Origin of the sequence: Acidicapsa ligni, from assembly GCF_025685655.1 — a bacterium.
Classification (GTDB): Bacteria; Acidobacteriota; Terriglobia; order Terriglobales; family Acidobacteriaceae; genus Acidicapsa; species Acidicapsa ligni.
Genome location: NZ_JAGSYG010000010.1, coordinates 1 through 115,343 on the forward strand (window position 1 = coordinate 1; position 115,343 = coordinate 115,343).

The 115,343-nt window shown below is 53.8% G+C and carries 71 protein-coding genes (1 of these 71 running past the window's edge); 48 read left to right on the forward strand and 23 right to left on the reverse strand.

All coding sequences use genetic code 11. The annotated features are described in order from the left end of the window. Positions 1-241 precede the first annotated feature (241 nt). From OHL19_RS22515 to OHL19_RS22525, 3 genes are read left to right on the forward strand one after another with little or no spacing between them, the layout of a single operon-like run. Positions 242-4,180, forward strand: a complete 3,939-nt coding sequence (locus OHL19_RS22515) for an SDR family NAD(P)-dependent oxidoreductase (RefSeq protein ID WP_263360096.1) — start codon at positions 242-244, stop codon at positions 4,178-4,180. A 41-nt stretch (positions 4,181-4,221) separates the two neighbouring features. After that, entirely contained in the window at positions 4,222-10,053 is a 5,832-nt protein-coding gene (locus OHL19_RS22520) for a type I polyketide synthase (protein ID WP_263360097.1), read from the forward strand. Next, positions 10,050-13,385 (forward strand): non-ribosomal peptide synthetase, encoded by a 3,336-nt coding sequence (locus OHL19_RS22525; RefSeq protein ID WP_263360098.1) that lies wholly within the window; start codon positions 10,050-10,052, stop codon positions 13,383-13,385. The genes OHL19_RS22520 and OHL19_RS22525 overlap by 4 nt, the downstream gene beginning before the upstream one ends. Positions 13,386-13,387: 2 nt before the next feature. Here OHL19_RS22525 and OHL19_RS22530 read toward each other — a convergent pair whose 3' ends face one another. After that, positions 13,388-14,734 (reverse strand): MATE family efflux transporter, encoded by a 1,347-nt coding sequence (locus tag OHL19_RS22530; RefSeq protein ID WP_263360099.1) that lies wholly within the window; start codon positions 14,732-14,734, stop codon positions 13,388-13,390. A 194-nt stretch (positions 14,735-14,928) separates the two neighbouring features. On the opposite strand from OHL19_RS22530, the gene OHL19_RS22535 reads away from it, so the two are divergent. The 8 genes from OHL19_RS22535 (at position 14,929) to OHL19_RS22570 (ending at position 21,485) form a co-directional block, all read left to right on the forward strand. Next, entirely contained in the window at positions 14,929-15,585 is a 657-nt protein-coding gene (locus OHL19_RS22535) for an RNA polymerase sigma factor (protein ID WP_263360100.1), read from the forward strand. After that, on the forward strand, positions 15,582-15,824 hold the full coding sequence (locus OHL19_RS22540; protein WP_263360101.1) for an anti-sigma factor family protein: 243 nt from the start codon (positions 15,582-15,584) through the stop codon (positions 15,822-15,824). The genes OHL19_RS22535 and OHL19_RS22540 overlap by 4 nt, the downstream gene beginning before the upstream one ends. Before the next feature lie 382 nt (positions 15,825-16,206). Next, the gene (locus tag OHL19_RS22545) at positions 16,207-16,509 is read left to right on the forward strand and encodes a hypothetical protein (protein WP_263360102.1); all 303 of its coding nucleotides are present in this window, start codon (positions 16,207-16,209) and stop codon (positions 16,507-16,509) included. A 123-nt stretch (positions 16,510-16,632) separates the two neighbouring features. Continuing rightward, complete coding sequence (gene bufB / locus OHL19_RS22550) at positions 16,633-17,508, forward strand: MNIO family bufferin maturase (protein WP_263360103.1); 876 nt, start codon at positions 16,633-16,635, stop codon at positions 17,506-17,508. Next, positions 17,505-18,404: an HvfC/BufC N-terminal domain-containing protein gene (locus OHL19_RS22555; protein WP_263360104.1), complete on the forward strand. Its 900-nt coding sequence runs from the start codon at positions 17,505-17,507 to the stop codon at positions 18,402-18,404. Before bufB ends, OHL19_RS22555 begins: the two co-directional genes overlap by 4 nt. Before the next feature lie 2 nt (positions 18,405-18,406). After that, the gene (locus OHL19_RS22560; RefSeq protein WP_263360105.1) at positions 18,407-18,907 is read left to right on the forward strand and encodes a DoxX family protein; all 501 of its coding nucleotides are present in this window, start codon (positions 18,407-18,409) and stop codon (positions 18,905-18,907) included. Between the two features lie 92 nt (positions 18,908-18,999). After that, entirely contained in the window at positions 19,000-20,091 is a 1,092-nt protein-coding gene (locus OHL19_RS22565; RefSeq protein ID WP_263360106.1) for a glycosyltransferase, read from the forward strand. Continuing rightward, positions 20,088-21,485, forward strand: coding sequence for a glycosyltransferase family 39 protein (locus tag OHL19_RS22570; protein ID WP_263360107.1), 1,398 nt, complete (start codon positions 20,088-20,090; stop codon positions 21,483-21,485). Before OHL19_RS22565 ends, OHL19_RS22570 begins: the two co-directional genes overlap by 4 nt. On the opposite strand, the gene OHL19_RS22575 is transcribed toward OHL19_RS22570, so the two are convergent. The 6 genes from OHL19_RS22575 to mutS all read right to left on the reverse strand — a co-directional run bounded on the left by OHL19_RS22575 (position 21,482) and on the right by mutS (position 32,318). Beyond that, complete coding sequence (locus OHL19_RS22575; RefSeq protein WP_263360108.1) at positions 21,482-24,445, reverse strand: TonB-dependent receptor; 2,964 nt, start codon at positions 24,443-24,445, stop codon at positions 21,482-21,484. The genes OHL19_RS22570 and OHL19_RS22575 overlap by 4 nt on opposite strands. A gap of 41 nt (positions 24,446-24,486) precedes the next feature. Beyond that, the gene (locus tag OHL19_RS23220) at positions 24,487-25,725 is read right to left on the reverse strand and encodes a hypothetical protein (RefSeq protein ID WP_263360109.1); all 1,239 of its coding nucleotides are present in this window, start codon (positions 25,723-25,725) and stop codon (positions 24,487-24,489) included. A gap of 117 nt (positions 25,726-25,842) precedes the next feature. Next, the gene (locus OHL19_RS22585; protein WP_263360110.1) at positions 25,843-27,399 is read right to left on the reverse strand and encodes an ABC transporter substrate-binding protein; all 1,557 of its coding nucleotides are present in this window, start codon (positions 27,397-27,399) and stop codon (positions 25,843-25,845) included. Further along, positions 27,392-28,531, reverse strand: coding sequence for an anhydro-N-acetylmuramic acid kinase (locus OHL19_RS22590; protein ID WP_263360111.1), 1,140 nt, complete (start codon positions 28,529-28,531; stop codon positions 27,392-27,394). The genes OHL19_RS22585 and OHL19_RS22590 overlap by 8 nt, the downstream gene beginning before the upstream one ends. A gap of 41 nt (positions 28,532-28,572) precedes the next feature. Beyond that, positions 28,573-29,667, reverse strand: a complete 1,095-nt coding sequence (gene nagZ / locus OHL19_RS22595; RefSeq protein WP_263360112.1) for a beta-N-acetylhexosaminidase — start codon at positions 29,665-29,667, stop codon at positions 28,573-28,575. A 2-nt stretch (positions 29,668-29,669) separates the two neighbouring features. Further along, positions 29,670-32,318 carry a DNA mismatch repair protein MutS gene (gene mutS, locus OHL19_RS22600; protein ID WP_263360182.1) on the reverse strand — a complete coding sequence of 883 codons (2,649 nt, stop codon included), beginning with the start codon at positions 32,316-32,318 and terminating at the stop codon, positions 29,670-29,672. A gap of 243 nt (positions 32,319-32,561) precedes the next feature. Between mutS and OHL19_RS22605 the strand changes: the two genes are divergently transcribed. From OHL19_RS22605 to OHL19_RS22620, 4 genes are read left to right on the forward strand one after another with little or no spacing between them, the layout of a single operon-like run. After that, positions 32,562-33,398, forward strand: a complete 837-nt coding sequence (locus OHL19_RS22605; protein ID WP_263360113.1) for a cytochrome C assembly family protein — start codon at positions 32,562-32,564, stop codon at positions 33,396-33,398. Continuing rightward, positions 33,395-34,765, forward strand: a complete 1,371-nt coding sequence (gene hemA, locus OHL19_RS22610; protein ID WP_263360114.1) for a glutamyl-tRNA reductase — start codon at positions 33,395-33,397, stop codon at positions 34,763-34,765. Before OHL19_RS22605 ends, hemA begins: the two co-directional genes overlap by 4 nt. After that, positions 34,762-35,691 carry a hydroxymethylbilane synthase gene (gene hemC / locus OHL19_RS22615; protein WP_263360115.1) on the forward strand — a complete coding sequence of 310 codons (930 nt, stop codon included), beginning with the start codon at positions 34,762-34,764 and terminating at the stop codon, positions 35,689-35,691. The genes hemA and hemC overlap by 4 nt, the downstream gene beginning before the upstream one ends. Further along, on the forward strand, positions 35,688-36,491 hold the full coding sequence (locus OHL19_RS22620) for a uroporphyrinogen-III synthase (RefSeq protein ID WP_263360116.1): 804 nt from the start codon (positions 35,688-35,690) through the stop codon (positions 36,489-36,491). Before hemC ends, OHL19_RS22620 begins: the two co-directional genes overlap by 4 nt. Positions 36,492-36,670: 179 nt before the next feature. Here OHL19_RS22620 and nth read toward each other — a convergent pair whose 3' ends face one another. Together nth and hemQ are read right to left on the reverse strand one after the other, a co-directional pair. Next, entirely contained in the window at positions 36,671-37,510 is an 840-nt protein-coding gene (gene nth, locus OHL19_RS22625) for an endonuclease III (RefSeq protein ID WP_263360117.1), read from the reverse strand. Continuing rightward, entirely contained in the window at positions 37,511-38,344 is an 834-nt protein-coding gene (gene hemQ, locus OHL19_RS22630; RefSeq protein WP_263360118.1) for a hydrogen peroxide-dependent heme synthase, read from the reverse strand. It abuts the gene before it with no gap. Between the two features lie 119 nt (positions 38,345-38,463). Between hemQ and OHL19_RS22635 the strand changes: the two genes are divergently transcribed. Both OHL19_RS22635 and OHL19_RS22640 read left to right on the forward strand, forming a co-directional pair. Beyond that, on the forward strand, positions 38,464-39,123 hold the full coding sequence (locus OHL19_RS22635; protein ID WP_263360119.1) for a DedA family protein: 660 nt from the start codon (positions 38,464-38,466) through the stop codon (positions 39,121-39,123). A gap of 140 nt (positions 39,124-39,263) precedes the next feature. Continuing rightward, positions 39,264-40,601 (forward strand): inositol-3-phosphate synthase, encoded by a 1,338-nt coding sequence (locus OHL19_RS22640; RefSeq protein ID WP_263360120.1) that lies wholly within the window; start codon positions 39,264-39,266, stop codon positions 40,599-40,601. 144 nt (positions 40,602-40,745) lie between these two features. Here OHL19_RS22640 and OHL19_RS22645 read toward each other — a convergent pair whose 3' ends face one another. Further along, positions 40,746-42,989: a PP2C family protein-serine/threonine phosphatase gene (locus OHL19_RS22645; RefSeq protein ID WP_263360121.1), complete on the reverse strand. Its 2,244-nt coding sequence runs from the start codon at positions 42,987-42,989 to the stop codon at positions 40,746-40,748. Positions 42,990-43,298: 309 nt separating this feature from the next. Between OHL19_RS22645 and OHL19_RS22650 the strand changes: the two genes are divergently transcribed. Both OHL19_RS22650 and OHL19_RS22655 read left to right on the forward strand, forming a co-directional pair. Then, positions 43,299-44,594, forward strand: a complete 1,296-nt coding sequence (locus OHL19_RS22650) for a M48 family metalloprotease (protein ID WP_263360122.1) — start codon at positions 43,299-43,301, stop codon at positions 44,592-44,594. A 180-nt stretch (positions 44,595-44,774) separates the two neighbouring features. Continuing rightward, positions 44,775-45,089 carry a hypothetical protein gene (locus tag OHL19_RS22655; RefSeq protein ID WP_263360123.1) on the forward strand — a complete coding sequence of 105 codons (315 nt, stop codon included), beginning with the start codon at positions 44,775-44,777 and terminating at the stop codon, positions 45,087-45,089. 59 nt (positions 45,090-45,148) lie between these two features. On the opposite strand, the gene OHL19_RS22660 is transcribed toward OHL19_RS22655, so the two are convergent. Together OHL19_RS22660 and OHL19_RS22665 are read right to left on the reverse strand one after the other, a co-directional pair. After that, the gene (locus OHL19_RS22660; RefSeq protein ID WP_263360124.1) at positions 45,149-45,385 is read right to left on the reverse strand and encodes an anti-sigma factor family protein; all 237 of its coding nucleotides are present in this window, start codon (positions 45,383-45,385) and stop codon (positions 45,149-45,151) included. Beyond that, positions 45,382-46,005 carry a sigma-70 family RNA polymerase sigma factor gene (locus tag OHL19_RS22665; RefSeq protein ID WP_263360125.1) on the reverse strand — a complete coding sequence of 208 codons (624 nt, stop codon included), beginning with the start codon at positions 46,003-46,005 and terminating at the stop codon, positions 45,382-45,384. The genes OHL19_RS22660 and OHL19_RS22665 overlap by 4 nt, the downstream gene beginning before the upstream one ends. 197 nt (positions 46,006-46,202) lie before the next feature. On the opposite strand from OHL19_RS22665, the gene OHL19_RS22670 reads away from it, so the two are divergent. The 3 genes from OHL19_RS22670 (at position 46,203) to OHL19_RS23210 (ending at position 49,440) form a co-directional block, all read left to right on the forward strand. Next, a complete protein-coding gene (locus OHL19_RS22670; protein ID WP_263360126.1) occupies positions 46,203-48,617 on the forward strand; it encodes a lytic transglycosylase domain-containing protein in 2,415 nt (804 codons plus the stop codon). Between the two features lie 219 nt (positions 48,618-48,836). Next, a complete protein-coding gene (locus OHL19_RS22675; protein WP_263360127.1) occupies positions 48,837-49,100 on the forward strand; it encodes a hypothetical protein in 264 nt (87 codons plus the stop codon). An 85-nt stretch (positions 49,101-49,185) separates the two neighbouring features. Then, complete coding sequence (locus tag OHL19_RS23210) at positions 49,186-49,440, forward strand: galactokinase family protein (protein ID WP_396126824.1); 255 nt, start codon at positions 49,186-49,188, stop codon at positions 49,438-49,440. A 597-nt stretch (positions 49,441-50,037) separates the two neighbouring features. Here the strand turns inward: OHL19_RS23210 and OHL19_RS22680 are convergent. Then, positions 50,038-50,721: an RNA polymerase sigma factor gene (locus OHL19_RS22680; protein WP_263360128.1), complete on the reverse strand. Its 684-nt coding sequence runs from the start codon at positions 50,719-50,721 to the stop codon at positions 50,038-50,040. 545 nt (positions 50,722-51,266) lie between these two features. Between OHL19_RS22680 and OHL19_RS22685 the strand changes: the two genes are divergently transcribed. Next, entirely contained in the window at positions 51,267-51,722 is a 456-nt protein-coding gene (locus tag OHL19_RS22685; RefSeq protein ID WP_263360129.1) for a hypothetical protein, read from the forward strand. Positions 51,723-51,774: 52 nt separating this feature from the next. On the opposite strand, the gene OHL19_RS22690 is transcribed toward OHL19_RS22685, so the two are convergent. Continuing rightward, on the reverse strand, positions 51,775-52,509 hold the full coding sequence (locus OHL19_RS22690) for a response regulator transcription factor (protein ID WP_263360130.1): 735 nt from the start codon (positions 52,507-52,509) through the stop codon (positions 51,775-51,777). A 769-nt stretch (positions 52,510-53,278) separates the two neighbouring features. Between OHL19_RS22690 and OHL19_RS22695 the strand changes: the two genes are divergently transcribed. After that, positions 53,279-54,682 carry a PP2C family protein-serine/threonine phosphatase gene (locus OHL19_RS22695; RefSeq protein WP_263360131.1) on the forward strand — a complete coding sequence of 468 codons (1,404 nt, stop codon included), beginning with the start codon at positions 53,279-53,281 and terminating at the stop codon, positions 54,680-54,682. A 71-nt stretch (positions 54,683-54,753) separates the two neighbouring features. Here OHL19_RS22695 and OHL19_RS22700 read toward each other — a convergent pair whose 3' ends face one another. Both OHL19_RS22700 and OHL19_RS22705 read right to left on the reverse strand, forming a co-directional pair. Next, on the reverse strand, positions 54,754-55,410 hold the full coding sequence (locus OHL19_RS22700) for a hypothetical protein (protein WP_263360132.1): 657 nt from the start codon (positions 55,408-55,410) through the stop codon (positions 54,754-54,756). Between the two features lie 146 nt (positions 55,411-55,556). After that, a complete protein-coding gene (locus OHL19_RS22705) occupies positions 55,557-55,751 on the reverse strand; it encodes a hypothetical protein (RefSeq protein WP_263360133.1) in 195 nt (64 codons plus the stop codon). Between the two features lie 180 nt (positions 55,752-55,931). Here OHL19_RS22705 and OHL19_RS22710 point away from each other — a divergent pair, with 180 nt between their 5' ends. Beyond that, positions 55,932-57,299: an FAD-binding oxidoreductase gene (locus OHL19_RS22710; protein ID WP_263360135.1), complete on the forward strand. Its 1,368-nt coding sequence runs from the start codon at positions 55,932-55,934 to the stop codon at positions 57,297-57,299. Here OHL19_RS22710 and OHL19_RS22715 read toward each other — a convergent pair. Further along, complete coding sequence (locus OHL19_RS22715; protein WP_263360137.1) at positions 57,296-59,038, reverse strand: winged helix-turn-helix domain-containing protein; 1,743 nt, start codon at positions 59,036-59,038, stop codon at positions 57,296-57,298. The genes OHL19_RS22710 and OHL19_RS22715 overlap by 4 nt on opposite strands. A gap of 162 nt (positions 59,039-59,200) precedes the next feature. Here OHL19_RS22715 and OHL19_RS22720 point away from each other — a divergent pair, with 162 nt between their 5' ends. Next, positions 59,201-60,724 carry an MFS transporter gene (locus tag OHL19_RS22720; RefSeq protein ID WP_263360138.1) on the forward strand — a complete coding sequence of 508 codons (1,524 nt, stop codon included), beginning with the start codon at positions 59,201-59,203 and terminating at the stop codon, positions 60,722-60,724. A 174-nt stretch (positions 60,725-60,898) separates the two neighbouring features. On the opposite strand, the gene OHL19_RS22725 is transcribed toward OHL19_RS22720, so the two are convergent. The 3 genes from OHL19_RS22725 to OHL19_RS22735 all read right to left on the reverse strand — a co-directional run bounded on the left by OHL19_RS22725 (position 60,899) and on the right by OHL19_RS22735 (position 64,288). Beyond that, positions 60,899-61,729, reverse strand: coding sequence for a c-type cytochrome (locus OHL19_RS22725; RefSeq protein WP_263360139.1), 831 nt, complete (start codon positions 61,727-61,729; stop codon positions 60,899-60,901). A gap of 201 nt (positions 61,730-61,930) precedes the next feature. Further along, positions 61,931-63,151 carry a PQQ-dependent sugar dehydrogenase gene (locus OHL19_RS22730; RefSeq protein WP_263360140.1) on the reverse strand — a complete coding sequence of 407 codons (1,221 nt, stop codon included), beginning with the start codon at positions 63,149-63,151 and terminating at the stop codon, positions 61,931-61,933. 246 nt (positions 63,152-63,397) lie between these two features. Continuing rightward, positions 63,398-64,288 (reverse strand): SMP-30/gluconolactonase/LRE family protein, encoded by an 891-nt coding sequence (locus tag OHL19_RS22735; RefSeq protein ID WP_263360141.1) that lies wholly within the window; start codon positions 64,286-64,288, stop codon positions 63,398-63,400. Positions 64,289-64,586: 298 nt separating this feature from the next. Between OHL19_RS22735 and OHL19_RS22740 the strand changes: the two genes are divergently transcribed. The 11 genes from OHL19_RS22740 to OHL19_RS22790 all read left to right on the forward strand — a co-directional run bounded on the left by OHL19_RS22740 (position 64,587) and on the right by OHL19_RS22790 (position 90,519). Continuing rightward, positions 64,587-64,916, forward strand: coding sequence for a PadR family transcriptional regulator (locus tag OHL19_RS22740; protein ID WP_263360142.1), 330 nt, complete (start codon positions 64,587-64,589; stop codon positions 64,914-64,916). A gap of 1 nt (position 64,917) precedes the next feature. Next, positions 64,918-67,569, forward strand: coding sequence for an ABC transporter permease (locus OHL19_RS22745; protein ID WP_263360143.1), 2,652 nt, complete (start codon positions 64,918-64,920; stop codon positions 67,567-67,569). A gap of 526 nt (positions 67,570-68,095) precedes the next feature. After that, positions 68,096-71,926 carry a beta strand repeat-containing protein gene (locus tag OHL19_RS22750; protein WP_263360144.1) on the forward strand — a complete coding sequence of 1,277 codons (3,831 nt, stop codon included), beginning with the start codon at positions 68,096-68,098 and terminating at the stop codon, positions 71,924-71,926. Between the two features lie 108 nt (positions 71,927-72,034). Next, positions 72,035-72,823, forward strand: a complete 789-nt coding sequence (locus OHL19_RS22755; protein WP_263360145.1) for an RNA polymerase sigma factor — start codon at positions 72,035-72,037, stop codon at positions 72,821-72,823. A 5-nt stretch (positions 72,824-72,828) separates the two neighbouring features. Then, positions 72,829-74,604 (forward strand): hypothetical protein, encoded by a 1,776-nt coding sequence (locus OHL19_RS22760; RefSeq protein ID WP_263360146.1) that lies wholly within the window; start codon positions 72,829-72,831, stop codon positions 74,602-74,604. Positions 74,605-74,721: 117 nt separating this feature from the next. Then, complete coding sequence (locus OHL19_RS22765) at positions 74,722-78,654, forward strand: beta strand repeat-containing protein (RefSeq protein WP_263360148.1); 3,933 nt, start codon at positions 74,722-74,724, stop codon at positions 78,652-78,654. A gap of 59 nt (positions 78,655-78,713) precedes the next feature. Continuing rightward, the gene (locus tag OHL19_RS22770; RefSeq protein WP_263360149.1) at positions 78,714-79,556 is read left to right on the forward strand and encodes a hypothetical protein; all 843 of its coding nucleotides are present in this window, start codon (positions 78,714-78,716) and stop codon (positions 79,554-79,556) included. A 52-nt stretch (positions 79,557-79,608) separates the two neighbouring features. Further along, complete coding sequence (locus tag OHL19_RS22775) at positions 79,609-81,522, forward strand: hypothetical protein (RefSeq protein ID WP_263360150.1); 1,914 nt, start codon at positions 79,609-79,611, stop codon at positions 81,520-81,522. Positions 81,523-81,567: 45 nt separating this feature from the next. Further along, complete coding sequence (locus tag OHL19_RS22780; protein WP_263360151.1) at positions 81,568-85,800, forward strand: TonB-dependent receptor; 4,233 nt, start codon at positions 81,568-81,570, stop codon at positions 85,798-85,800. Between the two features lie 16 nt (positions 85,801-85,816). Further along, positions 85,817-87,244, forward strand: a complete 1,428-nt coding sequence (locus OHL19_RS22785; RefSeq protein ID WP_263360152.1) for a hypothetical protein — start codon at positions 85,817-85,819, stop codon at positions 87,242-87,244. Between the two features lie 566 nt (positions 87,245-87,810). Next, complete coding sequence (locus OHL19_RS22790; protein WP_263360153.1) at positions 87,811-90,519, forward strand: glycoside hydrolase family 2 protein; 2,709 nt, start codon at positions 87,811-87,813, stop codon at positions 90,517-90,519. A 164-nt stretch (positions 90,520-90,683) separates the two neighbouring features. On the opposite strand, the gene OHL19_RS22795 is transcribed toward OHL19_RS22790, so the two are convergent. Next, positions 90,684-90,839, reverse strand: a complete 156-nt coding sequence (locus tag OHL19_RS22795; protein WP_263360154.1) for a hypothetical protein — start codon at positions 90,837-90,839, stop codon at positions 90,684-90,686. Positions 90,840-91,123: 284 nt separating this feature from the next. On the opposite strand from OHL19_RS22795, the gene OHL19_RS22800 reads away from it, so the two are divergent. Continuing rightward, a complete protein-coding gene (locus OHL19_RS22800) occupies positions 91,124-92,581 on the forward strand; it encodes a DHA2 family efflux MFS transporter permease subunit (protein WP_263360155.1) in 1,458 nt (485 codons plus the stop codon). A 62-nt stretch (positions 92,582-92,643) separates the two neighbouring features. Here OHL19_RS22800 and OHL19_RS22805 read toward each other — a convergent pair whose 3' ends face one another. Both OHL19_RS22805 and OHL19_RS22810 read right to left on the reverse strand, forming a co-directional pair. After that, the gene (locus OHL19_RS22805) at positions 92,644-96,681 is read right to left on the reverse strand and encodes a translocation/assembly module TamB domain-containing protein (RefSeq protein WP_263360156.1); all 4,038 of its coding nucleotides are present in this window, start codon (positions 96,679-96,681) and stop codon (positions 92,644-92,646) included. 12 nt (positions 96,682-96,693) lie between these two features. Next, a complete protein-coding gene (locus OHL19_RS22810; protein WP_263360158.1) occupies positions 96,694-99,696 on the reverse strand; it encodes a POTRA domain-containing protein in 3,003 nt (1,000 codons plus the stop codon). 237 nt (positions 99,697-99,933) lie between these two features. On the opposite strand from OHL19_RS22810, the gene OHL19_RS22815 reads away from it, so the two are divergent. The 10 genes from OHL19_RS22815 to OHL19_RS22860 form a co-directional block, all read left to right on the forward strand. Beyond that, on the forward strand, positions 99,934-100,929 hold the full coding sequence (locus OHL19_RS22815; RefSeq protein WP_263360159.1) for a YihY/virulence factor BrkB family protein: 996 nt from the start codon (positions 99,934-99,936) through the stop codon (positions 100,927-100,929). Between the two features lie 672 nt (positions 100,930-101,601). Further along, positions 101,602-104,784: a carboxypeptidase-like regulatory domain-containing protein gene (locus OHL19_RS22820; protein WP_263360160.1), complete on the forward strand. Its 3,183-nt coding sequence runs from the start codon at positions 101,602-101,604 to the stop codon at positions 104,782-104,784. A 276-nt stretch (positions 104,785-105,060) separates the two neighbouring features. Beyond that, the gene (gene cysD / locus OHL19_RS22825; protein WP_263360161.1) at positions 105,061-106,017 is read left to right on the forward strand and encodes a sulfate adenylyltransferase subunit CysD; all 957 of its coding nucleotides are present in this window, start codon (positions 105,061-105,063) and stop codon (positions 106,015-106,017) included. Continuing rightward, a complete protein-coding gene (cysN, locus tag OHL19_RS22830) occupies positions 106,017-107,732 on the forward strand; it encodes a sulfate adenylyltransferase subunit CysN (RefSeq protein ID WP_263360162.1) in 1,716 nt (571 codons plus the stop codon). The genes cysD and cysN overlap by 1 nt, the downstream gene beginning before the upstream one ends. Beyond that, positions 107,729-108,436 carry a phosphoadenylyl-sulfate reductase gene (locus tag OHL19_RS22835; protein WP_263360163.1) on the forward strand — a complete coding sequence of 236 codons (708 nt, stop codon included), beginning with the start codon at positions 107,729-107,731 and terminating at the stop codon, positions 108,434-108,436. The genes cysN and OHL19_RS22835 overlap by 4 nt, the downstream gene beginning before the upstream one ends. Before the next feature lie 28 nt (positions 108,437-108,464). Next, complete coding sequence (locus OHL19_RS22840; RefSeq protein WP_263360164.1) at positions 108,465-109,232, forward strand: sulfite exporter TauE/SafE family protein; 768 nt, start codon at positions 108,465-108,467, stop codon at positions 109,230-109,232. 204 nt (positions 109,233-109,436) lie between these two features. After that, positions 109,437-112,340, forward strand: coding sequence for a TonB-dependent receptor (locus OHL19_RS22845; RefSeq protein ID WP_263360165.1), 2,904 nt, complete (start codon positions 109,437-109,439; stop codon positions 112,338-112,340). An 868-nt stretch (positions 112,341-113,208) separates the two neighbouring features. Next, a complete protein-coding gene (locus OHL19_RS22850) occupies positions 113,209-113,805 on the forward strand; it encodes an RNA polymerase sigma factor (protein ID WP_263360166.1) in 597 nt (198 codons plus the stop codon). Beyond that, positions 113,802-114,563, forward strand: coding sequence for a zf-HC2 domain-containing protein (locus OHL19_RS22855; protein ID WP_263360167.1), 762 nt, complete (start codon positions 113,802-113,804; stop codon positions 114,561-114,563). The genes OHL19_RS22850 and OHL19_RS22855 overlap by 4 nt, the downstream gene beginning before the upstream one ends. 44 nt (positions 114,564-114,607) lie before the next feature. Then, positions 114,608-115,343 carry the 5' portion of a hypothetical protein gene (locus OHL19_RS22860; RefSeq protein ID WP_263360169.1) on the forward strand. It continues 107 nt past the right edge of the window, so only the first 736 of its 843 coding nucleotides appear in the window; it begins with the start codon at positions 114,608-114,610; its stop codon lies off the right edge, out of view.

Consider the following 115,343-nt stretch of genomic DNA (forward strand, 5'->3'; position numbering starts at 1 on the left):
CTGCTGGAGCCATGTTCGCACACGCCGCATCGACTCCAGTACTCTCGCTGCCGATCTCACCATTACTCATCCAAATGGATCGGCTATCGCTCATGTTAAAAATATCCGGTTTAGAAAAAATGTAACTAAAAAGAATGGCGTATCTTCGCTAATTTATAAGCTTGCGTGGCCAGAACAACCGTTGCAGGAGATAGCTAAAAGCGTTGCAATTGAAGGCACCATCGCAGAGCTTAATTTGCAAGTGCAAAGCATTGCTTTCGATCCGCTTATACAGGACTACAACACTTTCTTTGTCGAGTTAGAAGATCTCTCGGCGGACTATGTTATCGAAGCTTTTCAGCGACTTGGCTGGCCGAAAAAACAAGAGCCGTTGAGCGCTCAGGAATTAGCTAGTCATTGGCGCATCGCAGATCAGCATGGTCAGCTATTTGCACGCCTGCTGGAGATTGCGACAGAAATCGGTGCATTGCATCGCGACGGCGATGGCTTTGTTTTCGCGGAACCATCCGTAACTAATACGCAAGTCCATCTGCAAATACTTAAGCAACGTTATCCCTTTGGTGAAGCTGAGTTAGAGATGGTAAGTCGTTGTGGTATCGCGCTTGCCGAGGTACTCACCGGTCATCGTGATGGCAGAGAGCTCGTCTTCCCCGGAGGATCGAGCGAAACGGCGGAGCGGCTTTATCGCGATGCCACACCAGCACGTGTTTACAATCAAATGCTGGCGAAGGCTGTCACCAGTATTGTTCAGGCTCGCGGAGCGCGGGCAATCCGAATTCTCGAAGTTGGGGGTGGCACCGGCTCAACTACGCATCATGTGATTGAAGCCCTGCGCGCCGCCGGCCTATCTCCGAACGAATATCTTTTTACCGACATATCGCCTCTACTGGTTCGTCGAGCAAATCAAGCCTTCGCCAATGAAGCTTTCCTTCGTACTTCAGTATTTGATCTCGAGAATGATGCAGAAACGCAAGGCATCGATGGTAAGTTTTCGATTGTTATCGCTGTAAATGTTCTTCACGCAACCTCCGATCTTGAAATGACCATCAAGCGTTTGAAGTCGCTCCTCGCCGACGATGGAGAGCTTCTACTGATTGAAGTAACGGGCAAGCAAAGATGGGCGGATATTACCGTCGGCTTACTGGATGGTTGGTGGTGCTTCAAAGATGTCCAGCTTCGCCCCGAATATCCTGCGCTCGCATCCGGCCAATGGCAAACATTCCTCAAGCAATCAGGATTCGATCGAGTTTCCACGATCCCTTCTGCGACCGATAGCATTGCTCTCTACAAGAACTCCGTATTCTCTCGCCAGGAATTGATCCTTGCAGGCGGGCTGCATCTCATGAAGCACATCCTCCTCATTGGGCCTCCGGATGCAGTTGAGCCAATCGAGGTGTTGCTGCGTCAGCGCGGCGCGATCGTGACCAGCACTACAGCGTCGAAGGCCAATGAATGCTGGCATAACTTTTCTAATTACAGCGGAGTCGTTTATTTTCCATCTGCTCCCGAAATCAATTGGACGGCTCCAGCTACTGAATCGATGAAAGACTCAGTGCTTGAATTCCTCGGAGTGGTGCAGATGCTCATTGACTCTGCCGCTCAGTCGACAGAGATCAAACCTCGTCTTTATATCGTTACGAACAATGCCTGTGCCACAGACGACGATAAGGCAGAGATAGTCTTAGCGGAGACGCCCCTACTCGGTATAGCGTGTGCAGTTGCTTTGGAAGCTCCTGCTTTGCGATGCACTTTCATCGACACTGACATCGTTCCCACCTCTACGCAATCGAGGAACAACTTGATTGCGGACGAGATCATGAGTGACTCGGAAGAGTTACGAATAGCCATCCGATCTGGCCGTCGTCATGTTGCGAGATTAGGCAGGCATCCAATAGACGAGCGACTATCGAGCAGCCAACCGATGCAGCTTTCGTTGGGCATGAATGTCGATTCCAATAAAGAAACTGCTGGTGGTATCGAATCTCTTGTATACGAACCTGCTCCGCATCACGATCTAAGTGCAGATCAAGTTGAGATAGCAGTCAGTGCAACCGCACTCAACTTCCGTGATGTCCTCAAGGCCACTGGGTTGTTGGATCATAGTGCTGTGCTCGGTACCGATTGCGTTGGAACAGTGACGCGCATCGGATCTTCAGTGGAAAATCTTAAAGTAGGGGATGCCGTTGTTGCTGTTGCGCCTGGTTGTTTTGCGACTCACGCTATTACATCGAGTGTCCTGGTAGCAGCGAAACCATCGCAGTTATCTTTTGCTGATGCAGCGGGGCAGACGATTGCTTATCTCACAGCGGACTACTGCTTGCAGGAGATGGCTAGCCTTCGCAAAGGTCAGCGAGTTCTCATTCACGCCGCGGCTGGCGGAGTGGGATTAGCAGCCGTTTTCATAGCGATGAGAGCAGGAGCTGAGGTTTTTGCCACTGCCGGTAACGAGCAAAAACGTGAATATCTGCGCAGCCTCGGCATTGCCAATGTCTACGACTCCCGCACTCTTATATTCAAAGAACAGATCATCGGAGGAGTAGACGTTGTTCTAAACTCGCTATCTGAGGATGCTGTCGATGCAGGCCTCAGTCTGTTGCGGCCCGATGGAATTTTCATCGAACTCGGCAAGACGGACATTCGTGGCATGGATTTGATCGCGCAACAATGGCCAAACATTCGCTATCATGCAGCAGATCTCACGCCTTTGTTTGCCGCTCGTGATCCTTGGGTGAAGGCGAAGCTGACTACCTTGATGAATGACCTGGCTACTGGAACTCTTCCCATGCTACCCGTCACTCGTTTTGAAAATGATGAGATCAAGCAAGCCTTTCGCTACATGGCAGCAGCTAAGCACATCGGCCGCGTCGTTGTTTGTTCCGCCGAAAAAGATTTCGCAAGCGGCGCACATGTCATCACCGGTGGACTCCGCGGCATTGGTCTAAAGCTGGCCGAGTGGCTTGTCCTTCAAGGCGCACGCGACTTGATCCTCATTGGCAGAAGACCTGCTGAACAGTCCGCCACTGAGGTGATAGAGCAACTCAAGGCAAAGGGTGCTTCGGTACGCATATTCAACGGCGATATTGCTGATTATGAAATGGCGACGCAAGTCGTTCTTGCTGCAGGTATTCATCTTCGTGGAGTCTGGCATTGTGCTGGCGTGCTCGATAACGCGCCGCTCGCTGAACAATCATGGAACCGCTTCGCAACGGTCATGCGTCCGAAGGTCGATGGTGCATGGAACCTTCATTCTCTTACCAAAAACAGCAAGCTGGAATTCTTTGTATTGTTCTCCTCCTGGGCATCGATTGCTGGCTCTCGTGCTCAAGCGAATCACTGCGCTGCAAATGCATTTCTCGATGCCCTGGCGCATCAACGCTTCATCGACGGGCTGCCTGCGCTCAGTATCAACTGGGGCGCATGGGGAGAAACAGGCGCGGCCGCAGGAGAGTCTTTCCAGCGTCAGCTCGCGCGCTCTGGCATGGAGTCCATGTCTTCGGCAGACGCATTCGATGCTCTCAAACGCGCGATCCATTCCTGGCGTCCGCAAGTAGCTATCGCCGATGTCCAGTGGCACAATTACCGGAACCATGCATCCAGTTCAACCTCTTCTCAAACGAACTCTAATCCGCTATATGCCGAGCTCTTTGAATCGCACGCGGATGAAATAAGTTTGGATCGGTCAGGTAAATCGCATCGGCCTCAGCCATCTCCAGCGTCTTCAATAAAGAGCGTATTCCCGTCAGCCATTGAGTTACGGGCGTTACATCCAGCAGCTAGAAAAGCTGCGATTCAGCGCATCGTCGATGAACTAGTTCATAAGACTCTTGATCTTCGTACGAACGAAGAGATCGATCCTGATGTGCCCATGAGTGATCTTGGAATGGATTCACTGCTCGCGATTGAGTTACGCAATAGCCTCGCTACGTTGTTTGCAGCACGCTTCTCATCAAGTCTGCTCTTTGACTACCCAACGTTGCGTGCCTTGACGCGCTTCATCGATCAGGAAATCTTTTCGACAGCGCCACCTAAGCTTCCTGACGCCGCTGCGCAGACTGCAAATGAACCTCATCTAGCTGGCGTCGGATCGTTCGATCACGATCCATTGAGTATCCTTGACGAGATAGAGTTGCTATCGGACGATGAAGTCGATGCACTTCTTGGAAAAGAAAATTCTCGCTGACCTGACCTTTTGGAACTGTAAACACTGAAGGAGTTTTGTAAGTGGCGATAGACGAGTCATCCAACCCATTTCTGGAGCGTATCCAGAAGCTCTCCCCTCAGCGACTCGCTCTTCTAGCCGCAGAGCTGGAGCGTCGCCTCGCCATTCGAGAAAATCCGGTTCCAGAGCCAATCGCAGTTACGGGGCTTGCCTGCCGTATGCCAGGTGGTGCTAATACTGCAGACGAATTCTGGAATATTCTCATTCATGCGAAGGATGCTATTGAAGTAGTTCCATCCTCTCGATGGGATGCCGATGCATTCTACGATGTCAATGCAGACGCGCCTGGAAAGTCTGTTTCCAAATGGGGAGGCTTTGTTCGCCAGGTAGAGGAGTTCGATCCAGCATTTTTTGGAATTGCTCCACGCGAAGCCATCGGCATGGATCCGCAACAAAGGATGCTGCTTGAGGTCGCATGGGAAGCTCTCGAAACTGCTGGCGAGTCTGCTGACACACTTGATGAGAGTTCCACAGGCGTCTTCGTTGGTATGAGCACAAACGACTATGCATCTCTTGTTACTCTAAGTGACGACGAAGCCTTCGATGCCTATTCTGGCTCGGGCGTGGCGCGCTCTACCGCAGCCGGACGTATCTCGTATTTTCTCGGCCTCAAAGGTCCGAATCTAGCGGTTGATACGGCCTGTTCTTCCTCCGCTATGGCCATTCATCTTGCATGTCAGAGTCTTCGCAATCAGGAGTGTCGGCGCGCTCTTGCCGGGGGAGTGAATGCTATCCTCGCGCCGCAGCTAACCATCATGCTTTCTCAGGCGCATATGCTGGCTCCTGATGGACGATGCAAGACTTTTTCTCGCTCTGCCGATGGCTTCGTGCGTGCGGAGGGTTGCGGCATGCTGATGCTGAAGCGACTCTCCGATGCTCGCGCAGACGGAGATCGTATCCTCGGGATCATTCGTGGTTCTGCTACGAATCATGACGGTCGCAGCAGCGGTCTAACAGCGCCGAGCGGTCCCTCTCAAGAGGCTGTCGTCAAGGCCGCGCTCGCTCACGCGCACATCGCTCCCAATGACGTGGATTATGTAGAGGCGCATGGAACAGGCACGGTCCTCGGTGACGCGATTGAACTCGGCGCGTTGGCAAAGGTCTTTGGTAAAGATCGCGCAAAAGCAGATAGCGCTGTGAAGCAGCTGCAGCTTGGATCAGTCAAGACCAACGTTGGACATCTTGAAGCCGCGGCAGGTGTAACCAGCGTGATCAAGGTGCTACTTGCACTCCAGCACAATCAAATTCCAGCTCATCTGCATGTCACTCCAGACAGTCAAAATGAGGCCTTGCTCGATCAACCTTTTGAGATACCTGTCAACGCAGTTGCATGGCAGAGGACCGCACGCCCGCGCATAGCCGGAGTGAGTTCGTTCGGCTTCAGCGGAACCAACGTTCATATGGTGATAGAAGAGGCGCCGCTTGCCTCGGTGGCTGGCCATCCAGCACCTGCTATCGCACTGCTTACTGCCTCGGCAAAGACTCCAGCAGCACTTTCTGCGCTCTTAGCCAACTACGCGCACTTTCTACGCGAGAATCCAAAAATAACGTTGAGTGATTTTGCATATACGCTCAACGCGTGTCGTTCGCATTTTCAATATCGCGTTGCTTTTCTTGCGTCCTCGATTGAAGATGCAGTAAAGCAATTTGAAAAACTCAGTACCGAAGATCTCAATAAGTCTGCAGCTTATCGCTTTGTTGCCGGTTATCAAGATCCACAAATTGCATTTTTGTTTACCGGACAAGGATCTCAATACGTCGGCATGGGGCGTGCCTATTATGAGCAGAACAATGTGTTCCGCGGAGCCATTGACGAGTGCGACAGGGTGCTGTCTGGAAGGCTCGCTCATAAGCTCTCGGCAGTTCTACTTGGCTCTCCCGATGTTCCTCGCGAACTCATCGATGACACGGCATGGACTCAGCCAATTCTCTTCGCATTCGAGTATGCTCTCGCAAAGATGTGGCAGTCCTGGGGAATTCATCCCAGCATCGTGCTAGGTCATAGTCTTGGCGAATATGTAGCCGCATGTCTCGCTGGAGTTTTCTCGCTTGATGCCGCGATTTCACTTGCTTATGAGCGTGGCCGTCTTATGGGACAGTTGCCGCGTAATGGAAGCATGATCGCTGTGCGCGCAAGTGAATCGGTGATCATGCAGGCTATCGGTAAGCTTCCAGTCACTGTCTCCATTGCGGCGCGTAACGGTCCTGAAAGCATAGTCCTGTCTGGCCTCAGTGAGGAGATTACCGCAATAGCAGCTAGGCTTGCCGAGCGGGGAATCAAGTCTCTTGTACTCACTGTTTCCCATGCCTTCCATTCTCCAATGATGGATCCTATGCTTGATGAGTTCGAGCATCAAGCGGCTAAGCTGCAATACGGAAGATCCGAGATACCGTTTGTCTCTAATGTCTCAGGCCAGCTTTTCACCCCGACCGAAAAAATCGATGCGTCTTATTGGCGTCGCCACATACGCGGTACAGTGAACTTCGCGGCGGGCCTTGCTACGCTGCTGGATCAAGAGCCGACAGCTCTCCTTGAGATTGGTCCAACTCCCGTTCTTCTAGGCATGGCAAAGGCTGCTTATCCAAATCTTGCCATCCCCAATACACCAGCCTTGCGTCGTGGCCGTGACGAATGGCAATGCGCGTTTGAAGCGCTTCAGCAGATCTATTTGATCGGTGCACCGATCGCGTGGGATAACGTTTATCGCGATCAAGCTAAACAGAAACTTGCTCTGCCAACATATCCATTTCAGCGTCAACGCTATTGGGTAAGTACGAAGCAGGCTTTACTAAAAAAAACACCAGAAAAAGCTGCACTCACATCGTCAGCATCGACGGATATTGAGGAGCAAAAAAGCACTGGCGATGCGCCACGTCTTTATGAAGTTCAATGGTCTGCAGGAGACGACGAAAGGCCAGTTTTCATTTCGCCAGAACGGGTGCTTCAGGCCGCGGAAGATCAAATCACAGCGCTTCTAGATGACTCAGCTTTTTCTACGAGTCTTGCAGCCTTTCCTGAATTCAAGCCAGCGATGGATCATCTCTGTGCGCTTTATATCCTCGATGCGCTAAAAAAGATGGGAGTAAATCTCCAGGCAGGCCAACGGATTACCGGCCCAAATCTATCTGTAGCGCTTGGTGCCACGCCTCAGCATGAACGTTTGCTTCATCGTCTTCTCGCTATTCTTGAAGAGGACGGCATAGTGATTCGTACAAGCGATACATGGGAGTTTCTCTCAATCCCCGATGAAGATCTTGGCGCAGAACACAACCGTCTGCTGGCGACATACTCGCAGTTCTCGGCCGAGCTTAATTTCCTTGCCCAATCCAAATACCTTGCAGAAGTACTACGGGGAACCATGCAACCTCTCGAAGTACTCTTTCCGCAAGGGTTGATGGAGTTATCTGAGCGGGTCTATCAGGAGTCACCGGCAGCGGGTCTTTTCAATCGAGCGATGGCCTCCGTATTGCGGCGCATCGTGGATGCGCACATCTCTAGCGATGCCACGCGACGTATTAAAATTCTCGAAGTTGGAGCAGGTACGGGAAGTACGACATCCCAGGTTCTTTCACAGCTGTCGTCTGATCGAGTTGACTACATCTTCACCGATATCTCACCCGCATTCCTTAGTGCGGCGCGTAGAAAATTTGCGTCCTATCCCTTTGTCCAATATTGTGTGTTGGATCTGGAGAAGGAATCTGGCTACTCAGAAATCGCTCTGCATAGTGTCGATGTGATCCTTGCAGCAAACGTGGTTCACGCTACTGTCGATCTCCGTCAAAGCCTGAATCATCTAACTCGCTTGCTGCGACCTGGTGGCACGCTCGTATTGCTCGAAGGCACTACTCCCTCTCGCTTCGGGGACCTTACTGTTGGCATGACCGATGGCTGGTGGCGCTTTCATGACACGCAGCTCCGCGAGAGCTATCCACTCATCGCGCGCCAGCAATGGATCGATCTACTCAGTGAACTTGGCTACTCAGTATCAGCACTCAGCGAGGATGGGCCAGCTTCCAGCCTTATATCCAATCAAACCATCGTTGTCGCTCAACTGCCTCATGAACTGCTCATTGAACAGACCGACATCGAAGCGCATTCTGCCGTACTCATTGGCGCGCTGACGTCTCGGATGCAACATGCATTAACCGACGCTGGAGTTTCAGTCGCAGGCAGCATAGCAATTCCATTCATACCGCAAACATCAGCAGGACTGCAGCAGCTTCGTGAACAGCTTCGAAGTCTGCTAAGCACAACATCACATCCTGAATCAATTGTGCTGTTTCTTCCAAATGCATCAGCCCCAAAAGATGTCCCTGAAGCTACCCTGGAGAACGCAACGATAGTCCTGGCTTTTTTGCAGGAGGCTCTCGAAATCAGTGCAACTGGCACAAGCAAGGCTGTTCCAAACATTTGGCTTCTCACGCAGGGCAACTATGCAAACCGCGGCACAGAACCGATCGACCTCTCTGTCAGCACCGCAGCAGCCATAGCCCGAGTGGCGCACCTCGAGCATCCAAATCTTGCTCTTTGTCACGTCGATCTACCAAGTCTCGCTACCGATGAAGATCTAAGTCAACTTGCACGATTGATTCGCATGGGCACGACTGAGCACAGCATCGCTTTGCACAGCGGCCAGACATTGATTCCCAGGCTCGCTCTCTCAGCAAGCAATGTTGCGCAGCATGCAGTCGATATAAGCTCACGCGGCGCATATCTGGTTACCGGTGCATTTGCCGGTCTTGGCCTGCGCACGGCTCAATGGCTTGTCGAACGCGGAGCAACCGAGCTTTACCTCATTGGTCGTAGCGATCCGTCAACGGAGGCTCGTGATCAAATTCACAAACTTGAAGAAGCGGGAGCGCGCATTCACACCCGTGTCGTTGATGTTTCACAACGCGCTGAAGTCCAGGATCTATTCAATGAGTTCGTCGAATCATCCATCGACCTGCGAGGCATCATCCATTCCGCAGGCACGTTGGATGATGGCGTCCTCTCGCAGCAGTCTCCCGAACGCTTTGCAAAAGTCTTCGGCCCCAAAGTGCAGGGCGGTTATTTTCTACACGAATTTTCTCAGCGTTATAAGTTGGACTTCTTTGTTCTCTTCGGTTCTGCAGCTTCCGTTCTAGGCTCTGGGGGCCAGGCTAACCATGCCGCGGCCAATGCATTTCTGGATGCTCTCGCAGAGTTGCGCCATCAGCAGGGACTTCCGGCAACTACCATCGCCTGGGGTCCGTGGTCTGAGATTGGCGCGGCAACGCGTATCGCGCGTATCAAAGGACCAGAACACTCCGCATCCCTGGGGCTTGGCTCAATCTCTCCGGAGCAAGGCTTAGCGCTAATGCAACAAGCGATAGTTAGCGGACTGCCCACTGTGTCCGCGCTGCCAATCGATTGGTCTTTGTATCTCGCTCCGCAGAGGGCGCATTACCGATGGCCGCTTCTCAAAAATCTTTTTGTATCGCAGCCTACGATCACACATGTTCCTGAATTTCCAACACTCACTGTGCTTCTTGAGCAGGCACCCTCTGACCGTCGGTTGAGTCTCATTCAGGATTACGTCAAAGCCCGCATCCTCACCATACTTATGCTGGATGCAGCATATCCACTGCATGAACATCAGCCATTCGCTGAACTCGGTTTGGATTCGCTCATGGCTCTCGAACTTAAGAATGAACTACAGAAAGCCGTCGGCTCCGATCTGCCTTCTACCTTTCTTTTTGAATATCCGACACTGCGCCTGGCTTCTACTTATCTCGACGCGCTCATGGTTGGCACGCGTACAGGTGAGTTCGCCGGGCACGATTCCTCGAATGAAGAGGAGATCGTTCTTTGAAGTCTCTGATCGAGTTTCTATCCGACACGCGAAGCCTCGGCATCACCCTCGGCATCACTGAAGACCGCCTGGTGTGCAACGCGCCCAAGGGCGTAGTGACTGCTGAGATTCGGCAGGAGCTCGCAGATCGTAAGGCTGATATTCTTGCCTTCCTTCGCCAGACTCAAAGGACCACCGCCTCCGAACTTCCATCCAATCCATCGGCGGAACTTCCGCTGTCGCATTCGCAACAGCGACTCTGGTTTTTTACGCAACTCGACCCGGATAATCCTGTATACAACGTAGTCATCTCCATCTGGCTCAATGGACAACTGAATCGTGAAGCACTTGAACGATCTCTACGCTCCATTGTTGAGCGGCATGATTCATTACGCACCGGATTCTATGGGCGCAACGGTCAGCCTTTTGCGCAAATCAAAGATATCTCAAGTTGGAAATTATCCAACATAGACCTCACTCACTTGAATGAGGAAGAAGCAAAATCAGAGGCAGGTCGTCTTGCCCGTATTGCTGCTCGTGAGCCGTTTCGATTGGATCATCCACCGCTCTTCCGCGCCTCACTTTTTCAAGTCTCATCGCAGCGCGCACTGCTCGTGGTAGCCATGCATCACATCGTTTCTGATGGATGGTCGCTCGGCATTCTTTCGCAGGAACTAACTCAGCTCTATGCCGCATTTGTGAGTGGACAGCCATCACCGCTTGCAACACCTTCGTTTCAATTTCAAGATTACGTGCGATGGGAACAGGAGGCAGGCCGCAAGGCCGCAGACCGACAGTTGCCCTTCTGGCTTGAACGCCTAAGTGGCGAATTGCCTGTACTCGAATTGCCCTGTGACCGGCCGCGTCCCGCCATCCAGACCTTCAATGGCAATCGCATCGCCATCAATATAGAAGAGCCTCTGGCGCAACAGCTTCGCGAACTCAGCCGCGTCACAGGCACAACTGTCTTCATGATATTTCTCGCGGCTTTTCAGACGCTGCTATATCGTTACACTGGTGTTGAAGACATCCTGGTAGGCAGCAGCACTTCCAACCGTCCCCGCCAGGAATTTACTACGCAGGTTGGATTTTTCGTCAACAACCTTGTTCTTCGCGGTGATCTAAGCGGCAATCCCACCTTTACGGAACTCCTCAAGCGTATTCAGGAAACAGCCACGTCTGCTTTTGCTCATCAAAACGTGCCATTCGAACGATTGGTTGAAGCGCTGCATCCGGAGCGAGCCTTAAGTCATAACCCGCTCGTTCAAGCGATGTTCAACTTTCAAAATCTTCCGATGCCCGAGTTGCATTTCGCAGCCCTGACGGCAGAGATTGCTGACATCGATCCGGGCATCGCACGCGCCGATCTCAATCTTGAAATATGGCCGCGACCGCAAGGCTATCGTTGTGACTTTGAATACAGCACCGACCTCTTTGACGAGATAACAATACGGCAGATGCAGCGTCATTTCGTGCGCATTATCGAAGCAGCCGTGGCTAATCCTATGTGCCACATCGGCATGTTGCCTCTGCTCAGTGATTTTGAAGATCAGCAACTCATCGAGGATTGGAACAATACCGCTACACCTGCTCCCCAATATGCCACTGTTCCTGCATGGTTTCGGGCCCAGGCTGCCTCTAAGCCCACGGCGACGGCAGTCGTGGCCAATGACGAAAGCATGACCTATGCCGAGTTGAACGAGCGGTCTGACCATCTCGCCGCGATCCTTAAACTCCACGGCATCGGCAGGGAAGTCATCGCCGGAATCTATCTCTCTCGCAGCCTCAACATGGTGGTCGCTCTACTGGCAGTGCTCAAAGCAGGAGGAGCATATCTTCCGCTCGATCCAGCATTCCCAGGGCATCGCATCGAATTTCTGTTGAACGATGCAAATGTCCCACTGCTCTTGACTGAATCTTCCCTGGCTGCGGCTCTTCCAAAGACCCAGGCTCGGATACTCGTGATCGACGAGCCAATCGAAATCGGAGAGCGAGTCGGAGCATCCATCACTGCAACTCTCGAAAACTCGAACAGTGAACCAAGACCAGAAGATCTGGCCTACATGATTTATACCTCGGGTTCTACGGGTACACCTAAGGGAACGGAAATCACACACGGTGCGCTCGTGAACTTGTTGGCCTCGATGCTGCAAGAGCCGGGCCTGCGCAGCGGAGACACGCTACTCTCTGTCACTACGCTATCTTTCGACATTGCAGCCCTGGAGGTCTTCGGGCCTTTGGTCTCCGGCGCAAAACTTGTTCTGGCTACGAGAGAGCAAGCGATCAATCCACAGGCGCTTACCGAGTTATTAAGCGAGTTCGATATCACTATTCTGCAAGCGACGCCATCCACATGGCGCATGCTTGTGGAATCAGGCTGGACAGGTAAGTCCAATCTGCGAATGTGGTGCGGCGGCGAGGCGTTATCGCCTGATCTTGCAGAGAGCCTTCTCAGTCGAGGCAGCGCACTCTGGAACCTCTACGGGCCTACGGAAACCACGATCTGGTCGGCGGCCCATCAAGTCGTTTACGACGAAGTTCCTATCCTTATCGGTCATCCCATCGCGAACACTCAGTTTTACATACTGGATGCTTTCCAGCGTCCTACGCCGCGTGGAGTTGCGGGCGAGTTATATATCGCGGGCGACGGAGTAGCACGCGGCTACTGGAGGCAGCCAGAACTAACCGAAGCAAGATTTCTCCCGAATCCATTCGCGCAAATTTCGAACAGCCGTATGTATCGAACCGGTGATCTTGCGCGTTACCGCCATGATGGACAAGTCCAGTTACTCGGCCGCACGGATCAGCAGATCAAGCTGCGTGGCTATCGTATTGAACTGGGTGAGATTGAAGCTGTTATCGAACGTCATCCGCGGGTACTACGTGCCGCTGTCGTGCTGAATGGTCAGGGCGCATCCCAGCGGCTTGTTGCATACGTCAAGCACAGCGAAGACTTGTCCGCAAGTGAACTACGCACATGGCTTCAGCAACGTCTGCCGGAGTACATGCTCCCTTCGGTATTCATTACGCTGTCTGAATTTCCGCTTACTCCAAATGGAAAAATTGACCGCAAAAAACTGCCTGCACCTGAACAGCCCAAGCAGCAATCAGCTTCGGCTGCTATTGCCAAAAATCAGATGGAGCGCACGTTGCTGAATGTCTGGTCTGAACTGCTGCATTCGAACTCCATCCGTGTCACGGACAACTTCTTCGACCTCGGCGGTCATTCTCTTCTTCTCATGCAGGTTCATGCTCAGCTACGTCAGCAAGTCGATCCGAATCTCGCTGTTGTAGATCTCTTTCGTTATCCGACTATCGAATCGCTCGCCGCGCATCTGGAAAAACGTCAGTAAAATCAGGGCGTCAACCCAGGTATTTGCGCTGGCATTCGCGCAAGCATTTGATAGATACGAGGCAGCCGCATTCCAAGTGTCAGTCCACGCAAAGACATGAACACTGCGAACGCGCCCCACAGCCCATTGTTGCCAAACCTTGGTGCAAGCACGAAGACAAGTCCGAGAAATCCAGCCAGCGAAAGCAACATGCTGTCACGAAGATCGCGAGCGTGGGTTGCGCCAATGAATACGCCGTCAAGCTGAAATCCCCAAACCGAAATTACAGGCAGCAGCACAGCCCACGGCAAAAATTGAAGAGCAAGCTGCCGTACCTCAGGCTGGTTCGTAAACAAAGGAATCAGTCTGCTGCCGAAGCCAAGCCATGTAAGAGAAATTACAGAGGCAACGATAAAAGCTGCTGTTGTCGACGCACGCAGCACGGCACGAAAGTGATCTATCCTGCGTGCTCCAATGGCCTCGCCCACCAAAGCTTCCGTCGCGTTGGCAAAGCCGTCCAGACCATAGGATGCGATCCAATGGAAGTTCATCAGCACTGCATTTGCCGCGAGCACTGTGTCCCCGGCGCGGGCACCGACGCGAGTAAAGGCACCATAAGCAGCGACCAGGCCGAGCGTGCGCAGCAAGATATCGCGATTAAGCGTGAACAGATGTCGCAAGCTGGGCCCATGTAAAAGCTTCTCAACCAGTTCCTGCCCGCGAAACTGCGCTTGTGCCGGTCGCAATTGGTAGCAGATAGCGAGCCCAAGCACGCATCCGGATATATCGGCAACCATTGTCGCCGTTGCAATGCCCGCCAGGCCCCATTGAAGATGCAGCACAAGAAACAATGCGACGCCTACATTCACAGCATTGATCATTGCCTGCAACAGTAGCGCAGTGCGTGCCCGCTGGCGCCCTAGTAGATAGCCCAGGATGGCGTAATTCGCCAGGGCTGCTGGCGCGGCCCATATGCGAATGCGGCAGTAGATCTGCGCATTCTGCAGGACGCCGTTGCCGGCACCAAGAACATGAAGCGAAAGCGAAATCAACGGCGCTCGCAGCGCAACGATGATTGCTCCGATAAGGAACGCAGAAACCAGCGCGCGTAGAAAATGAAGTTGCAGATGGTCATGCTGCCCAGCACCTCGCGCTTGGGCGACTAGCCCCGTAGTGCTCATACGAAGAAAAGCAAAAGTCCAGAAAACGGCATTGAAGAAGATGCCGCCCATCGCCACTCCACCCAGCGCCGCAGCACCAGGCAGATGCCCGGAAAGGATCGTGTCCACTGTCGAAAGCAGTGGTTGCGTGAGATTTGACAGGATAAGAGGAATTGCCAGTTGAAAGACGCGGCGATACCAGTAGGACATTGGGCTGATTATAACGAGAAAGGCTCTACTTAATTCCGAATCCCCTTTCGAATCCTTGTTACCTTTATGCCGTATCCGGCATCAAACCTCAAACGGCTCGCTGGACGGTATTGCAAACGGCACTGCGCCTTTATGCAGTCCTCTGCGCTCCGAGCTTGAATGTCAGACTGGCAGTATAGGAACGTTAGCGCTTGATGACGCAAATCAACATGCAGATCAACACGGACAGCAAGAATCCAGACTCTGTTCTGGAGATGATAGCCCGCATACTGGCAGGCGAAAAACAGCTCTTCCATACTTTGATTCGTCCGGTAGAGCGCGCCGTCTTCGTCATGCTGTTTATGTTGTTGCACAATGAAACCGATGCTGAAGATGCGGCTCAGGAAACCTTCATCAAGATTTACCGCAATCTGCATGCGTTTCGCGGGGACGCTAAATTCAGCACCTGGGCACTCTCCATTGCTCGCAATGAAGGTCTAGCCCTGCTTCGGAAGCGCGCTCGTCGTCCTGAGGAACCACTTGAATCTCAGCTCGACGAATCCAGTGGAGACTTCACGCCCGCGTTGCTTACAGATTGGCGCGAAGTTCCGCTTGAAGCACTGGAGCGCAAGGAACTGGGGCAATGTATCGGTCGCGCTATCTTGAATCTGCCGCCAATTTATCGTGATGTAGTTCAGCTTCGAGATATCGATGAATTGGATGTTCAGGAAACAGCGACAGTACTTGGAATCACGGCAGGTTCGGTAAAAGTAAGACTGCATCGAGCACGCGCCATGTTGCAAAAAGAACTTGCCCCGGTCTTACAAATGTTTGCACCAAAGAAGCGTGGACTTTTCGGGAGGCGCGTATGAAGATCGATTGCAGACACGTCTGGGATTATATCTCCGCATATATAGATGGAGATGTAGATTCCTTGCTGCGCGCCGAGATCGATCGTCACTTGGAGCACTGCGAAATTTGTTCGGCTGTAATGGATTCCACACGTAATGTTGTCGTGTTGGTGGCCGATGAACGTATCTTTGAGATTCCATCCGGTTACGAAGAACGGCTGCATCAGCGCCTCGACGCAGTTCTGGCGGCAGAGCCATAGGAATAAGAATGGCCTTGCCGCCTGAATTGGTTCAAATATAAACATTCATAATGCAATCTGCCTGAGGCCGAGAATCGTACTTGTTTTGAGGGAGATAAGGCTGTTTCAATAGAATCCGTCTTAATGCTTGCCTCTTTGAAGCAGAGAGACGTAACTGTCACCCTATTCGTCGGGCATGTAAGGCAGTTGCCAGCAATATCAAAATTGCCCCAATGTTTTTTCTTTGTACCTTGTAACTTTTGTATTGCGCTTTCACTCCTAAGGGGCGAACACTGTTCCTGCGGAAGCACACGAGTCATCGAGTGCTTCTGCTATGCAGCAACCAGCGGAGCATTCTCCGCTCATCAACCAATAGCGAGGACAAACACAGATGAAAACTTCAATGAATGCACTTCTGCTCACCGCAGCTCTCTCCGGTCTGGTGAGCGGCACTTCGCTCGCAGCTCAGCCTACCTCCAATGGCGCATCTGCGGCCACGACCACTGCCTCTTCAAACTCCGCAGTAGCAGGCGTACGTTATGTGGGTATGGCCGACAAGCCAGCCAAGCACTCGTGTAAAGGCAAAAACGACTGCAAGGGACAGGGCGGCTGCAAAGCCGGCGACAATGGCTGCAAAGGCAAGAATAGCTGCAAGGGCAAGGGCGGTTGCGCTACCGATGGCACCAAGCCACCCAAGGTTGCCTAAGGCGTCTATCCGCAATCTCGTTTCATGCGAGATGCAATGTCACCGGGGACAGATCCTATCTGTCTCCGGTGCTGCTTAGGATGTTTTGCCGAGACGATATCACCTGAAATATAGAGGCTATGTATGGCGGGAAATCGATTCAACGGATTTCAAAATCACGGTGTAGGCATCGGGCTTCGCATCCCTCATTACGACCATATCTTTTCGCATAAGCCCGCCGTCGATTGGTTTGAAATCATCTCGGAAAATTACATGATCGATGGTGGTCGCCCGCTGCATATGCTCGATCGCATCATGGAGCAATACAAAGTCGTTCAGCACGGCGTCTCCATGTATTTCGGCTCGTCACAAGCTCCGGATCGTGAGCATCTCAGCCGACTCAAGACACTTACAAAGCGCACCCATACGCCCTGGCTCTCCGATCATCTCTGCTGGGGAAGCATCGACGGCACTTACTCGCATGATCTGTTGCCTCTACCCTACACGTGGGAAGCAGTAGAGAAGACGGCGGCCCGCATCCGCGAAGTGCAGGACTTTCTTGAGATCCCAATCGCTGTAGAAAATGTGAGCAGTTACGCCGAGTTCACCTTCTCTGAAATGACCGAATGGGAGTTCCTCAATGAAGTAGTCGAGCGCGCTGACTGCGGCATACTTCTCGATGTAAATAATATTTATGTCTCCTCGGTCAATCACAACTTTGCGCCCATGGATTATGTGAACGCAGTGCCTGCTGAGCGTGTTGCGCAAATCCACATCGCCGGTCACAGCCGCTACGAAAAGTACATCCTCGATACTCATGATCATCCCGTGATAGAGCCTGTATGGGACTTATACGCACGAGCCATAGAGCGCTGCGGACCTACGCCAACATTGCTCGAATGGGATGATCGCATCCCGGCATTTGATGAAGTTCACGCCGAGGCCCGCAAGGCTGAAAAGTATCTGCAGCCAGCCCAGTCAAAGGAACTTGTACCCGAATTGATTGGAGCTGCGAAATGAATCTCGAGCAACTGCAAAGAGCCATGGCCGCAGCCGTGATGCAACCACTTACTCGAGATGAAGAGATGCAATCGCATGACGCGGCCGGTAGAGGAATGGATGAGGTTGCTTCCGAGTTCATCAAACCCAATGATCGCCTGACTGCATTTGAGCGCTTGGAAATTTATAACCGCCAATACTGGTTTCGTCTCCAGGGAACCTTCGCTGAAGACTTTCCCGCGCTGCGCGCAGTGATCGGTCCAGAGCGTTTTGAGGTATTGACGAATGCTTATCTTGAGGCACATCCAAGCCGGTCCTTTTCTCTCAGAAATCTCGGCTCCAATCTGCTCGAATGGCTCACAAGCAATCCTCAATGGGCTGGCCCGCAAATAGCGTTAGCACTCGATGTCGTGCGTGTTGAGTGGGCATGTATTGAGGCCTTTGACAACGCAGAATATCAACCATTGAACCTCGCAGAGATCTCACAACTCGGCGCCGATTCAAAGCTGACATTGCAACCGCATCTTCAATTACTCGCGCTGAGTTATCCCGCTGACAGCCTTGTACTTGAGCTACACCAGAAGCAGAGGCGGGAATCGAGCGAAGCTGGAACTCGCAGCGACATCGAAGATTCCATTCCATATACACGGATACGTCTGCGCAAACGTGCGACGTGGCTGGCCATTCATCGTGCTGACCTATCGGTGTATTACAAGAGCCTTACGCGTCCGGAGTTTCTTACTCTCTCTGCACTGCGAAACGGTTCCACGCTCCCCGATGCTCTTGAGGCGGGGTTCGAAGGTTCACGCATGGCAACAGCCACCCGCATCAACGCCGTGCGCGAATGGTTTACTCATTGGGCTGAGCTTGGCTGGATCTGCCGACCGGAAGCCGATACTAATTCGAAATTAGGATAGCCATGCCAAACAAATCATCTCTCGCACATCTCGGAAACCTCTACGCTTCAGCCGTGTCCTTCCTGAACCTCGGCCAACCCTTGCTGCTTCTGGCGGTCCGTCTTTATTGGGGATGGCAACTCATGCAATCGGGCTGGGGGAAATTGCATCACATCGCGCAGGTCACCGATTTCTTTACCTCGCTCGGCCTGCCGCAGCCTCACCTGACGGCCATTCTCGTCTCGCTCCTTGAACTCGTCGGAGGCGCTCTTTTCACCCTCGGTCTTGGCAGTAGAATCATAAGCCTGATGCTCTTTATCAACATGTGCGTCGCTTATTGGACGGCAGATAGGGAAGCGCTTGGCGCAATCTTCAGCGACCCAGGAAAGTTCTATAACGCCGACCCATATACCTTCTGGTTTTCGTCTCTCATGGTTCTTGTTTTTGGACCAGGAGTGTGGGCTATCGATACCCTGATTCGACGATTTTCCCGTCGCGAAACTCTTGATTCGACCATCTACTGAACGCTTGTACGCAATCAACCCATCTCTTCGGGATATCATTTGTAAATCCGCAATCCATTCAATTGAATATCCCGAAGCGGATGAGGGCATCTTTGCGAATCGCGTACGTATTGACCACGCTCGGAATCGGCGGCGCGGAAAAACAAGTAATCTCTCTCGCTGAACGAATGGCCGCAAAAGGCCACATCGTCACGCTGATCCTTCTCAAACATTCCTCTGCTGAAGAGTGGCCGGTAAAGCTCCCGGTTATGCGTCTGAACATGCAGAAGACTCCACGCAGTATTTTGAATGGTCTGCGCTTCGCCGCGCAATTCCTCGCTATATTCCGTCCTGACGTCCTTCATAGCCATACATTTCCTGCGAACATATTTTCCCGGTTACTGCGATGGCGAGGTGTAACAGCGGCTACTGTGAATACCATCCACAATATTTACGAGGGTGGCTGGCATCGAATGCTGCTGTATCGAATGACCGACCGCTTTGCCGATGTCGTGACCGCTGTGAGTCTCGCGGCAAAGGCAAGGTTCATTCGCACACATGCAGTCGCGGCAAAAAAGATGTTCCTCGTCACCAATGGCATCGATACAGCAGCGTTCGTTCCTGAGCGTTCCAGTCGCGACAACATGCGTAAGCAAAGGCATGTTGTCGATGCATTTGTATGGCTGGCCATCGGCCGTCTTGTGCCCGCAAAGGATTATCCGAACCTGCTCCGCGCCTTCACAATCGTTCGTCTACAGCATTCAAACGCGGTCCTATGGATAGCTGGCGAAGGAGATCAAGCAGGCATTGAGTCGGGCCCAGAGACAATGCATGAAGTCCATTTCCTCGGGCTGCGACGCGACATTCCAACTCTGCTGGATGCTGCCGATGGCTTCGTCCTATCGTCTGCATGGGAAGGGATGCCGTTAGTCATGGGCGAAGCTATGGCCATGCAAAAACCAATTGTTGCAACTGACGTGGGCGGTGTCCGCGAGTTGCTGGGCGAGACCGGAGAGGTAGTTGCAGCAAAGAACAGTCAGGCACTGGCAGGCGCAATGTTAAACACAATGGCCCAATCAAATCGAGAGCGTCGCGAGATGGGAACCCGCGCCAGAGAGCGCGTTTCGTCGCTTTTCTCAATGGATGCGAAAGCAGAGGAATGGCAATCTCTATACGAACGCGTCATAGCTCAGGAGAAGGAATGAGCAAGTTGCAAAAGCATCTCCAGAACTTGATCGTAGATAAGAAGAACATCCGTCACTCCTTAGCGGTCGCCGCCATTCTACGTGTGATCCTGATGCTCATTACGTATCTGCGCACCGGAACAGCCGTCATGACCCAGGGCGATACGGCCAGCTATCTTGAGCCGGGCCGCAATCTTATCCTGCATGGTATGTATACCAGCGGAGGTCTGCCTGAAATCGATCGCACGCCAGGCTATCCGCTGTTTGTAAATCTCACGGGGATGTTGTTCAACAACGCTCTCACCGTAGTTGTCTGTCAGATTGCGTTGTCTTTAATCTCACTCATTCTTATAAGTCGAATCACGACTCGAACTTTTCGCAATCAACGCGCAGGCATGATTGCAGCATGGCTTTATGCCATTGAACCAGTGTCTCTCATGTATACAACACGGCTCATGCCGGAGACGCTTTTTACCGCGCTATTATTACTCGTAATCGACCGGCTGCTCGCCTATCGCTCATCTGGAAAGATACGCGCAATCGCAATGGCCGGGCTCGCACTTGCAGCGGCAACTTATGTACGCCCGGTCAGTTACTATCTCGTATTTGCATTGGCAATCGGACTGGCAATCATAACTGCGGCAGGGAAGCCCAACTGGTGGAAGTCTCCTGCTGTTCTGCTTCTGACCTGTCTCCCATTGCTTGTCTTGTGGCAGGTTCGTAACGGGATTGAAACGGGCTATCACGGCTTCTCCAGCATCGTCGAAAAGAACCTCTACTTCTATCAGTCAGCAGAGATCACTGCCGAGCTAAACCACATCTCGCTGCTTGAACAGCAGAGCAGGCTGGCCTATTCCGATGAGTCAAGATTCCTTGCGATTCATCCTGAACTACGTAACAGCAGCCAAGCCCAGCGGCTATCGATGATGCATCACGACGCGGCGACGATCCTTACCGCGAACCGCTTACTCTATCTCAAGTCGCACATGGCAGGCGTGGGCGTTGTAGCCTTTACTCCCTGCGCGGCAGAGTTGTTGGAACTGCTCGGTGCATACCCCAGCGACCATGCAATGCCTCGCCGCGTCCTGAACGAAGGCATCCTGCATTCCCTCATTGTTGTAATTGCCTTACATCCAGCTGTGGCAGCTACGATGTGCGTTCTTGAAGGAATACTGTTGCTGCTCTACGTCTTGTCTGTGATTGGAATAGGGAAGGGTTCTGCGGATCGATATTGTCTTGCAGTTCTCATTGGAGTCGCAATGTATTTTCTCCTGATCTCAGGAGGTGCTCAGGCGGTCGGACGTTATCGTTTGCCCATCATGCCTGTGATCTGTGTACTGGCGGCGGGAGGAATTACGACATTGCAAAGCAAAAAACGTGGGGTCTCAACCACTGACCCCACGCCTGTTTTTTAGAAGCTGAAAACTGCCTGTAGAAAGACTCGGCGCGCCGCGGAACCTTGCGAGAATATACCCTGCGCAAGACTTTGTGACTTGCCAAAAATATCGGTTGTATTGTCTTTGGCCAATACTCCCGGTGCGATGGCCGTGCCGTTCGGTGTGCCGTAGTCGATGTTGTTAAACAAGTTCAATGCCTGAACACTGAAGTTCAAGTTGTACCTGCGATTCGACGCCGTGCTCCCAAACATTCCGCCCGGACCACCACGCCCACCACCACCGAATCCGCCGGGGCCAAAGCCACCGCCTGGTCCGCCGCGTCCGCCACCGCCGCCTCCATTACCGCGGCCTCCTTGGGGTCCACCGCCCTGCCCACCCTGATTCGCATTCGGATCGGCTTTTACGAGCTTTGGCCCTATGCCAAACGAGCGGCTGACACGCAGGTTTACTGCCACTGCTGCCGGACCGTTTCCAGCATTCATTGCAATCAGCTTTTCGCCTGCCACTGGAGTTGTGTCGAGGCATCCATACGATGTTTGTTTGTATTGCATGGAGTCAGGTGTGCAATTGGAAGATGCAACCAGTCCCGGCCGGTCATTACGGAAGGTATCGCCATTCAGGTCGTTGGCAACAACGATGTTGAATGGCTTACCCGACTGCGCAACCAGAAAAGGATTGAAGCGAATGCCCCACGGGCCAGAATAACTCCCGACTAGAAACAGGCTGTTCCGCGAAACGAAACCGGCCCGACCGTAGTCCTGGCTGAGGTTAAGTGAGTTGGATGCAGTCGATCCCGCTGCTCCATTCGAATTTGCGAAACTAAGTGTATAGAAACCAAACACATTGAAGTTAGGAGAGAAACGGGCATTCGTATTCAGGATGAGCTGATCCTGCTTGAATACGCCTTCCGGGAAAAACTGGTACACGTTTCCAAGCGCGGCGTTGTAGTCGGGAAAGTACGGCGCGTTCGCATTGATCTCCACGAGTTGATGCACGCCGGTCGAGTGAAGATACGTCAGAGTCGCAGTCTGCGCCTTTGAAACCTGACGCTCAAGGCTTGCTCCAAATTGCTGCGTATATGGCGAGCGATAATTCGGTGCAACTTCATACTTGCTTCGAGCTGCTACGGTTCCGGTACCGCATGTCGTGGGGTTGAACGTAGTCTGGCTTGCCTGGAAGCAGTTCGCAAGATAGGTAGGATCGCTGCCGTCTGTAGGCGGAGCCAAGGTGAATTGCTCCTGGATACTGGCTCGATTGATCGTCAGGAAATCAGGCACCAGCATCCGGTCGTAGAAGATACCGTATCCAGCGCGCAAAACTGTTTTTGCCTGCTTCCCATGTCTGCCGTCCAACGCCCACGCCATTGAGACGCGAGGCGCCCAGTCGCTGTGATCGGAGACATGATTCTGCGACTCCCACCGCAGACCGCCGGAGAGTGTAAGGTTCCGGTTGAACTTCCAGTCATCCTGTACGAAGAGCGCCGCGTCAAACAAATTTGCAACCGCTCCCTGCACACCAGTCGCATAGGTCAACTGCGAAGGATTTGCCGTTGTAGGATGTGCGATCGCGTTTTGATAATCGGCTAGAGTGTCAAACGTAAAGTTCCCATTGAAGCCGGAGTTTGCTGAATTTGCATCACGAGAGTCGCGAAGACGTGTTCCAAACTTGATGGCATGTTTCCCAAGCGACATCGTCGTCAAGTTCTGAAACTCCAGGTTGTCCGTGTGATCGTGGCTTGACTGCCCTGAAGCGCCACCTGTCGAAAACGAATTGTTTACATTGATCGTCGGAGTACTGCTGACTGGAGTGGTGGAAGAGATCGAATGCTCATACTGGAACCGCGTCTCATTCACAATATGATCATTGATAATTTGCGTATCGCTGATCTGAATGTTGTTATCGGTGGATGTTTCCGAAGTTGCGCCATCCGGAGTCTGCGTCGCGCCAAGCTCACCGGACTCGCTGTTTCTAAAGAGCTGATATCGCATCGTCAGAGTATTTTTCTGACCCAACTGGAGATCGATGCGCGGAGAAACATTGGTGCGCGAGCGTGGGTTTGAAATACTTCCAGATCCGATAGGCGTGTCATACACGGTTAGATTGTTGATCGCCCTATGCTCGGCGGACACGAAAAAAGAGGCTTTCTTCGAAAGCGATCCGTTCAGCGTTCCGTTGTACTGGTAGCTGTCATACGGCTCTGTGGTCTTGGTGAACGGATTCCCGGTATTGAAAGAACTATCATTTCCCTGGATCAGGAATTGACCATGCAATTTATCTGTACCGGGTTTGGTCAGAATTTCGATTCGGCCAAAGCCCAGACGATCATACTCCGCAGAGTAAGGATTCTGGTTTACTCGAATCTCGCGAATGGAAGACTTCGGTGGCAACTGTCCATTGCTGAAGCCGTCAATATAGATCTGTCCGCCATTCGGACCAGCCGATGGACCAGCCAATGCTGAAAGCTCATTCGAGAGCTCATCCGGATCATCCGATAACGCTTCCAGATCCTTGCCCTTGATCACCAGGCTGTTTGCATTGCTGTCTGCATCGACACTTACCGTCGGAGTCTCGTCCGTAACAACCACATTCTGTTGCTCAGTCTGGATAGCCATCGAGATATCGATGCGCTTGACCTGGCCCGCCGTCAAAGTAATCGCCTGCGAAGAGAAGGGCGCGAAACCATCGGTGACAGCCATGATGGAATAAGCACCCGGAGCCAGCGTGTGGATCTCATATTTTCCCGCTGCGTCGGCCGTCGCTTTGGCGACAATCTTGCCCCCTGCGTCATTCACCGTCACGGTGGTTCCGGGAATCAGAGCACCGGACGGATCTGTGACCGTTCCATGTACAGAGGCCTGCGAAGTCGCGTTTCCAGCAATCGTAGCCGGCGCTTGAGGTGTTGTTTGAGCTATCCCATAGTGCGCCAGCAAAAGTAGGCCGCCTAGAATAGCTATCGAGTATGTTCGTTTTGAGTACACGTATCCCCCATCACAAAGTAAAGCATTCAAATCAATGTCAGTTATTGAGCTGATTCAGCTCCACCGGAACTCATGCTCCAGTTGGAGAGCAGCATGTTTTGTGTTGAAGCAGGAGCTTCTAGCAATGGCTCAACACCAGCCAGCAGCGTAATCGCTGTTACGTCGCCTGTTCCTTCCGTCGAAACCAGCATCACTGCATCTCCCTTTTGCAAGTCTGCGAGATGAATTGCAGGTGCCCGATTCAACATTTGTTGCATATCTCCGCCACCTGCGCGAGCTGAACGGCCATTTTCTCCAGATGCCTGTGTCGCGCCTGGTTGAGCACCCTGGGGAGATTGCTGAGTTCCTTGTCCACCACCTGCCGGGCTGCCAGCAGCGCCAGCTTTTCCCGCTGTCGAAGCGCCCTCGCCAGGCTTCGTAATATTTGCCAGCCGTTTCGCCATCATCTCCGGCAGTTTGCGCATCTGTGCATCTGGACCGACATGCACGGTAACAGTCTGCTTGGTGGCCAGATCTTTCAGCGAAAGCGTCATCGCCCCTTGATTCACAGCAATGATGGTGCCTGAGATGTTGCGGAAGCTGCCGGAAACAATCTCTTCTGCGGCTACATCTGTCCCATCGGCATTCTTGGTGCCGCGAGCGCGAAGCTGATCCCCAACATGAATGACCTCAATCGGAGCTGTTTTGGCCTTATCGAAACTCACGGAATCCGGAGCGTACCGGCGCAGAATCGTTGCAGGAGAGATATGCAGCGTAGTTGTTTTCTGCGTTGCCCCTGCCCCGGAGGTGATCACCACAATCCCCGTACCGGGATCGACGCTCTTCACCAGGCCACCGACTCCGCGACGCTGCCAATCTGCCTGCTCCTGCTGCTGCTTCTGAGCTAGATCTGCCTGGGGTATAGCGATGATAGAAATCGCAGTAACCGGATCGGTAGTCGGCTCCGGAGCAATCTTGACCAGTACGCGGTCGCCCGTTGCCAGATCACTGAACTGGATAACCGCGGCCTTGCTTAAGTCCTTTTCGCCCGGCGCGATCCGTTGAATTTTAATTCCGTCGGGGACAGTTACTTTGCGCTCGGTGCCCGCATCCGTTTTTATGGAAAGAACTCCCGCCGAGGCAGCAGTAACAGTGCCCACGAAGCGGGTCGGATTCGTGACTGGTGCTCCCGTAGCAGGAGTTGATGGCGCCTGCCCTATCAGGTAAGGTGTACCGCAGGATACCGCGAGCATAATGCCCAATAGTGATCGATGGATTGGATAAGTTCTCAAACTCGGCATCTTTGCTCTCCTGGCTACGGGCATACTTACGTGGCGGGTAGCGATTGACTCATCGCAAATTACCGGATTTTCATCCCATCATGTAGACGAGATGCTTAGAAAGAAAGTTTACCCGGATTAGGATTGTGGTAAGCATTTTGCAGTCCGCAGGAAAACAAAGCTGCCCGATGGACTAATCGAAATGTTCGTCAATCTCTGGTTATGGACGACTATCGAGTCCTGATACCACAAATTGAATGCAGGCAGCTCACGAGCCAGTAATTGTTGGGCCTGAACATAATCGGTTCGCCGCTGGGATTGGTCAGTAGACCGGCTGGCATCGTCCAAGAATGCATCCAGCTCTCGATTGCGATATCTCCCCCGGTTCGCGCCCCTGGGTGGAATGCGCGCCGAACTAAATGCATATCCAAAAATATCCGGCTGCTCATTGCCGCCAACCCACCGCAGCGAATACATCTGAAATGACCCGCGAGTCAGATCCTGCACAAAGGTAGCCGGTTCATAACTTCGTATATCCAGCGCAATCCCAACCTTGGCCAGTTCCTGCTGAAAGGTCGCAGCCAATAGCCTCGTACCATCATCCGTACTGGTTTTCATTGTTAGATGTAATCGCACTCCATTCGCCCCGGCCCGATGTCCAGCCTCATCGAGAAGTTGCTCCGATCGAGCTGGATTGTATGTATAAGTCGCTACATCTCCAGCCCAGGCCCAATGGTGTGCAGGCAGCAAGCTCGAAGTAAGTCGAGCCCGCCCACCCAGTAACGTCTTGAGGATACGTTCACGGTCAATTGCGCAGGCAATTGCCTGACGTACCCGTGCATCACGAAGGATAGGATCGACCGTATTGAAGGCAAGATACTGCACCATCGTCCCGCCGACACTTTCTACCTTTAGAGATTTTTGTGCAGCCAGCACTGGCAACACATCTGCGGGCAGGGCATTGCTTGTCACATCCGCCGATCCTTTTTCAAGCTCCAGCGCGCGCGTAATGGCATCGGGTACAACTGCAAATCGAACTCGCTGAACACTGTCTGATCCTGCGGTGCCCAGGTCAGCCAGGTTCTCCCAGCTTTGAGAATCGCGCTCCAGCACAACTTCCTTGTCCGTCTCCTGGCTTACAAAGCGAAAGACCCCGGTGCCCACCGGGTGCTTCCAGAAATCACGACCGCTCCCCTCCGGAACAATACCCATAGCTCCAGTAGAAAGATTTCCCAGCAGAAAATTATCCGGCACCTTCAAATGCAATACGACAGTCGACGCATCCGGAGCGGCAATGCTCGCAACGGATACATAACTCGCAGCTTTGGGAGTTATGAGTGTGCCGTCATGCATGGAGTTCAGCGTCCACAGCACATCCCGCGAAGTAAGCAGCCGCCCATCCTGAAAGTGAATACCAGGCCGCAAGTGAAACACGAGCGTCAACGGATCTGGCTGCTCCCAACTCTGGGCCAATCCTGGAGCAAATCGATAGCTCGCATCACGAACCACCAGCCCATCAAACATCAACTCATCGATATGTTCTGACTGCGCATCCACACCGATCCGCGGGTCAAGATTAGTAGGGCTGCTCTCAATCAAAAAGACAACCGTAGCATCCGTTCTCTTCGCATTCCTATGGCAGCCGATGCATGTCATGCCGCCCAGCAGCGCAAGCAGAATCAAGGCTCTATACATAGGTGACCTGCCCTAAAACAGCAGGTCGATTCGCCCCCGTGGCCGACGGAATATTTCCTGGACGATGCATCCATGTTTGCCATGCCAGCAATGCAAATGCTGCCGCTTCCTTGGCTTCGGCAGGCATGCCAAAATCATCAATCGAAGATACGTGACAGCGATAAGGATTCAGTGCGTCAGCCAACTGCCGCATCAAAGTCATATTGCGCGCTCCGCCGCCGGCGACAATATAATCCACCGCGGCGGAGCCCATCCGCTCCGCAACAAAATCTCGATACGCACGTGCAATAGAAGCGACCGTAAACGCAGAAGCCGTAGCAATCGCGTCCTGCTTTCTCTTGCTGATCTTTCGGCAGTCCGACAAAAACGCGGCTGCAAACTCGCGTCCAAACTGCTCCCGACCGGCAGCCTTGGGAGGCAGTTTGCGCAGGAAGGGATTGCGTAATGCCCGCTCCAGCACTGGCGTAAGTACGCGTCCGGTAGCAGCAACTGCTCCCCCCAGATCCATACGCTTTCCATAGAGCTCAAACATTAGCGTATCGATCACCATATTGCCCGGTCCCGTATCGAAAGCCTGTACCTGTTCAACCGTTGCTCCAGCAGGAATCGAAGTCAGGTTTCCAATGCCGCCGATATTCTGCAGCACCCGTCCTCGCTTCGCATGACGAAACAATACGAAGTCCAACAGCGGCACCAGCGGAGCGCCAAGCCCACCAGCTACCATATCCGCTGGACGAAAATTCGATACCACTGGCACGCCTAACTCACCCGCAAGAATCGCAGGTTCACCCGCCTGCCATGTACATGCGAATGTGCTTCCCGCATAACGAATCGGCATCGCCTGATGATAGAGCGTTTGCCCGTGGCAGCCCACCAGGTCAAGTTTCATTGGATTGCTTTCCAGCGTCGTCCTGACCGCCTCCGCATACGCCAGCCCCAATCGCCAGTTAAGCCTTGCTAACTCGGCTGTCGAAGTTACCTGCGCATTCATCGCTCCCAGCACCGCCTTGCGCAGCGCGGCTGAAAATGGAAAGCCTTCATGCGCGAGGAACCGCAACGATGGAGCCCCATCCGCGCCCTCTCGAATGCGAACCAGAGCTACATCGATTCCATCCGCGGAAGTCCCGCTCATGATTCCAGCAACAGTCAACGTCTGTTTCGTCCGTTTAGTTATCATGCAGGCTGCGCCGCCTTCACTGTTTCTCCAAAACGCAAAACCTTCTCTCGAAGCGCATTCAACTGCGTCGCGTTCAGCGCTCGTGTAGTCGGCCTGCTGAAACGAGCAGACCGCAATCGTGCCGCAGCTCGCGCTCTCTCAAAGAGCAGTTTGCGAAAAGCAATCGACCGCTCAGCCTCATGAATCAGCGATTCATAGCATCGCAAAATCAGCTCGGGGCTATGGCAAATCTCCATCATGTGAAGCCCGGCTCGCACCGCGGCAATCGCTGCTTCTTCCATGGGCAGATACTTCAAAATCCCGCCCATCTCCATATCATCGGAGAAGGTCAAGCCTCGATAACCAATCCTCTTTTGCAGTACGGTCGTGATCCAGAAAGGCGAAGCAGTAGCAGGCCGATCTCCACCGCGCGTATCAGGATAAGCTGCATGATTTACCATCACCATCGATAACTCCGGCGCCAGTTCACGATAGGGAACTAGGTCCTCGTTCCATAACTCGCTCCAGCTTCGACTTATCGACGGAGTTTCCAGGTGCGAGTCGAGTGTGCCGCCACCAAGCCCCGGAAAATGCTTCGCGCAACCCACTACCCCATGAGCGGACAACCCCTGTAAAAAGGCTCGCACGTATCGGATAACTCCATCCGGAGTAGCATCCGCTGAGCGCGTCCCCATCACGTTCGCTGACACGGGCAAAGCAAGATCCAGCACCGGAGCCAGCGTCGTATTAAACCCAAATGCTGACGCCTCTTTCGCAATCAATTCGCCATGCTGCTTCATCCATGCAAGCCGTCCAGTCCGCGCCACAGCCTGCGCCGAGGGCATAGGCGCCACAGCATCCCGCAGCCGATCAACCGTTCCACCTTCAATATCCACGCAGCGTAAAGACGCGCTTCCACAAAAGCTCGCAGCCTCAGCCAGCAAGCTTCGTGTCTGCCCCGCATCCACGATGTTGCGGCGAAACAGAATGATCCCCGAAGGCCGCACCAGCTTCAGCCATGCCTGCTCCAGGGCAGTAACTTCGGTTCCCGAAAGACCTACTACAAGTAGGCTTCCGGCAGCGTGTCGAATATGTTTGTCACTTATACCCATAGCTAACTTCGGAACCCCGCAGTCTCGCCTAACTCCTGCTTCAACTCTTCAAGCAGATTCAACGCCTGCAGTGGCGTCAGCGAGTTAACATCCGTCTCCGCAATCCGGTCCACAATACGCTGCGACAGTGGAGTAAACATCGTCATCTGCATCGGCTCTTCTGTCTCGACCTGTACGCTGCGCCGCTCCTGCTTTTCATGCTGCTTCAGAATATGCCGCGCTCGTTCAAGTACCACCTTTGGCAGCCCAGCCAGCTTGGCCACTTCAATGCCATAACTCTTTGAGGCTGCACCCTGCTCAATCGAATGCAGAAACACAATCCCAGAGGATGTTTCCTTCACTGCTACCCGCAGATTCAGCGCACGCGGCAGCTTTTCCGTCAGCATGGTCAGCTCGTGATAGTGCGTCGCAAACAGCGTCCGCGCGCCTATCTCCGCATGTAAAAACTCCACCGTAGCCCAGGCCAGCGACAGCCCATCAAACGTAGCCGTGCCTCGACCCATCTCATCGAGCAACACCAGCGATCGCGCAGTCGCTGTATTCAGGATCGTTGCCGTTTCCGTCATCTCCACCATGAATGTCGATCGTCCGCGTGCTACGTTATCGCTCGCACCAATACGCGTGTAGATGCGATCTACCAGCCCATAGCGCAAACTCTCTGCCGGAACATAACATCCCATCTGCGCCATCAGTACTAACATTGCCGCCTGTCGAAGATAAGTGCTCTTACCGCCCATGTTAGGCCCGGTTATCAACAGAAGACTCGGCCCGGCACCATCCAGATACAAGCTGTTCGGAATAAACCGCCCACTGCCGCTCTCGCCCATCCAATGCTCAATCACCGGATGCCGTCCAGCCACAGCCTCCAGCACAGGCTCTTCTACCAGTACCGGACGCACGTATCCTCGCACTGAAGCCAGGTGTGCAAACCCGGCCAGCAGATCGATCTCCGCAACCACGGCTGAGGCCCGCCGAATGCGGCTGGCAGCCTCCAGCACACTCTTGCGCAGCGCGGCAAACAACTGCTTCTCTATCTCAATTGCGCGGTCGTGCGCCGTAAGCACACGCACCTCGTAGTCCTTCAACTCAGGAGTAGTAAATCGCTCCGCATTGACCAGCGTCTGCTTGCGCTCATAGTCCGCCGGAGCCATCGCCAGATTCGACTTACTGATCTCGATGTAATAACCAAACACCGAGTTATACCGAACTTTCAGCGAACCTATCCCAGTGCGAGCTCGTTCGCGCTCTTCAATCGTCGCAATCGATTGCCGTCCCGATCGGCTGATCTCTCGTAACTCATCCAATTCTTTCGATACACCCTCACCAATCGCACCGCCATCCACCAGCGTAAGCGGAGGCTCAGCCGTAAGCGTCGATTGCACCAGCGAAGCAATATCCGTTAGCGTATCCAGGCGTCCAACCAACTCGCGCCAAAGCGGAGCGGTCATCGCACTCGCCGCGTGCAACACTCCCGGCAACCGTACAAGACTTGTAGCCAGTGCAGCTACGTCGCGAGGTCCGGCGCTGTCCAGGGAAAGCCGCGCCAGCAACCGCTCAAGATCCAGAATCCCGCTCAACGCCTTACGCAAATCCTCGCGCCGCAGCAAGTCGCCATGCGCCTCAGCCACCGCTGTATATCGAGCATTGATAACATCCGCGTCATACAAAGGCCGCAATATCGCAGCCCGCAAAAATCGCTTGCCCATCGGAGTCTGACTGCAATCCAGCGTATGAAACAGGGTCGTGCGGTTATCCTGTCCGGACACCAGCGGTTCTACCAGTTCCAGATTTCGCACCGTCACCTGATCCAGTTGCAGCCCGTCTGCAAACTCCACAAACCGCAGCGAATCCAGATGCAGTGCATCCAGCTTTTGCGTCTGCTGCACATAATGCAGCACCACCCCAGCCGCAATCGCAGCCGCCGGATGGCCGGCCAGCCCAAACCCCTCCAGCGATTGAACTCCCAACTGCCGCTCTACCAGCGGCACCGCATAATCTCTCGTCCAGACCCAATCCTCGACATGCGTCCGAGTAACAACCCGATTCAACTCAGCCGCAAACCCTTCTGAAGCAGATGAAGCCAGCAGAAGTTCGCTGGGCTGCGCCTTCAGCAGCTCATCCAGCGCCAACTGGTGGGCATTGGCGCCACTAAACTCCGCAGACCGAAACTCGCCTGTTGAAAGATCCAACAAAGCCAGCGCCGCTGTCTGTCCGTCCTGATGAAAAGCCGCGAGAAAGTTATTCTGTTCCTGCCCCAGCGACGAATCCAGCGCCGTTCCAGGCGTCAGGACCCGCGTGACCTCACGCCTGACGATTTTTTTCGTCAGCTTGGGGTCTTCCATCTGTTCGCAGATGGCGATTCGATAGCCTTTCCGCAGCAATCGCTGCAGATACCCCTCCGCAGCATGGTAGGGAACCCCGCACATCGGCTGAGTCCGCTCCCGGTCGCGTGCCGTCAGCGTAATCTGCAACTCCCGGCTGGCCGTGATCGCATCGTCATAGAACAACTCGTAAAAGTCGCCCATGCGAAAGAAAATAAGGGTGTCTGGATATTGGCGCTTGGCCGCCATAAACTGCTGCATCACAGGCGTTAGCTGCTGGTCCGGACCTGGATTTGAACTCGTTCTGGCGCCAGGCTTCGCAGCAGGCATCAGGGCGTCTGCGTCGGTCTTGTTTATTTCTGGAGGATCGAACTGGGGATCGTTTGTCACGTTGATTCTCCAGCTTAACGTGAACGGCATTCTCTCCGATAGCTCACCCGGCCCCAGTCATTGCTTTCAGTCATCCGATGCATCAACCCCCTTCAGAAACGCCGAAATCCCGAATTACGCACCCAAAGCTCTGTGTGCCGCATCACCGTATACTGAAGAGTCAATCTATATCGTCGGAGTAGCATGTACCTCGTCTGGCTCAGAGTAGCGGCAATTCTGTACGCAGTGGCAAGCCTTACGGCGTTACCCGCCGTGCTCTACGCCTTTCCGCGCTGGCGCAAAATCTGCCTGCCCGCCGCATCCCTGGCCTTCCTGTTCCATCTCGTTTCAGCCACGGAAATGCTCGGCCTTGCTCATCGCTGGGTCCCGGTTGGCTACGGTGAAGTTGAATCCCTTCTAGCGCTGCTCATAGCGGCCTTGTTTCTAGCCATCAGCCGCATTTACGGCACTGTCTCCTTCGGAGTTTTCGCGCTCCCGGCGTCCTTCCTGCTCGTTTTTGTACCCTCTCTGGGAACAAACCGCTATGCTTTCCCATCCGCTGGAGTTCGCATCGGCTGGCTGGTCGTCCACATCGCCTTTCTGCTCGCGGCTTATGCTTCGCTGGCCTTCAGCATGGTCGCCAGCTTTCTCTATCTGGCCCAGGAGCGCCGTCTCAAGAGCCGCTACGTCCTCGCAGCCTCGGGAGCGCAAAACTCTTGGTTTGACCGGCTGCCGCCCCTCGATACCCTGGAGCGCATTGCCCATTCGACCCTGCTTTTCGGCTTTCCCTGCATGACGCTTGGCCTGCTTGTCGGCTCATTGCTTGCCCAGGAAAGCGTCGGCGCAGCCTATTTCTTCGATCCCAAGGTGCTGCTTTCCTTCGCCATGTGGATCCTCTATATCGTCCTTCTCCATATCCGCCGCAGCGCCGGTCTGCGTGGCCGCCGCGCTGCCTACCTTTCCAGCGGAGTCTTCGTCGTCATGCTGGTCGTCTGGGCCGCCAATCAGTTCAGCCAGGTTCACAGGTTCCCCGCGCCATGAACTTAATTCTGCTGGGCATCAACCATAAAACGGCCCCCATCGAGCTGCGTGAGCAGGTCGCCATTCCCCGTGAGGCTCTGGCCGCGGCCGCGCAATCCCTGGCAGGCAGCGCAGGCATCTCTGAGGCTATGATTCTCTCCACCTGCAATCGCGTCGAGCTGCTTACCGCCGCCGATTCCCCAGATGCAGACATCAGCCTCTTCCTGCAACGGCATTTTTCCATCGACCTCGCTCTTTTGCGGCCTCATATTTACGAATACCGGGATCTTGAAGCGATCCGGCATCTCTTCCGAGTCGCCTCCAGTCTGGATTCCATGGTTGTCGGCGAACCCCAGATTCTCGGCCAGGTCAAAGAGGCTTACACCGTGGCCCGCGAAGCAGGCACGGTTTCTTCGCAGCTTGAACCACTGCTGCAATCCGCCTTCGCCGCCGCTAAAAAAGTCCGCTCCGAAACGGAAATAGGCACCAGCACCGTCTCCATCGCATCCGTAGCCGTCGATCTAGCGCAAAAGATCTTCGGCTCCCTCGCCGGCAAAAAAGTCTTTCTTGTAGGCGCAGGCAAAATGAGCGAACTCGCTGCCCGCCACCTCGTTCGCCAGGGAGCAAGCACCATCCTGCTCACCAACCGCACCCTCGAACGCGCCGTCCGCATCGCCGATACTTTCAACGGAGCAGTCGTGCCCCAGGTCGTTCCCTGGGAGAACCTGTACGAAGCCACCAGCCAAGCCGACATCATCATCACCTCCACCGGCGCGCAACACCCCATCTTTCGCCGCGAACACGGCCAGGCATTTCTCCACAAACGCAAGAACCGGCCCATGGTCTTCATCGACATCGCTGTTCCTCGCGACGTAGACCCGGCCCTGAATCGCCTCGAAGGACTCTTCCTCTACGACATCGACGACCTGCAATCCATGGCTGCGGCCCATCTTGAGGCTCGTACCCGCGAAGCCGCCGATGCCGAGACTATGATCGCTGCCGAGGTCGAGCGCTATCACCTTAAGCTCCGCACTGTAAACGTAGCTCCGGTCATTGTTGCCTTACAGCAGCGCGCTGAAGAATTCCGCCAGGCCGAACTGCGCCGTATCCAGGCCCGCCTCGGCACTTTAAGCGCAGAGCAGTCCGCAGCCGTCGAGTCGCTCAGCCGGTCGCTCGTCAATAAATTTCTCCATCCGCCCATGCAGGCGCTCAAACAGGCCGCACGCGATGGTGATATGGCCCGCGTCGAAGCTATCCGCGAAACCTACTCGCTCGCTGCGCCAACCGCATCGGACGTATCGCCTGCATCCGACGCGCAAATCCCACTGGCTGTAGCCCCTGAAATGGCTGAAAAACTCGCAGCCGAATTGGAGAAAATCCGCTCGTGATTCGCATCGGTTCCCGTGGTTCGCAACTCGCTCTCTGGCAAGCCAATCACATCGCCGATCTTCTGCGCCAGCAGGGGCATGTTGTCGGAATCGAAGTTATCAAAACCACCGGCGATCGCATGCAGGAGGTCACATTTGCTCAGGTCGGATCGAAGGGCATGTTTACTCTCGAAATCGAAGAAGCTCTCGCCGAAGGACGCGTCGATCTCGCTGTGCACAGCCTCAAAGACCTGCCCACGGAACTCCCCGCGCAATTTACCCTGGCCGCGACCCCGCCCAGAGTAGACCCCCGCGATGTTTTGGTCTCAAAAGACTTCGCCACCTTCGCCGATCTGCCCGCCGGTTCGAAAGTCGGCACCAGCAGCCTGCGCCGCCGCTCGCAACTTCGCCATCTTCGTCCCGACCTCGAATTCATCGAGTTTCGCGGTAATGTCGACACACGCCTGCGCAAACTTGGTGAGGGTCAGGCTGCCGCTATCATTCTCGCCGCCGCCGGTTTGGATCGCCTCGAAAAGACCGAATGGATTCGCGAACGTCTCGAACCCGAAGTCGTCTGCCCCGCAGCAGGGCAGGGCGCTCTGGGTATCGAGACTCGTAAAGACGATGCCGTAACCATGCAAGCTATCGCCTTCCTCGACGACTCCGCCACCCGTTTCGCCGTCACCGCCGAACGCACCGCTTTGGCTGCTCTGGGCGGCGGCTGCCAGGTTCCTATCGGAGTTCACTGCCGACGCATTTCTGGTGAACTGGCAGAAAATCGCCCTGGTTTCTTTGAGATACTTGGCCTGGTTTCCGACCCCGAGGGCAACCGTATTTTGCGCGGCTATGCCACGGGAGATTCCGCCGAAGAACTAGGCCATGAGGTCGCTGGCGTACTCTTAAATCAAGGCGCAAGCCAACTGTTTCAAGGAATTGGGATACATTGACCGCATTGACCGATTCGCCGAACGCAAACGACCAACCTCTCGTCGGCCGCAGAATTCTCGTCACCCGCACTGTTCAGCAAGCGGGCAAACTGAGCGATGGCCTCCGAGCCCTTGGCGCGGAACCAGTGGAAGTCCCCGTTCTTGAAATTCGCCCGCCCGATTCCTTCGACCCTCTCGATCAGGCGCTCCGCAAAATCAGCTCCTTCAACTGGCTCATTCTCACCAGCGTAAATACGGTTCAGACATTCGCTGCTCGCTGCGCTCATCTTGGCATCGATTTTTCGGCCATAGAATTACTCAGCGTCGCCGCTGTCGGCAGCGCCACAGCCGAGGCCGCTCGCAAAGCTGGCTTCCGCGTCACGCTGGTGCCGGATACCTATGTATCTGAGAGCCTGGTTACCGCTTTGGGCAATTCGGTCGCGGGCAAACGCGTTCTCTTCGCCCGCGCCAAGATAGCTCGCAATGTCATCCCCGAAGCGCTCTCCAAGATTGGCGCGGACGTCGTTGTGGTCGATGCCTATCAGACGGTACTGCCGGAAGAGTCGCACGCGCTTCTCAGCCAGGCAATGGAAACCGGGCTCGATGCAGCCACCTTCACCAGCTCCTCCAGCGTGCGCAATCTCGCCGAAGTGGCCACAGCCGTGGGCATTGGATTTCCTCTTAAAGGCGTCCCAGCCATCTCCATCGGCCAGGTCACATCCGCTACCCTGCGAGAGCTGGGCTGGGAACCAGCCATAGAAGCCGAAGCCTCCGACATCCCCAGACTGATCGAAGCAGTAGTAAAAGCCCTGTCCCGCTAAATTCAGGAACCGAGCGCCCGTTTTTATCTCAAGAGAAATAGACTTCGGGTACTGATCTGCACTTGGTTTTCTGTCTGTCATTCCCGAAGGGAATCCGCTTTTCCAGCTGCCCTGTGCTCGCCACATCAGCTAGCCACATCTTTGTTCTTGTGGCTAGCACGGGATAACAAATCCCCCGTCTAAGAACTCCAGGTTTTATCCGGAGCATTGCACAAAGTCTCCAGCGGACAGGCCGCACACTTTGGCTTGCGGGCATCGCAAATCTGCCGCCCGTGATGAATCAGCTCGTGCGAAAACTGAATCCATCGGTCCTTGGGAATGATCTTCATCAGATCCTGTTCAATCGCCTGCGGAGTCTCGCTTCGCGTTAAGCCCAGCCGCCTCGACACGCGGAAGACATGCGTATCGACGACAATTCCCTCGGCCTTGCCATAAGCCACGCCCAGCACAACGTTCGCCGTCTTCCGCGCCGCGCCTGGAACCGTCAACAACTCTGCCATCGTCTGGGGAACCTTGCCTCCAAAGTTCTCGCCGATCACGCGCCCTGCACCCTGAATCGACTTGGCTTTGTTGTGATAAAACCCTGTCGTGCGAATCAGCTCTTCAATCGACTCGATCGGAGCAGCAGCCATAGCCTGTGGCGTGGGATACGTGGCAAACAGTTTGGGCGTCACCATATTCACGCGAACATCCGTACATTGCGCCGAAAGAATAGTCGCCACGAGCAACTGCCACGGCGAGCTATGCACCAGCGCACATTCCACATCCGGATAAGTCTCACGCAAAATATCGAGAATCGACTGAATGCGTTCAGGATCGAGATCGCGACGAGCAGCCGGCCGCTTGGGCAGGGAACTGCTCGCCCGTCTGGCAACAGGCTCCCGGTTCGCGGGCAAAGCCTTGGCCGCAGCTTTCTTTGCCGCTTTTTTGACAGCCTTCTTAACTGCCTTTTTGACAGCTTTCTTCAAAGCAGGCGCGGGCTTGTTCTTCGCTTTTGCTACCGTAGCTTTCGTCGCCATTTAGATGCTCCCCGAGAGCCAGCTTTCCAGTTTCTCTATCGACAGCCGAATCCCTACATTGAACGTGCCAAACAAGGCATACTTCGCGCTTACTTCATCAAAGCGCATCTCATAGATCAGCTTCTTGAAGACCACAGGGTCGTTCGCAAACAAATCTACACCCCACTCCCAGTCATCCAGACCAATCGATCCTGAAATAATCTGCCGAACTTCGTCTGCGTATCTGCGTCCGATCATGCCATGCTCATGCATCATCCGCTGTCGCTCGGCCATCGGCACCATGTACCAGTTCACATCTTCGCCGCGCTTGCGATCCATCGGATAAAAACAGACATATTTCGCTTCAGGAATCGCAGGGTACAGCCGACTCGCCATCGCTGTTGCCTGACGATCCAACGTGTCTTTGATGGAAGCTTTCCACTCAGGAGAGTGCGCCGCGACATCCATTGCAGCCAGACCGTTATATGTTTTTGCCGAGGACTCATACAGCCCCAGCTCCACAATCGACAGGTAGGAGTAGCTCAACTCCAGGTAGTCGTAAAACTCCATTTGAGCCAATTGCAGCTCCACAACGTTCAGCGCTTCCACTGAACTTCGCGTGTGAATCAGCATCAGGTCGCCCTTCTGCCCAAGCTGGGAAAACAAGGCAGATTGATACGTATGACCACCATCGGATATCTGTGCAAGATCGTTCAGCGCTTTTGTAGCAGCGGAGGTGATGCGGGTATGCTCAGCAGCGGAAAGAGCCCGCCAGGCCTTCCAGTTAAACCGGAAGATCTGGTGCAACATATAGGAACCTTCAATCGTAAGAGGAACTGCGGGAGAATCAGCCAAGGTAAGTCCCTTTCTCCAACTAGCTTAACGCTTCGCACCAGCACTGTGCTGACCCGTCTGCCGCTCACAATGGCCTCCACCGCAAATTGTGTCACGGTCAGCAGTTATACTTGGTAGCTGTGACCGAACACCTTCTTGCCAGCATTGTGCAGTTTGTTATTTGGACGATCTCATCCACCGGGTACGCAGGTGTCGGCCTGCTGATGGGAATTGAATCCGCCTGTATCCCACTGCCCTCCGAAATCATCATGCCCTTCGCGGGCTATCTCGTTTCCACAGGCCGTTTCGGTGCCGGGGACGCCTGGATGGGGCTCATCTGGGTAGCCACAGCCGGGGCAATCGGCTGCAATCTGGGCTCCTTCATCGCTTACTGGATAGGCGCCCTGGGCGGTCGTCCGCTCGTCGAGCGTTATGGCAAATTCGTTCTCATGAGCCATCACGATCTCGACCGCATGACGCACTTTTTCGTCAAGTACGGCTCCATCACTGTTCTGCTCGGCCGTCTACTGCCTGTCGTTCGCACCTTTATTGCGTTTCCTGCTGGCATTGCCCGGATGCCGCAACTGCGCTTTCACATCTACACTTTCATCGGCTCCTGGCCCTGGTGTTTCGCACTCGCTTATGTAGGCAAACAGCTCGGCGATCGTTGGAACACCGATCCGCGCTTTCACGAGTGGTTCCACCGCTTCCACCTGGTCGTAGAATTGGCGCTGGTCGCCGCGATCATTTGGTTTGTCTGGAGTCATCTTAAACGAGGACGACGTCTCAACGAGGCTTGAACCGAGCGGCTTGAACCGAATCCCTATGGGTCGTGCAAGCTATCGGCTCAATACATGCCAACCCGTGCAATCTAACCTGCAAGACAAATGCAATCCGAGATTCAAAAAGGAATCAAATAGAAGGGAAGGTCAGAAAGTACATGTCAACACAACAGGAAGGCGGCTACAAGACCGCTGAAATAGCGCCCGCAACAGGCAAGCTGGGAGTCATGGTCGTCGGCATGGGTGCCGTCGCCACCACGCTGATCGCCGGAGTCGAAGCTGTTCGCAAAGGCCTGGCCAAGCCGATTGGATCGCTGACCCAGATGGGCACCATCCGCCTCGGCAAGCGTACCGAGAACAATCACCCTCTCATCAAGGATTTTGCCCCGCTTGCCAGCCTCGACGACATCGTCTTCACTGGCTGGGACATATTCGACGAAAACGTCTATGAGGCTGCGTCACACGCCAAGGTTCTGGACAACGATCACCTCGCGCAGATCAAGCCGTTCCTTGAAGCTATCAAGCCCATGCCCGCCGTATTTGACCAGCACTACGTCAAGCGCCTCAACGGTACGCATGTGAAAAAGGGCAAGCACAAGTGTGACCTCGCCATGCAGATCATTGCAGACATCCAGGCCTTTAAAAAGACCGTGGATCGCGTAGTCATCCTCTGGGCTGGCTCGACTGAGATCTTCCTTGAACCAACGGCCGTTCACCAGTCCATTGCCGCCTTTGAAAAAGGCCTCGTGGACAACGACCCATCGATTGCTCCTTCACAGATCTACGCCTACGCCGCTCTGAAAGAAGGCGTGCCATTCGCTAACGGCGCACCGAATCTCACCGTGGATCTTCCTGTCATGGTCGAGCTCTCCCGTCTCAACTCCGCGCCGATCACCGGCAAGGACTTCAAGACCGGCCAGACCTTTATCAAGACCGTTCTCGCCCCGGCCTTCAAAGCCCGTATGCTCGGCGTTGCCGGATGGTACTCCACCAACATTCTCGGCAACCGCGACGGCGAAGTTTTGGACGATCCAGAGTCCTTCAAGACCAAGGAAGAGTCCAAACTCGGCGTACTGGACTTTATCCTCCAGCCCGAACTCTACCCTGATCTCTACAAGGATCTCTATCACAAAGTCCGCATTAACTATTATCCGCCGCGTGGTGATAATAAAGAGGGTTGGGATAATATCGACATCTTCGGATGGCTCGGCTACCCGATGCAGATCAAGGTGGATTTTCTCTGCCGCGACTCCATCCTCGCCGCCCCGATTGCGCTCGATCTGGTCCTTTTCCTCGACCTCGCCAAGCGCACCCCGCAGCTTGCCAACCTCGGAATCCAGGAGTGGCTAAGCTTCTATTGGAAGTCCCCACAAACCGCGCCAGGCCTCTATCCTGAGCACGATTTGTTCATCCAATTGATGAAGCTCAAGAACACTCTGCGGCATATCATGGGTCAGGATCTGATCACTCACCTCGGCCTCGAATACTACGACTAACGCACCTGCCGTGCGGCGGACTCCTCCCGCTGGTCGGTCAAAAAACAAGGGCCTCGTTACAAAGCAAAGGCCTCATCGCAAAAAGTAAATGCCTCATCCTGGCGGATGAGGCATTTGCTTTCAAAGCGTCAATTTCCAGGACTATTAAGCTGCCACGGCTGTGGCCAGCCTTTTCACTGTCAGCACCGTAATATCATCCTCCTGCCCAAAAGCCTTAGCCGCATCTGCGATAAAGAACGCCGACTGATTACTGAAATTCCGCACTCGGTCAAATCCAAACAACTCACCGTTTGCCCTGCGAGCTTCCGCCACTCCGTCCGACATCATCAACAAGCGGTCGCCAGGATGCAGGTAAAGCCGAGTCTCCTCATACTCCACGTTGGGGATGACGCCGAGCGGCAGCCCGCCTGGCAGCACAATCTCCTGGCTGTTCAGGTATGGTGGCGGATGCCCGGCACTGGCCACTACTAACTCGCCATTCGCAGAGAAAAGAGCGACCTCGCACGTAGTCAGGCTTGAACTGCCGACCAGCACCTCGTTCAGTGCGGACAGCAGTTGCCCCGGCTGCGTCTGCGGCGATCTGCGCAGCGCACCCATCAGCATGGACACGTTCATCGCCGCCTGCAACCCGTGTCCGGCAACATCGCCAATCACGACCAGCAGTCCGCCATCCGGTATCGGCTGGATATGGAAAAAATCTCCACCTACCTCAGTCGCCGGCGTATATACCGTATCCACAAAAAAGCCCGGCGTACGCGGAGATTCGCGCGGAATCATCAGTTCCTGCACGCTTCGCGCCGCAGCCAGTTCACTCGATGCCCGTTCGCGCTCCCGATGGATACGCTGAAACCGAACGAAGATGATCAGCATGATGACAAACACGCCGACAAAGTCCGCCACCGAAGAGAAGTGAATCGGCACCGGCCCCGCCTGAAATGTCAGCGGAGACTGCATCGCAGTTCCCAGCCAACTCGTGGAGGCAACAGTAGACATCAACTCCACTAGTCCCACGATGCTCAGTAGCAGAGGCAACAGCAGCAGAGCCGCTTCGTAGTTTCGCCGGATGGCGGCCACCGTAAGCGTGATACCCGTAAACAGAACCCATGCAATAAGCCACACAACGGAAAAGAGAATCGTAAAGACCAGGGCGACGATGATCGCCCTCTCATGGTTGATAAATCCGATCAGCGGACCGAGCAGGAGCGGCGAACTGTAACGCATTGCCCGGATGTACCAGCGAGTGCGCAGCGACAGGAAGGCCACTAGAAATTCGAAGTAAAAGTACGCCGAGATCAGGAGCAGCTCTACATACAGCGCAGCCGTCGAGATCATGTCCAGCCGCGCTGTATTTCCCATCAAATCCACAAAAGCCAGCGGAGCTACGACGATCAGTTGCAGCCCAAGCCATAGATACTCCGGGTGGTCTCGCTGCGTCCAGAAGAGTGCCAGCAGGAAAATTCCGAGCAGAACCTTGAGTCCGTTATCAATCAGTGTGGGTAGGCGCTCGAAGAGAACAGCGTGATCCCAAAGCTGGAGATGAGAGTGCAAGTCATCGCTTTCACCCAGCAGAAATGTGCGATGCGCAAAAAAGCCGGTGTAAGCATCCATGCCAACAGACATGAAGGGGATGCGCACCGCCAGGACCAGGTCGTCATCGGTAGAGGGAATGTCGAGCTGATAAATCCGTGAGATTGGCTGGTAGGCTTCGGGCGAAGTTGCATTCGGGCCTTCGGGCGTGATCAGCTTGCCATCGGCAAAGAGATCCATGCCGACCGTACCGCTTCCAATGGCAATTTGAGACGTTCGAGTTACCGGCAGTTTGACGAGCAGGGCCAGCGGTCCATGATGCGCAGGTAATTGCACGTGGATACGGAACCATGCAAAGGGATGCCCGTGGGGTGGATGCTGCCTGGCTTCATCTCCATGCGCCCTGTTTCCATGCGGCTGGTCGCCGTGCGGTGGCCCGTTATCTCCGCTTTCATCCGCTGCCGAGTCATCGACCTCGGCCAGAGCCTCTTTCGCATCTCGCCGCGGCCATTGGGAATCATCAAAATCCGGTTTGGCGGGGTCTTCGCTTGCGGAGATTCCCAGCCGCCAGTTTTTATCCAGCACAATTGGCGAACCCATCTGGCCTGCATCAAAACTGATGGATTCACCCGGCTTCGGCACCTCTCCTTTGGGTGCGCGGATATTCGGACGAAATATGCGTAAACCAGGCGGTGGCCCCGGATGATCATGTGGCGGCGGACTCTGCGGCAGACTTGTCGGCTCCTGAGCCTGCAGACATAATCCGGCAAGCAGGAGTCCAGGCACGGCAATCAGGCCGAATCCCCTCAGGAAATCGCGCACCCCGCCCTTAATCTTCCGCAACCCGTCGTTCACCAACATGATGCCCTCAACTTTATCGCACTGAGCCTCTGTTTCAAACGGATAACGGCAGAGAAGGGAAGACTTCGTTTGCCTAGGATTTTGTGTTTCCAGGGCTGGTCCATCTGCGGGTCCATCAATCTGGTTCATCAATATCGAATGTAGACGTGTGAAACAAACTTTCATGTACGTTGAAATCAGTTCGACGACTCGGAAGAAAAGGCGCATACTTTCGTTTTAGAGGCGTGATGGCGATCGGGGTTCCCAGTGCAGGCTCCCGGTTGAGGGAATACGACGAAAAGAGCGGTTGCCGGAATTGGAGCGATCACCATGAGAACACCGATGCAGATTACCAATCGTGAGTGTACGCGAATCCTGCTGGCTGGTTTCGCCCTGACCCTTCCACTGGTTCTCGCGGCGCGCGCCTCGGGCCAATCCGCCCCGCCCAATCAGCAGACCGCTCAATCCCAGACCCCGCAATCCCAGACCAGCCAGCCATCGACCGCAGGGCAGCCATCCGCAAAGCCTGCCGATACCAGCGCCGATGCAAGCAAGGATTCAGGAAAAGACACCCCTCCCGCGGCTGATTCTTCCAAACCCGATGCCACACTCAAGAACAAGGCAAAAGACGATACCAAGGCCGCAGCGGAAAGAAAGACACCCGTACTCGCCGAGCCCGGCAGCCACATGGAAACCATCAAGCCCGGCAGCATCGACGATGTAAGCGCCGTTGGAAACCGCGACATTGGCGCTCGCGGCGTGGGCAACTGGTACTCCACGGATTCCGAGATTCGCATGGGTCGTCAGTATGCGGCAGAGATTGAGAAGAGCACCAAGTTCATCACCGATCCAGTTGTCGAAGAATATGTAAATCGCATTGGCCAGAACATCGTCAAGAATTCCGACTGCAAAGTCCCGTTTACCATCAAGGTCATTGACTCTGACGTAATCAACGCCATGGCTCTCCCAGGCGGCTTTTTCTATGTCAACTCAGGCCTCATTCTCAACGCCGACGAAGAAGCGGAGCTGGCCGGTGTTATGGCTCACGAGACAGCCCACGTCTGCGCTCACCACGCAGCTCGGCAGATGACCCGCGCCAACTATGCTCAGCTTGGCACTATCCCACTCATATTCATCGGCGGCTGGACCGGCTACGGCATCTACGAGGCTGCCAATATCGGCATCCCGATGACCTTTCTGCAGTTCTCGCGTGAATTTGAAGCGCAGGCCGATTACCTGGGTGTTCAGTACATGTATCGCGCTGGATATGACCCTCAGGCCTTCGTCAGCTTCTTTGAAAAGATTCAGGCGCTGGAAAAGCGCAAACCCGGCATCGTCTCGAAGGCCTTTTCCGATCATCCACAGACACCGGATCGAATCGAGCACTCCCAGGAAGAGATCGCCCATATTCTGCCTGCTCGGGATGAGTACACCGTCACGACCTCTGAATTCGACGACGTGAAGGCGCGTCTGGCGCGTATCGAAAATAAGCGCCGACTGACGGATACCAAGGATGGCAAAAAGCCTTCCCTGCGGAAAGCCAGCGGCACATCGACGACGACAACCGATCCCAGCACGACCGCTGACGACAAGCCGACGCTCCACCGTCGCGAAGATGGCAACTAGCTATAAAGCAATTCAATATCGCGCAATCAACTTGGCGAGTCTCGCCCATGCGCTCGCGGGCCGCAGGCTTGCGTCGTACTATACTGAGACAATTCTGGACTGGGACAGTTCTGGCCGATTCGGGAGTCTTCCGAAAGCGACAGCCTTCAGAAAATTCAAGCTTCGGTTCACGCTTCTGCCATGAAAAAGATCCTGATGATTGCCGCGGCTTTTCTCTTCATCATCCTGCTCACCAATCTGGCAAACAGAATCCCGGCAGATGCTGCACCCGGAACAGCCTTTAGTCTCAAAGCCCAAAAGGTCATTGCCTGTTCCGACAATGAAATCATCCTTGTGGACGGACATCAAAAATCTACCCGGCTCGACAAGGACGGGAGCTGGCCCGAATGCTCTGCCTTTGTGGGAAGTGAAGCCGAAGACTTCTATTTATCCCGAGGCGCCAAAACGCACTTCCTGGGTTTTGAGAAAACCGCCTGGTGGCGTAAGGCCATGTAACTGGATGGGCCGAAATCGAAGACGTGAGAGCGCCTCCGTTTCGGCCCGATGTTACTGACTTAACAGCCGTTTTTGCAGCGGGCCATAATGGCCGCGTGCAATCTTTCTCTGACGGAAGTCGGCAGTTCATAGACTTCGTGTGAGCGATAGATGTCGATGGTTTTGCGCGTGGTGCTCAATGTAACTTCGCAATGCTCGCACCCCTTCAAATGCTCTTGAAGCTGGGTCCGGGTTTGCGGCGTCACCGCATCATCAATCAATTCGTCGAGCAGTGCCAGAAATTCTGTGCAAGTCACTTCTCACCAGCCTTCTTTTTGCGGAAGTACCGGCTAAGTCGCTCACGTAGTTGAAGCCGTGCTCGCAATAGCCTTGATTTCACCGCCGGGACACTCAAGCCCAGCGTTTCCGCTGTTTCTTCCGTAGAAAGTCCATCCACATCTCGCAGCACAAATACAATTCGAAATCCATGCGGCAATCCCTGGATAGTCTTTCGCAAAATCTCGGCTAGTTCTGCCTGGCCGTAGTTCTGTTCAGGATTCGGACTCCAATCGGCCAGATCCCGTGGGACACTGCCTTCATCTGTCTCAATATCCTCGTCAATGGAGACCATTTTCCCGGTGCGTCGCTTGCGCAGCCGCATCAGGGATTCATTCACCGCGATCCGTACCAGCCAGGTGTAAAACTTGCTATTTCCCTGGAACTGATCCAGCTTCTCGTATGCCTTGAGAAACGCGTCCTGAACTACGTCCTGCGCATCTTCGCGGTTTTGCGTTATGTGCTGCGCAATCCGGAAAATCTGCCGGTCATACTTATTGACGAGCGTTTCAAAGGCGTGAACGTCTCCTCCGCGCGCACTGTCTACCAGCGCCACATCAGGATGTTGCTCGTTCTCTCCTGTTACTTGGATGGTTGCCATTCAGGTTGGTTGCGAAAAATCGCTGCCTTTCCATTCGGCGGATTACAATCCACCATCAAAACCCTAGTGTAACGGACAGCATCGGTGCAAACAAAGAGTCTATGTGCATATTGATGACCAGATAACTCCGTTACGCCAGTGGTTCGCCTGCAACACAGTATGCACCAAAGCCCGCGAATCGGCTTAGAGTGGAAGATATGAGGCCGTTTCTCTGGAAATCCCCATTTCGGACGCTTTGCGGCATGAATTCACGGCTGATGCCGGTGCTGGTTCTGGCGTTGCTGATTGCCGCCTCGGGCAGCACATTCGCGCAAACTCCCAGCCATTCAGCTAAGCACCATAAGGCCAAGTCGGCTGTAACTACCTCAAAAAGCACAAGATCAAAGTCCCGGCTAGCAGCTAAAACCAGAGGCAAAGCCAGGCATGTGTCCTCTGCGGAGCGTGCTGCTCGATCGGCCAAGTACAAGCAGGCATTCGTTGTCTCGACCGAACTGCGTCCTATGGCTCAACAACTTGCAGCCACCCGCACTGTGGCGGCGTATGCTGGCGTAGCAAGTTACGCTCGGCAGCACCAGGGAGAAGCAGCCTCAACAGCTTATCTCGCCCTTGGACATGCCTATCTGCTCGACAATCGCTTTGTGGAAGCCGCGTCGAATTTTCGCCAGGCACGTGCAACCGGGGATGCGCTGGCCGATTATGCGGACTACCTGGGAGCCAAGGCTGAGCACGACGGCGGTAACGATCCGGCGGCAGAGAGCATCCTGAAGGGATTTGCGACCCGCAATCCGGACAGCATTTTTACCGCCCAGGTGCCGGAACTTGAGGCCCAGGTGCTTCTCGGATTGAAGGATACTGCCGGTGCTCGTCGCGTGCTTGCGGCAGGAGACTTCGCGGCGAGCCGTCCCGGTTATCAGCTCGCGCTTGCCGAGGTTACTCAGGCTGAAGGTCAAACGGAGGAAGCAGGACGTCTTTACAAGCACATCCTGTTAACGTGGCCCATCAGCTTCGAAGCGCAGACATCTCGTACTCGTCTGACTTCGCTTGGGCTTGAGTCGACGCTTACGGCAGCCGAGTTGCGCAGCCTGGGGGACGCATATTACAAGGCTGGCCATTATGCAGAGGCCTCGGAACAGTATCATGCGCTCGCACGACAGATTAGTCCTGATACGGTGCAGCATGACAGCTTTGCAGTGGCAGCAGCGGCCTGCGATCTCAAGCTGAAGCGTCTTACAGTGGCCGAAGCTCAAGCTCTTGCAGCCACCAACGATGAGAATGGAGCGCGCCGGCTTTACCTGCTGATGGAACTCGCTCGCAATCGCGATGATCTCACGGCTCAGACCACCTATGTGGATCAACTGCGTAGCAATTTTCCGCGCAGCCAGTGGTTTGCAGAAGCGCTGTTTTCGAGTGGCAACATGTACCTGTTGCGCAAGGATTATCCGCGCGCGGTTTCTTATTATTACGATCTTGCGACGCAGTTTCCGCAGAACACCAATGCAGCGGCTGCTCATTGGCGAGCTGGATGGTGGTCCTACAGGCAGGGGCAATACGAACAAGCCGCAAAGATATTTGAGGATCAGATTCGTCAGTATCCCGGCGCCAAGGAAACGGTGAGCGCTCTCTACTGGCGTGCGCGTCTCTACGAGCAGCAGGATCACCAGCCTGCAATGGCGGCTGCACACTATCGCACGTTGATCGCAGCGTACTCACATTACTTCTATGCGCAGATGGCGAAGGAGCGGCTGGTGGCTCTTGGGGATGTCGCTCCTGCATCGGTGCCTAGACTTGAAAGCTACGTCCCTGCGGCAATACCCAAGTTGGATACGACGGTGCCTGAAGGCGATCCACACCTTATCAAGGCTCATTTGCTGGTGAATGCGGGCCTAACGGAATATGTTCCGCAGGAGATAGCGGCAGCCCCCGGAAGCTCTTCATGGAGTGGCATTGCAGAGGCGCAAATCTACGCGTCGTATGGAGAAACCTTCCGTGCCATGAGGGTTCTAAAGCACGCGCTTCCGTATGCGGCGTCCGCGCCTATCAAATCCATTCCGCTGGCATACTGGCGCATTCTATTTCCTGAGGTGTACTGGGATACCATTCGCACCGAGTCTGCAAAGAATGGCCTCGATCCATACCTGGTGGCGTCGCTTATTCGACAGGAGTCGGAGTTCAACCCTGGCGCGATCTCTCATGCCAATGCGTATGGCCTCATGCAACTGCTTCCTTCTGTCGGCCGTCAACTGGCACGCGAAGAGGGTCTGGGCAGTATCGAACCGCGACAATTGCTCGATCCGATTATGAATATTCGTCTCGGTACGCGCTATCTGCGTCAGACGCTGGACAAGTTCGGAGGAGTTACCGAGTATGCGTTGGCTGCTTATAACGCCGGTGATAATCGAGTAGCGGACTGGCAAACAGCGGGGCCTTATCACGGCATCGATGAGTTCGTTGAGTCCATACCGTTCTCGGAAACACGCGATTATGTACAGGCAATCATGCGGAACCAGGATGTCTATCGTGCTATCGATCAGTATGCGCAGACCAAGTCCTCATCCGCTCAATCGACGCAGGCAAGGACGGCGCAGCCAGAGAATCAAGTGGCACAGCAGTAGGAATAGCAGGATTGCTCTACCGCAGGAACCTGCATCGATACTCCTGAGCTTGTATCGATTCTGGTTGACGAAAGCGTCTACACAGGAAAGACTGAGTGCAAGTAAAGACTCAGGCATCACCGTAACAACGTTCCACTTCACGGCTCGCTGCGAACCACCCACTGTTGCGGCTTACCTTTTGGCCGCAATCCTGTCGAATTCACCCATACGGAGGGAAGAATGACAGCAGAGTTGCAGTTCCTCGAAGCATGGATCCCGGACAAGATGGAACCAGGGACAGTCTTTCTTCTCGAAGGGCCAAACTCGCTTGGCCATAGCAATAATCCATTCGTTGCTGTGCTTGCGTGTCCAGGCTGCGGGACGGTCGGCCTGATCACTCGCAGGCAACTGCATGGCTTTGAAACCATGATCTGCGGAGGCGAAGAGTGCTCCGCTGAATTTGGCTTCGATGGAGATAGCATTCGCTACCGTGCGGCGCAATAGAAGCTACGAACACGCACTGGCAAACTGACTATTACGTCTGATTACATCCGATGAAGGGTTTGTTGCCGGAAGGCCGAACCCTGAATTGGAACATTGTCATTACCATTATGTCGCGGATGAAAATGACCGCGACCACACGCTGGTCAACCTGATTGGAGAGCATACCGATTACACTGGAGGAATTGTCCTGCAATGTGGATTCGGATCTCCATTTGCGGAACTCGTGGGCTCTGGATGCTGGCGCTCTGACGGTATAGTAAATAGAAGAGCCCGGATGATGAGATCGGGAGACACAGCGGACTTAAAACTGTGTATGGCAGCTAGCTTGTTCTATGATTGAACAGGTAGCCACCTTCTGCGGGCGTGGCGAAATGGCAGACGCAGCGGACTTAAGCAAGCTTGAGTGCCCGCCAGGAAACTGGCGGTGCAGAACTGCTCAAAGTCGGGGAAACCTTATAAGGCAATCCCGAGCCAAGCCCGGAAACACTTCCGGGAAGGTGTAGAGACTAGACGGGCAGCACCTAAACCTCGTGTGAGGAATGGTGAAGGGATAGTCCAGACCACGAACTCGCCGCTGGCGGGGCGGCGAAAGCCGAAGTGGTATGAAAATCCGCAGGCCGCAAGGCCGTGAGGGTTCAATTCCCTCCGCCCGCACCATACCTCTTATGTGTCGCACTAAGCGCGTTTAGCGGTGTGAATCCAGTTAGCGTATCGAGTTCTTTGGTCGCAGATACGACACGCACAGCGATCAGGCGGTTATTCTAGCGTCTTCCTTTTATCGATAAAAGCGCTTTAGCTGTATTTTTTAGTGTTACTTAGTCGCATATCTGTTGCTATAAGTGGAAAAATTTCAATGTCAGATAACAGGTGTGTCTTGTGCGCGATTGGGTTAGTACCGTATGCATTACGCACAAGCTGTCACACACTGCACATCGGTTTAGATAGCCTCCATCCGTGATTGCGCGGTAGTTGTAGGAGATACGAAGGTTACCGGTTTTGCTTTCGACAGGGTAAATCTGACCATCGATTGCCGGGCCTGCCTCTTCGCTCTGAACAGCCTCGACTTCGCGGCGGAGACGGAAATCCCCTGTCGATTCGCGAGGTCCTTTACCGACAGTTCTTCGGCGAGTTGAAGCTCAAGCGACTCACGTAACGCCCAGGGCAGCAGCCTGACTGCACGGTTCAACTGCACAGACCTCTCTGTGGTAAGCGCTCGATGTTCGGGGTCGGGCGTCTCGTCGATTAGCTGAAGATTTGTAAGGATGCCCGATTCATACTCGGGCCCGATCGTAAACTCTATTCGACCGCGTGTTTTCCGCAGCATCATGAGGGCAGTATTGATTGCAATCCGAGTAAGCCACGTTGAGAACTTTGATCTTCCATCGAATCCTTTCAGATGTATGAAGGCCTTTAATGAGGCCTCCTGTAGCACATCCTCTGCGTCCTCGTGATTCCTCGTGATTCTCAGGACAGCGTGAAACACACGATGCGCGTGAAGCTGATACAGTTCTGCGAAAGCAGCCTTATCACCGTCTTTGGCCAGAGAAATCAATCTCTGCTCAGTACACAAAGTCAGGGAGGCCGTCTGCTCCTCTTCTCTCTCGCGGTATGTATTTCTCATTAAGTCTCCTTGTTTTGGGTTCACCAGGGCTCGGTCACACATTCAGATCGCTCGATTCAGCGCTGAAGGTTGAAACACGACCCGGTTACCGTATCTTGCGGGTAAGATCGACAGCGACCAGTCTGCGCGCACCGGTTATACAACGTTGTAATGCGTACATCTGAAGCAGGATGGCAATGATGTTTAGAAGATGTATCACGATGCCTCCAGACCACTTGATTTCAAGTGCCTTACCCTCACCCTTAATTTCAGGATGGCAATTTTCACTGCAATGACACTGTGATCCTAACTCTGCGCCGGATTGCTGACTATTATGTCTTTCTATTGCTTTCGTGAGATCTGATCTCCTCTGCGGAACCTTATGGAAACATGTAATAGACATCATTTCGATAGACCCCTAAGATCATCGCTATTAGTGCAGTTGCAGGAGGAAGATTAGATGGAAGCACGCGATCACGTCATAGCCGTTTTTGATAATCACGAAATAGCAGCCTAGGGATATCGTTTATCCAGGAATCGTGGGCTTCAACATTGTGGGACACTCTATGGCCACAACCTATAATCACGGTGAGCAGGATGGTAAGAGTAGACGTACGGTCAATGGCTTTCATTACTCGTTTTGCGCGCGTTCAAACATTCTTGTAATTGGAACTGACAGAAAGAGACTCTCTTCCTATCAGCGGGTTGCGGATAAGCTTGGCTGCTGCGTTCACGCGAGTTCCTCGGCACATGATCTGCATCAGAAGTTGAGTGATCATCGAATAGGTCTTGTTATTGTGGATAGCCCGGCGATTTCTGCACTCCGCGAATGGACGATCCTGATGCAGGAATTTGAACAAGATGCTCGGCTTCGAATACTTGTCGTGTGTCAAAAAACAATATCAACAAGATTTGTGCTGGCACTTGGCGCAATGGATTGTCTTGAACTTACTAAATCCAAAAGCGCCAGAGCATTATTGCCGTGGATAGATACTTATCTTCCTAGCTTGCAGAATTCGTAAACTGCGGTGATCTATACGGAATAATCTATCTTGCAATGCTTGGGCCTTGGGTCTATCGGCCTTGACTGCTGGGCACTTTTACTTCTCGACCAATTTTCAGAACGCGCGTGGTACTTGTGATCGTATGCGGTGTGTACGATCCGCCCTTCTCGCACTCCTGGTTAAATGAATTTGCGTGCCTGACGCCCAGCTTTACTCCCATCCTCACCAGATCTGCCAGTGAATTTGCCTCCATTTTCCTCATGATCTGCGCACGATGAAGCTGCATCGTGATATTTGCTATGCCCAGGACAGAAGCGCCTTGCTTGACGAGCCACCCGCCCAAGACCAGCGGAAGCACCTCACGTTCGCGTCTCGTGAGCCGTTCATATCTGCGTTTGAGTTCCATGCGTTCAAACCGCCGTCCACGAATCTGCTTATTGCGCTCAAGCGCCTCATATACCGCGGATAGAAGCGGAATAAAACTGATAGGTTCTTCCAAAACCTCTATCGCTCCTTCTTTCATGGCTCGTACGGCACCGGAGATATCACGCGAATTGGTCACGAGAATCACTGTAGGGTGGGCTGGGCGCTCAGCCAGCCTGCGCAATGTGACGGAGATGCTATCGTGTTCCGGATGAAGGTTTGTGATCAGGCAGGAGGCCTCCGCTTCATCTGGCGTTGAAAAAAAATCTTCGATGTCGGCATGATGCATCACGGACAGATGTTGCGCAGTAAGAAACTTCTCTAAGCGTTTTGTGCATTCGCTCGTTAAACCGGATATATGGACTGTGTGACTGGTATACATATTGAACATCCTCCTATTTAAAGAGGCCAGGTCAGTTGAACACGAAGTGCTCATACTGACTAAGTGCTGGCGTTAATGCTGGATACTGAGCGTGGCCGCCTCTGTCTGTTCGGCTTGGAACCGGGGAGTACAAATTTCGCGGTCAACTGATGTGTATCAATTCTTGTACCTGCACTGCACCATTCGATTGATTAGTTTAGAGCCTGTGTTTTTCTGCAGGCCTCCACTTTGGGGGTCGGTCGCTTTGGCCACAAGAAGATTACGACGCGGAAAAAGGCCCTTTTCTGCGCTCCTCAGCTCGCATCGTCATCGGCCAGAATGCTCAAGAGATGCTCACACCACGTCGGCCTGTCCAGAGAAATGAATGCTGCGTGAAATTGGAAGAGTAGATGTCGCCGCCTATAGAAACATACGATAGACCACGGCCTCCAATTTGGAATTTAATAGCGTTCAGGAGAGAACGAGAGATCGAATGAGCGAGCAGCTATAGCAACCACAAACCGTCGCCTGGCTCATGCGCCGCAAGCTGAACGGTCCAGCTATGCCTGCGGCAAAGATGTGACAGCAGCTTTGGACTCGTAGCGACCGCAGAGGTGGTCTCTTCCATCATCGCTCCGGGCGACGAGCGCCGGTCATCAGAGTAGTTGCGAGAACAGTTGGCTGCTTCAGCGGCAGGTCGTTTGTGTCCTTGCTCCAAGCAGACGAGCTCCAAGCGGACGAAGTGAGATATTCGCCCGCGAATCCAAACAACATGTCGAGGGGATTCACAATGTCTCTACAGGGCGAATTCCTGCTGGTGATGGCTGGAAGCGCTATCTTCACGGTGGGGCTGATATCTCTATGCGCTCATTTTTCCAGTTCATTGAAGAGGGAACGGATTCTGTTGTGGTTCGGCCTCTTCGCCGCGCCCTATGGCCTTGCTCTGGTGCTGCGCAGCGTCTTGATTCCAGTGCCCGACAGCCTTGATGAAATGTTGCTGGTTGTGGTGGTAAGGCTCATTGGCCTGGCTGCAATTATCCCAGCGCTTCTTCTTTTCCATGAGTTTTACGGGAAGGGCTGGCGACTCTCTTCGAAATGGGTCACTTCGATCTACGCGCTGGCGGTAGTGTACGTCGTCGTCCTATTGACATTGCACGAGCGAACTTATGCAATACCGTCACCAGGAATCGCATTGGTGATTCTAGTGCCGCTCGTTCTGATTGTGGATCGCATTGCCGGCTACCAGCCCCCGCAGATTCGGGATCGGCCGGTTATCTTCGTAGGACAGGCGGTGTTCTTTCTGACCTTTGCTTACGATCACATATCGCACTTATGGGCAGGCAATATGAGGGCCATCTCGGAGCCTTTGGGCTTCATGATCCTGACCATATGTCTTGGTTATGTTGTGTCGCGACGTGTTGCTGCGAACGAAGCTGAATGGGTTTCCATGACGGACGAGATGCGGGCGGCGCGGAGAATTCAAACTGCGCTTTTGCCGCCGTCGATGCCATCTCTGACCGGTGTGTCAGTTGCTGCTCGCTATGCACCCATGACTGCCGTCGCTGGTGACTTCTATGGTTTTCCGCGTGTCAGTGAAAGCTCTGTCAATGAAGGCTCAATGGATATCATCGTGGCAGATGTCATGGGACACGGTGTTCCCGCTGCCCTGGTGGCGTCCATGGTCAAGGTCTGCGTATTTGCCGGAGCTCAGAATGGCAAGAGGCCGGACAGTATTATTGGAGATCTAAACAGGACTCTCAGTCAGGAAGCGCCGGGCGAGTTTGCAACGGCAGTCTATGTATCTCTGAACGTGCAGAAGGGCGTTGGCTGGTATAGCTCGGCGGGCCACCCTGCACCGCTCATGTGGCATCGCAAATCGCAAACACTTGAGGCTCTGAATGTTTCCGGGCTATTGCTCGGTGTCCGACAGGAAGAGTCCTTCACTACCAACCAGATTCAGTTTGAGCAAGGCGATCGACTTCTGCTCTATTCCGATGGACTGACAGAAGCGGAGAGTGCAGTGGGCCTGGACTTTGGAGATGCAAGGCTACCCAAAGTATTCGCGTTGTGGCAGGCATATACTGCGGAACAATTCGCCGATGCTTTGCTCAAAGAAGTGCTCACCTGGTCCGAGGATAACTCCGGACCGCACCAGTCGGACGACATCACGTTTATTGTCATCGATTTTGCGTGAATGAAATTGCTATTAACAGGCCTTCACCCCTGGGTACTCCAGGGGTGAAGGCGCCGAGTGTTTGCTATGTCTTAGAAGATGCTTGATGGTGGAGTACTTACAGTAATCCTGGTTCCGCTGATCGAGCCCTCCAGGTGGCTCTGCATATGACCGGATTCGTCATAGTTATCGATCGTGAAGGAGCCGGTGAACTTTTCTCCATTCGGGGCCAGTGTTACTTCTTCACGAATACTAGTGGGGCCGGTTAATTCACCGGTCGGTCCTGCCGCTCCTACGGGGCCTTTGGTCGGATCCCATGCTGCGGCAAAGTGGTTCAGAGAGTATCTGCGCGTACCTGTCTTTTCCCATACACCCAGGCAAAAGGAACTTGTATTCGGCGCGCGACCTGCCGAGTTCATTATCTCGGTGCCGTCGCTATGCCACTGAGAGTACCCCGCGTCCACTTCTGTTCCTTTGGGAATGCCATTCGGTATGCCTGTGGTGATGCCATCGGAAACGAATTTCACATGCCAGAAGCCCACGATGGATACCCTGTCCTCATCGCGATCCCTATCCTCGTTAAGTGATGCGCGTAGAAGCCGGGCCTGTCCGAATTGCGGATGCCAGTTGGCGGGAGCTACCGACGCCTGTCGAAGGCCGCCGCATTGAGCGTGAGAACTAGGTACGATCAGGAACGCGAGTAAAAGCGCACCGAATGTGCCAGCTAATGTGCAATGAATCTTCTTCATGGGATACTCCAATCATTTCGGTTTTGGCGCTTCCGCAGTCGGCTGCGCAGGTGGTTACAGCGGTGAAGAGTTAGAAGATGCAGCGCTATCGAAAGCCCGAGTGCATTCAGACGCGAATGTATTCAGGCGCGAATGTTGCGTTGCTCCTAAACCCCAAAAAGGGAGCAAAATGCTTCCCAGTACGTCGTTTCGTGCGGTGGTGGTGTCGATGTGGACTCACCGCTCCCAACGCCGTCGATGGTCAGATAGGTGTCGACCGCTGCCAAAGCGTGATGAGGGGTTGCCGCCAGCATGAGGGTGAAGATTGAGACTGCAAGTACGAGAGCCCTGTTCCTTTTCATGTGAATTCCTCCATTTCGATTTGGCGCCCCGGCTGGTCGCGCCGTTGGATGAAATGAGTCTGCAGCAGCTCCGCTCGCCACTCAATGAGTGGGCAATGAGTTGATCCTGAGTTCGCCAACTCGCCTAACTCACAGAAAACTCATCTCGCCGGACAATTCGAGGGTGGTAGGCTTCTCTGCATGAATGAGCATGTAGAGAAATTCTCTGAGCATCAATTAGCCGTCCTGCGTAGAGCACTGAACTGCTCGATCCTCACTGACCAGGATCCGGAGTACGATCAGGTGCGCCGGATATGGAACGGCATGATCGACCGCAAGCCGTCCGTGATCGTTCGACCCACCACGATCTCGGACGTCATGCAAACGGTTCGTATCGCCCGTGACTTTGAACTCCCCGTCTGCGTGCGTGGAGGCGGCCATAGCGTCGCTGGCAAATCCGTGGCCAACGGCGCCACGATGATCGATCTTTCGCTCATGAATGGAATCCAGGTAACCCCCGGCGCACATTCCGCCGTTGCGCAAGGCGGCGCAAAATGGGGTGAGTTCGACCGGGAGTGTGAGCGCTATCAGTTGGCAACCACGGGAGGCGTGATTTCTTCTACCGGCGTCTGCGGTCTGACTCTCGGCGGCGGCATGGGCTGGCTGATGGGCAAACACGGGTTAAGCTGCGACAACGTGATATCCGCCGATCTGGTCAGCGCCGACGGCTCACATCTGTCCGTGAGCGCATCGCAGAATGAAGACTTGTTCTGGGCTATTCGCGGCGGAGGCGGCAACTTTGGCATCGTCACTGCATTGGAATTCCGTCTTCATTCGCTCAAGTCTGTGCAGGGTGGATTGCTGCTCTATCCCCGCAGCAGTGCCTTTGATCTCCTGCGCCGATATCGCGATGTGACCCGCAATGCTCCTGATGAACTTACTGCCTACGCCGCTTTGATGATCGGCCACGGGCAACCGATGGTAGCCATCGCCATGTGTGATAGTGGGTCTCATGTGGAGGGCGTCAATGTCAGCAAGCAGTTCTATCTCGCCGAGTCGCCTGTCGCAGATATGACGGGAGAGAAAAAGTACACCGAAGTGCAGTCGATGCTCGATTTCACGGCTCCCGCCGGTCTGCATTACTACTTCAAGTGCCCGTTTCTGTCCGAACTGAGCGATGATGCTATCCGCACCATTTTGGAGTATACGGAGTCGCTGCCTTCCGAACAGACACAGGTCGTTCTTGAACATATGCATGGAGCAGCCAGCCGAGTTCCTGTCAGCGAAACAGCCTTTGGCCTGAGGCGCGTTCACTATAGCATCAACATCATTACCGCATGGAGCGATCCTGCCCTCGCGGAGAAATGCATTGACTGGGCGCATGGTTTAGCATCGGCCCTCGAAGCCTTCGGCGCTTCCGATGCCTACGTCAATTATCTCGGCGACGAAGGACTCTCAGCGGTGCGCGCTTCCTATGGCGTTAACTATGAACGACTGGCACAACTCAAGAAGAAGTACGATCCCGACAACTTCTTCCACTTCAACCAGAACATCGTCCCAGCTACTTAACGTATTGCCAGATGAGCCAGCCCAATCGACTCCAGAAAAAGTCTGAATCGTGGATCGGAACGATAAGGGCGAAAATCTTCAGTGATAAGGGGTAAATAGATGGGTGCCGACTTTTGGTCCACTGCTTTGCTCAGCCAATCGAACATCTGTTGCGCGTCGCCGAGGCTTGCATAAATAATTGCCACAAGCACGGCCGGGGACGTTCTACTCTCTGTGGCGACCACTCGCTCCATTGTTTTCAGTGCGCCGCTGCGGTCGCCACTAGCTGCCATCGACGCTCCGAGCATAGCTATCGCTTCAAGACCATCCGGATTCAGCGCGATAGATTTCTCATATGCCGCGATCGCGTCGTTCTGTCTGTTGATCGAACTCAACGCTCGTCCCAGGAACATGAAGGTGCGATAGTTGTGCGGATCCAATTCGAGGGTCTGATGCAACTGACGCAGGGCAAGATCGTACTGACCGGCATGCGTCTGGGCGACACCGAGATACATGTTTACGACCGGTGACAGAGGCTCCGAGTCTCTTGCCCGCTGCACGGAGGCGATTGCTTCCTGGTTCCGCCCCATCACGCTCAGCAGCAGAGATTGCCAAAGTAGAGCGGTAACATGCCCTGGATCGAGACTAAGCGCTACTTGAAATGCCTGCTCAGCTCCAGCCCAATCAAACTCGTACCAGATCTTGATCAAGCCCGATGTGCAATGCGCTTCAGCCATCGTGTAGTCGAGTTCCATCGCGCGATGCAGGTAGGTTCGCGCTTTTTCAAGCGCCGCATAGGGTTGCAACATGCCCAGCCTTATCGATCCCATTTGCGCATAGCAATCGGCAAGCCCTGCATAGGCTGGCGCGAACTCCGGGTCGATAGTCAGCGCCTCGTTGAAATACGCCATACTACTGCGCACCGTGTCGGTCGTCATCTTATGCCAGAAGAAGCGGCCTTTAAGATAAGCGTCATACGCAGCCGAGGAATGCACATACTTTCTCGATCCCAGGGCTCCCCCGGGAAGCAGCTCCAATACAAGCGATTGGCTCACTCTTCTGGCCACATCTTCCTGCACGCCAAGGAGGTCCGACGACTTGAGATCATAGACTTCCGACCACAGGACGCTTTTGTCCCTGAGATCAAGCAATTGAGCACTAATGCGAACCGCTTCCGCGGAACGGCGAACTGACCCACGCAACAGGTAATCGAGATCAAACTCGCGCTGAAGACGATCGAGCTCTTCTCTGGGCAGAATTCCGCTTGGCGCGCGAGGACCAACGGTGACACGCAGCCTCGCAGGATCGATGCGCGAAAGTGCTGAAATCATATCTTCGGTCAAGCCAATAGCAAAATAGTCGTTGGCTGAACCTCCCACATCTTCGATGGGGAGAATTCCAATCCGGATGCGATTGCGGACTGTCTTCGTGGCGCCGTCGCCGATCTTCTCGGCAGATGCAAGGAAACGATAGCCAAGCCGTGGAAGTGTCTCGATAAAGACGGGCTTTTCTGCCTGGTCATTGAGCGAGATGCGGATCTGGCGAATGCAAAAGTTCAGATTCTGTTCAAAATCTACGAAGGTGTCCTGGCCCCAAATCGCTTGTTGAATCTGCTGGCGCGTGACAAGTTTGCCCTGATGGTTTAATAGGAATGCCAGAACACGGGCCGGTTGTTGCTGCACCCGGACAGGCGCGCCGCTCCTGCGCAGCTCAAGGGTCTGTTCGTTGAACTCGAATTCTCCAAATCTAATTAGAGGCATCTGGGAACGGTCACGCTAAAGCTATGCAAGATGCTACCATGTGCTGAATTCTGCATCTCCATTGGGCCAGGAACGTATCAAATCCGTAACAGAGGAATTCTGCTGGAAGGAAAAATACAAAGGGATATTCCAGCTTGAGGGCGGCTCGTAGAGATTCAATGTATGCGAAATAACATCTCAAATTCGCAGGCAAGCGAACGTATCGTGCTCGCCGCCACCATTCTTGGATCAAGCATGGCGTTTATTGACGGAACTGTCGTCAATGTTGCGCTTCCCACGCTGCAGAACGCTTTACATGCCTCAATCGCGGACGTGCAATGGGTGGTGGAGTCGTATGCCCTGATGCTGGCGGCATTGCTCCTTGTTGGCGGCTCTCTTGGAGATATCTTCGGCCGTCGTAAGGTGTACGTTCTTGGCGTTGCCTTGTTTGCAGCCGCCTCTGCGTGGTGTGGACTGGCTCGAAATATTGAGATGTTGATCTGGGCTCGTTCCATTCAAGGGATAGGTGCGGCTTTGCTGATCCCAGGAAGCCTCGCACTGATTACAGCTTCCTTTCCTGAAGAAACGAGAGGGCAGGCGATTGGCACGTGGTCCGGATTTTCCGCAATCACCGCAGCTATCGGCCCTGTCATCGGCGGTTGGCTGATCGAATACTCTTCATGGCGCTGGGTCTTCTTCCTGAATCTCCCGCTTGCCCTGGCTGTCATCCTGCTCTCTGCCAGGGTGCCGGAGAGCCGTAATGAGAAAGCCTCACATCATCTCGACTGGCCTGGTGCTCTTCTGGCAATACTGGGACTGGGTGGCGTCACGTACGCACTGATTGAGTGGCCGTCTCGCGGCCGGCATGGCGGCCATATCGTTGATGCTGCAGCCGTTTTGGGCGCAATTGCTTTAGCAGGATTCGTCGCGGTAGAGCATTGGTCGCGCGCGCCGATGGTGTCTTTTAAGCTGTTTCGCTCGCGAAACTTTGTAGGCGCGAATCTGCTGACACTGTTCCTGTATGCATCGCTGGGCGGGTTGATGTTCTTCTTCCCGATGGATCTGATTCAAATTCAGCACTACACAGCCACGCAGGCAGGGGCGGCATTTCTTCCTTTTGTGGCCATCATGTTTGGGCTGTCACGCTGGGCTGGTGGGCTGGTCGCGCGCCACGGGTCACGACTTCCGCTCACAGTCGGACCAATTGTTGCAGCCTGCGGTATCGCACTTTTCGCGGTTGCCCCGCAGAATGGAAACTACTGGAGCTCGTTCTTTCCGGCCGTAGCCGTGATGGGCCTGGGAATGACGATCAGCGTCGCTCCCCTGACTACGACGGTGATGAATGCCGTTCCTGACTCCGAGTCGGGTCTTGCCTCAGGAGTTAATAACGCGGTCTCACGTCTGGCTTCTCTGCTTGCAGTGGCTGTTTTCGGTGTGGTTCTTGTTACAGTTTTTAACCACTCGCTGGATCGACACCTGGATCAACTGGCGTTGGCCTCTGACGTTCGCGCTCAAATCGATGCCGCCCGGCCACTGCTTGCGGCCACTCATAATCCTGATTCCGTAGTTCAGCAGGCTATCACCGAGTCTTTCCTAAGCGGCTACCGCGCTGTGATCTGGATAGCGACCGGCCTCGCAGTTTTGGGCGGGATCACGGGATGGTTGCTCATTGAGTCCGGCGTATCTTCGCCTGCAGAACAGGTCTAGTTTTTTCTTTAGCTTTTGCTGTTGCACTTGTGTCTATCATTCCCAAAGAGAATCCGCTTCGTATTTAGCCTTTGCCGTTGCTTCTCTGGCTGTCATTCCCGAAGGGAATCTGCTTCTATCGTTCTATGCAGAAGCACAATTACCCCAACGGATCTTACCGCCGCGTCCTATTCATTACTTGGAGACGCTCTCACCCACAGGTGGAAGGGAACTGAGGTAGCGTATCAGGGCATCCAGGTCGTCTCCCGTGATTCTTCTTTCATACGAAGGCATCGGGTTGGTATTGATGATCGTGAACTGGCTAAGTCCCTGCTTTGAATAGGTAGCGGCTTCTCCTGAAGCATCCATGATTCGCACTTGTTGATCGTCCTGGCTCAGAATGCGGCCCGTAACTGTTTTTCCATCCGCCGTGGTCAGTCGAACAAGATTGTTACTCGCGTCGACCGTTGGAGGTGGAGTGACGATAGACTTTCGTATCTCGCTCGCTGTACGTCGCGTTCCCAGGCCATTCAATGACGGCCCGGTATATGCCCCATGTTTTTCGATGCGATGGCATGTGAGACAACCGTTATCGGCAATTACCTGCTTCACGTGTTCCAGTTCTGGAGAATCGGGCACCGCTGGCCCGCCAGGCGTCGAAGCAGCAGTCGAATCAGGCGTTGTAGCTTGCGTCGCCGAGTCTGACGCAGGCTTGTCTGTTGCATAGTATTTGTCCAGGTAGAGGACGACGTTATCCAGATCTTCTTTTGTACCATCCGTGCCGCGAGACGCCATTTCGAAGACATTCTTCTTCCAGGCATCCGGAGTCTTCTTAACGCGAGTCACCATATCCGCTCGGTGACAGGCAGTGCAGTTATGCACAAACTCCGCCTTGCCCTGGCCGTCCGGCAGAGTTTCGGCAAGGGCTTCACTTGATAGGCAAAGGCCGCACAGGAATGCGCACATCATTACAAACGCCACAGGCGCCGGGAACGCTACTTTAAACTTCCGGTTCATTGTCTTCATCGCTTATCCGGGTTATTGGAGGGGCGAAGTCGAATCGATCTTTCAATCTTTCGATTTTTCGCTGCTTCGACTACGACCCTCACTGTGTGGAGGCATCCCAGTCCACCGTCTGAATTCAGCATCTGCATCAAACGGTGGACCGAAACACTGATCTCGCCTACAGGCCTGAAATATCTTCAGGCCATAGGCGAAGATCTGGGCCTATTTCGCTGTCAGGCGGAAGACGCCACCTGGCTTCGCATCCTCGACCATCCAGAGCGCGCCATCAGGAGCAACCTGCACATCGCGGACTCTGTGACCTACATCCCATCGCTCGGCCGTCTTTGCTCCACCCTTGCCGTCGAACACAATGCGGATGAGCGATTGCGATATGAGCCCGCTGGCAAGAGCAGAACCGTTCCACTGTGAGAACATGGCGCCTTTGTAGAACATGAGGTTGCCGGGTGCAATGACCGGAACCCAGTAAATGACAGGCTTGGCCAGGTCAGGGCGAGTGTCCGGGCTGGGAATGGGCACGCCGTTATAGTTGTGTCCATAGGAGACCAGAGGCCAGCCATAGTTTTTGCCGGGCTCGATCAGGTTCAACTCATCGCCGCCGCGTGGGCCGTGTTCAAGCTCCCACAACCGTCCATCCGGCGCGAAGGCCAGCCCATAGGGAGTACGAAGTCCGGAGCACCAGGTTTCCGCTGGCGTCAGGTTCGGGCCGGGAAAGGTATACGTTCTTACGACTGGAGCTGTCTTTGCTTCTTCGGTATCCTCGGGTGGATCAATGACAGGGACGGTAGGCGAGCCTGTCTTGCCAGCCATTGGATTTCCTGGGGCGGGTTTGCCATCCAGCGTCAGCCGCAGAATCTTGCCGAGTGGCTGGTTCGGGTCCTGAGCTGGCGTCATGCGTTGCCGTTCGCCAGAGGAGAGGTAGAGATACTTGCCATCCGGAGAAAAGGCAACCTCTGCGCCAAACTGTCCGCCTTCACCGCGCTCGCCATCGCGCCAGATCACCTGAAGGCCCTCAAGGCTCGCTGTATCCTGACCAATCTTCAACGTGGCCCGCGCCAGTGCCAGGCTCGAACCACCGTCACCCGGCTCTGCATACGTGAGGTAGACAAAGTGATCCTTCTCATAATGAGGCGAGAGATAGACGCCCAGCATTCCACCCTGACCTCTCCAGACAACGGCTGGAATATTGGTAACTGGCGTCTTTGCTCCTTGCTGGGTCATCAGGACCAGACCGCCGACCTTTTCAGTAATGAGCATCCGCCCATCGGGCAGGAAAGCAATCTTCCAGGGCAGGTTCAAAGTCGTCACCTGGACCATGTTGAATGGCAGGCTGGGTTCAGGCTTTTGTTCACCTGCATTGATCTGTGCAGATGCGCCGCTCGCGGTCAGGGCCAGGAAAAGTCCTGCGATCGCTAAGTCCTTCATTTATGTCTCCCTTTATCGATAAAGTGGTCCGACGTTAAGGGATCCTCTTTGGCGAGGCTTGCTGTCCCAATACTTCGGTCTGTTTTAGAGTATCGCGCTTAGCTCATTGCAGGATCGACGAGCGTCCCTGAATGGCTTTCGAGAGACCCCTGCTAGCGATAGGGTAGCAAACTCCCTATCAGGATGGTGGCAGTTTCGTCCGGGGACACGAGCCTGTCTCTTACTAAAACTTGCTCCCTCGGCAAGCTATTTAGGCAGAGGAACCGAAACTGCCCGGCCGGCACCACGCTCGGCGATCCAAAGAGTATCGCCCGCAGGTTCAACTCCGGTTGGCGTCTTGAGTCCATCCTTGAGCACGGTGACGCTTGCCTTGTCTCCGTTGATGGTGAGGGCAGAGATTTTGCCGCTGCCGTTTTCGGCGACGATGAGCTTGCCATTGGCTGCGCGCATGCCATCTGGACCATTTACCGGCTGATCCATCCAGATATCGACAGCTTGCTCCGGCTTGCCAGCGGCGTCCACAGGGATGCGATAGAGCTTGTTGAAGATTACGTTGTTCACATAGAGCGTGCCATTCAGGAAGGTGATGCCATCGACGCCCATAAGCACCCGCTGCTCCACGAAGAGTTCCGCGGTGGAAGCCCCAGCCGGCAGCCGGTAGATTCTTCCATTGGCCGTGTCTGTTATATAGAGTGCTTTGTCCGGTCCTATCGCAAAATCGTTGCAGGTTGTATTGTCCCCTGGCAGGTTCCAGCGAATCTTCGGCGCGCCGGTGGAGAGATCAAAGCTTCTCAGCGCAGTATGCCGCTGCACGGGACTGCTGTTCGGAATCGGGGTGAGCTGGCATGTCCACAACGTATTGCTTGAGGCATCCGCCAGCATGCCGAAGAAAAACGTCCCCGGACCCTCAGCAGTGGCGTCGATAAACTTCTCGGCGGTAGAGGAGCCATTCGCTACCTTGTAGACGAATGGTGAACTGGCGCTGCCCACGATCAGGACGCCGCCTGGCGCCACGGTCAAACTTTCGGGCTGCGATTTCGCATCGGCGATCAAAATATTAGCGGCGGACGCGGCTTGCGCAAGACTCATCATCAGAGCAACGCAGACAGTAAGGCGTCGCGCGTTCAAAATGGACATGGGTAAATCTCCTAAAAGTAGATTGTTCAGGCCACCGATAAATGCTTGATTCAGGTGTGGATCAGGTTGGCTGCGAAAGAAGTACAGCAGACCACACTTGGCATACAACGCTTGGCAGACCACACTTGATTGATCAGCCCTAGTATACGGAATGATTTTGAATGCACATCCCTCAGCACAGAAGTTCTTTCGAGCACGGTGCAATCCGCTGCCAACCCACACTCTCAAACTCCCGCAACACCGAACGAATAAAGAGTATTGACATTACATATAGCCATCTATATATAGTCGTCTAAGTATGAAAAAGCCTGATGCTCTCCAAGGAACTCTTGATCTGCTGGTGTTAAAGATTCTTTCGCGCCGCCCGCGTACGCATGGATACGGAATCATGGCTGCAGTCAAAGACTGTTCCGACGAACTGCTGCGCGTTGAGGAAGGTTCTCTGTATCCCGCTCTCTATCGCATGGAAGAAGCTGGCTGGATTCGCGCGGAGTGGATCAAGAAGGACACCGGGCGGCGGGCGCGTGTTTATGAGTTGACAGCGGCTGGAAAAAAGCAGTTAGGAATCGAAGAATCTCGTTGGCAGTCCGCTTCCTCTGCCATCAATCAGGTTCTCAGGACGGTGTGATATGTCGCTATGGTCACGTATCGTTAATGCTGTTCGCAGTGAACAACTGAGCCGTGAGATTGCTGAAGAGATGGAGTCTCACATTGCCGAAGCGGTCGAGCATGGGCGCGATCCTGACGAAGCCCGGCGGGCGCTTGGGCGCAGCTACGAGCAGCGTCAGCAGAGAGAGAGCAGCTACGAAATCCGCACTTTGGGCTGGCTTGAGCTGCTGCGTGCAGACGTCCTGTTCGGTTGGAAGCAGCTTAAACGAAATAAGGTCACCTCTATCGTCGCGATCCTTTCGCTTGCTCTCGCGATGGGCGCATGCATCGGAGCATTTCGACTCATGGATGCGTTACTCTGGCGTCCTCTGCCGGTAGCCAATGCTGAGCGCCTCTACGCTATCTCGCGTGAGGCATTCACGCCTGAGGGTAAGCTCGTTCGATCGGACATATGGCCCTATCCTTCTTTCAGCCTCATGCGGGATGCCGTAAAGGATCAGGCCGAGTTGCTCGCAGTCTCCACCGCTGATCGAAGGGATCTGACATATGGGTCCGATGCGGAGATGGAGAAGGCGAATGTGCAGTACGTTTCCGGCGCGATGTTCCAGGCATTCGGCCTCAAGCCTGCTTTAGGAAGATTGCTGGTAGAAGACGACGACCGAACCCCGGGTTCTCATCCCTACGCCGTTCTCTCCTACGACTACTGGACGCAACGCTTCGGGCATGATCCGCAGATCGTCGGCAAGACATTGCGCATCGGCAAAGATATCTACGAGATCACGGGAGTCGTCAACGAACCATTTACCGGCACCGAGCCGGGTACGATGACAGACCTTTTTCTTCCGGCCATGATGCATCCTGCGGTAACCCGATCCGATGTTGGCTGGGTTCGGCCACTGGTGCTGGTTAAGCAGGGAACCACCCTTGAGCCGCTGCGCCAGAAATTGAGTGCAACCAGCCGCGCTTTCGATGAGGAACGGATCAAAGGTTTTTCCAGCGCGGATAAGAAATCTTTGCGATGGATACTGGACGTGACACTGCTGATTCAGCCTGCGGGTGCTGGAGTTTCGAACCTTCAGGATGAATATCGCAAAGCTCTTAGCATTCTCGGTGTCCTGGTCGCGATGGTTCTGCTTATTGCCTGCGCCAATGTCGCCAACCTGAAGATGGCACAGTCGGCAATGCGGTCTCGCGAAATGGCACTGCGTGTTGCTATTGGCGCAGGACGAGGCCGCCTGGTGCAAATGCTCCTTGTAGAGAACGCTATGCTGGCCGTGCTCGCAGCAGGCCTAGGAGCGCTGTTCGCGTGGCAATCAGCGCCGCTTGTCGTGAGTATGATCCAGTCCTCCGATACTCCGGTGCGATTGCTTCTTTACACAGACTGGAGAGTTCTCGGCTTTGGTGTTGCGCTAGTCTTCTGCGTGTTGCTGCTCTTCGGAGTACTTCCCGCGCTTCGGGCCAGTGCAGTCAAGCCAGTCAGCGCACTCAAGGGTGGCGACGATGATCCTAACTCACGACGCCGTTTGATGCATGGCCTGATCGCAGCCCAGGTAGCGTTTTGTTTCCTCGTGATATTCATGTCAGGACTCTTCGTAAGGACCTTCGAGAGTTTGTCGCATAAGCCTTTGGGCTTCTCTCCTGAAAATCTTCTGCTGCTGGACGTGGTTACACCACAGGGCCAACTGCCTGTGGTGTGGGATCAAATCGCAGACAAATTACGGAGCGTCCCCGGCGTAGAAAGAGTTGCAATTGCGAGTTCACCGCTATTGTCGGGTGCCGCATGGAATAACTTTGTTTCGGTTGGAGGAGCAGCTCCGAGTTCCATTGCCGCCTACCTGCTTGCAATATCGCCGGGATGGTCAGAGACCATGAAGATCCCTTTGCTCGACGGAAGAGATTTTCGTTCCGGCGACGCCACCCCCGGTCAGGCGATCGTCAACCAGTCTTTCGTCAAGACTTTTTTGGATGGAAAGAATCCGATCGGAAAGACATTTCAAGAGGAAGAAAATCATTTCCAGGTCGTAGGGCTAATTGCAGATGCTCCCTATGGCAACCTCAGAGATCCTATTGTGCCGGTAGCCTACATTCCTTTTCATGAAGTGAACGCTCAAGGCGTGGCGCAGCTGGAAACGCAGGAGACTTTTCTCGTTCGCACTTCAGGCTCCGATCCACTCGCGCTTGCTTCTGTACTGCGCAAGACAATTCCGCAGGCACGCGCTGGCTTTCGTGTCACGGATCTTCGCACCCAGAGCGACCTGGTGCGAGCGCAGACTGTGCGCGAACGGCTGCTGGCGATGCTTGCAGCTTTCTTCTCTTTCGTAGCACTCTTGCTCGCAGCGATTGGTTTATACGGAGTGCTGAGTTATTCGGTGCAGCAGCGGGAGCGCGAATTTGGAATTCGTATCGCAGTTGGTGCTCGGGTCGCCGACATCGCATGGCAGGCTACATCGCGGATCCTCCTGATGGTGATGATGGGAGCTGTGATCGGTGCAGCACTCGGGATCGCATCGGTGCGTTATGTTGAGACGCTGCTGTATGGCGTGAAGGGAAGCGACCCACTCATGCTTACAGGTCCAGCACTAGCATTGTTGGCGATAGCTTTGCTGTCTGCGTTGCCAGTCATCGTACGTGCCTCGCGCATCGATCCGAAAATCATGTTGCGAGCGGAATGACGCAATACGCTAAAGTGTGGAGTCGCTCCCTCAACACAATACTTATCGACTAGCGATATACCACTGAATCGCAGGAACAGTCTTCATTCTTTTGGAAAGGGAAATGAAGACGGACCAGTCCGTCCTTCCACCCAACACACTTCGATAGTGACGTGGAAGCGTTACAGCCACTATTGATTAAGGACTTCGCATTACGAATAATTCATCGTTATGTAATCTGCCGTCGCGACTGGTCGTGTAAAAACATAACTGTCCCCCCTACAGTGTGCGGGTGCGGAACGCAACATCAGCGTTCGTGTGTATGTGTGTTCTTCCATCATGCGTGGCACTCTGAATCCCACTCAAAAATTTACAAAAATAAATCTTCTTTTGCCGTTGAGAAATCGCAAACTCGTACGGCATTCCAGTTAGGGAGAGTTTATTGATAACTCCCCTTGCGCTCCTACGCACTCCTGTCGATGCCCCATGCAAACGCATGGGCTGCTTCTGAGGCGATGGCCGCAAACTGAAGGTTTCTGGAGGATCTGTGCGAGTTCTGCTGAAGAGGTTTGGAGGCCGTTCGACCGTAGCGGCGATGGCGCTGGCAAGTGTACTGACGATGGTGGGATGTGGCGGCAGCAACTCCTCCCTCCCGGGCAGCAACGGAACCGCAACGCCGACCTTTAGTCCGGGTGCGGGGTCCTATAACGTATCCAAGGACGTGACCATTGCGGACGCGACGAAGGGTGCGGTGATGTATTGCACCACCGATGGCACGACGCCGACCGCTTCGTCTCCCGTATGCGCCCAGCCCACCACAGTCTTCAAGACCGAGTTCCTGCAGGCTATTGCTATTGCGCCTGGCAAGACTGCCAGCCCTGTTGCCTCGGCAGGCTATACGATCACGCCGAATATGGTTCCGACTCCGACCTTCAATCCGGCTGGCGGCAATTTTACCGGCACGCAGATGGTCACGATCAGCGACAGCGCTTCGAATGTAAACATCTACTACACGCTCGATGGTTCTGTGCCAAGCGCGAACTCCACGCTTTACATCAGCGGCAGTCCGGTTGCCATCTCCCAGACTTCCACACTGAGCGCCATTGCCGTAGCCGCGGGCTTCACGAACAGCAGCGTGAACAGCGCTACCTATATCATTCAGGCGATTCTCCCGCCTCCCATTGTTAGCGGTATCATGCCAACCTCTGCTAGCGCAGGCGGTGGGGTTCTTGCGCTGACGGTGAACGGGACAAACTTTATCTCTGGCTCTACGGTGCAGTGGAATGGCGTAACGCAGCCGACTATCTTTGTCAGCGCGACACAATTGACAGCCACGATTCCGGCCAGCCTGATTGCCAATGCGGGCACGGCGAATGTGACTGTAGCCCAGTCTTCAGGCATCTCCGGGGCCGCAGCTTTCACCATCAACTCGGTTACTCCCGCAATTACGGCCGTGAGTCCTTCCTCTGGAACTGTAGGCACCTCTGTGTCCATCACAGGGACTAACTTCACTGGTGCGACAGCAGTCAGTTTCGGCAGCACGCCAGCCACCAGCTTCAAGGTGAACTCCGCAACCAGCATCACCGCAGTTGCTCCGGCAGGCACAGGCACCGTGGATGTAACGGCTGTCACGCCTACTGGCACCAGTAGCACTTCCGCTGCCGATCAGTTCACCTATACGGTTCCGACACTGATCAGCATCAGCCCTGCAACCGGCCCGTCGACAGGCGGCTCCTCTGTGGCCATTACGGGAACCAACTTTACCGGTGCGACAGCGGTCAACTTCGGCACTGTGCCAGCCACCAGCTTCAAGGTAAACAGCGCAACCAGCATCACCGCAGTTGCTCCGGCAGGCACGGGCACTGTGGATGTGACGGTTGTTACGTCGAACGGCACCAGCGCAACTACCGCTGCCGACCAATTCGTTTATACGATTAATGCTCCTGCGGTGACCAGCATCAGTCCTGCTATCGGTCTGTTGGCCGGCGGCACCACTGTAACTATCACGGGAGTCAACTTTACCGATGCGACTGCGGTCAATTTCGGCAGTACAGCAGCCACCAGCATCACGGTGAACTCGACGGCAACCAGCATCACGGCAGTCTCTCCCGCGGGAACAGGTACCGTGGATGTGACGGTTGTTACACCTGCCGGCGTCAGCCCAACTGCCGCTACTGACCAATTTGCTTACGGAGTGGCGTTCAACGGCACTGTCTCCAGCGGTGCGTTACCGATCGTAGGTGCGACAGTGCAGTTGTATGCCGCAGGTACTCAAGCTTACGGTTCGGGTGCTACCCCGCTTACAACGGGGCCTAGCCCGATCGTTACGGATGCGAGCGGAAAGTTTTCACTTCTCTACGCTTGCCCCACATCGGGCGCTCCAGGAGACCAGGTTTACCTGGTGGCCTCCGGAGGCAACACCACAAGCGGACCCAACCCCAACGCCAACATCCTGTTGATGGAGGCTCTTGGCTCGTGCAGCCAGCTTGCACTTGCTTCGCCAGTCACGGTGAATGAAGTCACGACAATTGCGTCGGCGTATGCACTGTCCGCATTCGCGACGATCAACAGCAGCGGAGGCATCGATGTAGGTGCACCTGCAACTGGAACGACCTGCAATGCCGCAGGCAATTGGAAGAGCACGACGGCGGAAAGCTGCAACTACACCGGGCTGGCCAATGCTTTCAGTGCGGTGAACAACCTGGTGAACATAAGCACGGGCGTGGCGCGCACCTTTACTCCCGCATATAAGACTGATCTGGCAGGCGATCCGCAAGTCGTGAACAACAGCACAGTACCCACGGCGCGCATCAACGCGCTGGCGGATATGCTGGCCTCCTGTGTGGAGGGTGACGGTTCCGGCTGTGGCAGCGGCCTGTTCAGTGCGGCGTCAACGAATGGAGCAACAACGGGAACCACACCGATTACGCCCGTAGATACGCTGCAGGCGGCGCTTAACATCGCACAGAATCCCGGCAACAACGTCACACAATTGCTGGGCCTGGTTTCATCGACTTCGCCTTACAGCATCACGAGCCCGGACCCCGGCAGCGTCGCCCTTGCGGTGAGCGGCCCGGGTGCGCCGACGGACCTGACCCTGGCTCTTACCTTCACCGGCGCGGGCCTGGGAGTTGGGCCTGGCATTACTCTTTCGGACAACAACATCGGATTCAGCAATGCGGCACTCAGCATCGACGCCGGGGGTAACATCTGGGTCGCGGCATACGCCTTTAACCTGAACGATTTTTCTGCCAATGGCGAGGTGATTGCAGAGTTCAACGCCCTGGGCGCGCCTGTGAGTAAGTCCACCAGCATAGACGCAGCCAATAACCCAACCTATGGCGGCTACAACCCTCAGCCGGGCAGCACAACCGACGGGGTCCAGACAAATATGCTCGCCGTCGACCAGTCTGGGAACCTGTGGACATATCAGGACGGGCAAACCGGAAACACCGTGAACGCGCTTGAAATAAGCACCATTCCTGGCTTTTCCCTGCTAAACACGATTTCCATCCTCAATGTAAGTGCAATCGCCGATGCGACCTCCGTCGCCATCGATGTCAATGGCAACGCCTGGTATGCCTCGAGCAACAGTACACAGGTGGTAGAGATTCATGGCGACGGAACTCTCGGCGTCGTCGGAGTCGATATCAACTCCTTAGGCGTCTGGGGTCCTCTGTCTAGTCTAACTTTCGACTCCGGCGGGGGAATGTGGATGGCCGTCGAAAGCAACCCTTCTGGCGGCGCGGATGTGTTGCAGGTCAGTCCGGCGGACGGAAGCCTTACCTACGAGGCATTTCCTTCGAGCAATATGGGCCGTTCGTACGTCACAACCCTGGCCGCAGACAACGGGGGCAATGTCTACGGATGTGACCCGTCCGGCTTGAATCTGAATGTGTTCAACGCGAGCAGCTCGGCCGCTCCTACCACCTACCCCATTAAGACCCAAAGAGCCTGCGGCACGCAACTGGTGCTGGATGGGCAAGGACACCTCTTTGCGCCGCTTATAAGCTCCTTTGGCCCCGCAGTGAATTACGGCTACGCCTTCCAATTCTTCGCGAATCTCGATGAGTTCACAACCAAAGGGGCGCTGATTTCGCCGATCGCGAACGGCTACACCGGGAGCAGCAGCACGGAGTCGCCCACACTGAACGTCGATCAGAATGGAAGTACCGCTGGGGGTGTTGTTGGGACCGGGGCGGCCATCGACGAATCCGGCAATCTCTGGGTTCTAAATCCCTCCGCATACGGCACTAACTTCAGCACAGGCGCTAACGTACCGGCTAACGTGCTGGTGGAGTATATCGGTATCGGAGCGCCAGTGCTTACACCCGTAGCGACTGCACTGACGAACGACATGTTGGGAGTTCGCCCATAACGATTGTGCGAGGGTGTGGCGCAAGCCTCACCCTCGCGCTATTCCTTTCCGTCTGGCCCACTTGATTGAATTTTTCTGAAATTAGCTGGAATAACCGGGAGAAATAACGTGAGCGTCGCAGTCGCTTCCCATACTCAGAGTACAAGCACAAATCTCCGTTTTCCCGATACCTCTACGCCAGAGGTAAAGGTAGGAACGAAGCTTGCGCTTGTTCGTGGGGAAGGAGTAGTCGATATGGACATTACCGATGAAGCTCAATCTGCTCTGAATGACAATCTTGATCGCGCAAGCGTACGAAGGAATACATTTGTGTCTGAAGAACATATTGGGCGCATCTTTCATCTTTTTCCAAGAGCGAGTGCTGCAGGCCGGGAAAGTGATCGAGAGTTTCACGGTGGATCTTACGACGAGATTCTCGCTCTCTACCGGGAATACCGGCCCAAACTCTTCGCCTACGTTCGCAGCCTGTATCTCACAAAAGATGAGGCGGAAGATGTCATTCAAGAGACGTTCCTGCGCCTGACCAACAAGCTGCTGCAAAAGGTCGATATCGAAAATGTGCAGGGGTGGGTAGTTCATGTAGCCCATGACCTGGCGGTTGATGTACTTCGGCGAAGAGACCGGGACGCGGCTCGATTTCGCGCACCCGTAGCCTTTGAGTTTGAAAGCCTGCAGGACCGGACATCCAGCCCGGAAGAGATGCTGTTCGAGAAGGAGCAGAGGCAAGCCATCGAGACTGCTCTACTGCGATTTACTCCACAGCAGCAACGGTGTTTTCATCTGCGGGCTGAAGGGTTTTTGTATAAGGACATCGGATTGGCACTTGGCATCAGCGAGCAGCGTGCCGCTCTCATCGTGAAGCAAGTCATCATTCGACTGACGGCGGTTTTCGGATAGAAACTATGAACAAACTTCTGCGCTATTTCATTCCGAGTGTGAACGAACATCTATCCGATGATCGTCTGGCAAATCTGCTTTGCGGAGATCTCTCATTCCTGCAGAGGTGGATCGCACAGCGGCACCTCGCAGCGTGTTCGCAATGCAAACTCCAGCAGGAAGAGTTGGAAGGCCCACGCGCTGAGCATTTCTTCGATCACTATCTTCAGATCCGACGCCGGGAAAAATTATCCGACGAGCCGGAGATGCAGTTCGCTAAAAAACTGCGGACTCACATTCAGAATGTGCCGCAGGAACACAAGGCTTTTCTCTTCCCCAAAATCTCATTCCCCGAGCTTTCTCTGATGAATCCAGCCCTGGTCGCCTGCGTGGTGTTTGGCTTCGCAACAGTTCTCTCCTTCTTCTTCTGGTGGCAGCAGCGCACTCCACAGATCAGCTCAAACGCGCTGCTGGTTCGCGCCGAAAAGTGGGATACGTCGAGTCTCGCTTCTGCCTCCGGCGTTGTGTATCAGACTGTACGCATCACCATGACCAAAGAGTCAAAGCAGGAAACGCTATCGCGTGCGATCTACCGAGACCCGAAAGGCAAGCGCAAGCCAAAACCCATACGACTGGATGAGAGCCAGGAGCAGGTGAAGAACACGCTCACGACGGCTGGTCTTGACTGGGATGAGCCTCTCTCTGCTTCGGGTTATCAGAACTGGCACGATCATCAACATATACGTGAAGACCACATCGCCCGCGCCGGTTCGCATCTCCTGCGGCTTACAACGACGGTGCCTGAGGGGTTCGTCTCGGAACAGTCTCTCACCGTGCGCGATACGGATTTTCATCCTGTGCAGCGGACAGTAGCTCTCCGCAACAGCAGCACCGTGGAGATTGCCGAGGTGGATTTCAAGATTCTCCCGTGGAACCAGGTCAATTCCAATGTCTTCGAGCCTTCAGAGATAGCAAGCTCAGGAGCTGTATCGAATACCGCCCGCATCCTGCCATTTCCGCATCTGCCGGAGACGCTCACGGAAGAGCAGATCGATGTGGCCGAGCTTGGCGCACGTCTCATGTTGAACCGGCTACACGCCGACAGCGGAGTGCCCATTGAGCTTCATCGCAATGCGCAGGGAGTGACTGTAGACGGCCTGGTCGACACGGAAAACAGGCGTCGGGAACTACAGGCAGGGCTGCAGAGCGTGCCGCATGTCACCGTCGCTATTCAAAGCGATGAGGCACTGAAGGCCAATCCATCCGCCATGAATAGCGTGCAGTCCATATCGGTAGCTTCGATGCCGGACCAGCCATCGCCCCTGGAAATATACCTGGAAAGCCACGGGCAGAAGATCGCCGACATCAATAGCCTTGCGCAGCAGTTCTTTGATGACGCGCTGACGATCAATCAGGAGAGCAGGGAGATTGCAGATCTCCAGACGCGGTTCACGCCGGAGGGGCAAACGCTCCTCACGTCGGCAACCCTGTCGGAGTTGATCTACCGACACCACGAGCGCTTAGAGGAAGCCTTGAGGCGCGAGCGTGAATTATTGGGTGACGCGCAGAGCGCACCCACGCCGGATCCCGGCTCGCCCACGCCATCAACATCCTCACTGGTGGAAGCAGCGGAGCGCAATCTCGCTCTTGCAAAAGAGTTGACGCAAACCAATCACCCAGCCGTACGGACTGCCGACAGGATTCTCGCGGAAATGTCGCTTGCGATGAATGATCTGATCGCAGGAGCCCGGGAAGCATACGGCAAGTCTCAGAGCCACGTGTCTCTGAGCGGAAAGAAGTAGGAAACCTCGGTCATGCTGTCGATTCTTCGTCAAGTTGTATCCCTTCAGTCTGTCCATTGCGGTTGGCCATCTCGATCCATCCAGGGAACGCGCAGAACTGGCCGTTTATGCGGTCGTTTGCGTAGTCACGTGTTATTGGGCGGTGTCCTCGCTGTACTGCTTGTCGTCATGGCGGGTTGCGGAGGCAGCGGCTCTACGCCAGGTGGTGGCGGCGGCGCAACAGCGACCCCGATCACGATGACCAACGCGAACGGACTGACGGCTACTGCGAGCGCTCTATCGATCGGTTCGAAGATCTCGTTCAGCATGAAGCCGTTGAACGACACGAATAATCTGGGCGTGGACTGGACCGTGGCCTGCGGCGGAAATCCAGTTACTGGAAGTGTCACCAACGGCAATTGCGGCACATTTGCGCCGGCTCACACGCAAGACGGAGGCTCGACCCTCTATAGCGCTCCATCCCAGGTCCCGATTAACGCCTCAATTACGATCACTGCGACAGTAACAGGGAATCGATCGCAGAGCAGCAGCGTGAGCCTCACAATCGTCGCGGCGCCGATTGGCGTTGAGATCCACTCTGCTGTGCCTTCCTCTATGGTGATCAACGCAACAACAAATATCTTCGCTACCGTGACTAACGATGCGGCGGGTACGGGCGTCATCTGGACGGTGAGTTGCGGATCCAGTGTCTGCGGTTCGTTCAACCCGCCAACGGCGCTACCAGGATACGGCACTGTGTATACGGCTCCCTCTGCCGTGCCGACAGGGAACTCAGTAACGATCACGGCAACTTCGCTGACCGATACCACTAAGTCCTCGAGCGTCACCGTGCAGATCACCGCGCCGCCTCCACCTGTTCCAGTTACGTTGACCTTACGGCCATTGAGCGTGTATCTCGAAACTACTGGTTTAGCTCACTCGACTCCGTTGACAGCGGTCGTTTCTAACGATCCAGCCGATGCGGGTGTCGATTGGTCTCTTAGTTGCGGCTCATCGAGCTGCGGAACGATCAATGCATCGGTAAAAGCACACACCCCGAGTGGTGGTTCCGTTAGCTATGCAAGTCCTGCAACGGTGCCGTCGGGTGGAACAGTCACCATCACGGCGAAATCCACGACGAATCCGGCAATATCGGAATCCACTACCGCGACAATCATCACAACCTTGCCGATTATTGTCACGATGCCTTCCGCACCCCCAGCAGCAATTGCAACAGGGGCTCAGGCAACGCTGTCGGCAACGGTCGCAAATGATACGGCCAACCTGGGAGTAAATTGGACCGCGAGTTGCGGCAGCGCAGGCGCATGCGGCAGCTTCAATCTGTCTCCAGCTCAAACGGCAAGTGGCGGGCAAATCGTTTACACCGCTCCAACCTCGATCCCCACAGGCGGGCTGATAACAATCACCGCGTCTTCGCCTGCCTCCACGCCGTCGAATCCAGCTGTTGCCTTTACTACAATCGTTGCCCGGCCGCCATCTCTTACGTTCTCGCAGATGCTGCCGTCCTCAATGGTATCTGCGACACAGGCTCCGGTAAGCGCCACAGTTGCGAACGATGTTTCTCCGGGAGGCGTTACCTGGTCGGTGCAGTGCAGCAGCACACTTCCCGGTGGCTGCGGATGGGTCGTTCCCGCCCACACGGCGAGCGGCGCGACTGCCATCTATACTGCGCCTCCGGTCACATCGACCGAGACGTCGGTGACGGTCACAGCAACATCGACTGCAGATTCGAGCATAAGCATTGTTTCAAATCCCCTCACGGTCAATCCGTCAACAGTTTCGGTCGGGTTCGTCCCCTCTTTGCCGGCGAATATCCAGCCGAACGCAACCGTGAATCTGATCGCGTCAGTGGCCAACGATACGACGAACGCAGGCGTGGACTGGCAGGTATGCTCAAGCGGCTGCGGCTTCTTTACGATCAAGCCTGCAACCGCGGCAATTCCTGCCACGCTGACTACGCCGTATATTCCAGCAGTCGCTGCTGTGACGTCGCCGTGCACTGGTTGTTTGTCTTCAACAGGCGTCCCCATCCCCGCGTGGCCCAATGGCCTGCCGATCCCATATACCGCTCCATCGGATATACCCTCTACCGGCATTGTGGCGATTGGAGCAGCGGCCCATGCCGATGCGACGAAAGCGAACTCGGGCACTATCACTGTCACTACGAGCTTGACCGGTCCTGCGCTGAATGGCGTTGTTCAGTCAGGATCAATACCGGTCGCGGGAACTTCCGTTCTTTTATTCGCCGCCGGGACCAGCGGATATGCATCTGCCTCTTCGCAGATCGCAGAAACTACGGCAGGCAAGAATGGCAACTTCACAATACCGTCTGGCTATGCGTGCCCATCCTCCAGCAGTCAGATGTACCTGGTGGCCACTGGGGGCTCTGTTGGCACCAACGCCGCGAATCCAAATCTTTCGTTGATGACAGCGCTCGGAAGCTGTAGCGGGTTGGCCTCCAGCCCGCTTGTAGTCAATGAGCTCACGACCATTGCTTCAACATTGGCAACATCACCTTTTGCCTCCAACGATGCGCTCACGGGTAACAGCAGCTATCTTTACCTGGGCACGAGCAGCGGGAATCTCTCCGGGCTTGCGAACGCGTTCGCCATGGTGAACAGCATGGTAGACATCACCACTGGGCAGCCAAAATTCTGGACTCCGGCAGAAAATGCAGTGGTTCCCTTTCAACAGCTCAACACGCTGGCCAATTACCTGAACGGCTGTGTGGCAACCTCGGGTGGCGTTGAAGGCGACGGAAGTCCCTGCAGTATTTTGTTCACTGCGACGGATACGCTCGGACAAGCACCAGGAGTCTTCTCCGGGGCCATCGCACCATCCGACACACTACAGGCTGCATTCAATATGGCGCAGCATCCCTCTTCGACGTACAACGGTACTGGCAATCCGCTCGTCGGAGCATATACTTTCGATCGCGACAACAACCTCTTCACGCTGGCAACCTCAACCTCTGCTTTTCAGCCTACCTATACGGCGAGTCTAGTCCCTGCGACGATCTCGTTTAACTACACCGGCGGTGGCGGCCTTACTGCCGCTAGCGTGGTCGATTCCTTCGCTGTCGACGCAAATGACAATCTTTGGATTACAGATACTGCTAACGGCAGCGTCATCGAATGGAACGCTACCGGCGCAGCACTCTCACCCTCTACCGGCTTCCCGGCCGGAGGCGGTCCTCTTGCAATCGATGCAAACGGAAATATATGGGTCTCCGGCAACGGCGTTCTAAACGAACTGACGAGCCTCGGAGCCCCAGTCCCCGGAAGTCCCTTTAAGGGCCTGGTTGGAGGCGGCAACGACATGGCCTTCGACGCCCAGGACAATCTGTGGATTGCAAACGGCGCTGGAGTGAATGAGTTCAGCAACTTTGGAGTGGAGCTGTCGCCCGCATCCGGATTCACCAATAGCGGGATCTCCAATATCACCGCTGTAGGCATTGATAGTTCCAACAACGTGTGGATCGGGAGTTCGATCATTGAGACTGACGCCACGCTCTCATTGCTTTCCGAACTTACGAATCCGAGTGGAGAGTTGATCGTCAGTACCTCATCGGCTGGCGAGGTTCTCCCCGGAATCGCTGCGAATGGCTCGGGCGTTATTGCGGCTGCCCTGAGCGGCGAGGCCGGCTTGCACAGTCAGGGCGGCGGGATCTGCAAAGTTCCACCCTACGGCGGGTTAAACACCATTCTGATACCCACGTGCTACGCGGGCGGCCTACCACTTGGGGGCAACGGTTACACCCCTGTTCCCGCCAGCCCGCAAGGTGTCGTATACGACGGCGCGGGAGGTTTATGGATGTCAGGTGAGGATGGGACATTGGTCCTCTACGATGCGATGGGAAACTTCGGTGGCGCCAGCATTTCTCTTGCTAACCCCATTCCCGGATCATTGCGCACTGCCGTGGACGGATCCGGCAACGTATGGGTACTGCTCGCCGATAACACAGTGATAGAACACATTGGCGCCGCCACGCCGGTGGTGACGCCCATCGCGTTAGGCGTGAAAAACAAAACGCTGGCGGCGAAACCATGAGAGACGCAGTTGGATTGTTGCCTGCCCGTCCACACCGAATATCTGACCAAGAGGAATCGATGAAGACTGCATTTTGCTTATACGAAACAACGAAGAAGGATTTGCCTTTACTGCATCTCTCGAATGTAGCCACGAGAGGCTGTCTGGCTTTGCTGTGTGCTGCTGTTTTGTGTGTAGTGTCCGGCTGCTCTTCGAGCAACGCCTACAAGCCTACCGTCGAAGGAATCATGTTTACCGATGTGAATGGCACCCCACTAAAAACTCAGCCAAAATCGCTGACCGTGGGGCAGGGAAGTTATGTCAATGTCACGCTGAGCGGTGATACCCAGCTTCTGGGAGCGAACTGGAGTGTCGTTTGCGGCAGCGCGCTTCCTCCAGGCGAGCCGCTTCCGCCGGGGCAGACTCAGGATCAGTCCTGTGGCACTTTCACGCCTGCTCACACCATGAGCGGTCCGATCCCAACCTTCGTGGGGAACGCAGTTACCTCAGGATATGTCGCACTGTATGTTGCGCCCGCAGCCCCACCAAAGCAGGGAGCGGTCACACTCTACGCCCTGGCAACCGCAGATCCCAACAAGACCGCCTCGGTCACACTATCCATTGATGGAGAGCCCATCTCGGTCAGCTTCGCACCGGCTCCGCCTTCCACTATGCAGGTCGGTGCAAGCGCGCAGTCCAGGGTAATACTGAACAACGATATAACCAGCGCCGGGGTACGGTGGTCGACCATTTGCGGATCGGCAGATTGCGGTTTCTTTGGGCCGGCAGAGAGCTTGGGCGGGGTGACAACCACTTACGTTGCGCCAGCCTCGGTACCTCGCGGCGGTACGGTTCAGGTTACGGCGACCTCGATTGCCGATCCCACCAAAACGATTACGACAGCAGTTTCTATTACCCCATAGCGCGGCCACTTATTCATCCACGCCGAGAAGACAGAACCGAAGGAGAAGACGAATGCAGATGTTCAGAAAATTTATCGCTGGGGTGCTCTTGGCCGCGTGTGTGGCAGCTCAGGCGCAGACTGCCACAGATCCATCATCGACAAAACCTGCTGCTACAAAGCCCGCAAAACATCAGACGCAGGAAGAGATGCTGCTGGAGCAGATCAACGGCAACTTCCGCAAGCTCGACCAGATGAATGAGCGCTTGGAGAACCTGCAACAGAAATATGATGCGCTGGAAAAGCGCATGTCCGTCAGGGACGGCGAACTGGAGCAGGCAAAGAAGCAGGCCGCAGATGCACTGGCCGCAGCCGCAGACGCCAAGCAGAAGCTCGACGCGACACAACAGGCCATTGGTCCGCAGGGTTCTTCAGTAACGGAGCTTCAAACGCAGGTTGCGGCTTTGAAGGCAGCTTCTACTTCGCTCACCTCGAAGGTCGAGACCGCAGAAGAAGCAACGAAGAAGCTGGAGCATCCCGACGCTATCCACTTTCTTGGCGTGGACCTGATCCCTGGAGGCTTTCTTGCCGCGGAAACAGTGAACCGGCAGCGAGCCATTGGCGGCGACGTCAATACGCAATTCAATGGCATCCCCTTTGCCGGGCAGACAGCGGGTGTTCTTTCAGAGTTCAACGCGAGCGGTCGGCAGTCGCGTCTTTCTTTGATGGCCGAGGGCAAACGAGCTTCGGCTACATTGCGCGGTTACTTTGAGACTGATTTCCTCTCCGCTGGAACGACCTCAAACGACAACCAGAGCAACAGCTACACGCTGCGTCTTCGCCAGGCCTGGGCCCAGGATGCTCTCAACAATGGATGGACATTCACCGGCGGTCAGATGTGGTCGCTTGGAACAGAGTACCGGCATGGTTTGGATAATCTCTCTGAGGCAATTCCACTCACCATCGACGCGCAGTATAACGTCGGCTTCACCTGGGAACGGCAATATGGTTTTCGCGTAGTAAAGCGTGTTGGAGAGCGTTTCTGGATTGGAAGTTCTGTCGAAGAAGCACAGACGCTCAACATCGGCGGCCACAATCTTCCCACGATCGCTTATCAGCAGGCAGGCAATGCTGGCGGTCTGTATAACCCAACCGCAAACTACAGCTTCAACTATGCGCCCGATGTGTTGGCGAAGGCTGCATACGAAACCAACTGGGGACACTTCGAACTCTTCGGCATCGGCCGCTTCTTCCGCGATCGCGTCTATCCGAACGGACCGACGCCTCCGGGAGCACAGCAGCCAGCGACGACCTCCGCAGTTGGAGCCTTCACATCGAAGACGGCAGGCGGCGGTGTTGGCGCAAATGCTCGCGTCTCATTGCTCGCGAAGAAATTCGATTTCGGCGCGCATATTCTTGCCGGAAATGGAATCGGCCGCTACAGCACCAGTACGCTGCCGGACGCAACCGCGCATCCCGACGGTTCTCTCGAACTCCTGACAGGTGGTTCAGCGTTGGGCTCTCTTGAATGGCATGCGACCCCACGTTTTGACCTGTATGGATACTACGGTGGTGAATACGCCAAGCGTGCCTGGTATGCAACGGGCTTCACGAACACCACAGCCGGACCCACCCTTGGCCTGCCGATTCTTGCTGGCTACGGTGCTCCCACCAATATCGTTTCCGGTTGTTCCACAGAGGTATTGCCTACTTCTTCTCCCAATGGAGGAGGCAATGTACCCGGCGCTGCGGCCAATTGCAACGCCGATACTCGCAACATTCAGGAAGGGACCTTTGGTTATTGGTTCCGCTTCTACAGGGGTGTTCACGGATCGCTGCAACAAGGCATCCAGTACTCCTACGCCGTACGCCACACGTGGCAGGGCATCGGGGATCTCAACAGCGACATACCTAATTCGCCCAAGGCGATCGACAACATGTGGTTTACGTCGCTTCGTTACTATCTCCCGCAGCCCAGCAGCAAATAGCAAGTAGGAAGACCCTTGAGTCGAAACCAGGAAGTAAGGTTGAATATGTTGCGATCGTTTTCCCGGCTACTGTATGTGGTCACATTGATGACTCTGTTGACCGGCGTGTCTCTTCTTGCGCAGAGCGTTACTGCCCGTTTTTCTGGTCAGGTCACTGATACCGACGGAGGCTCCATTCCAGGAGCCTCCATTCAGATCATCAACCAGGAGAGTCTGGCAAAGCGCGAAACAAAGACAGATGCGTCAGGTGGATATAGTGTGGCCAACCTGGCTCCAGGGCGCTATCAGATTGTTGTAGAGGCCGACGGTTTTGCCCGCAGATCGAGCGATGTCATCACGATTATTCCAGGGCAGAATTTTATCTTCAACGTGAAGATGACTGTCGGCGGCGTGCAAACAGAGGTTCAGGTCGAGGGTGTAGGAGGGATAACTACAGTTGATACAGAGACTGCCTCTATATCAACGACCCTGGGCGCGCAAGAGATTACAGGCTACGGACTGAACGGCCGCAATTTCTCACAGCTGATCACGATGGCCCCCGGCGTGAGCAATCAAACCGGCCAGGATGAAGCCAAAGTGGGCGTAGCAGGCAGCGCGAAATTCAGCGTGAACGGAGGCCGCGTAGAGTACAACACCTTCGAGGTAGATGGTAGCGATGTCTTGAATACCAGCATCAACGCCAGCCGTGGACAGGGCGAGCCGCTGATGGTTTATCCAAGTATCGACGCCATTCAGGATATGAAGGTTCTCACTGCCGATTACAGCGCACTGTATGGCAAGAGTGCTTCCGGTAGCGTCCTGATCAGTACGAAATCAGGTACGGATAAGCTTCACGGTAACGGATATGGCTTTCTCCGCAACGAGATGTTCAATGCGCGAAACTATTTTGACCAGCCCAATACGGAGCCAGCGGGATATCAGGGAAAGCCTGTATACCGAACGCCCCTTTATCGCAGACTGGATTTCGGCGGTACCATCGGCGGTCCGCTGTTTATTCCCCATATTTACGATAGAGATAAATCGAAGACCTTTTTCTTCTTCTCCGAGGAGATACGTCGCGAAAAAACGCCGGTCGACTACAACCAGGCTGTGCCCACGGCGTCTGAGCGTTCCGGTGACTTTTCCGACGTGTGTCCGGTCCCGGTTCCAGGAGCGCCCATAACGTTCAGCCCATCCGCCTATCCGGATTGCCCGCAGGTTCCGCAAGGTGGCGGAGCCATTGGCATCGGCCGCAATGTAAGGGTGGATTACACCAGCCAGGCAATTCTCAATTCAGGCCTCATTCCTCAGGCGAACTCTACCAGCGGTTGCGACTCCACCAATCCCTCGCCTCTGGCCCACTGTTATGTCGCCTCTGTTTCCCCGCCGACTCATTGGCGGGAAGAGTTGTTCCGTATCGATCACGATCTGACGCCCAAAGAACGACTATCATTTCGCTACGTTCATGACTCCTGGGATACGGTGACGCTGGCCCCCCAATGGGGCGTCGTCCATAACAGCTTTCCGACTGTTCAGAACCAGCTCGACGGCCCGGGCCTGAACATGGCAGTCATTCTTTCGCAGAGTTTGCCCCACAACATTACCAATCTGGTCTCTGCCAGCTACACGGTAGAACATATCTCACTCTTCCCACAGCCGGGCCCTGGGGTAGAGTCGCTCAATAGGCCACTGCTTCTTGACGATCCCGCTGCGACTGGTGGAACTGCTGTTTCGGGTTCCACGCAGTGCGCTCTATTTTCGCCGCCCTCAGGAAACGACAATCCAAATGGCATCACCGAGTGCCCGATGGGCTACATCTTTAACAATGGCTATGGCGGCAACAAGCTGTCCGGCCCCGGTCTTCTGCCCGGACTGGCCTTCCAGGGAAACAATGGAGCCTATGGCGGGCACGGATTTGCCGCAGATACCGGTTACGCTCCGTGGAACCAGGCCAATCCCACTTTCACTGTGCGTGACGACGTCAGCAAAACCATCGGGAAACATACTTTGCAGTGGGGATTTTGGGGAAGCTTCGTACAGCAGAATGAACTAAGCGGCGTCACCGGCGCCAACTCCGGCGACTTGCAGGGTTTGCTGACTTTCAGCAATGAACAATCCATTAATACAACAGGCAATGCATTCGCCGACTTTCTCAACGGAGAGGGTTTTACAAGCGCCAGCGGTAGTGGGGATGAGGTAGCTGCAGGAGGCGGCATTAAGAGCTACACGCAGGATAGTGGCCAGGCGAAGTATTACACCCGCAACAAAACCGCCGAGTTCTATCTGCAGGAAGACTGGCATGTACTTCCCCATCTCACCATCAACGTTGGCCTCCGCGCCAGCCTCCTCGGTGCCTGGTACAACCCGAATGGAACGGCCTATAACTGGCGTCCCGAAGTATTCAATCCATCCATCGGCTCATCCATCTATGTCGACCCGACTCTGGGCAATCTCAGGGAGAAGATCGGCGGCAACGCTGTTCCTCTAAGCCGTAGTGGACCATACAGTCTCAGTTCTCTCGATCCAGTGATTACCAATGGACTGACGAAGTGCGGCGGTAGCGGCAGCATGTTGCCTGACTCCTGCATGAAGAACTCTCTCTTCCATCCCTCGCCGCGCGTAGGCTTCTCCTGGGATCCGTGGGGTGATGGCAAGACCGCCATCCACGCTGGTTACGGGCTGTTTTGGGAACACGGCACCGGCTATGAAGCCAATGTCGGTTCGCTGATCGGCAGTGCGCCTTTGGTCCTGAGCGAGACTCAGTCGAATATCGCAGGTGATTTTAGTCCTGATAATAACGGCATCGAACATGGGGGCAACGCCTACAGCCTCATTGGACTCTCCTGCCAGCAAGGCATGACACAATGCGGAGCCAACACTCCGACCGGCACCGGTGGCGCCACATTCCCGTTGAACGTAACTTCGGTACCCGTGAAGGCCGTGTATTCCTATGTTCAGCAGTGGAGCTTGAGCGTGCAACGCGAGGTGCGCAGGGGCATGGTCGGACAGCTTGCTTATGTGGGCACCAAGGGAACCCATCTGACAGCGGTGAGCGATCTCAACCAATTGCAGCCGCTCAGCAATAGCTTAAATCCCTTTGCGCCCGGTGAACCTATCACCGCCAACGTCTGTAACAGTGGAGCCAATTTTGGAGCCTTTTCCGTATTAGGCGAGAATGGCGACTTCGGGAAAGAGGGCATCTCGATTCCCAGTTCTCCGGCCATTGGTCCCAACGATCCTGGCTACCAGAATATGTTTGTCGCCTGTACCGGCAATCCAGGATTCTCTGACGAAAAGTTCTCAAACCAAAAACTTGGTATCAGTGCCGATGCTGTGCGGCCCTATCGCGGCTTTAGCAATATCATCTCCGTACAAAACATCGCAGACTCCGAATACAATGCTTTTCAGGCGACGCTCCGCCAGACTACAGGCTCGCTGACTATTGGCATTGCGTATACCTATAGCCACTCGCTTGACGATTCTTCCGATCGGTCCAGCGCCAATTTTGCAAACTCACTCGATATTCACTCGAACCGCGCCAGTTCTGACTTCGATCAGCGGCACCTTCTCAATGTCAACTACATCTACGATCTGCCGTTTCTGAAGTTATTGAGTGGTTTCACGCATATCGCAGGAAGCGCAGGAGATCCGTCGGATGATAGTTACTCCATGAACCAGGACAAAGCATATTGGCAACCTGGTTCTCTGTTGAAGGCTGTGCTCGGCGGCTGGCAGCTTAGCGGCATCACCACCTACGAAACTGGAGCGCCTTTCAGTGTTATCAACGCTGGCGGTTCAGATGGAACAGGCGCAGCCGACAATGCTGGTGTGGGCGATGGCCTTGGGGTCGGCTCCTATGCGGACATTATCGGCAAGAGCAAGATTGGCAAGCCATTTGTTACGCCCGGTCTGAACAACATAGGGCCGCTGCTCTTGAACCCAGGAGCGTTTGCCGCGCCGCGTGGCCTTACCTTTGGTAATTCCGGCCGCAACTACCTCAGAAATCCTTCGCGGATCAACTTCAACATGTCGACGTTTAAGCACTTCAAGCCATTCCAGGGACGTGTCGATATGGAGTTCCGCGTCGAGGCTTTCAACGTCTTCAATCATACCCAGTTCCGCATTACCGATCCCGCGAATCCCGGCAACACCGGTAACAACGTTATCAACTGCTATGGCGGGCAGTCAGAGCTTTATTCCGCGGGAGCATCCAGTTGTCTCCAGGGCAACTCCTTCTTGCATCCAGTCGATGCACACGACCCGCGCATCCTGCAGTTTGGTCTGAAAGGCAGTTTCTAACATGAAGGATAATTCCATGCAGCGATCTGAACCTGAGAACAATTTGTGCAAAAGACTCGCGCGGACGACCTGCATGCTGAGCGGTGTCTTGATGGCATTCTGGATTGCTGGCTGCGGCGGCAGCAGCAAGAGTTCAAGCACTCCGCCACCCGCTCAGCAGGCTCCGCAAAGTTACTTCGCCCCGGGGGTTAGTGGATTCGCCGGACTCTCAGGTCCTCAGACTTTTATCTTCGACGATATAGCGTCGCCTATGACGTTCTCGCAGGAGACCTTTGCTCTTAATTTGCCTTCTCAAACAGGCCTGCAAGTCTCAAATGCCGGTCGTTTCACGATCGACCCGCGTGGTCTGCGGAGCCTTGCAATTTGGACAACTTACGTTGTAAATCCTCAAACCAATGCATATCTTCCAATGAATTACACCACTCCCGAAACCGGTGGCTTTGCCGTGGAACTTGCCAATCAGGCGGGAGGATTTATCCAGATGGTAGGGCAGCCGGCGATGCCTCTCATTGCCGCTACACAATGTCCGGGTTCTACCTCCGTGACCTACCAGTTCATTACCCTTCCGGAGGCAACTTACTTCTGGAACCCAACAACCGATACTGCCTACGGAAGCGTGGACATCGCCTCGAACGGCAGCGCTGTCAATTTCCAGAACATTCATCAATACACAATGCCTCCGCCTTCCTCAGGCGGAGCCGGAGGAACACCCGTGCAGCCGTCAAGCACCTCGCCGGTAACTGGTGCATGCGGCCCGACAACCCTGGGAGCTATCACCGGAGTGCCGGGTATGTACGTTGACCCTGATCCTGGCATTAGCAACTCCGTACCTCCTCAAGCAGCCGTAGGCATCGGTCCAACCGGTCTCCTCGCGGAAGATAACGGGGCAGTGAACGGCAGCGGCGAGACCTTTCTTGGCGCGGGCACCGGAGCCCTCGGCCTGCCTAAGCCGACAAGTCCGCTCAGTGCCAATGGCCCCAGCGCATTGGTCGGCGCGCAATACCTCGGCTTCATCTATAGCGCAGGTCAGAACAACAGCTTTGGCTCCCTTGTTTTGCCTTCCTCCTCGCATCTCGCTTCGTTTGGCTTTTCGAGTGTGCCATCGAGTTGTGCCTCGATTGCTCCCAGCACTCCGACAATGATCTATGGTGGAGACTTTCCGCAGAGCAACGGGCAGGATAATCCATCTGCCTCGCCCGACGGTTTTGGCAACTGCGACTTCGCCATCGATCTCGGCAAAGAAGACCCCTCGAATAACGGGCTATTTCCCTCGGTAAAAGTGACGATCGGGGCCAGCTACGCGAGCAATATTGTCGGTAGCACTTACTCCTTTTCGGCTGTCGCTATCGCCGGACAACTCAACGGCAAAAATGCCATCTTCGTCCTCGGCGTCGATTCCACGCAGCCGTGGACGATGTATCTCCTGCAGTCGAATACTCCATAAGAGCTAGAAGTTGCGGAGAACGCCGCAGTGCGGAGAGCAAGAATGGAGAGCAAGTGTGGGAGCAAAAGAAGATCCACATCCACCTCTCGTGACAAAGACACAATCAAGCCATTCTCATCCTGCCCGGTCCTAAGGTGAGAATGGCACAAACTGAAAATTAGATGAGTTTACCCCTGCCTCCACGGCGTCAAGACTTGCCAGTCTTGACGCCATTTTTTATCTCCCAGACTAAAAGTGATTTAGCCGAGACCATGCACTCACGCAACGAAAAGATAACCAAACGTAGTTGCGGCCGATACTATATGCGAAATGAATGTTAGAGTTTATGAAATTGCAGCAATCGTTATATCGGCAGTTCATGCGAGATTCTATTTTCACGGAAAGCGGATGGAGTGCAACTCTCCGCGCACAGCCGTTGGGACCAGGATGAACCGGCGATGGCCAGGCGTAGCAGTGATAACGTCGCCTGCAAGGCCAGGCCTGATTGCATTGCAATTATGTTGAGTATGGCTGTAAACATGTGGTTTCGATCTAGGGTTAATTTTTTGAAAAGGTGAATGGACCGAATGACGAGTAATCATGCAATGACTTATTCCACAAAGCGCTTGGTTCAATTGTTTGTTGCTGCGGCAGGATTGCTTCTGCCGAGCCTTGCACCCCGGCTTGCGGTTAGCGAAGTGGCCTCTGCCAGCCAATTGCGGCTTGATTCCGGATGGGAACTCCAGTCCTCGGCCAAGGTGCCGGAATCCGGGGATGTACTTTCGTCCGCAAGCTACAAGCCGCAGGGCTGGTATCCGGTGACTGTGCCCACTACCGTAGTGGCCGCCCTCGTCAAAGCCAAAGTTTACCCCGATCCAGACTTCGGAACGAATCTGCGCAACTTCCCCGGAATGGACTATGCCGTCGGCAAGGTCTTTGCTCGACTTCCCATGAATGCGGCTAGCCCCTTTGCTGTGCCGTGGTGGTATCGCAGGGTCTTTGAATTGCCGGCAGGCGAGAGCAAGAAATCAGCCTGGCTCAACTTTGACGGCATCAATTATCGGGCGAATATCTGGCTCAACGGCCAGAAGATTGCCGACACCAGCACCGTTGCAGGGGCATGGCGTCACTACGAATTCGACATATCCAAGGCGATCCATCCGGGTGGCAAAAACATCCTCGCCGTCCAGGTTTTCCCCCCATCCGAACATGATCTTGCCATTACTTTTGTCGACTGGAATCCGGCGCCCCCGGACAAGGATATGGGGATTTTTCATGAAGTCTCCATTCTCACCAGCGGCCCGGTTGCGCTTCGTCATCCAGCCGTTATTTCGCAGGTGAATTCTCCAGCCAATGACGAGGCTGAGTTGACCGTTCTCGCGCAGGCTACGAACGCAACCGATCAACCGATTCAGGGAGAGTTGCGCGGGCGGATCGAAAGTATCTCGTTCGTTCAGAAAGTCGAGCTTGCTCCGCACGAGACAAAAGAGGTTCAGTTTCATGCCAGCGAATTTCCGCAACTGAAGCTGGAGCACCCGCGTCTCTGGTGGCCCACTCAGATGGGCAAGCCAGAACTATATGCGCTCCATCTCCAATTCGAAATCCAGGGGAGGCCTTCGGATGAAGTAGAGTCGCACTTCGGCATCCGGCAGATTACTTCTGAAGTAACCTCGCCTACACGGCGGCTCTTTCGCATCAACGGCCAACCTCTGCTGATTCGAGGTGGAGGCTGGTCCAACGATTTCCTCATGCGATGGGACAGTCAACGCTTCCATCAAGAGCTTGACTACGTCGCAGACATGCGGCTGAACACAGTTCGCCTCGAAGGCAGGTCGTTGCCGCAGGAGTTCTACGATGAAACTGATCGCCGTGGAATACTCGTCATGGCCGGCTGGAGCTGCTGCGATGCCTGGGAGCAATGGCCGAAGTGGACAGCAGAGGATCACGACATCGCGAAAGCATCCATGCGCTCACAGATGCTGCGATTGCGAAACCACCCCAGCCTGCTGATGTGGCTGAATGGAAGCGATAATGCGCCGCCTGCTGACCAGGAAGCGGTCTATCTCGAGGTAGAGAAAGATTTGCAATGGCCTAACCCCATCCTGTCTTCAGCAACGGCGAAGGCGACCACGATTCACCCGCAAAATGGCGTTCGCATGACTGGTCCCTATGACTATGTAACTCCGTCGTACTGGTTCGCGGATTCGGAAGAAAATCAGGCCGGCCACACCTGCGACCTGGGCGGATGCGGCGGTGCTCATGGATTCAACACTGAGACCAGCGCTGGTCCAGCCGTGCCTCCAATCGAGAGCTTGCAGGCAATGTTTGGGAAAGACCATCTATGGCCTATCGATGACACGTGGACATTGCACGCAGGCGGCGGAGTCTTCAGCAGTCTTACTAACTTCACCAATGCCCTCAACCAGCGTTATGGAGAAGTGAAAGACGTACGAGACTTCGCAGAGAAATCGCAGTTAATGACCTATGAAGGTACACGCGGCATGTATGAGGCATACAGCAAAAATAAGTATGTCTCTACGGGAGTTATCCAATGGATGCTGAACAACGCCTGGCCTTCCACAATCTGGCATTTGTATGACTACTACCTGCGTCCTGGTGGAGGCTATTTCGGAGCCAAGATCGCCATGGAACCACTGCATCCCATCTACTCTTCGACGGATCGCTCGATCTGGGTGGTGAGCAGTCAATACACAGATGTGAAAGGTCTCAAGCTTCAGACAAAGGTCTACAACCTTGATATGGCTGAGAAATTCAATAAGTCGATCGATCTCGATGCCGCTGCAGACAGTACAGCACAAGTGCTGACGCTGCCGCAGATGGATGGTCTGACACCGACTTACTTCCTGAAGCTCACGCTGACAAATGCAACAGGCAAGACTGTCGGCACTAATTTTTATTGGCTTTCCACCACACCCGAGACCATCGATTGGAGTAAGTCGAACTGGTACACCACTCCGGTAACTTCACAATCGGATTTCAAAGCCCTCAACAGTCTGCCCAAGGTCAAACTGGAGTCCTCTATCCGAACCGTCCAAACTGGTGAGGAAGAGACAACGCATGTCACCATTCGGAATCCAAGTAAAAACCTGGCCTTCTTCATTCGGCTCAAGCTGGACAAAGGCGCAGGCGGCGAAGAGATCCTACCTGTTCTTTGGGAGGATAATTACATCTCTCTCTTGCCCGGTGAGAAACGAGAAATTACCGCGCACTATGCACATCGCGACGCAGGTGCGCATGAGCCAACACTAGAAGTAAGAGGATGGAATGCGGACTGATGATCGGCGTAAGAGAGAACACCTGGAAAAACATGATCCCAATTGCTCCAACTGATCCGATTAAAGATCGAGTTGCAACCGTGCCCGCTTGAACGTACGCGTAATACCATGCTCAGCGGTAGCCGACATGCTCTAAACCAAGTATGTCGGCTACCGCTGAACGTTTACTCTGTTGTGATCGGGCCTTCGTCATATCCCGGGTGGCGTGTCTGGATTGCCTGGATCGTTTTCAATATATCTTCCAGGCTCGGAATCTCATTCTGCGGGCTCAGATAGTGAAGCAGGGTTTGAACCAATACAGCCATATCGCGTTCGCTCATTGAGTCCTCCTTACCGAGCGAATCATACCTGAATCCGCGGGGATGAGTCACCCTGCATTTCTATTCGATTTTGTTTGTTTCAGAATTGTATTCGCAGCCTCAGTGATAACCCTGTACTCGCCACGAACCCGAGGCAGAGAGCGCGCTGTTTGAAAACAAGACAGGCAGCTTGAGAGATGACCTCTCCTGTACATCCATTCTCATTTCGCTTGAAGTAGAATCGGTCTGACCAGAACACGAAAAACCAGATTTTCCTGGCATCTGCACACAGGGATTCCCAAACAATGAATTCGCCAGAATCACTTCCTGACGCTTCACAAACGGTGCCCTTGTCGGAAGCCAGCAAGCATCTGCTGCCCTGGCTGGTTGCCGTCGCACTCTTCATGGAGTCACTCGACACAACCATTCTGAATACCGCTGTCCCCGCCATTTCGTCCGCGCTCAAAGTAGGTCCGCTGAGTATGAAAGCAGTGCTGGCCAGTTATACGTTGAGCCTCGCAGTGTTCATTCCTATCAGCGGATGGATGGCTGACCGGTTTGGAACTCGCCGGGTATTCGCCTCTGCTATCGGCCTGTTTACGCTCGGATCTTTGCTCTGCGGAGTTTCGAGCAACATCCATCTTCTAGTGGCCTGCCGCGTACTTCAGGGTATGGGTGGAGCCATGATGGTGCCAGTGGGCAGGCTTACACTCGTACGTGCGTTCGCCAAGTCCGAATTGCTTCGCGCGATGAGCTTTGTATCTATTCCCGCGCTCGTAGCTCCAATGCTCGGACCGATCGCTGGTGGCTTGATTGTGGGTTATCTCCACTGGCGCTTTATCTTTTTCCTGAATATTCCAATTGGCCTGGTCGGTCTTGTCCTCGTTTACCTGCATTTGCCCGACTATCGAGAAGAGAAAACACATGAACTTGATCTCGTCGGACTTATCCTGTTTGGATCGGGAATCGCCTTGCTTTCCTACGTGCTTGAGATATTTGGAGAACATGCGCTAAGTTCGCGAGAAGTCAGTGGACTATTGGCGCTCTCAATTTTCATGTTGGTTGGCTACGCGGCACACGCAAAAAACATTCCTTTCCCATTGCTGCAACTCAGTCTCTTCCGTATTCGAACATTTCGCGCGGCTGTCAGCGGCAGCTTCTTTACCCGCCTTGGAATGGGCGGCGTACCTTTTCTGCTGCCCCTGCTCTACCAGGTTGGATTGGGATACACACCGATACAATCCGGACTACTGATCATGCCTCAGGCAATGGGTGCAATGGCTATGAAACTGTTTATGCCTGCAGTTCTCACCCGACTTGGATATCGTGGTGTCCTGATCTCAAACACGGTGTTGATAGGCTTGCTCATCATGGCCTTCGCAAGCATTGGTCTTCATACATCTATATGGATGATTGCGGTTCAGGCATTTTGCTACGGTGCATTCTCGTCGCTGCAATATACAAGCATGAACACACTTGCATACGCAGATACAACAGAACAGCAGGCGAGCAGCGCGAGTTCCATAGCGAGCACCATGCAGCAGATGTCCGTGAGCTTTGGAGTTGCCGCGGCCGGGATAACAACCGCTCTGTTCATTCCTCAAACCAACCCAACGACCGCGAATGAAACGGTTCGTGGAATCCATCTTGCGCTTCTCGTCCTCGGAGCCTTGACGATCGCTTCTACTGTGGTATTTAGAAGCCTGCGTAAAGGGGATGGCGACGACGTAAGTCATCAGAAGGCCATCCATGCCGGTGGTTAACAGTTGACAGGCTCATCAGGAATGCAATCGTCCAATTGAATGGATGATTGCGAAAGCTCTTCTTACCAGCTCTTCTTGAGCAGCGTATCTACTGCGAAGCCTCCGTTTTGATCGCGCGTTGCGCTAACAGCTACGCGCGGTGAAAGCTGATATTGACCTTGTATGGTCTGGCTTTGAGTAGAGGCCACATTACTCGAAAATGTAATGAATAAATTACCAGTAACACGTTGCTGAATAGTGATGTTTGCACCTGCAGGACCCTGGCTCGTGCCATTCGCCAGGACAGGATTGATAGAGAGTTGTGAGATGCCCGCAATCTTTGAAACGCGGCTTGTAACCTGACTGCTTACCTGTGAAGCAACGAGCGATTCCGCCGCCTGGTTAGTCGTGGTCGATGCTGAACTAGCGGCGCTTGCTTCTGTAGTTTGTCCGAAAGCTAAAAGATTGATAATGTCTGCCGAGGGCAGTGCAGGATCGGAGCTATAGTTTGTCCGCAGTTGATCGACGGGCCCATTGAAGCGGAGATACACATCGTACTGTTGAATCGTTGTCTTGAGGGACAGGTTCACGACCGGCTCTGTCTCAGATGGATTGACGAACTCAATAGTGCCTCCGTTGAGAAGAAATCTATCGCCGTTCAAAATGATATCGCCGCTGTCCAGGTTTACTCGCCCGAGAATGACCGGCGTTGCAGCCGTTCCACGTACCTGTAGATTCGCAGATCCACCAACGCTCAACGTTCTACTGACCAAGTTTACATTATTGCTCGAACGTACAGCCAGATTCAGTTGCAGGTCCTGGCTGAATCCCTGCGTAGGCGGCGAACTAACTCCTCCAGAGAATTGATTGATAAAACTACTTAGATCAAATGCAGACGTGAAAGAAAGATCCGAGAGATTAACGGACCCGCCCAGGACCGCACTTTTTGTAGTTCCTGCCAGTCTCAAATTTGCGTCGACGCTTTCACGAACTCCTTGCGGATACAGTATCCGTAGATCTTTCGCCGTAATTCCAAGATCAAACTGCGCACCCGCTCGCAACGCCACTCCGCCCTGCGCAGTAAGAGTACCTCCACCCATGGAGCCCTGAAAATTAGTAATACTAAGCCGATCTTTGGATAGGGTGAGTACACCGTTCCCATGTTGCAATCCAACAGGTAAATCGTCAGATGCAAATGCGGCGTCAACGATCTGAATTTGCCCTCCAAAATCGGCGCCATTTCCATGTGAGTTGACGTTGAACTTAAGCTCTCCAGAAGTTCTGATATCTGGATCGAAAAGTTGCGCAAGTTGTAGATTGACTGTTCCCAGAAGCATCGCCGATATAGGAGCATTTCCTGCCGTGGGGATAGATCCTTGCAACTGAAGGTCCGTGTCAGTCCCGCGAATTGAAGCGCGTTGTAAATCTACGACACCGTTCTTGTAGTCGACGTGGATAGGAGAAGCGGCTGCCAGTTGTATAGTCTTGCCGTACGACATCGAGAGCATAGGAATCGTGACATGCGCTTCGAGCAGATTCTTGTTCTTGAGGGGTCCGTGCAGCGTTGCATGAACCTCAGTCTGTCCAGAGATGTTTGCCGCCTCCTCAGGTGCATAGACCGCCAGCAGTGGCTGTAGCGGAATCACCTGCGTATTCAGCGTCGCATCGGCCATATAGTCCCCGGAAAGATAGACCTTGGCCTGTGCCTGGATATTGGTATTGACGGCAGAGCTTGTCAGGTTTGCATTTCCAACATGATTGGCAACATTCACGCGAAGATTGAGCGCGCTGATAGTTTGGTTTTGAATGACAAGCCGTGGAATCTGCAGGGTCGCATCAAGCTGAGGATTGTCGAATGTTCCTTGTCCACTAGCGTTCAGCGTGAGCATTCCAGTAAGATCAACGCCTTTATCTTTGAGCGTGCGAAGAGCATCAAGTTTAAGCCCTGTCGAAGTCAGTTTGGCTGTGTAAGCTCGCTGCTTTGGTTGAACACTGAATTGTCCCTGCACCTGGCCCGCGGGCAGTTGTACCGCCAGATCGCCATGCGCTTCATCTCCCGTTCCAGTGAAGTTGAGTTTTATCGTTCGAACAGCTTCACCATAAGCGACAACTTCTGCAAGAGATATGCTGCCGCTCCCAACTGGACTTAGCTCCGTCCCATGAAGTTTTATATTTACGTTGACTGTACCGCTTACGGGTATCTTTTGATCTGCCAGTTCTGTGAGTTCCGCAATATTGAGCTGCGTGGCATTCAGGTCAATCTGGATGGGACTCTCTTGAGTGAAAGACCATTGGTTGAGGCCTGTACTTACATCAAAAGAAATGCGGCCTCGAGATGCAGGATCAAGTTCCGCATGTTGTAGGCTTACGCGCGAGGGACTAACATCTACTGCGCTGCGTAACAATTTCCACTCTGTTCCACGAACATGGAGGTTTGAGCCAACCAACTGTCCAACGAGATGAGGCGAAGCTGTTGACCCTGTAACGATGCCCTGAAAAGATGCGGTGCCTGCAAGGCCAAGCGGTTGTAACGTCTGGCCAGGAGGCGTTGCGCGAAAGAGATCTGCGATCGTTTCCAGTTCACGTAAATCATCAGCCTGAAGTCGCAAGTCGAGATTAGATCGATCACTCACGAGTCCATTCATGGTTAGATTGGTCTGAGGTGTTCGCACAAAACTATTGGTAAGTTGGATCTGCTTACTGCTCGCCGTATAGTGTCCATGCAGAGCACTCTCGACTGAAACATCTGTCAAAGATACGGCTGGCTTGATTCCTTTTCCGCTTGTTTGAGTTAGATGTCCATGAATCGTTGCGTCCGTTTGGGCTACGAGATTATTAAGCGTTTTTCCCCACGTTGCTGAGGCCTGTGCGTTCAGTGTACCCGTCAATGCAACATTGCCTGTCGATGCGGATGAAGCGAAAGTGCGTTTCAATTCCTGGAGAGAGATTCCATGAAGAGAAGCATTCAACTTGGAATGTGTATCTCCACCAACGCCGTTCATCGCGCCGGTTGCTTCAAGTTGGCCGCCCAATAAACTAGCTCTAAAATTGTTAAGCGTCACATCACCATCGTGCAGTGAATAATGTCCATCTATATTGGTGATGCGCGAATGAGTGGCCTGCAGTTTCACATCTAACTGTTGGCTGGCCAATTCGCCATTTACATCAATTGCATTGATCACAGAATGTCCGGTAGCGAGGTGGTAATGCGCAGTACCCTTGGTATGAATCAGTCCGCTTGGTAGAGACTTATTCTCAAGTATTTTGCCAATCTGGCTGCCATCAAGGTTGGCATCATACGAGAGATCAATGATTGGATCATCGTAATTTTGCAACGTCCCACTAATAGATAGCTGAGATGTATCGCATGTGAGTTGTGCTTTTGTCAGTTCAAAGCGAGTTCGCGTCGCTTCAAATTCGGCATCGAGATTGTGAGGAATGGGCTTGAGAGATCCTGAGATCAGATGCCCGTCGTCATATGCCAATCGACCGGAATATTTTTGTAGCAGGTTATTGAAGGATGCTCGAAATTCGACATCATGTAAATCAGCTTCGAGAACACTCTGCTTGTCGTTGTAATAGACCTCTCCTTTAGTCAAGACGGCTCTTCGAATTGCTAAATCAAACAAGGTCGTGCTGCTGTTACCGCTGCCTCCACCTTTTAATTTAGGTAGATTGGACACTCCGTTTGCATCAACGAATAATCGAACGATTGGCCTATCAATGCGAAGAGTGTCTAGGTACCATTTTCCATGCAGGATAGAGACGATGCGAACTCCGACCTGGGCATGATCAACCTTAAGCAGGGGTGGGTTTGAATAGGGAGCAGCTCCATCGACTGTAATGCCATAAGCATCAAGGCTCAGATTCGATAGGTTCAAAACAAAATCATGTAGCTGAACATGAACGCCTAATGCGGAACTCGCCTCCTTTTCCGCAGTCTCCAATATGTATGCATGGACGCGCTTATTGTGCAGCGCGATCGTGAGACCGATGCCAATCAACGCTATCAATGTAACGACACAAACCGAAGCCCATGCGATCACCTTTAGAACAAGTCGCCCATGGCGCGGGGAATCAGCCGAGGAGGGAGGAGTTGAATTGGGTTGTGTCGTATCCAATGGATGCCTCGCTCAGAACGCTTGTCCAATGCTGATGAAATATTGCGTTGCCTGGATTCCAGGAGTGGGATTGAGATTGCGTCCCAGGTCAACTCGAATCGGCCCTACAGGCGTTGCATAGCGTAGCCCCAGGCCGGCGTTGTTGGAATAGAGAGACGTGAAGTCATGAAATCCAACATTGGGAAATACATTTCCGCCATCGTAGAACACAACAATACCAAGACCTTTTTTAATAGGCAGAGGAATGCGTGCTTCCGAATTGATCAAAAGAAGTTCATTGCCGCCACTTGGCACCTGGACGAAGGAACAATCGGTGCTCGACCCGCTGCTGCAAACCTTAACCTGCCGTTGAGGCCCGGCGCCATCTAATGGAAAACCACGAAGGCTATTACCTCCACCGGTGAAGAAAGCCTCACTCAGCGGCACTCTACTGCCACCGTACGGTTGAGCTAGGCCAATCCGAATGCTGTTAGCAAAGATGATGTTGTGATAGCCCTGCTTGTAGTAAGCGAGCTGCCCAGTCAGCTTTGTGAAGTCAACGCTTGAGCCCAGTTTTGTCGAATTGAAATCAAGCTCCATCGATCGCAAAATACCCTTGTGCGCGTCGAGAACATTATCGCGTGTATCGCGAGTCAGGTTGGCGGCCAGCGTAGAAAGACGAACATGCTGATCTTCTGGTAAGACCAGGGATGGAATTTCAATTCGAGTTAGATCTGTCTGGCTAAAGCTATAACGTAAAAACAACGTGTTGAAATGCGCTTTGTCTAAACTTCTCTGAAGCTGAAAACTCCCTAACTCCTGTTGCGAAGAGAACACTGGATTTTCTTCGTTGCGCTCCCCTGATACAGATGCAGTTGCTCTCCAGTTCGACCATAGAAAATTTGGATCGATATAGTAAGCCGCCCCGCGTTGATCGAGTCTTCCCGCGAATCCAGTGAAGGAAAGTGATTCGCCCTTGCCTCGAAAGTTGTTACGCGTATATTGAAATGTTCCTCGCGGCCCATAGAATGTCGTTTGGCTGGTCGTAAAATTAGGAGGCAGTCCGACTGGCGGCAGACCAGGAACAGCAACTGTTCCGCTCGGAATGCTTCCGCCACGATTGATCACTTCAAATCCAAAACCATATGTGATCTGATTTCGTTTGGCTTCATGCACCCTTACGAGAACATCTTCTTTAGTCTGCGTCGTGATCTGGCGTTTCGGATCGACCTCTGCCCAATCAAACACGCCGGTATGGTTGTAAAGCTGACTCTCCGCCGTCAATAGGTTTGTTTCGGTGAGAGGCTCTCCGCTCTTGATGGAGACGATATCTTTGTCAATCAATCGTTGCCTTGTCTTCATGCGGCCGAGAGTCACAATATCTCCAGCGAAGACGCGCGGACCCTCATAAATGTGATATACCACATCGATATGATGTGGATCGCTCTTCGATACTATCGTTGCTGTTTGTCTAAAGCTCGCTGTCAAATATCCGGCTTGTAAGTAATGAGCAATAACGCTTGCGCGATCGGATTGAACCAGCGCTTGTGAGTAGGGTTTATCGGTTGCGAGCTTCAACCCAGTCGGGGCGAAACTGGACTCAGGAAAAGTGTCTGCGCCGTCAATCGTGAGTGTTCTTACAATATCGCGCGGCCCCTCATTCACCTGAAAAGATACCCGGATATCTGCTCCATTGTTTACTACAGTGGGTGTGATGTGAACACTACTGAAGCCTTCGGATTGGTAGACGCCTTCAAGATTTTTTACGCTTGAGCGCACAAGTTTTTCGCTGAACTTTCCCGAAGAAAATAAGTGAGACTTTTCGACTCCAAGATGCGGCGCAAGTTTGTCTGAAGCGATCTGGGTATTTCCATGCAAACTTACCTCTGTAACTTTATGTTTTTTTTCTTTCGTGATCTGGTAAACGATGATCTGACCGGATTTACCATTCCGAAATTGCGCGTCAACCTTAACGTCGAAGAATCCCTTTGCCTGAAAGTAAGATATGAGAGCCTGTTTGCCTTCCTGTATCGATTCGTCATCAACACTGATTCCCTGGTACATCGGCAATAGAGATTTGCGTGTCCAACTGAACAGGTGAGCTCCCTCCACCTGGACATGCGTAAACGGCCCGGCCTGCACTGTGAAATGGATATCTGCGCGATTCAAATCTGCGTGATATTCAGCTCCCGCGAGCTTCACCTGTGCTCCGAGATGATCCTGTTTAGCCAATTCGTTTTCGAGATATTTGACTGCTCTTGAGAGAGTAGATCGGCGATAGGGGCGTCCTTGTCGAATAGCGGCGCCGTGACCGCGCGCGAGCAGAGTCTGAAGGCTTTGATTGAGAATCGCGGCCTGTTGTGGAGTCGCGTCGGCAATCACTATATTTCCAAATTGCGCCCGACGTTTGAGCGTCACGTGGAACAGGACATTGGCAAGACGATGAGGTTGATCAAGTTTTGTTTCCGGCTGCACCTCTGCCTGAAAAAAACCTTCCTGCCGAAAAAACATCAATAGGCTTTGGCGATCCCTCTCTATGTCCTCTGCGTTAAAAGGAGCTTCAGATGGAAAATTGGTCGCTTGCAAAAGCCGTGAATACGAGAATTGCTCGGCGCCGGGGAACTGAAAGATTCCGAACGAAATGGATGGTTCCAGAATCATCAGGACTCGAACTCCGTCTGCCTCTGGATCGACCTGCAGGCGTACTTCTTCGAAGTGTCCGTGAGCCTTTAACGATGTTACCGTTTGATCAATTTTATCTTTTGAAAATGGCTCGCCAGCCTTTTGTATAAAGAGAGGAGAGAACTGAGACGTGGAGATATCCGGGCGTCCCGCAATTTCTATCGCTGTTACTTTTTGTCCTTCATAGGACGAGAGAATCTCGGTTGACGCTGGGGAATCCTTGGGCACCTGCTCTGTTGATGGCCTTGGATTCTGCGCACCTGTTGGAAGAGTGAAGGCGACAAGCAGAAACATCAAAACTTGCCAGTACAATCCATGCAGCTTCCATTGCCGATCCTTGTTTTTGACCAGCATGCAGTGCAAATCCTCCGAAGTAAAAACATTATCTACTATTGGATGCATGTGGTCAGTGCTCAGTTGATCACTCCTGAAAAGGAAGCCCAATGCAGGAACGACTGCCTGCAATTTCCAAATGGTTTCAAAACGACGCGTCAGGCGCTGTGCTGAAGCCGAAATTCTGGCACCCAATCGAGGGCGCTTCGCATCCATCATTACAGCAAGATGCATCATGACAGGCGAGGGGGCACGGTCTTGAACGATAACGATACTGATCCTCTCCCTGCGTCCAAACCCGGCGTGGTACTTGCTCACGAAATTAACCGGCGAGGGTTCAGAGAATTCTGCCTCCGTTCTGGTACATATTCGCTGTGGGATCTGCATGGAATATCTCTCCGGACACTTGCCTCCAGAACGTGGAAATCAGCGCAGGAAGATCGTCTATTGGATCGATCCGCAGAACTCGGCTTTTACTTTTTCTTCGCCCTTTTCCCCGCGCTTTTTAGTGCGAGTTCAATTCTGGGATTAGCTGCAAAATCTGCCGATCTGATCTATGACCGGCTTCTCAATTACCTCGCGCTTGTCATACCATCCTCGGCGTTGGGAACGGTGCTCGATACCTTTAATGAGACCACGGCTGCTTCTACTCCGGGCAAAATAACCTTTGGTCTCATCGTGGCAATCTGGTCGGCCGCTATTGGTATTTCTGCGGTACAAGATACGCTCAACGTTGTCTGTGGAGTACGCGAAACGCGCTCCTATTTTGTAGCCCGCTTATATGCAATCCGACTCACGATTATCCTGAGCGCAATCATCACACTTGTCCTGACATGCCTCTTTGGAGGAGATTTCGTAGCTCGAATGGTGTATCCTCATGCCGATGGTCACCTTATGCCGATGGTAGTAAGTGTGATGGCAAGACTTATAGGGTGGGGAATTGCGATCATTCTGTTATCGCTTTCCTTTGCAGTCACCTATTATTGGGCACCAGACATCAAGAACCGTAAATGGCGTTGGTTTACGCCTGGCGCAATGATCGGCATATTAGGATGGTTTCTGGCATCCCTTGGCCTGCGTCTATATCTCCATTACTTCAATACATATTCAATTACGTATGGCTCGCTGGGGGTCGTGATTATTTTACTTACATGGTTTTATATCACTGGACTCATGCTGCTTCTTGGTGCAGAGATCAACAATGAACTTGAAATCGCCGAAGCGGTGTGCAACGCATCTGCATCATCTTTGTGAATCCGCTTTAGCGCCGGTTAACCGAGAAAACGATCCCAGATATTCGCAGATAATGACCAACAATGACCAACATTGATCAGCAAAAGCCAGAGCGATTGAATACGGTAATTGCGTTGAAGTTTAGTCGAGGTTCAAAGGTTCAGGTTGAAGTAAACGGACATTTTGTATCGCTTTACACGCTTTCAGAGGTAAAAGGAGACCCAAATGACCACACCCAAAAAATGCGCACATCCTGCCTGTAATTGTTTGGCAAGCGAAGGCAATAAATACTGCAGCGACCATTGCAGGACAGCCAAAAACCTGACGGAACTAACCTGTCAATGTCGACACCCAGAATGCAATGCCTAGCATCATCCGCCTGTGGGCAAATTGAGAAGTTCATTTTCTGCAGGCTTGCGCAAACTGCGATAGCCCTCAGAAGAAACGGTCCTTCTTGCCTCGAATGGCACGATATGTTAATTTCGTTTTAATGTTAGTTGAGATCAGTCTAGTGCTCGCTCGCTGTTGTGCATCTCCTGCGCACGCGACCTGTTGTTGTCCTCGCTAGACACCGCGATCTCCTAGTTCCTCAATCTCCAGGAAACATTCATTCAATTGTTGCCGTCCACTGTTTGACGCTCTGCTCTCTCAACTTTTGACAATCTACATGAACAATTTATAAGGAGCCTCGTAATGGCCCATTGGTGCCGCGTTGTTTTATTGCCTGCTTTATTTGTATTAAGTTTAGCGTCAGTAACTGTATCGCCAGCGTTCGCGCAATTAGTCGGTGGAACCATCGCTGGCAGCATCGTAGATTCAGGCGGAGCCTCTGTTGTCGGAGCAGCCGTGGTGATTCGCAATGAAGAAACCGGAGGAGTTCGCCAACTGGTTACATCGCAATACGGCACCTTCTCGGCACCATCCATTCCCGTTGGCACCTATACCCTCTCTGTGACCCTGGATGGATTTGCTCCGCTCAAGCGAACAGGCATTGCGCTTACCGTTGGGCAGAGCCTTGAGCTTCATCTCAAGTTGAATGTTGGCAAGGTTGAGCAGCTTGTTACCGTCGTCGATACTCCTTCCGGGGTTGACACCTCTACATTGCAGTCTCAGGGGCTGGTCAACGAACGCCAGGTGAAGGAACTGCCTCTGAATGGGCGCAGCTTTGACCAATTGCTGCAACTAAATCCAGCCTCTATCAGCTACACCACGCAAAGGTCTGGAGGCGTCGGAACCTCGAATTCTTCCGTAGGAAATATGTATTCGATTTCGGGTCGCAGGCCGCAGGACAATCTCTTTCTGCTGAATGGAATTGAATACACCGGGGCATCGCTGATCAACGTTACGCCAGGTGGAACAAGCGGCCAACTACTCGGCGTAGAAGCTGTGCGCGAGTTCAATGTCGTTAGCGACACATACGGAGCCAACTACGGTAAGCGGACAGGAGCGCAGGTATCCATCATCACCGCTTCCGGCAGCAATCAAGTACACGGCTCAGTCTACGAGTTCTTTCGTAACAGCGCATTGGATGCACGCAACTTCTTCGATCAATCTCAGATTCCAGCCTTTGGAAGAAATGATTATGGCGCAGCGCTGGGTGGTCCGTTGCGTAAAGATAAGCTTTTCGCATTCGGCAATTACGAGGGATATCGCCAACACCTCGGTTTGAGTGATGTAACGTTCGTTCCCGATAATGCATCCAGAGCCGCCGCAGTTGCGAGCGTGCAACCGTTGCTATCGTTGTGGCCTGTTGGAACTACAGAATTGGGCGGAGGAATCGCCGAAGCATTTTCGAATCCACCGCAGCACGTAAGAGAAGACTTCGGCACAACGCGTGTTGACGCCAACCTTACCAATCAGGATCTTTTCTTTGCAGCTTATACCGTGGATGACAGCGATGCGACGACCCCGTCCGCCAATCCTTATTCCTCAATCTACGAGCGATTGCGCGAGCAGGTATTGAGTGCGCAGGAGCAGCATGTTTTCTCACCGGCATTACTCAATACCTTGCGCGTTGGCTACTCCCGCGCAGCGTTTGCCTTCAATAGCATCCTGTCCGGTTCGGTTCCGGGATGGGTCGCGGGTGGACCGGTAGGTTCAATCGTGATCGCCGGCAGCACCGCCTCCAATGGTGCTTCGCAAGTGACTCTGGCCGGCGCTAATACCGGCAGCAATAACGAGACCGTACGCAATCTCTTTACCGTCGACGACCATATCTATTGGACTCATGGCAAGCATCAGATTGAGGCAGGAGTATGGTTGCAGCGCATGCAGTCAAACGACTTTCTTGCGCAGAATCAATATGGTCAGGCATCTTTTTCTACGCTGGCCACATTTGAGCAAGGTGCGGTATCGAAGTACACGATCGTTCCGTCGCCCACAGAATTGGGATGGCGTTCACTCTTCTCCGCTGGATTTATTGAAGACTCGTGGAAAGCCACTCCTCGCCTCGAACTCCGCGCAGGTATTCGGATCGAATCTTCAAACGGATGGAATGAAGTACAGGGTCGCGCATCGAACTACGATTTCACCAACGGAGTCATCAACACGAATCCGACAGTTAGCAGCTCAGCTCTGTCTGACAATCGCGCCAAGTTTCTTCCCGAACCACGCATTGGAGCGACGTATGATCTACTCGGCAACGGCAAAACTGCGCTGAAGGCCAGCTTCGGTTTACACCGCGCCTTACTAGATACTCTCGATTACCGTTTGGATCAAACAGCGCCCTTCAACACAACACTTTCCTTCAGCAACACCACCGTGAGCGATCTTCCCGAACTCTCAACAGGGCAGGTACCGGGCCTGGTTTCTCCAAGCAACGTACAACGCAATCTCGAGACACCGACGGTACTGTCGTGGACAGCTAAAGTAGAGCAGGAAATCGCACCGCGAACCACGTTGACGATTGGCTATATCGGCTCGCATGGTTATCACCAGATTCTCTCTGAAGACCAGAATACGCCCGCTGCGGTGATCTGCCCCTCGCCATCTTGCCCTGGTTCACTTGCGGATGGCACGGTCTACTATCCGACAACGAAACTAGCTAACCCGGCACTCGCCAACTCCACGTCATGGGTGTCTCAGGGCATCAGTAATTACAACGGATTGGAAGTCGATGTGAAGCGCCAGTTCTCGAAGGGCCTTCAACTACGCGGCGTCTATACGTGGTCGAAAAACCTCGACGATGGTTCAGCATGGAATACGAGCGTGTCTGCAAACACGCCAGCCTTTGTTTCGTTCCCAGGCAATCCCAAGCTGGATTATGGGCCTGCGGCGACAAACATCACGCATGCAGCAGCTATCAACGGCACCTGGGAGCTGCCTGTTGGCAAAGGCCATCTAGCGCTTGCCAACGCATCCTCACTTGTTCAAAACCTTGCAGGGGGCTGGGCGTTGAGTGGCATTGCGACCTTGCAGAGTGGCTTTCCATTTTCGCCTCAACTTGGCTACAATCCCACAGGCAATGGAGATTCACGTAACCCTGCGCGGCCTCAGCTCAACCCCGATTTTCATGGAAAGCTCTACGCAAGAACCCAATCGGACTGGTTTAATCCCGACGCCTTTCTCGCGCCATATCCCGGCACATTTGGCAATACCAGCCGCGACTCGCTCGTCGGGCCCGGCCTCACGGATGTAGATCTTTCGCTCTCGAAGAGCACCGTGGTTCACGACCGTGTTCGAGCCCAGTTTCGTGTGGAGTATTTCAATGTGCTGAATCACAGCAATTTCACTACACCAAACGCCGTGGTCTTCAGCACCGGGCCCACGCCAGCCAAGCCCGATACGGCCGCCGCAGTTTCTCCTACTGCAGGTGTAGTGACCGCAACAGCGACTACTTCGAGACAACTGCAGTTCGCATTGAAGTTCCTCTTCTGAGGTATGCCAGATTCATGGCATGCCCCGGATACAGACCAATTCAGATACAGGCCCAATTGGGTGCAGCATGTGAATTTGTTATACTAATGAAACGCATGCTGTGCATCTCCCAAAACGGCTACTGTTGTTGCCTGTCGAAATCTTCGACGGGTGTTCTTATTAGTCTCTGATCTCCACGCACAATTGATCCAGATGACGCATCCGTAGCTGAATAAGCCGGGTATGTCTCGTTCTACTTCGGCCTTCAGCATCCCTTTTAGAAGCAATGAGGTTTGTATGCCGGCAGTAGAGAACGAAACAAGGCCAGAAGCGTCGATAACAAGTGTCTCCGCGGCACAGCGTCTCAGCCATCTGCGTCTTCTGGAGGCAGAGAGCATCCACATCCTGCGTGAAGTGGCCTCTGAATTCGAGCGGCCGGTGATGCTGTATTCAATCGGCAAAGATTCATCGGTGATGCTCCGCCTTGCGCAAAAGGCTTTCTACCCTGCTCCAATTCCATTCCCCCTGCTGCATGTCGACACAGGTTTCAAGTTCGCGGAGATGATCACCTTCCGCGATGAAATGGCACGTTCAGTAGGAGCCGAACTGCTGGTCTGGCGTAATGAATCGGCAATCGCAGCAGGTACAAATCCGATTGCTCTCGATACCAAACGCTGCTGTGGCTTGCTCAAGACACAAGCACTCCTCGATGCACTCAAACACTATAACTTCGACGCTGCATTCGGAGGCGCTCGCCGCGATGAAGAAAAATCGCGAGCCAAGGAACGTATCTATTCCTTCCGAGACAATGCTGGTCAATGGGATCCGAAGAACCAGCGCCCCGAACTCTGGAATCTCTATAACGCTCGTATTCATCCCGGCGAAAGCATCCGCGTCTTTCCATTGTCCAACTGGACCGAGATGGATGTCTGGCAGTACATCCACGAGGAGAACATCCCCGTCGTCGATCTCTACTTTGCAAAAGAGAGGCCGATGTATATTCGCGGCGATAGTTTGTTGCCCATCGAGCAGTCATTCGTTGCGCGACTTGGGGAACAGCCTACGCTGGTCAAATCGCGATTACGCTCTCTCGGCTGTAGTCCATGCACAGGAGCGATTCGTTCCGACGCAGACACGATTCCCGCCATCATCGCGGAACTCCTATCCTTCCGCTCCTCCGAACGTGCGAATCGAGCGATTGATCACGACCAGGAAGGCTCAATGGAAATTAAGAAACGCGAGGGCTATTTCTAGTGACACTTGCAGCCCCCAGCTTTGTTATTGATCAATTTCTAACGCAGGAGCGCGAAAAAGATCTTCTTCGTTTCTCAACCGCTGGGAGTGTCGATGATGGAAAATCGACGCTCATCGGACGGCTTCTCTATGACACGCAATCGGTCTATGAAGATCAGGTTCGGTCCATTGAAGGCAAGGGAACTACTGCTCCCGGTCAGATAGATTTCGCGCTCTTGACGGACGGTCTTCGTGCCGAGCGGGAGCAGGGTATCACCATCGATGTAGCCTACCGCTACTTCTCGACAGCTCGCCGCAAGTTCATCATCGCGGATACTCCAGGCCATGAACAATACACGCGCAACATGGCTACAGGTGCTTCAACAGCAGATGCGACCGTGGTGCTTCTCGACGCAAGCAAAGGCGTGTTGATGCAGTCGCGGAGGCATGCCTATATCGCATCGCTTCTCCGGGTGAAGCATGTCGTAGTTGCGGTAAATAAGATGGATCTGATCGGTTATAGCGAAACTTCTTTTCGTACCATCGAACGTGATTTTCAGTTGGTCCTCGATCAGATAGCAAGTGATACCGGTAATCCTGTCGAAGCCACATTCATCCCTGTCAGTGCGCTTGCGGGTGACAACATCGTACATCGATCGACAGCGATGTCATGGTACGGTGGCCCTTCGCTTTTGGAAGTGCTTGAAGCCCTGCCGTCATCGCTGGATACCCGTTATGCGCCGTTCCGTTTTCCCGTGCAGCGTGTCATCCGGCCTGACCATACCTTTCGCGGATTTGCCGGTCAGATTGCTTCCGGCACGATTCGTCCCGGAGACACGATCACTGCTCTTCCATCCGGCAGAGTCGCGAAGATCTCTCGCATCGTCACCTGGGATGGAGACCTTTCCGAGGCTCACGCGCCGCTCTCGGTAACGCTTACTCTTGATAGAGAACTCGATATCAGCCGCGGTGATCTTATCGCGTCGTCACAGGCGCCTGCTTCCATCGTAAAAACTTTTCCCGCTTCGCTCGTATGGATGGATCAGCGGCCACTTGCGCTTCATCGCCGCTATCTTTTGAAGCACAGCAGTCATTCAGTTCCAGCCGTCGTTTCCACTCTTGAATACAGAACCAATGTCGGCACACTTACGCATGAACCTGCTGCAACATTGGAAATGAATGGTATTGGCACCGTGACGATACAGGTGCTTCGCCCCATCGCTATTGATTCTTATGGAGAGGATCGTAGTACCGGCGCTTTCATCCTTATTGATCCAGAGACGAACGGTACCGTAGCCGCCGGCATGGTCACTGACCTATCGCGATCTATCTCTACGAATGAAGAACCCGCTATCTCAGATGGACCAGTTACAAGTCAAGAAAGAGCCCAGCGTTGGGGACACCGTGGCGCACTCATCGAGTTCAGTGGCCCGGAAGAAATCCTCGATAAGATCGAGCGTTCTCTTTTTGCAAGAGGCGCAGTCACAAGCCGAATTCACTCTGCTTTATTGGAAACTCGCTCCGAGCAATCTGCGGCCATCATAGACTTTAATATCCAGTCGGGCTTCCTCGTCCTCGTCACATCTCTTCATGAAGCACGCACAGTGGTAGTACGAGCAGAGGGGCAGGAGATAGTGATCAATACTGACGATGAAAGCAAAGTGGTCTCCGCGGTTTATGCGTTACTGAGCCGTGTGCATATTATCAACGCCTCCGGAAAGGCAGATGTTGAATGAGCACTTCAGAAATTGATTCGATCCACACACAAGTCAATGCGAAGCTGGATCACGTACGCGCCGCACTCGCTGCCGAAATCGGCGCCACTCATGATGTCTGTCTGACCTGCAGCTTCCAGGCAGAAGACGTACTGCTGACAAAGCTCGCTCTGGAACTCGACCCCACCATTCCGGTTCTCTTTCTTGATACCGGTTATCACTTTCGCGAGACATACGAATATCGCGATCAGATAGCTAAAGACTGGCACTTGAATCTGATCAATCTGCTGCCGGAAAAGACAGTAGCAGAGCAGGAACTTGAGCATGGCCTTCTCTATCAATCCGCGCCTGACCAGTGCTGCAAGCTACGCAAGGTAGAGCCGCTCTTCAAGGCCGTGGGCGAATACCGTGTCTGGCTCACCGGTCTTCGGCGGGAACAGGCAAAAAGCCGTGCAGCGCTTGAAGAATCCGCACTCTTCACCCTCCCCGGCGGCAAGCAGGTTTTGAAGCTCGCGCCTCTCGCAGAGTGGACCACTCGCGATGTCTGGTATGCATGCGAACAGCTTGCGATTCCACTTTTGCCGCTGTACGAACGAGGTTTCTCATCGATTGGATGTGAGCCGTGTACCACTCTTCCCCTCGACCCCAATGACCCGCGTTCAGGACGCTGGGCAGGTCGCAAAGTAGAATGCGGCATACACATAGAAGCAGCATCGGCGAAGTAGAGGCGCAGGCACTTCGCGAGGGCAACCAATGCAATATGTCATCGGATTCGTAATCGCACTTTTCATCGCGTTGACTGGTGTCGGAGCGGGCACCATCACCGTGCCGATCCTCGTATTGTTTTTGCGTGTCCCAGCTCCGATTGCTGTAGGCATCGGTCTCACCTTCTCTGCCGTTATCAAGCTCATACTGGTGCCGGCTCAGATTGTTCGCGGCAACGTAGCGTGGCGCACGCTTGGGTTTATGCTTCTTGGCGGCGCGCCGGGCGTAATCGTTGGTTCTCTGCTTTTGAAGCACCTGGTATCAGCCGGATCACAGAACCTGTTAAACGCGCTGCTAGGGGCCATCCTGGTAGCTACGGCAAGCTGGCAGATTCTCTTCTCATTTCGATCCATCAAAGGAGATCGCGAACGCCGCGATCGTAGCCCCTTACTCGCCTGGCTCATGTTTCCTGTAGGCGCAGAGGTAGGCTTTTCCTCTGCCGGTGCAGGAGCTCTCGGCAGTGCAGCGCTCCTAAGTCTCACATCTCTGTTGCCTGCTCAGGTTGTCGGTACAGATATAGCTTTTGGATTTGTTGTGTCACTTATAGGAAGCGGCGCACATTGGTTTTCAACAACCTCAAACCTGCAGCTTCTACTGCAACTCACCGCCGGAGGTATCGCAGGAGCAATCACCGGTACGCTTATTAGCAATGCCATTCCTCGTCGCCCCCTGCGCTTCGCGCTATGGCTATGGCTGCTTGTCCTCGGGGGCCAGTTTCTCTTCACGAGCTATCACGTCTGGGCTGCTCCGCGATAGACGAGCTCCGTTTTCAAAGTAAAATTAGATCAAGAATACCTAGAGCGGTTTTGCATTCTGTTTCGTCTCATAAACAATTGCGATCGTCCATCGGAAGAAGTGTGCGTCGCGAGCTTCAATTTTTCCGCTAGTTTCATCTTTTCCAAACTTGGAATCGATGTCTCAGGTGTAGTTTCTCTACTTTCAGGAGTGCCTTGCTCTGTTATGCCATGTTACCGCTTGTTGTCTCGCGCCCTTTTTTCGTTGATAGCGGCAATTATTTCTGTAGCCCCTATCGCATTGATGCTAAGCAGCATTGTTGGTAATGCCCAGTTAGCCAATCCCGGATCGAGCGGCTCCATTGTTGGAACCGTAGTGGATCCCCAGGGTGCAGTCGTGCCGGGTGCAAACCTGGCAATAACGAATGCTGCTGGTAAATCCGTAGTCGTTGTATGCGATGCATTAGGGAAGTATTCGGTCGAGGGACTAACTCCCGGATCCTACACCATCGAAGTCCAGGCGTCCGGCTTTCGCACCACGCGAAAGGACGATGTTCTTATCAATTCCGGGGCGCCTCAACACCTGAATCTAACACTGGAGATCGCTGTTGATCAGCAGGAGGTAGTCGTCTCCGCAGCCGACACCACACTCGACTCCAGCCCTGAAAAAAATGGCGGAGCCATTGTCCTGAAAGGCTCCGACCTTCAGGCACTGTCCGATGATCAGGATGAAATGCAGCAGCAGTTGCAGGCCATGGCAGGCTCCGATCCGGAGACAGGAACGCAGTTTTATGTCGATGGATTCTCCGGCGGCAAGCTGCCACCCAAATCATCCATCCGTGAAATTCGCATCAATCAGAACCCCTACTCAGCGCAATATGACACGCTCGGCTACGGGCGAATTGAGATATTCACCAAGCCAGGCACGGACAAACTTCACGGCGACGTATGGATGCAAGGCAATGATTCGCCATTGAACGCGCGAAGTCCCTTCGTGACGACGCAACCGTCGTATTATTCCTATCAATTTGAAGGCGACGTCAACGGGCCAATCAATAAGACTGCATCCTACTTCGCAAGCACCTATTACCAAAACGCTGTGAATGATTCGATTGTCAACGCATTCGTTCTGGATCCGTCCTTGAATCAGACCTCGTTCACGCAAGCTATCTCAAGTCCTACCACCAACCTTTCATCGACTTTCCGCGTCGATAAACAGATTGGCAAAGTACAAACGTTGAGCGTTCGCTATCAGTTGGAGAGAACGAAGCAGACCAATGGCGGTGTGGGTCAATTCAACTTGGCTTCGCAGGCCTTTAACAGTCTCAATACTGAGCAGGTCCTGCAGATCTCCGATACTCAGGCCTACGGCGCTAAGGTGGTAAACGAGACAAGGTTCCAATATATTCGTGACCGCAACAATCAAACTGCGCTGACCGGAGGTCCAACAATCGCAGTGCAGGGCGCGTTTACCGGAGGTGGCAGCAGCCAGGGCTCAACACGCGACAATCAGGATCACTACGAGTTTCAGGATTATGTCCAGGTCACAGCCGGTACACATGAGTTCAACTTTGGCGGCCGTCTGCGTGGCGTTCGAGATGCGAATTACTCGACCACGAATTTCAATGGGCAATATACATTTGCCTCACTCGCCGCTTATCAGATCACCGAACAAGGGCTGAAAAACGGCCTGAGCCCGGCTGCAATTCGCGCTGCAGGTGGGGGAGCCAGTCAGTTCAGCCAGACTTCCGGCACACCCAGCGTAGCGGTATCGCTCGTCGATACTGGTCTTTATGCTGAAGACAACTGGAAGGTCAAGCCGGATATCACTCTTAGTCTGGGCTTGCGTTTTGAAACTCAGACAAAGATCCATGATCATGCAGACTTTGGACCTCGTGTTGCCGCTTCATGGGCTATCCCCGGCGGTAAAAACAAGCCTCCAAAAGCAGTACTCCGCACCGGCGGAGGCTTCTTTTATCAGCGATTTCAATCGACGAATCTGTTACAGGCTCAACGGCAGAATGGCGTAACAGAAACAGAGTCTGTAGTGAATCTACCCGATTTTTATCCCGCGACCTGCACGACGAACGCTGCTCAATGCGCTTCTTCAAATGTAAGTTCGCCAACTGTATATCAAGTCAGCCCTGTGATACGTTCGCCGTATATCTTCATGGCTGGCGCTGGCATAGATAAACCCATCAGCAAGTACGGTTCGCTCTCCGCGAACTATATCTTCTCCCGCGGGGAGCATCTCTTCCTGACAAGAAACATCAATGCACCTCTTCCCGGAACGTATGATCCATCGGACCCATCCAGCGGCACTCGTCCCACGGACTCCAACGAAAATATCTATGAATACGACTCCGAAGGGGCATCAGGACGCAATCGACTTATCGTCAATGGCAATGTGCGCATCAAGCCCCTCAGTCTCTTCGGCTATTACATGCTGAGTAAGGTCAATACGAATACTGCCGGAATCGGTACGTTTCCATCGAATCAGTACGATCTTCATGTAGATTATGGACGAGCCTCGTATGACGTGCGCAACCGCCTGTTCCTTGGCGGATTCACCAAACTTCCCTGGGGATTTGGGCTCAACCCATTCATCATTTATCAGTCCAGCGCGCCTTTCAACATCGTTGTAGGAGAAGATCTCAACGGCGACACTCAGTTCAACGATCGTCCTGCGTTTGCCACTGACCTCACTCGCTCCAGCGTCTATCACACTAAATGGGGCGTTTTCGATGCGCAGCCAATCGCCGGTCAGAAAATCATTCCGATCAATTACGGCAAAGGCCCCGGACTCTTCATTACGAATCTCCGATTGACCAAGAATTTCTCTTTCGGACCAGCCATACCTGACGAGAATCCTCCACCAGCGCCGACGCCTGCAAAAGACGACAAGGCAACGACAAAGACTCCAGCTAAGCCAGTGAAAAAAGTGATTGAGCGAAAGTACAACCTGGGCTTCAGCCTAAGTTCCGATAATGTCTTTAATCACGTCAATCTGGCTCCGCCAATCGGCGTCCTCGGTTCACCGCTATTTGGCACCTCAACATCGCTCACCACCGTCTTTGGCTCAGGTTCTGCAAACCGCACAGTCAACCTGGACATGTTCTTCCGCTTCTAATCTCTAACGTAAGCCACTGAATAAAAGCGCCTTTCTGCCGCCGGTATCCCCAGGCAGAAGGCGCTTTTTATTACGCACTAAAAAAATAGATATTTTCTGAAACGCTTTCCTTCAAGAGACACCATCCCACATCAGGCCCCTGTTGATGAGCACGCCTGGGGTGGAGGAAGTTTCATGCAGACGAGCGCAATTTTCATAAAACTGGTTCTCGCTTCACTCGTGGTCTGGAGGTTGACACAGCTTCTCTCCAGCACCGATAAGTCGCGAAATCTAACTGATCTTATTGTGCAAAATAAAAGCTCCAACTTTTGGGGACGAGCTCAGGCCCTGCTCTGTTGCATCGCTCTCTGGATCGCTTCACCTGCAGCAATTTTTCTAAATAATGGATTCGTCGGTCTGGCTCTTCATTGGCTGGCGATCGCCGCAGCCGCATTTCTATTGGAAGAAACATCCACCGACGCATACAGGGATGCATACCAGAAAGACTCCGGGAAAGAGATCTTAGAAGGAGATATGCCGTGTGCCATAGCCACAATTCACCCACCCTTGAAATAGCCAACAAGGTAATAGTCGACAAGGCAAATGACCGCGCCTGGAAAGCATCCTCTTGCATATCGCAGCCGTGCTCTGGAATGTGCGCGTGCAGGAAGACATGCGTCCAGGAAGCTTTGTATCCTTCCGCGATTGATACTCCGGTCCCGAGCGTTGAGTTATCGCTCCAATTCTCACCCCTGCAAATGCAGAGCATCAGGCCAATCCTATGACATGCGCACAGCCGTTACACTCGCAATCAATCGCTCCCTATGGTGGTTCCTCGCTCCCTGCCGCGATGCTATACTTGCGTCCACTTAGAAGGACGGCCGCCACCTTGAAATTTCAAGCGTTCGATGCAGATTATCTGGAGAGCCTTCGTGCCGGAGATTTCCGCACACAGGAGCACTTCGTCTGCTATTTCACTGATTTGATTCACATGAAGCTGCGCTCTCGGCTCCAATCGCAACAGGCCATCGAAGATGTGCGCCAGGAGACTTTCGCTCGCGTGTTAGCCATCATCCGAAAGGATGGAGGCCTGCGCCAGCCCGAGCGGCTTGGCCCGTTCGTCAATACGGTCTGCAACAATGTCCTGCTTGAACACTATCGGCAATCTTCGCGCAGTGATTCGCTTGATGAAGAAGGCAAGCCCGAGTTGCCCGCTACCGGAAGAAGCAGTCTGGATCTTGCCGAATCCAAACAGGCCGAAGAGCAAGTTAGAGAGGTATTAGAAGAAATGCCTCTCAAAGACAGGTTGTTGTTGAAGGCGGTTTTCCTCGACGAACGAGATCGAGATGAAGTGTGCCGCGAATTTGGAGTGGACTCCGATTATCTTCGCGTCTTGTTACATAGAGCGAAGAAAGTATTCAAGGCCACTTATCTAAGGCGCATAGGAAGCCACCTTCCCATCGACTCAAAGGTGAAACAAGCATGAAATCAACAAGAGATCACGTGCCATTTGTCATACATGGCGGAGAGGAAATCGAACCCATGGATCATCATGAGGCAATTACGATGATGGCGTCAGAGCGCTATCTGCTAGGAGATTTGAACCCGGAGCTGCGCGACGCCTATGAAGAGCATCTCTTCGATTGCCCTGAATGCGCGTCCGATGTACGCTCCGGAATGATGTTTATCGATCACGCAAAAGCTGTGCTGCCAAGCATGGTTGCAGATATGCAGCCTGCGCAGTCCATCATGCCCATCAAGCCCGCGGCCACGCAGAAGAATTGGTTTTCATCCTTCTCTGCATGGTTGCGCCCAGCGCTTCTGGTTCCAGCTTTCGCGGCCCTATTGGCTGTTATCGCCTATCAGAATATTGTTACTTATCCAGCGCTGCAAACAGCCGCGAACGAACCAAGGCTGCTTCCCTGGACCACGCTTCATAACGCGACCCGCGGCGGCCACCAGGTTATTGTCGCTGACCGCAGGCAGGGTGGAGCGTTGATCATCAATGTCCCACAGGACACGATTTATCCCACTTATACGTTTGATCTATACGACTCTGACGGCAAACGTGTCTGGACGAAAACAGCAGCATCCACTGCGAATCCAGATGCTTCCTGGTCGCTCTGGATTCCCGGAGGTATCTTCACAGAAGGTTCGTACAAACTTGCGATTCAGGGTGTAACATCAGGGGGCGAGAGCGTCCCAGTCGAACAGAGTACCTTTGACCTTCAGATTCAAAAGTAGATGCTCCCGAGAAAATGGGATAGGACGAAAGGCAGAACATATTCATGGCGGAATCCGAAAGCGTAAGAAGAGAGCACACTTACCATGCTGAAGCCAAGGCGTTGATAGGTCATTTGACCCTGCCATTGAACAGAAGCATCGAGCCTCAGGTCTTTCTGAGCCTTCCGCAAGCTGGCGGTTATAACTCGCAGCGGACAGGTAAGTTTCATCTCGAACAGGCGATATCGTTTGAGTCCGCATACACCGAGGTTGCAGGCAATAAAGAGACGAAGCCCGGGCATGGATGGAGCACTCTGGCCACCTCCGTCATTGAAGGCCTCAATATCCTGGAGATCGTCACTGCCGACAGAGTAGTCGCTCAAATCTCGACGGAGCATCCCCTGATCGGCCACGTGCCAACGATCAACTTCCTCGGTACACGCTTCGAAAATCTCCGCATCGCTGGACATCCCGTGCATCTCGATCTGGATCTGAAAATGCTCGGTCCTAAGCCCGAACAGGACGCGCCCTACACCAGTAATCGTAGCCTCTCAGATCGCATTGCCCAACAGCGTAAGCGCATCCTCAAGGATGAAAATCTTCCTGAAGAAGTACGTCAGGGATACAATCGTCCAGAAGAGAATAAGGATTCGGGGTTGTTGGAATGTTCCCTGGTCAATCAGGTAAATGGCACAATCCCTGGTCACGCAGCAGGGCATGTGATCCATGTGCCCAACTTCGGAACGATCCACCTCGCAGCAGTCCATGTCCACCACGAGGACTTCCAGAAGGGGACACCCC

Coding starts and splice junctions, on each gene's coding strand:
- OHL19_RS22530 (WP_263360099.1), bottom strand. CDS start 14,734: ATGTCCTACTGGTATCGCCGCGTCTTTCAACTGGCAATTCCTCTTATC.
- OHL19_RS22535 (WP_263360100.1), top strand. CDS start 14,929: ATGACGCAAATCAACATGCAGATCAACACGGACAGCAAGAATCCAGAC.
- OHL19_RS22540 (WP_263360101.1), top strand. CDS start 15,582: ATGAAGATCGATTGCAGACACGTCTGGGATTATATCTCCGCATATATA.
- OHL19_RS22545 (WP_263360102.1), top strand. CDS start 16,207: ATGAATGCACTTCTGCTCACCGCAGCTCTCTCCGGTCTGGTGAGCGGC.
- bufB (WP_263360103.1), top strand. CDS start 16,633: ATGGCGGGAAATCGATTCAACGGATTTCAAAATCACGGTGTAGGCATC.
- OHL19_RS22555 (WP_263360104.1), top strand. CDS start 17,505: ATGAATCTCGAGCAACTGCAAAGAGCCATGGCCGCAGCCGTGATGCAA.
- OHL19_RS22560 (WP_263360105.1), top strand. CDS start 18,407: ATGCCAAACAAATCATCTCTCGCACATCTCGGAAACCTCTACGCTTCA.
- OHL19_RS22570 (WP_263360107.1), top strand. CDS start 20,088: ATGAGCAAGTTGCAAAAGCATCTCCAGAACTTGATCGTAGATAAGAAG.
- OHL19_RS23220 (WP_263360109.1), bottom strand. CDS start 25,725: ATGCCGAGTTTGAGAACTTATCCAATCCATCGATCACTATTGGGCATT.
- OHL19_RS22585 (WP_263360110.1), bottom strand. CDS start 27,399: ATGTATAGAGCCTTGATTCTGCTTGCGCTGCTGGGCGGCATGACATGC.
- OHL19_RS22590 (WP_263360111.1), bottom strand. CDS start 28,531: ATGAGCGGGACTTCCGCGGATGGAATCGATGTAGCTCTGGTTCGCATT.
- nagZ (WP_263360112.1), bottom strand. CDS start 29,667: ATGGGTATAAGTGACAAACATATTCGACACGCTGCCGGAAGCCTACTT.
- mutS (WP_263360182.1), bottom strand. CDS start 32,318: ATGCCTGCTGCGAAGCCTGGCGCCAGAACGAGTTCAAATCCAGGTCCG.
- OHL19_RS22605 (WP_263360113.1), top strand. CDS start 32,562: ATGTACCTCGTCTGGCTCAGAGTAGCGGCAATTCTGTACGCAGTGGCA.
- hemA (WP_263360114.1), top strand. CDS start 33,395: ATGAACTTAATTCTGCTGGGCATCAACCATAAAACGGCCCCCATCGAG.
- nth (WP_263360117.1), bottom strand. CDS start 37,510: ATGGCGACGAAAGCTACGGTAGCAAAAGCGAAGAACAAGCCCGCGCCT.
- OHL19_RS22640 (WP_263360120.1), top strand. CDS start 39,264: ATGTCAACACAACAGGAAGGCGGCTACAAGACCGCTGAAATAGCGCCC.
- OHL19_RS22645 (WP_263360121.1), bottom strand. CDS start 42,989: ATGTTGGTGAACGACGGGTTGCGGAAGATTAAGGGCGGGGTGCGCGAT.
- OHL19_RS22650 (WP_263360122.1), top strand. CDS start 43,299: ATGAGAACACCGATGCAGATTACCAATCGTGAGTGTACGCGAATCCTG.
- OHL19_RS22655 (WP_263360123.1), top strand. CDS start 44,775: ATGAAAAAGATCCTGATGATTGCCGCGGCTTTTCTCTTCATCATCCTG.
- OHL19_RS22665 (WP_263360125.1), bottom strand. CDS start 46,005: ATGGCAACCATCCAAGTAACAGGAGAGAACGAGCAACATCCTGATGTG.
- OHL19_RS22670 (WP_263360126.1), top strand. CDS start 46,203: ATGAGGCCGTTTCTCTGGAAATCCCCATTTCGGACGCTTTGCGGCATG.
- OHL19_RS22675 (WP_263360127.1), top strand. CDS start 48,837: ATGACAGCAGAGTTGCAGTTCCTCGAAGCATGGATCCCGGACAAGATG.
- OHL19_RS22680 (WP_263360128.1), bottom strand. CDS start 50,721: ATGAGAAATACATACCGCGAGAGAGAAGAGGAGCAGACGGCCTCCCTG.
- OHL19_RS22685 (WP_263360129.1), top strand. CDS start 51,267: ATGGCCACAACCTATAATCACGGTGAGCAGGATGGTAAGAGTAGACGT.
- OHL19_RS22690 (WP_263360130.1), bottom strand. CDS start 52,509: ATGTATACCAGTCACACAGTCCATATATCCGGTTTAACGAGCGAATGC.
- OHL19_RS22695 (WP_263360131.1), top strand. CDS start 53,279: ATGTCTCTACAGGGCGAATTCCTGCTGGTGATGGCTGGAAGCGCTATC.
- OHL19_RS22700 (WP_263360132.1), bottom strand. CDS start 55,410: ATGAAGAAGATTCATTGCACATTAGCTGGCACATTCGGTGCGCTTTTA.
- OHL19_RS22705 (WP_263360133.1), bottom strand. CDS start 55,751: ATGAAAAGGAACAGGGCTCTCGTACTTGCAGTCTCAATCTTCACCCTC.
- OHL19_RS22710 (WP_263360135.1), top strand. CDS start 55,932: ATGAATGAGCATGTAGAGAAATTCTCTGAGCATCAATTAGCCGTCCTG.
- OHL19_RS22715 (WP_263360137.1), bottom strand. CDS start 59,038: ATGCCTCTAATTAGATTTGGAGAATTCGAGTTCAACGAACAGACCCTT.
- OHL19_RS22720 (WP_263360138.1), top strand. CDS start 59,201: ATGCGAAATAACATCTCAAATTCGCAGGCAAGCGAACGTATCGTGCTC.
- OHL19_RS22725 (WP_263360139.1), bottom strand. CDS start 61,729: ATGAAGACAATGAACCGGAAGTTTAAAGTAGCGTTCCCGGCGCCTGTG.
- OHL19_RS22730 (WP_263360140.1), bottom strand. CDS start 63,151: ATGAAGGACTTAGCGATCGCAGGACTTTTCCTGGCCCTGACCGCGAGC.
- OHL19_RS22735 (WP_263360141.1), bottom strand. CDS start 64,288: ATGTCCATTTTGAACGCGCGACGCCTTACTGTCTGCGTTGCTCTGATG.
- OHL19_RS22740 (WP_263360142.1), top strand. CDS start 64,587: ATGAAAAAGCCTGATGCTCTCCAAGGAACTCTTGATCTGCTGGTGTTA.
- OHL19_RS22745 (WP_263360143.1), top strand. CDS start 64,918: ATGTCGCTATGGTCACGTATCGTTAATGCTGTTCGCAGTGAACAACTG.
- OHL19_RS22760 (WP_263360146.1), top strand. CDS start 72,829: ATGAACAAACTTCTGCGCTATTTCATTCCGAGTGTGAACGAACATCTA.
- OHL19_RS22770 (WP_263360149.1), top strand. CDS start 78,714: ATGAAGACTGCATTTTGCTTATACGAAACAACGAAGAAGGATTTGCCT.
- OHL19_RS22775 (WP_263360150.1), top strand. CDS start 79,609: ATGCAGATGTTCAGAAAATTTATCGCTGGGGTGCTCTTGGCCGCGTGT.
- OHL19_RS22780 (WP_263360151.1), top strand. CDS start 81,568: ATGTTGCGATCGTTTTCCCGGCTACTGTATGTGGTCACATTGATGACT.
- OHL19_RS22785 (WP_263360152.1), top strand. CDS start 85,817: ATGCAGCGATCTGAACCTGAGAACAATTTGTGCAAAAGACTCGCGCGG.
- OHL19_RS22790 (WP_263360153.1), top strand. CDS start 87,811: ATGACGAGTAATCATGCAATGACTTATTCCACAAAGCGCTTGGTTCAA.
- OHL19_RS22795 (WP_263360154.1), bottom strand. CDS start 90,839: ATGAGCGAACGCGATATGGCTGTATTGGTTCAAACCCTGCTTCACTAT.
- OHL19_RS22800 (WP_263360155.1), top strand. CDS start 91,124: ATGAATTCGCCAGAATCACTTCCTGACGCTTCACAAACGGTGCCCTTG.
- OHL19_RS22810 (WP_263360158.1), bottom strand. CDS start 99,696: ATGCTGGTCAAAAACAAGGATCGGCAATGGAAGCTGCATGGATTGTAC.
- OHL19_RS22820 (WP_263360160.1), top strand. CDS start 101,602: ATGGCCCATTGGTGCCGCGTTGTTTTATTGCCTGCTTTATTTGTATTA.
- cysD (WP_263360161.1), top strand. CDS start 105,061: ATGCCGGCAGTAGAGAACGAAACAAGGCCAGAAGCGTCGATAACAAGT.
- OHL19_RS22835 (WP_263360163.1), top strand. CDS start 107,729: ATGAGCACTTCAGAAATTGATTCGATCCACACACAAGTCAATGCGAAG.
- OHL19_RS22840 (WP_263360164.1), top strand. CDS start 108,465: ATGCAATATGTCATCGGATTCGTAATCGCACTTTTCATCGCGTTGACT.
- OHL19_RS22845 (WP_263360165.1), top strand. CDS start 109,437: ATGCCATGTTACCGCTTGTTGTCTCGCGCCCTTTTTTCGTTGATAGCG.
- OHL19_RS22855 (WP_263360167.1), top strand. CDS start 113,802: ATGAAATCAACAAGAGATCACGTGCCATTTGTCATACATGGCGGAGAG.